Annotated in this window: 101 protein-coding genes and 1 pseudogene (2 of these 102 cut by a window edge); 65 read left to right on the top strand and 37 right to left on the bottom strand. The window is 62.2% G+C overall.

Annotated elements, in window-relative coordinates; translation table 11 throughout:
• Positions 1–336, top strand: partial view of a sensor domain-containing phosphodiesterase gene (locus JMY24_RS17170; protein WP_128598633.1) — the 3' portion only. It extends 2,625 nt beyond the left edge of the window; 336 of the gene's 2,961 nt are visible here — the last part of the coding sequence; its start codon lies beyond the left edge, outside the window; it ends in the stop codon at positions 334–336.
• A 96-nt stretch (positions 337–432) separates the two neighbouring features.
• Here the strand turns inward: JMY24_RS17170 and JMY24_RS17165 are convergent, their stop codons facing one another.
• Both JMY24_RS17165 and JMY24_RS17160 read right to left on the bottom strand, forming a co-directional pair.
• Positions 433–1,764, bottom strand: a complete 1,332-nt coding sequence (locus JMY24_RS17165) for an MFS transporter (RefSeq protein ID WP_201702493.1) — start codon at positions 1,762–1,764, stop codon at positions 433–435.
• 168 nt (positions 1,765–1,932) lie between these two features.
• On the bottom strand, positions 1,933–2,850 hold the full coding sequence (locus JMY24_RS17160) for a LysR family transcriptional regulator (protein ID WP_128598762.1): 918 nt from the start codon (positions 2,848–2,850) through the stop codon (positions 1,933–1,935).
• A 154-nt stretch (positions 2,851–3,004) separates the two neighbouring features.
• Here JMY24_RS17160 and JMY24_RS17155 point away from each other — a divergent pair, with 154 nt between their 5' ends.
• Both JMY24_RS17155 and JMY24_RS17150 read left to right on the top strand, forming a co-directional pair.
• Positions 3,005–3,769, top strand: a complete 765-nt coding sequence (locus tag JMY24_RS17155) for an SDR family NAD(P)-dependent oxidoreductase (protein ID WP_201702492.1) — start codon at positions 3,005–3,007, stop codon at positions 3,767–3,769.
• Positions 3,770–3,862: 93 nt separating this feature from the next.
• Positions 3,863–4,570 carry a pirin family protein gene (locus JMY24_RS17150; protein ID WP_128595072.1) on the top strand — a complete coding sequence of 236 codons (708 nt, stop codon included), beginning with the start codon at positions 3,863–3,865 and terminating at the stop codon, positions 4,568–4,570.
• Between the two features lie 113 nt (positions 4,571–4,683).
• Here the strand turns inward: JMY24_RS17150 and JMY24_RS17145 are convergent, their stop codons facing one another.
• Both JMY24_RS17145 and pdxR read right to left on the bottom strand, forming a co-directional pair.
• Complete coding sequence (locus JMY24_RS17145; protein WP_128595073.1) at positions 4,684–5,100, bottom strand: cupin domain-containing protein; 417 nt, start codon at positions 5,098–5,100, stop codon at positions 4,684–4,686.
• A gap of 118 nt (positions 5,101–5,218) precedes the next feature.
• Entirely contained in the window at positions 5,219–6,631 is a 1,413-nt protein-coding gene (gene pdxR, locus JMY24_RS17140) for a MocR-like pyridoxine biosynthesis transcription factor PdxR (RefSeq protein WP_128595074.1), read from the bottom strand.
• Positions 6,632–6,824: 193 nt separating this feature from the next.
• Here pdxR and JMY24_RS17135 point away from each other — a divergent pair, with 193 nt between their 5' ends.
• From JMY24_RS17135 to JMY24_RS17100, 8 genes are all read left to right on the top strand, one after another.
• The gene (locus JMY24_RS17135) at positions 6,825–7,481 is read left to right on the top strand and encodes an HD domain-containing protein (RefSeq protein ID WP_201702491.1); all 657 of its coding nucleotides are present in this window, start codon (positions 6,825–6,827) and stop codon (positions 7,479–7,481) included.
• Between the two features lie 174 nt (positions 7,482–7,655).
• On the top strand, positions 7,656–8,426 hold the full coding sequence (locus JMY24_RS17130; RefSeq protein ID WP_201702490.1) for an HD domain-containing protein: 771 nt from the start codon (positions 7,656–7,658) through the stop codon (positions 8,424–8,426).
• 94 nt (positions 8,427–8,520) lie between these two features.
• Complete coding sequence (locus JMY24_RS17125) at positions 8,521–8,808, top strand: DUF1330 domain-containing protein (RefSeq protein ID WP_128588802.1); 288 nt, start codon at positions 8,521–8,523, stop codon at positions 8,806–8,808.
• 302 nt (positions 8,809–9,110) lie between these two features.
• Positions 9,111–9,548, top strand: a complete 438-nt coding sequence (locus tag JMY24_RS17120; RefSeq protein ID WP_128588800.1) for a MarR family winged helix-turn-helix transcriptional regulator — start codon at positions 9,111–9,113, stop codon at positions 9,546–9,548.
• A 50-nt stretch (positions 9,549–9,598) separates the two neighbouring features.
• Positions 9,599–11,113 (top strand): efflux transporter outer membrane subunit, encoded by a 1,515-nt coding sequence (locus JMY24_RS17115; protein WP_128595075.1) that lies wholly within the window; start codon positions 9,599–9,601, stop codon positions 11,111–11,113.
• A 36-nt stretch (positions 11,114–11,149) separates the two neighbouring features.
• Positions 11,150–12,391, top strand: a complete 1,242-nt coding sequence (locus JMY24_RS17110; protein WP_128595076.1) for an HlyD family secretion protein — start codon at positions 11,150–11,152, stop codon at positions 12,389–12,391.
• 69 nt (positions 12,392–12,460) lie between these two features.
• Complete coding sequence (locus JMY24_RS17105) at positions 12,461–14,020, top strand: DHA2 family efflux MFS transporter permease subunit (RefSeq protein ID WP_128591121.1); 1,560 nt, start codon at positions 12,461–12,463, stop codon at positions 14,018–14,020.
• A 93-nt stretch (positions 14,021–14,113) separates the two neighbouring features.
• The gene (locus JMY24_RS17100) at positions 14,114–14,443 is read left to right on the top strand and encodes a hypothetical protein (RefSeq protein WP_201702488.1); all 330 of its coding nucleotides are present in this window, start codon (positions 14,114–14,116) and stop codon (positions 14,441–14,443) included.
• A gap of 117 nt (positions 14,444–14,560) precedes the next feature.
• On the opposite strand, the gene JMY24_RS17095 is transcribed toward JMY24_RS17100, so the two are convergent.
• Positions 14,561–15,532: a LysR family transcriptional regulator gene (locus JMY24_RS17095; RefSeq protein WP_128597766.1), complete on the bottom strand. Its 972-nt coding sequence runs from the start codon at positions 15,530–15,532 to the stop codon at positions 14,561–14,563.
• Between the two features lie 100 nt (positions 15,533–15,632).
• On the opposite strand from JMY24_RS17095, the gene JMY24_RS17090 reads away from it, so the two are divergent.
• The 6 genes from JMY24_RS17090 (at position 15,633) to JMY24_RS17065 (ending at position 21,997) form a co-directional block, all read left to right on the top strand.
• A complete protein-coding gene (locus JMY24_RS17090; protein ID WP_128597767.1) occupies positions 15,633–16,709 on the top strand; it encodes an ABC transporter ATP-binding protein in 1,077 nt (358 codons plus the stop codon).
• Positions 16,710–16,777: 68 nt separating this feature from the next.
• Positions 16,778–17,488, top strand: coding sequence for an HAD-IA family hydrolase (locus JMY24_RS17085; RefSeq protein ID WP_110403778.1), 711 nt, complete (start codon positions 16,778–16,780; stop codon positions 17,486–17,488).
• 3 nt (positions 17,489–17,491) lie between these two features.
• Positions 17,492–18,841, top strand: coding sequence for an NAD(P)/FAD-dependent oxidoreductase (locus tag JMY24_RS17080; RefSeq protein ID WP_128597607.1), 1,350 nt, complete (start codon positions 17,492–17,494; stop codon positions 18,839–18,841).
• Positions 18,838–19,749: an ABC transporter permease gene (locus JMY24_RS17075; RefSeq protein ID WP_128584301.1), complete on the top strand. Its 912-nt coding sequence runs from the start codon at positions 18,838–18,840 to the stop codon at positions 19,747–19,749. The genes JMY24_RS17080 and JMY24_RS17075 overlap by 4 nt, the downstream gene beginning before the upstream one ends.
• Entirely contained in the window at positions 19,746–20,540 is a 795-nt protein-coding gene (locus JMY24_RS17070) for an ABC transporter permease (RefSeq protein WP_128584302.1), read from the top strand. Before JMY24_RS17075 ends, JMY24_RS17070 begins: the two co-directional genes overlap by 4 nt.
• Before the next feature lie 29 nt (positions 20,541–20,569).
• A complete protein-coding gene (locus tag JMY24_RS17065; RefSeq protein ID WP_128597605.1) occupies positions 20,570–21,997 on the top strand; it encodes an aldehyde dehydrogenase family protein in 1,428 nt (475 codons plus the stop codon).
• Here the strand turns inward: JMY24_RS17065 and JMY24_RS17060 are convergent.
• From JMY24_RS17060 to JMY24_RS17030, 7 genes are all read right to left on the bottom strand, one after another.
• Positions 21,994–23,700 (bottom strand): GMC family oxidoreductase, encoded by a 1,707-nt coding sequence (locus JMY24_RS17060; RefSeq protein WP_128597604.1) that lies wholly within the window; start codon positions 23,698–23,700, stop codon positions 21,994–21,996. The two genes, JMY24_RS17065 and JMY24_RS17060, sit on opposite strands and share 4 nt — an antisense overlap.
• A gap of 132 nt (positions 23,701–23,832) precedes the next feature.
• On the bottom strand, positions 23,833–24,843 hold the full coding sequence (locus JMY24_RS17055) for an ABC transporter substrate-binding protein (RefSeq protein WP_128597606.1): 1,011 nt from the start codon (positions 24,841–24,843) through the stop codon (positions 23,833–23,835).
• A 289-nt stretch (positions 24,844–25,132) separates the two neighbouring features.
• Positions 25,133–25,843 carry an RNA polymerase sigma factor gene (locus JMY24_RS17050; RefSeq protein WP_128597603.1) on the bottom strand — a complete coding sequence of 237 codons (711 nt, stop codon included), beginning with the start codon at positions 25,841–25,843 and terminating at the stop codon, positions 25,133–25,135.
• A 13-nt stretch (positions 25,844–25,856) separates the two neighbouring features.
• Entirely contained in the window at positions 25,857–26,207 is a 351-nt protein-coding gene (locus tag JMY24_RS17045; RefSeq protein ID WP_413231252.1) for a cupredoxin domain-containing protein, read from the bottom strand.
• Complete coding sequence (locus JMY24_RS17040; protein ID WP_128597601.1) at positions 26,200–26,733, bottom strand: DUF4142 domain-containing protein; 534 nt, start codon at positions 26,731–26,733, stop codon at positions 26,200–26,202. The genes JMY24_RS17045 and JMY24_RS17040 overlap by 8 nt, the downstream gene beginning before the upstream one ends.
• Positions 26,734–26,820: 87 nt before the next feature.
• A complete protein-coding gene (locus JMY24_RS17035) occupies positions 26,821–28,131 on the bottom strand; it encodes an MFS transporter (RefSeq protein WP_128597600.1) in 1,311 nt (436 codons plus the stop codon).
• A 155-nt stretch (positions 28,132–28,286) separates the two neighbouring features.
• Positions 28,287–29,408 carry a tartrate dehydrogenase gene (locus JMY24_RS17030; RefSeq protein ID WP_128597599.1) on the bottom strand — a complete coding sequence of 374 codons (1,122 nt, stop codon included), beginning with the start codon at positions 29,406–29,408 and terminating at the stop codon, positions 28,287–28,289.
• 109 nt (positions 29,409–29,517) lie between these two features.
• Here JMY24_RS17030 and JMY24_RS17025 point away from each other — a divergent pair, with 109 nt between their 5' ends.
• Positions 29,518–30,438 (top strand): LysR substrate-binding domain-containing protein, encoded by a 921-nt coding sequence (locus tag JMY24_RS17025; RefSeq protein WP_128597598.1) that lies wholly within the window; start codon positions 29,518–29,520, stop codon positions 30,436–30,438.
• 52 nt (positions 30,439–30,490) lie between these two features.
• The gene (locus JMY24_RS17020; RefSeq protein ID WP_128597597.1) at positions 30,491–30,874 is read left to right on the top strand and encodes a VOC family protein; all 384 of its coding nucleotides are present in this window, start codon (positions 30,491–30,493) and stop codon (positions 30,872–30,874) included.
• Between the two features lie 37 nt (positions 30,875–30,911).
• Here JMY24_RS17020 and JMY24_RS17015 read toward each other — a convergent pair whose 3' ends face one another.
• Positions 30,912–31,229, bottom strand: coding sequence for a DUF4148 domain-containing protein (locus JMY24_RS17015; RefSeq protein WP_128597596.1), 318 nt, complete (start codon positions 31,227–31,229; stop codon positions 30,912–30,914).
• 199 nt (positions 31,230–31,428) lie between these two features.
• Between JMY24_RS17015 and JMY24_RS17010 the strand changes: the two genes are divergently transcribed.
• Entirely contained in the window at positions 31,429–32,217 is a 789-nt protein-coding gene (locus tag JMY24_RS17010) for a COG4705 family protein (protein ID WP_128597595.1), read from the top strand.
• 64 nt (positions 32,218–32,281) lie between these two features.
• Here the strand turns inward: JMY24_RS17010 and arsH are convergent, their stop codons facing one another.
• The 4 genes from arsH to JMY24_RS16990 all read right to left on the bottom strand — a co-directional run bounded on the left by arsH (position 32,282) and on the right by JMY24_RS16990 (position 35,748).
• Positions 32,282–33,046: an arsenical resistance protein ArsH gene (arsH, locus tag JMY24_RS17005; RefSeq protein ID WP_128597594.1), complete on the bottom strand. Its 765-nt coding sequence runs from the start codon at positions 33,044–33,046 to the stop codon at positions 32,282–32,284.
• Between the two features lie 12 nt (positions 33,047–33,058).
• Positions 33,059–33,886, bottom strand: a complete 828-nt coding sequence (gene arsC, locus JMY24_RS17000) for an arsenate reductase (glutaredoxin) (protein ID WP_128597593.1) — start codon at positions 33,884–33,886, stop codon at positions 33,059–33,061.
• Between the two features lie 91 nt (positions 33,887–33,977).
• Entirely contained in the window at positions 33,978–34,292 is a 315-nt protein-coding gene (locus tag JMY24_RS16995) for an ArsR/SmtB family transcription factor (protein ID WP_128597592.1), read from the bottom strand.
• A gap of 292 nt (positions 34,293–34,584) precedes the next feature.
• Positions 34,585–35,748, bottom strand: coding sequence for a porin (locus JMY24_RS16990; protein ID WP_128597591.1), 1,164 nt, complete (start codon positions 35,746–35,748; stop codon positions 34,585–34,587).
• Between the two features lie 348 nt (positions 35,749–36,096).
• Here JMY24_RS16990 and JMY24_RS16985 point away from each other — a divergent pair, with 348 nt between their 5' ends.
• The gene (locus JMY24_RS16985; protein ID WP_128584315.1) at positions 36,097–36,912 is read left to right on the top strand and encodes a MetQ/NlpA family ABC transporter substrate-binding protein; all 816 of its coding nucleotides are present in this window, start codon (positions 36,097–36,099) and stop codon (positions 36,910–36,912) included.
• 119 nt (positions 36,913–37,031) lie between these two features.
• Here JMY24_RS16985 and JMY24_RS16980 read toward each other — a convergent pair whose 3' ends face one another.
• On the bottom strand, positions 37,032–38,147 hold the full coding sequence (locus JMY24_RS16980) for a succinylglutamate desuccinylase/aspartoacylase family protein (RefSeq protein ID WP_128597590.1): 1,116 nt from the start codon (positions 38,145–38,147) through the stop codon (positions 37,032–37,034).
• A gap of 252 nt (positions 38,148–38,399) precedes the next feature.
• Positions 38,400–39,182: an ABC transporter substrate-binding protein gene (locus tag JMY24_RS16975; RefSeq protein ID WP_020066551.1), complete on the bottom strand. Its 783-nt coding sequence runs from the start codon at positions 39,180–39,182 to the stop codon at positions 38,400–38,402.
• A gap of 606 nt (positions 39,183–39,788) precedes the next feature.
• On the opposite strand from JMY24_RS16975, the gene JMY24_RS16970 reads away from it, so the two are divergent.
• Positions 39,789–40,937 (top strand): extracellular solute-binding protein, encoded by a 1,149-nt coding sequence (locus JMY24_RS16970; protein ID WP_236597424.1) that lies wholly within the window; start codon positions 39,789–39,791, stop codon positions 40,935–40,937.
• Entirely contained in the window at positions 40,937–42,760 is a 1,824-nt protein-coding gene (locus tag JMY24_RS16965; RefSeq protein ID WP_128597588.1) for a diguanylate cyclase domain-containing protein, read from the top strand. The genes JMY24_RS16970 and JMY24_RS16965 overlap by 1 nt, the downstream gene beginning before the upstream one ends.
• Positions 42,761–42,782: 22 nt before the next feature.
• On the opposite strand, the gene JMY24_RS16960 is transcribed toward JMY24_RS16965, so the two are convergent.
• Complete coding sequence (locus JMY24_RS16960) at positions 42,783–44,279, bottom strand: mannitol dehydrogenase family protein (protein ID WP_128597587.1); 1,497 nt, start codon at positions 44,277–44,279, stop codon at positions 42,783–42,785.
• Positions 44,280–44,516: 237 nt separating this feature from the next.
• Here JMY24_RS16960 and manD point away from each other — a divergent pair, with 237 nt between their 5' ends.
• The 6 genes from manD to JMY24_RS16930 all read left to right on the top strand — a co-directional run bounded on the left by manD (position 44,517) and on the right by JMY24_RS16930 (position 51,167).
• Entirely contained in the window at positions 44,517–45,725 is a 1,209-nt protein-coding gene (gene manD, locus JMY24_RS16955; protein WP_128597586.1) for a D-mannonate dehydratase ManD, read from the top strand.
• Positions 45,726–45,820: 95 nt separating this feature from the next.
• A complete protein-coding gene (locus tag JMY24_RS16950; protein ID WP_128597585.1) occupies positions 45,821–46,867 on the top strand; it encodes an L-idonate 5-dehydrogenase in 1,047 nt (348 codons plus the stop codon).
• Positions 46,868–46,971: 104 nt separating this feature from the next.
• A complete protein-coding gene (locus JMY24_RS16945; protein ID WP_128597584.1) occupies positions 46,972–48,264 on the top strand; it encodes an MFS transporter in 1,293 nt (430 codons plus the stop codon).
• Between the two features lie 141 nt (positions 48,265–48,405).
• Positions 48,406–49,248, top strand: a complete 843-nt coding sequence (locus JMY24_RS16940; RefSeq protein ID WP_201702486.1) for a GntR family transcriptional regulator — start codon at positions 48,406–48,408, stop codon at positions 49,246–49,248.
• A gap of 80 nt (positions 49,249–49,328) precedes the next feature.
• Entirely contained in the window at positions 49,329–49,880 is a 552-nt protein-coding gene (gene phnN / locus JMY24_RS16935; protein ID WP_128597542.1) for a phosphonate metabolism protein/1,5-bisphosphokinase (PRPP-forming) PhnN, read from the top strand.
• Positions 49,881–49,976: 96 nt separating this feature from the next.
• Positions 49,977–51,167 (top strand): M20 aminoacylase family protein, encoded by a 1,191-nt coding sequence (locus JMY24_RS16930; protein ID WP_128597541.1) that lies wholly within the window; start codon positions 49,977–49,979, stop codon positions 51,165–51,167.
• 59 nt (positions 51,168–51,226) lie between these two features.
• On the opposite strand, the gene JMY24_RS16925 is transcribed toward JMY24_RS16930, so the two are convergent.
• Positions 51,227–52,051 carry an IclR family transcriptional regulator gene (locus JMY24_RS16925; protein WP_128584323.1) on the bottom strand — a complete coding sequence of 275 codons (825 nt, stop codon included), beginning with the start codon at positions 52,049–52,051 and terminating at the stop codon, positions 51,227–51,229.
• A gap of 216 nt (positions 52,052–52,267) precedes the next feature.
• Here JMY24_RS16925 and JMY24_RS16920 point away from each other — a divergent pair, with 216 nt between their 5' ends.
• From JMY24_RS16920 to JMY24_RS16880, 9 genes are all read left to right on the top strand, one after another.
• Positions 52,268–52,972: a FadR/GntR family transcriptional regulator gene (locus tag JMY24_RS16920; RefSeq protein ID WP_020066540.1), complete on the top strand. Its 705-nt coding sequence runs from the start codon at positions 52,268–52,270 to the stop codon at positions 52,970–52,972.
• 95 nt (positions 52,973–53,067) lie between these two features.
• Entirely contained in the window at positions 53,068–53,958 is an 891-nt protein-coding gene (gene ltnD, locus JMY24_RS16915) for an L-threonate dehydrogenase (RefSeq protein WP_128584324.1), read from the top strand.
• Positions 53,959–53,971: 13 nt separating this feature from the next.
• Positions 53,972–55,282, top strand: a complete 1,311-nt coding sequence (otnK, locus tag JMY24_RS16910) for a 3-oxo-tetronate kinase (RefSeq protein WP_128597540.1) — start codon at positions 53,972–53,974, stop codon at positions 55,280–55,282.
• Positions 55,279–55,941, top strand: coding sequence for a 3-oxo-tetronate 4-phosphate decarboxylase (gene otnC, locus JMY24_RS16905; RefSeq protein WP_128597539.1), 663 nt, complete (start codon positions 55,279–55,281; stop codon positions 55,939–55,941). Before otnK ends, otnC begins: the two co-directional genes overlap by 4 nt.
• 65 nt (positions 55,942–56,006) lie before the next feature.
• Positions 56,007–57,341 carry an MFS transporter gene (locus JMY24_RS16900; RefSeq protein WP_128584326.1) on the top strand — a complete coding sequence of 445 codons (1,335 nt, stop codon included), beginning with the start codon at positions 56,007–56,009 and terminating at the stop codon, positions 57,339–57,341.
• Positions 57,342–57,418: 77 nt separating this feature from the next.
• Positions 57,419–58,204: a 2-oxo-tetronate isomerase gene (gene otnI, locus JMY24_RS16895; protein ID WP_128584327.1), complete on the top strand. Its 786-nt coding sequence runs from the start codon at positions 57,419–57,421 to the stop codon at positions 58,202–58,204.
• 27 nt (positions 58,205–58,231) lie between these two features.
• Positions 58,232–59,212 (top strand): D-erythronate dehydrogenase, encoded by a 981-nt coding sequence (gene denD / locus JMY24_RS16890; protein ID WP_201702485.1) that lies wholly within the window; start codon positions 58,232–58,234, stop codon positions 59,210–59,212.
• 364 nt (positions 59,213–59,576) lie between these two features.
• Complete coding sequence (gene pcaF, locus JMY24_RS16885) at positions 59,577–60,779, top strand: 3-oxoadipyl-CoA thiolase (RefSeq protein ID WP_128597538.1); 1,203 nt, start codon at positions 59,577–59,579, stop codon at positions 60,777–60,779.
• A gap of 246 nt (positions 60,780–61,025) precedes the next feature.
• Entirely contained in the window at positions 61,026–61,622 is a 597-nt protein-coding gene (locus tag JMY24_RS16880) for a hypothetical protein (RefSeq protein ID WP_128597537.1), read from the top strand.
• Positions 61,623–61,758: 136 nt separating this feature from the next.
• Here JMY24_RS16880 and JMY24_RS16875 read toward each other — a convergent pair whose 3' ends face one another.
• Positions 61,759–62,136 (bottom strand): DUF2917 domain-containing protein, encoded by a 378-nt coding sequence (locus JMY24_RS16875; protein ID WP_128597536.1) that lies wholly within the window; start codon positions 62,134–62,136, stop codon positions 61,759–61,761.
• A gap of 505 nt (positions 62,137–62,641) precedes the next feature.
• On the opposite strand from JMY24_RS16875, the gene JMY24_RS16870 reads away from it, so the two are divergent.
• Positions 62,642–63,712: a hypothetical protein gene (locus JMY24_RS16870; protein WP_201702484.1), complete on the top strand. Its 1,071-nt coding sequence runs from the start codon at positions 62,642–62,644 to the stop codon at positions 63,710–63,712.
• A 101-nt stretch (positions 63,713–63,813) separates the two neighbouring features.
• Positions 63,814–64,152 (top strand): hypothetical protein, encoded by a 339-nt coding sequence (locus JMY24_RS16865; RefSeq protein ID WP_236597423.1) that lies wholly within the window; start codon positions 63,814–63,816, stop codon positions 64,150–64,152.
• A 24-nt stretch (positions 64,153–64,176) separates the two neighbouring features.
• On the opposite strand, the gene JMY24_RS16860 is transcribed toward JMY24_RS16865, so the two are convergent.
• A complete protein-coding gene (locus JMY24_RS16860) occupies positions 64,177–65,397 on the bottom strand; it encodes a sensor histidine kinase (RefSeq protein ID WP_201702483.1) in 1,221 nt (406 codons plus the stop codon).
• Positions 65,398–65,499: 102 nt separating this feature from the next.
• Positions 65,500–66,396, bottom strand: a complete 897-nt coding sequence (locus JMY24_RS16855) for a LysR family transcriptional regulator (protein ID WP_201702482.1) — start codon at positions 66,394–66,396, stop codon at positions 65,500–65,502.
• Between the two features lie 104 nt (positions 66,397–66,500).
• Between JMY24_RS16855 and JMY24_RS16850 the strand changes: the two genes are divergently transcribed.
• Positions 66,501–67,376: an aldo/keto reductase family oxidoreductase gene (locus JMY24_RS16850; protein WP_128597523.1), complete on the top strand. Its 876-nt coding sequence runs from the start codon at positions 66,501–66,503 to the stop codon at positions 67,374–67,376.
• Positions 67,377–67,389: 13 nt separating this feature from the next.
• Here the strand turns inward: JMY24_RS16850 and JMY24_RS16845 are convergent, their stop codons facing one another.
• The gene (locus JMY24_RS16845; RefSeq protein WP_201702481.1) at positions 67,390–68,298 is read right to left on the bottom strand and encodes a LysR family transcriptional regulator; all 909 of its coding nucleotides are present in this window, start codon (positions 68,296–68,298) and stop codon (positions 67,390–67,392) included.
• Between the two features lie 75 nt (positions 68,299–68,373).
• On the opposite strand from JMY24_RS16845, the gene JMY24_RS16840 reads away from it, so the two are divergent.
• Both JMY24_RS16840 and JMY24_RS16835 read left to right on the top strand, forming a co-directional pair.
• Positions 68,374–69,150 carry an NAD(P)H-dependent oxidoreductase gene (locus JMY24_RS16840; RefSeq protein WP_128597521.1) on the top strand — a complete coding sequence of 259 codons (777 nt, stop codon included), beginning with the start codon at positions 68,374–68,376 and terminating at the stop codon, positions 69,148–69,150.
• A gap of 185 nt (positions 69,151–69,335) precedes the next feature.
• Positions 69,336–70,178 (top strand): alpha/beta hydrolase, encoded by an 843-nt coding sequence (locus JMY24_RS16835; protein WP_128597520.1) that lies wholly within the window; start codon positions 69,336–69,338, stop codon positions 70,176–70,178.
• Positions 70,179–70,261: 83 nt separating this feature from the next.
• Here the strand turns inward: JMY24_RS16835 and JMY24_RS16830 are convergent, their stop codons facing one another.
• Complete coding sequence (locus JMY24_RS16830) at positions 70,262–71,554, bottom strand: aspartate carbamoyltransferase (RefSeq protein WP_128591674.1); 1,293 nt, start codon at positions 71,552–71,554, stop codon at positions 70,262–70,264.
• A gap of 420 nt (positions 71,555–71,974) precedes the next feature.
• Between JMY24_RS16830 and dapA the strand changes: the two genes are divergently transcribed.
• From dapA to JMY24_RS16810, 4 genes are all read left to right on the top strand, one after another.
• Positions 71,975–72,874 (top strand): 4-hydroxy-tetrahydrodipicolinate synthase, encoded by a 900-nt coding sequence (gene dapA, locus JMY24_RS16825; RefSeq protein ID WP_201702480.1) that lies wholly within the window; start codon positions 71,975–71,977, stop codon positions 72,872–72,874.
• A 212-nt stretch (positions 72,875–73,086) separates the two neighbouring features.
• Complete coding sequence (locus tag JMY24_RS16820) at positions 73,087–74,064, top strand: M23 family metallopeptidase (protein WP_201702479.1); 978 nt, start codon at positions 73,087–73,089, stop codon at positions 74,062–74,064.
• The gene (locus tag JMY24_RS16815) at positions 74,057–74,479 is read left to right on the top strand and encodes a hypothetical protein (RefSeq protein WP_128597518.1); all 423 of its coding nucleotides are present in this window, start codon (positions 74,057–74,059) and stop codon (positions 74,477–74,479) included. Before JMY24_RS16820 ends, JMY24_RS16815 begins: the two co-directional genes overlap by 8 nt.
• A 57-nt stretch (positions 74,480–74,536) precedes the next feature.
• Positions 74,537–74,947, top strand: coding sequence for a bactofilin family protein (locus tag JMY24_RS16810; RefSeq protein ID WP_201702477.1), 411 nt, complete (start codon positions 74,537–74,539; stop codon positions 74,945–74,947).
• A 47-nt stretch (positions 74,948–74,994) separates the two neighbouring features.
• Here the strand turns inward: JMY24_RS16810 and JMY24_RS16805 are convergent.
• The 3 genes and pseudogenes from JMY24_RS16805 to JMY24_RS16795 form a co-directional block, all read right to left on the bottom strand.
• Positions 74,995–77,076 (bottom strand): annotated as a pseudogene (locus tag JMY24_RS16805) (putative bifunctional diguanylate cyclase/phosphodiesterase); the annotation flags it as partial.
• A 144-nt stretch (positions 77,077–77,220) separates the two neighbouring features.
• Positions 77,221–79,443, bottom strand: coding sequence for a xanthine dehydrogenase family protein molybdopterin-binding subunit (locus tag JMY24_RS16800; RefSeq protein ID WP_201702475.1), 2,223 nt, complete (start codon positions 79,441–79,443; stop codon positions 77,221–77,223).
• 2 nt (positions 79,444–79,445) lie between these two features.
• Positions 79,446–79,907, bottom strand: coding sequence for a (2Fe-2S)-binding protein (locus tag JMY24_RS16795; RefSeq protein ID WP_027776065.1), 462 nt, complete (start codon positions 79,905–79,907; stop codon positions 79,446–79,448).
• Between the two features lie 186 nt (positions 79,908–80,093).
• Here JMY24_RS16795 and JMY24_RS16790 point away from each other — a divergent pair, with 186 nt between their 5' ends.
• Positions 80,094–81,038, top strand: a complete 945-nt coding sequence (locus tag JMY24_RS16790; RefSeq protein ID WP_128597512.1) for an AraC family transcriptional regulator — start codon at positions 80,094–80,096, stop codon at positions 81,036–81,038.
• Between the two features lie 24 nt (positions 81,039–81,062).
• Here JMY24_RS16790 and JMY24_RS16785 read toward each other — a convergent pair whose 3' ends face one another.
• From JMY24_RS16785 to JMY24_RS16770, 4 genes are all read right to left on the bottom strand, one after another.
• Positions 81,063–81,518 carry a RidA family protein gene (locus tag JMY24_RS16785; protein ID WP_128597511.1) on the bottom strand — a complete coding sequence of 152 codons (456 nt, stop codon included), beginning with the start codon at positions 81,516–81,518 and terminating at the stop codon, positions 81,063–81,065.
• A 240-nt stretch (positions 81,519–81,758) separates the two neighbouring features.
• The gene (gene oxlT, locus JMY24_RS16780) at positions 81,759–83,096 is read right to left on the bottom strand and encodes an oxalate/formate MFS antiporter (protein ID WP_128584696.1); all 1,338 of its coding nucleotides are present in this window, start codon (positions 83,094–83,096) and stop codon (positions 81,759–81,761) included.
• 572 nt (positions 83,097–83,668) lie between these two features.
• Positions 83,669–84,532: a KPN_02809 family neutral zinc metallopeptidase gene (ypfJ, locus tag JMY24_RS16775; RefSeq protein ID WP_128584698.1), complete on the bottom strand. Its 864-nt coding sequence runs from the start codon at positions 84,530–84,532 to the stop codon at positions 83,669–83,671.
• Positions 84,533–85,140: 608 nt separating this feature from the next.
• Positions 85,141–86,502 carry an LLM class flavin-dependent oxidoreductase gene (locus JMY24_RS16770; protein ID WP_128597510.1) on the bottom strand — a complete coding sequence of 454 codons (1,362 nt, stop codon included), beginning with the start codon at positions 86,500–86,502 and terminating at the stop codon, positions 85,141–85,143.
• A 252-nt stretch (positions 86,503–86,754) separates the two neighbouring features.
• On the opposite strand from JMY24_RS16770, the gene JMY24_RS16765 reads away from it, so the two are divergent.
• The 7 genes from JMY24_RS16765 (at position 86,755) to JMY24_RS16735 (ending at position 95,154) form a co-directional block, all read left to right on the top strand.
• Positions 86,755–87,768: an aliphatic sulfonate ABC transporter substrate-binding protein gene (locus tag JMY24_RS16765; protein WP_413231251.1), complete on the top strand. Its 1,014-nt coding sequence runs from the start codon at positions 86,755–86,757 to the stop codon at positions 87,766–87,768.
• 399 nt (positions 87,769–88,167) lie between these two features.
• A complete protein-coding gene (locus JMY24_RS16760) occupies positions 88,168–89,562 on the top strand; it encodes a GH1 family beta-glucosidase (RefSeq protein ID WP_128597509.1) in 1,395 nt (464 codons plus the stop codon).
• 99 nt (positions 89,563–89,661) lie between these two features.
• Complete coding sequence (locus tag JMY24_RS16755; protein WP_201702473.1) at positions 89,662–90,900, top strand: ABC transporter substrate-binding protein; 1,239 nt, start codon at positions 89,662–89,664, stop codon at positions 90,898–90,900.
• A gap of 7 nt (positions 90,901–90,907) precedes the next feature.
• Positions 90,908–91,855 carry a carbohydrate ABC transporter permease gene (locus tag JMY24_RS16750; protein WP_128597507.1) on the top strand — a complete coding sequence of 316 codons (948 nt, stop codon included), beginning with the start codon at positions 90,908–90,910 and terminating at the stop codon, positions 91,853–91,855.
• Positions 91,855–92,772 carry a carbohydrate ABC transporter permease gene (locus JMY24_RS16745; protein WP_128584704.1) on the top strand — a complete coding sequence of 306 codons (918 nt, stop codon included), beginning with the start codon at positions 91,855–91,857 and terminating at the stop codon, positions 92,770–92,772. The genes JMY24_RS16750 and JMY24_RS16745 overlap by 1 nt, the downstream gene beginning before the upstream one ends.
• A 4-nt stretch (positions 92,773–92,776) precedes the next feature.
• Positions 92,777–94,051 carry an ABC transporter ATP-binding protein gene (locus JMY24_RS16740; RefSeq protein ID WP_128597506.1) on the top strand — a complete coding sequence of 425 codons (1,275 nt, stop codon included), beginning with the start codon at positions 92,777–92,779 and terminating at the stop codon, positions 94,049–94,051.
• Between the two features lie 50 nt (positions 94,052–94,101).
• Positions 94,102–95,154: a LacI family DNA-binding transcriptional regulator gene (locus JMY24_RS16735; protein ID WP_128597505.1), complete on the top strand. Its 1,053-nt coding sequence runs from the start codon at positions 94,102–94,104 to the stop codon at positions 95,152–95,154.
• Positions 95,155–95,194: 40 nt separating this feature from the next.
• On the opposite strand, the gene JMY24_RS16730 is transcribed toward JMY24_RS16735, so the two are convergent.
• Positions 95,195–96,052, bottom strand: a complete 858-nt coding sequence (locus tag JMY24_RS16730) for a PA4780 family RIO1-like protein kinase (protein WP_128584706.1) — start codon at positions 96,050–96,052, stop codon at positions 95,195–95,197.
• Between the two features lie 685 nt (positions 96,053–96,737).
• Here JMY24_RS16730 and JMY24_RS16725 point away from each other — a divergent pair.
• Entirely contained in the window at positions 96,738–98,435 is a 1,698-nt protein-coding gene (locus JMY24_RS16725; protein WP_201702472.1) for a SulP family inorganic anion transporter, read from the top strand.
• Between the two features lie 5 nt (positions 98,436–98,440).
• Here JMY24_RS16725 and JMY24_RS16720 read toward each other — a convergent pair whose 3' ends face one another.
• Positions 98,441–99,079: a LysE family translocator gene (locus JMY24_RS16720; RefSeq protein WP_128597504.1), complete on the bottom strand. Its 639-nt coding sequence runs from the start codon at positions 99,077–99,079 to the stop codon at positions 98,441–98,443.
• A 125-nt stretch (positions 99,080–99,204) separates the two neighbouring features.
• The gene (locus JMY24_RS16715) at positions 99,205–100,080 is read right to left on the bottom strand and encodes a LysR family transcriptional regulator (protein ID WP_128597503.1); all 876 of its coding nucleotides are present in this window, start codon (positions 100,078–100,080) and stop codon (positions 99,205–99,207) included.
• Between the two features lie 147 nt (positions 100,081–100,227).
• Here JMY24_RS16715 and JMY24_RS16710 point away from each other — a divergent pair, with 147 nt between their 5' ends.
• The 6 genes from JMY24_RS16710 to JMY24_RS16685 all read left to right on the top strand — a co-directional run bounded on the left by JMY24_RS16710 (position 100,228) and on the right by JMY24_RS16685 (position 109,190).
• A complete protein-coding gene (locus JMY24_RS16710) occupies positions 100,228–100,662 on the top strand; it encodes a VOC family protein (protein ID WP_027776038.1) in 435 nt (144 codons plus the stop codon).
• Positions 100,663–100,875: 213 nt separating this feature from the next.
• Positions 100,876–104,064, top strand: coding sequence for an efflux RND transporter permease subunit (locus JMY24_RS16705; RefSeq protein WP_128597502.1), 3,189 nt, complete (start codon positions 100,876–100,878; stop codon positions 104,062–104,064).
• 91 nt (positions 104,065–104,155) lie between these two features.
• Positions 104,156–105,379 carry an efflux RND transporter periplasmic adaptor subunit gene (locus JMY24_RS16700; protein WP_128597501.1) on the top strand — a complete coding sequence of 408 codons (1,224 nt, stop codon included), beginning with the start codon at positions 104,156–104,158 and terminating at the stop codon, positions 105,377–105,379.
• Between the two features lie 80 nt (positions 105,380–105,459).
• Positions 105,460–106,935, top strand: coding sequence for an efflux transporter outer membrane subunit (locus tag JMY24_RS16695; protein WP_128597514.1), 1,476 nt, complete (start codon positions 105,460–105,462; stop codon positions 106,933–106,935).
• Positions 106,936–107,001: 66 nt separating this feature from the next.
• Positions 107,002–107,688, top strand: coding sequence for a heavy metal response regulator transcription factor (locus tag JMY24_RS16690; protein ID WP_020066467.1), 687 nt, complete (start codon positions 107,002–107,004; stop codon positions 107,686–107,688).
• Positions 107,685–109,190: a heavy metal sensor histidine kinase gene (locus JMY24_RS16685; RefSeq protein WP_201702471.1), complete on the top strand. Its 1,506-nt coding sequence runs from the start codon at positions 107,685–107,687 to the stop codon at positions 109,188–109,190. Before JMY24_RS16690 ends, JMY24_RS16685 begins: the two co-directional genes overlap by 4 nt.
• Before the next feature lie 57 nt (positions 109,191–109,247).
• Here JMY24_RS16685 and dinB read toward each other — a convergent pair whose 3' ends face one another.
• Positions 109,248–110,393, bottom strand: a complete 1,146-nt coding sequence (dinB, locus tag JMY24_RS16680) for a DNA polymerase IV (RefSeq protein WP_128597500.1) — start codon at positions 110,391–110,393, stop codon at positions 109,248–109,250.
• A 299-nt stretch (positions 110,394–110,692) separates the two neighbouring features.
• Between dinB and JMY24_RS16675 the strand changes: the two genes are divergently transcribed.
• From JMY24_RS16675 to JMY24_RS16665, 3 genes are all read left to right on the top strand, one after another.
• Entirely contained in the window at positions 110,693–113,110 is a 2,418-nt protein-coding gene (locus JMY24_RS16675) for an FdhF/YdeP family oxidoreductase (protein ID WP_128597499.1), read from the top strand.
• Positions 113,111–113,280: 170 nt separating this feature from the next.
• Positions 113,281–113,496, top strand: coding sequence for a hypervirulence associated TUDOR domain-containing protein (locus JMY24_RS16670; RefSeq protein ID WP_128597498.1), 216 nt, complete (start codon positions 113,281–113,283; stop codon positions 113,494–113,496).
• A 498-nt stretch (positions 113,497–113,994) separates the two neighbouring features.
• Positions 113,995–114,713: the start of a response regulator gene (locus tag JMY24_RS16665; RefSeq protein ID WP_128597497.1), read on the top strand. It continues 3,874 nt past the right edge of the window; 719 of the gene's 4,593 nt are visible here — the first part of the coding sequence; the start codon lies at positions 113,995–113,997; its stop codon lies beyond the right edge, outside the window.

The raw sequence follows: 114,713 nt of genomic DNA, 5'->3' as shown, positions 1-114,713 counted from the left end.
AGCTACGTGCATCAGTATCATTTCAGTGCGCTGAAAGTCGACAAATCTTTTATCGTCGGCTTGACGTCGAGTCCGCGCACGTGCGCCATCGTCCGGGCGATCGTGCGGATGGCGGAGTCGCTCGGTCTGGGCGTGGTGGCTGAAGGTGTCGAAGATGCGGTGGCGCTGGCTGCATTGCGGGATATTGGCGCAACCCAGGCGCAAGGCTATTACATCGGCAGACCAATGCCGCTCGCCGAGCTGGCTGAGGCATTGAGTTCGGGCAAGGCAATGCAATGGCTCGTGCCCGATGAGCAGGAGGGTGCTCGACCTCCCCGGATACAGGGAGCCTCTTAAAGCCCTGACGCCTCCGTTGCCGAGACGCGTGATGTCACGGCGCTCGTCGGACACGAACGGGCCGTTGCACGCGGCAGCAGCGAATCTATTGGGTCTTCAACGCGCTGACTCGAGATGCGCGTTCACATGTTCCCGTCGCCCCGCCGCATAGCCGAACCACGCAGACACGACGCAGATGCCCGCGCATAAAGCAGCGAGACTGGAGAGCGAGCCGGTTGCGTGGAGCAGCGATCCGGCGATGAACGGCCCACATGACGCGATCAGATAGCCGATACCCTGAGCCATGCTGGAAAGTTGCGCGGCCACGTGCGAGTCGTACGAGCGCAAGCCGATGACGGTGAGCGCAAGCGTGAACGACGCGCCTTGCGCGGCGCCGAGAAGCAGCGCCCAGATCCACATGGTCGACGGAGGCCCGAAGAAACAGCCCATCAGACCCACGCCGGTCGACAGCAACGCGCTCACATTCACCGCGCGCTGATCCCGCAGCCGCGCCAGAAGAAATGGCAGCAGCAGCGACGACGCCGCCTGCGTGACCACGCTGAGCGACAGCATGAACCCGGCATCGACGGCGCTCATGCCGCGCGTGCGAAGAACCGTCGGCAGCCAGCCGAACACAATGTAGGCCAGCGACGATTGCGAACCCATAAATAGCGTGACTTTCCACGCGAGCGGATCTCGCCACAAACCGCGAACAATTTCCACGCGTCTTCCTGAGTGCGTCGACTTCGCAGGCAGTCGCGCGCCCCAGACCAGCGTCGCCAATGCGACGGGCAACGCCCACAGCGCCAATGCCCACGCCCACGCGTTGCCGCTCGCGCCGCCCAGCAGGTGTTCGACCGCATGGGCAGCCGGCACGGTGGCGGCCGCCGCGGCGGCGGCGCCCGCACACATTGCGGCGCTGTAGATTCCTGTCATCAGCGGGACGTGGTGCGGAAAGTCGCGCTTCACTACGCCTGGCAACAGCACGTTCATCAAGCCGATGGCAAAGCAGGCCACTATCTGGCCGAGATACAACACCTGCCACATAGGAACGACGCGCAACGCAGTGCCCAGCGTGAGCAGCACCAGTAGCGCAAGCAATGCGCGTTCACTGCCGAGGCGACGCGCGAGTGGTGGCGCGAGCGGCCCAAAGAGACCGAAGCATAGCGACGGCAATGTCGTCAGCACGCTAGCGCCGGTGCGCGAAAGGTTGGTGGCCCGCACCGCTTCGACCAGGATCGGACCCACGCTCGTGATCGGCGTGCGCAGCGAAAAGGCGATCAAGGCGAGGCTCGCCGCGAGAGCAATGCTGCGAGCGCGCGAATCGTGTGGATCGTGAGGCGCGATGGCGTCCGCGACCGGGCGTTCGGTCTTGCCGCGGTCGGCCGGCGCAGCCGATGTACCGGCCGCCGCGGGCTCAGCATTCGAAGACGTTTTGGGGGCTTTCATCGATGACTGTGCGTTATACGGGTCGGCCAAAGCGACCCTTCTTCGTCTGGCATTGTATTCGGCGAAAGCTATGTCGAGCCGGGATCCCTTGATCGTTTCAAACTTATCGTTGCACCAATGCAATGATGAACGTTCGTCGGGTTAGCCGATGTGAACTGCGCCGGCGCATCACTTCGGCCATCGCCACGACGGATCGGAAAGGTGTTCGGCGAAGTAGTCGGACAGCGCGCTCACTTTCGCAGGACGGGCGCGCGCCGACGGCGTGACGAAGTAAAGGCCGCCCTTCGTCAAAGACCAGTCGGTGAGGATCGCTTCCAGACGGCCATCGGCCAGATATTCGCCGGCGATAAATTCGGGCAGTTCGGCAATCGCCAGACCATCGAGCAGCGTGGGCAACAGCGCATCGGAGTTCGTCACGCGCAGTGGACCTGTAGGCAAGACCGGTTCCTCCTCGCCCGCGTCGTTCGTGAAGCGCCACACATCGCTGCGCGCGCGATACGCATATGAGAGGCACGGCCGGTCCACCAGTTCGCGCGGATGCGTAGGCCGTCCCTCACGCTTCAGATAGTCCGGTGACGCGACGACGTATTGCGTTACCGCGCACAGCCGTCGCGCTACCAGCGACGAATCGGGCAGTGCGGCAATACGCAGCGCGGCGTCGAAGCCGTCAGCGACCAGGTCGACCGGCGCATCGGACAGATGCAGGTCGATCGACACCACCGGAAAAGCGCGAAAGAAAGCCGGCAGCAGTGGCGCGACCCAGCGCAGCCCGAACGACATCGGCACAGCGAGGCGCACGAGCCCGCGCGGCTGCACTGACATCTCGCGTGCGGCACTTTCCGCTTCCTCGGCCTGCCGGTAAATCTCGCCGGCTTTCTCGCAGATCGTCCGGCCGAACTCGGTGAGCGCTAGCTGGCGCGATGTGCGATTGAAAAGCCGCGCGCCCAGCCGGTCTTCCAGGCGGGCGACGCCGCGCGAGACAGTCGCCACCGACACGCCCACTGCGCGCGCCGCAGCCGCGAACGATCCTTCCTCGGCGACCTTCGCGAACATCGCCAGTCCTTCGAAATCAGGCAGCTTCGCCATTTCGCCTCATCGTTTCATTTATGCAACGTTGGATTGCAATCAATTCTATTTCGAAAAAGCGGACGCGTCGATATTCTCCTTACATCGCAGCACGCAACACCGAACGCAGTTTCCCAACGCAGTCATCCACTTATCGATTTGAAGGAGAAACACCATGGCACGCAAACTCGACAACAAGATCGCACTGGTCACGGGCGCAACCAGCGGCATCGGCCTCGCCACTGCTCACCGCTTTGCAGCAGAAGGCGCGCACGTGTACATCACCGGTCGCCGTCAGACCGAACTCGACGCCGCAGTGAAGGGGATTCGCGAAGCCGGCGGCAACGCGACCGGCGTACGCGTCGATTCTGCGAAGCTCGATGAGCTCGACGCGCTGTACGCGCAGATCAAGGAAGAACAGGGGCGCCTCGACGTGCTGTTCGCCAATGCTGGCGGCGGTTCGATGCTGCCGTTGGGCGGCATCACCGAAGAACACTTCGACGACACCTTCAACCGCAACGTCAAGGGCGTGCTGTTCACGGTGCAAAAAGCGCTGCCGCTGCTCGCAGAAGGCGCCTCGGTGATCCTCGCCGGTTCGACGGCTGGCAGCGCGGGCACGGCCGCATTCAGCGTGTATTCGGCGTCGAAGGCCGCGGTGCGCGCCTTTGCGCGTAGCTGGATCCTCGATCTCAAGGACCGCCGCATCCGCGTCAACACGATCAGCCCGGGCGCAACCCGCACGCCGGGCCTGCTCGACCTCGCCGGTCCGGACGCAGCCCAGCAACAAGGCCTGGCCGATTACCTGGCTGCCCAGATCCCGATGGGACGCCTCGGCGAGCCCGGCGAGATCGCGAGCGCGGCGCTGTTCCTCGCCTCGGACGACGCGAGCTTCGTGAACGGCGCCGAGCTGTTCGTCGACGGCGGCCAGCAGCAGGTCTAAGCGCAACCTGGGCACGCGAGGGCGCGTCTGGTGCGGTCTTCGACGACTGCACCGGCGCCCGCGCGCGTCCGCGCGTTTCAACTCGGGCACATCATGATCGAACATCGTCCTTTTCTATCGCTCGATGTAATCAGGCGCGACTGGCTGGATGCGCGGCTGCATTTCCGCTTTGGCGAGTTCGGACGCGCCGACCATGTGCCGCTCGGCGCGCTCTACGTTTGGAACGACGATGAGTTCGCGCCACACTCGGGCTTCGGTCTGCATGCTCACCGCGAAGTCGAGATCGTGACGTGGGTGCGTTCAGGTGCAATCACGCACGAAGACGACGCTGGCAATCGAGCGCGCCTGGTTGCCGACTCCGTGCAGGCTATGAGCGCGGGCTGCGCGGTACATCACGCCGAACGCAACGAGGAAAGTTTGCCGGCGCGGCTGTTTCAGATCTCGTTGCACCCGCGCACACCGGGCGGCACGCCGCGTTGGGCGACGCGTGTCTGTTCGCGCGAATGTCGCGAAGGCCGCTTCGTCACGCTGGCGAGCGGCGATCCAGACGACGTGCGTGCAGGCGCGTTGCCTATCAATGCGGATGCCCGCGTGCGCATCGCGACGATACGCGAAGGCGCGACGCTGCATCACGTGTTGCGACCGCCAGGCCACGCGTATGTGGTTGCCGATCACGGTCGGCTCGACGTGGGACAGGTCCGGCTCGCGCCACGCGATGGAGTCGTGGTTACCAATGAATCGCAGCTTACGATGACAGCGCGAGACGACACCGACATCGTGATGGTCGAACTGGTTGGCTAACGACGCCTTCGCGATGTGCCCGGTTGATGTGAAGCGTGATTTGCCTATAGGCGGAACGGTAGTTCCGGTGCTCCCGCCATGCCGGTTGAAGTTATAGGGCCTTGATGTACTGATTACTCGATCGGGGTGGTCAGGGCCTTATCGTTGCTGTCCACCACGAACACGGCCAGCAACTTTGCGGGCCTGGTCTTGCTTGCATTGCGGCTGACACGGTGAACTGCGCCCGGCTCCTCGAAGAAACTTTCGCCGGCATGGTAGACCCGCTTCGGGCCGTCGTCGACTTGCGACTCGATGGCTCCCGACACGACGTATGCATAGATGAAAGCCGACTTCGCATGCTCGTGTGCGCGCGACGCTGCTGCGGGTGCATAGTCGACAACCACCGCGGTCAACGACTTGCCAGGGATGTTGGGAATCGCGTGCTGGAAGTTCGGCGTGACGGTTTCAGCCGTGCCATGCGCGGTGGCAGGTATGGCAGTGGAAAGAGCAATGCCTGCGGCGACAGCACCAACGACAAATCGGATGTTCATGACGTGGTATCTCCTTGGTGTCCTCACATTGTGGGTCCGGGCTGGACCATAAGAAAGAACCAAGAATGAACATTCGTTATGTACCATCAAGCGGTCAGCAAGCCGCATTGCCGGCGGCCTAGCTACCTTTGCGAACCACTTCCATCAGTCGGCGACAGTCTTCGACCACCCTGCGTTCATCCAGGTTGGTCACGCTCAGCAGTAAGCCCTGTGGGCGAGGCGAGTGCAGATACCACGGCGACAGAGGCGCAGGCGCCAAGCGGGATTGCAACGCTCGCATGGCGATATCTACGTCAGATGCAGAGTGGGGAAGCGTCGTCACGATGGCCGTACCGGCAGCCGCACGAACTTTTATCGAGTCCGATGCCAACTCGTTCAGACAACGAAGCAGGCTATCGCGTCGCGTGGCATAAAGACGCTTCATACGCCGAAGGTGCCGAAGATAGTGCCCGTCGCGCAGAAATTCTGCCACGGCGTGCTGCACGAACGACGCCGGTGCGGGCATCAGGCACGCTGCGATCTCGCCAAAGCGGTGGGCCATTTCAAGCGGGACCACCAGAAAGCCGAGTCGGAGCGCGGGGCTGATAGTCTTGCTGAAGCTGCCAATATGCAGCACGCGTCCGTCTGGATCGAGTGATGCAAGGGCCGGCGCTGCGCGGCCCTTCAACTGGAGCTCACTCAGGTAATCGTCTTCAATGATCCAGGTGTCGTTTTGTCGAGCCCATGCGAGCAGCGCGAGCCGCCGGGGGAGCGACATCGCCATCCCGAGGGGTGCCTGCTGGCCCGGTGTCACGACTGCCAGGGCGGCGTCAGCCGAACTCCGAATGCCCGAGTCCACGTCGAGCCCGTCCGCATCGACTGGAATGGCTCTCACAGTCATTCCAGCTAAATCGAGCGCGGTACGCGTGAGCGGAAAACCGGGATCTTCCATCCATGCTTCTTTGCCTTCGACACCGAGCCCCCGGATTGCGAGGCCGAGTGCAGCCGAGAATCCCGCAGTGACAAGAACCTGAGATGGACTGCATCGCAAGCCCCGTGCAACGCCAAGATAGGCTGCGATCTCCTTTCGGAAGTCAGGATCGCCACGCGGATCAGGGTAGCCGACATGAGCAACCGCAGCCCGCCGCGCCGCGCGCGTGAGTACGCGCGACCATAGCTTGAAAGGAAAGGCGTCCTCAGAAGGCACACCCATTTGAAACGCCAAAGGAGCCGCTCCGAATTCATGGAACAGATCGGGAAACGGCGGCGCTTCCGGTGACCGAGCGGGCGTTGCGGGCGGGGGTGGACGCTCAGCTACCCGGGTTCCGGCCGCCCCACAAGCGACCGCGAACTGCTCATCGATCAGACGCTCATAGGCCACACGCACCGTGCCGCGCGAGACGCCGATCTGCGCGGCCAGATCTACCCACGATGGCAGCCTTGCGCCGGCGGCAAGCTGCCCTGTCTCTATCGCGTGTCGAATCGCACCGTAGATTTGTGCGGACAGCGATGTGCTCGCGGAGCGATCGAGGCCAATTGGGAGCGTCGTCATAGCCGTCAATGGTACATCCAGAATCGTCAATCTTGGGTCTGTATTGTGGCCTGATAGGAGCGTAACTTCCTCCATATAAAGCGGCTGATCAATTGCAATCTAATTGGAGTACGCAGTGGAGTGCGGGCGAGCGATAGGCACCAGCCGTCGCCGACTGTCCGTAAATGCAGGATCAGATGAATGGAGAAGAGTGATGCAGACGAACGAAATATCTAGCGTGAAGATACCCGACAGCAAATTGGCGCGTGAGGTCACCGAGCTTATTCGGGACACGGAAAATGAATTGCTGTTCACGCACTCCTCCCGCGTGTACTTCTGGGGTGCTTTGCTCGGGGAACGAAAAGGCGTGTTCTTCGATCCGGAGTTGCTTTACGTCGCCGCTATGTTCCACGACATTGGCCTCACGTCGATCTATCAGGAGAGCCAGCTTCGCTTCGAAGTGGACGGCGCGAACGCCGCGCGGGATTTTCTGCGAAGCCGCCACATCGCCGAGGCGGACATTGACAAGGTCTGGAATGCAGTTGCTTTGCACACGACTCCTGGCATCCCGGAACACATGCACGGAGAAATTGCCTTGTTGCAGGCAGGAGCAGGAATGGACGTGGCGGGGCGCGGCTTTGAGGAATTTACCGACGAACAACGCGACGCGGTGATTGCTGCGTATCCCCGCGATCCCGGCTTTGCAAACAAGATCATCGATGCTTTCTATCACGGTATGAAGCATCGCCCCGGCAGCACGTTCGGTACCTTCAACGATGATTTCCTCGCCTACAAGGATCCGGATTTCGTGCGAACGAACGTTTGCAGCATCATCCTCAGTTCGAAGTGGGAACAGCGAACTGCCCGCTGAACGCTGCATTTCCGAATGCCCGGTTGTCGTCCACTCATCCCAATCCGGACCCTGCATGCCGTATGAAATGCGCAGGGTCCGAGAAGGATTCCTGTAGTGCCTCGCGTATAGGCACGGCCAGCAGTCGTGTGCTGGTTCCGGTTCAGTTAAGTTCTTTGGAAGAAGGAGAAGATCATGAAGGCCGGCAGTATCGTTGCTGCAGTTTGCGCCGCCCTCGCTCTCGCGTTTGGGGGAATTATCCTGGCCCCCGACGCGCACGCGCAAACGCAGCCCACGTTCAATCAACCCACGGCGAACGCCGGCGATGAGGTTCCTGGCGTAAAAGTCCCCGACAGCAAATTGGCGCGCGACGCAGCGCAAATCATTCGCGATTCGGAGGGCGATTTTCTGTTTCAGCACTCCACGCGCGTCTATTATTGGGCTGCCCTGGCAGGAAAGCGCAAGGGCCTCGCTTTCGACCCGGAACTTCTTTACGTTGCGGCTATGTTCCACGATTTCGGCCTGACGGCAGGTTATGGGCAAAGCCACTTGCGTTATGAAGTGGATGGCGCGAACGCGGCACGCGATTTTTTGCGGAGTCACGGCATTTCCGAGGCTGATAGCCAGATGGTCTGGCTTGCAATTGCATTGCACACGACCAATGGAATTTCCGCGCATCTGTTCCCGATGGCCGCACTCGTTGCCGAAGGCGCCAACATGGATCTTGTGGGCGCAGGCTATGACGACTTCACAGCCGCGCAGCGGAACGCCGTCGAGGCGGCTCATCCGCATCCGCCGCAATTCGCGGAAGACTTTATGCAGGCTCTCTACGAGAGCCTCAAGCATCGTCCGGAGACCACGCAGGGAACGGGTCTGGCTGATGTCATGGCCTACAAGGACCCGGAGTTCGTCCGCAGAGACTTCAGCAAGCTGATGCGCAACTCGCATTGGGCTACCGGGAAGTGACCGGTCCACATAGCAGCGGTGCTGTGCGCCGAAGCACGACGCGATTTCATGGCATCATCGTATGCACCTTCCCACCACCGCAGGAGCGCATGCCATGGCCACATATATCGTCTTCACAAAAGAAAGCACGCAGGATCAGCAGGAACTCGACATCTACCAAAGCAAGGTCGGCGAGACCTTCAAAGGCCATCCCGTCAAGATCCTCGCTGCCTACGGGCCTCAACAGGTTCTTGAAGGCGAAGCGCCAGAGGGTGTCGTGATCGTGGAGTTTCCGTCGACTGCAGAAGCGCGTGCCTGGTACGACGGGCCGGCCTATCAGGAAGTCGCGCAGCACCGGTTCAAAGGCGCGCGCTATCGCGCCGTTCTCGTTGAAGGCGTGTGACGGAAGGCGGCGATGCAAGGCCCGTGGAATTGAGCGGGCCCCCGCCGGCGACCGACGCGGGCGGTAAGCGTCTCGGTGCTGTTGGTAAGCTCGCATCGCGCGTCGCCTGTGGAAGTTGGCTGAAAGCGCATTGGTGGGCGGGCTGATCGGAGCAATGAGATCGACGTGCCGCGAGCCGCAGTTCCTCTTCGCCGCAGGACGGAATCGCCGGTAGCGCAATAATTGAAACATTGATGTGCAGCATTGAGCTTGGAGATATCTGACAATGCAGATATATTGCGTTCCAAGCGAGGGAACAACAGATGAACCATTACACGAGCGAGAATTTCAGCGTAACCGAGAGCGTGGGCTTTGCCATCAACAAGGCGCGCAACCTTCTGGTGACAGAGATAGACGCAGAACTCAAGGATCTGGACATCACGGCCCAGCAAATGGGCATTCTTCTGTCCATGCACCAGGCGATCGCGAACACTCCGTTCGAACTGTCCACGTTGCTCGGTATAGACACCGGCCTGATGACGCGCATGCTCGACAAGCTCGAAACGAAGGGTTTGCTACAGCGCTCCCGCAGTCTGGAAGATCGCCGTGTCGTAAATCTGAAGCTCACGAAAAAAGGCGAAGCCGTGGCGAGCCGTCTGCCCGACATGGTGCCGGTCGTGCTCAACAGACGGCTGAAGAAATTCACCAAGGCCGAATTCCATGAGCTGCGCCGTCTGCTGTTCAAGTTTCTCGAAGATTGAGCGAATCGTTCGCGCAAATTTTTTTGTCCGTATATCTGACAGGTCAGAAGATGAATAGACAGTTAAATCGACGAGTGATCGGATCGCGAATTGCGAAGTCCGGCATGACGGTGATTTTCGCGGCGGTGCTATCGGCCTGCGCGAACTATGCAGGCATCTCGAGCGACAAGCAGATTGCTGCGCCGCAGACCTATGCGACGCAGCAAAGCATTCCGGCGGACAACGGGCAGTGGCCCGCGGTCGACTGGGCCGATCAGTTCGGCGACTCCCAACTGAAGGCGCTGCTCGATGAAGCATTGAAAGGCAATCCGTCGATCGAACAGGCGCGCGCACGCGTCGCCGCCGCCGCTGCTTACAGCGAGACGGCGAAGGCGAGCACGATGCCGCAAGTCGGGGCGACCTATTCGTTCACACGGCAGCAGTATTCGAGCACGGCGCTCGTGCCGCCTCCGTACGGCGGGTCATGGCAATCAGAGAACAAGGGCTTGCTGTCCGCATCGTATGACCTCGATTTGTGGGGCAAGAATCGCGAAGCACTGAAAGCCTCGGTGTCGCAGTTGCAAGCAAGCAAGGCCGATGCGGAAGTCGTCAGACTCTCGCTGACATCTGCCACGGCGCGTGCGTATAACCAGCTGGCGCGTCTATATGCGCTGCGCGACATCGCGCAGCAGGAAGTGACGCAGCGCGAGCAGATAGACCGCATCACCGCCGGCCGGATTGCAACCGGACTCGATACGCAGGTGGAGCGCAAGACCGCGCAGGCGAACCTTGCTAGCAGCCGGGCCGCGTTGGCGTCGCTGGACGGCAGCATTCTCAGCACGCGATATCAACTCGCCGCATTGCTCGGTGCAGGACCTGACCGAGGTCTTGCGATTGCCCGTCCCGCGCTGGGTATCGGCGACGAAGTGCGTCTGCCGGCCAACCTTCCCGCCGACCTCGTGAGCCGGCGTCCGGATCTGGTCGCCGCGAAATGGCGAGTCGACGCGCTCATGCACGATGTGAAGGAAGCCAAGGCCGAGTTCTATCCCGACATCAACCTGAGTGCTGCTATCGGCCTTGACGCGTTCGGCTTTGGCCGCTTCCTCAACGCGGCGAGCCGCACGGCATCGGTGGGGCCGGCGATCCATCTGCCGATTTTCGACGGCGGCCAGTTGCGGGCGCAACTTAAAGGCCGCTATGCCGATTTCGACTACGCCGTCGCGGCTTATAACCAGACGCTCGTCACGGCACTGTCCGAAGTTGCCACTCAACTCGCGCAAATCCGTTCCACCGACCAACAGCTCAGCGATGCGTTAGCTGCGCAGGAAGCCGCCCGCAGTGCCGATCAACTGGCGCTCGTCCAATACAAGGCGGGACTCGCGAATCAGCTCACGGTGCTGAACGCCGACACCACGGCGTTGGGCGCCGACCAGCAGGTCGCGAATCTGAAGATGAACCGGCGCGATCAGCAGATCGCCTTGGCAGCGGCGCTTGGCGGCGGCTATTCCGACCATGCCGATGCCGCTGCGCAGAGTGCCGGTGCGGCACCTGCAGTCAAACTCAATCCAGTCGTCGCCGTGCGTTGAGCGCGACGTATTTCAGATCCTGTCAGGAGCCACAAAATGAGCGATACGATTAACGCCGACCGAGCGAAGGCGGACGCAGACCAACCTCAACAAACGCAAACGCCCACCCGGCGCAAGCTGCTGCTCGCGCTGCTGGGCGCCGCGATAGTGGTAGCCGGCACAGCTTATGGCGTGTATTACGTGACGACCGGTCAATATCATGAGGCGACCGACGATGCGTACGTCAGCGGCAATCTCGTGCAACTGACGCCGCAGGTCAGCGGCACCGTCGTTGCAGTGAACGCGGACGATACGCAGATCGTCAAGCAAGGTGTTCCGCTCGTGACGCTCGACAACGCGGACGCCAAAGACGCGCTTGCCAATGCTGAAGCTACGCTTGGGCAGACCGTGCGGCAAGTCAGCGGTCTGTACGTGAACAACGACTATTACGCAGCAACAGTCGCGCAGCGCGAGTCCGATCTCGCGCGCGCCGTCAATGATCTGAAACGACGTCAGGCGGTCGCGGAAACCGGCGCGGTGTCGGGCGAGGACGTGGCCCACGCGCGTGATGCGGTCAGCGCCGCGCAAGCCGCGCTCGACGCCGCGCGCCAGCAGGCCGAAGCAAACCATGCACTGACCGACCGCACGTCGATCGAACAGCATCCGAACGTTCTGGCGGCGTCTTCGAAAGTACGCGACGCCTATCTGAACTACGCGCGCAACACGTTGCCTGCTCCGGTCACCGGCTATGTGGCACGCCGTTCTGTACAGGTCGGTCAACGAGTCGCGCCAGGCACGCCATTGATGGCTATCGTGCCGCTCAACGAAGTGTGGGTCGATGCGAACTTCAAGGAGAGCCAACTCAAGCGCATGCGTATCGGCCAGCCGGTCACGCTTTCCGCCGACTTGTACGGCTCGGGTGTCAAATACCACGGCCGCGTGGTCGGCTTCTCTGCAGGAACGGGGGCCGCGTTCGCCGTGCTGCCCGCCCAGAATGCGACCGGCAACTGGATCAAGGTCGTGCAGCGTCTGCCCGCGCGTGTCCAGCTCGACCAGAAGGAACTGGACGCGCATCCGCTGCGAATTGGATTGTCGATGCAGGTCGAAGTCGAAACTCGCGACCAGTCGGGAACTCAACTCGGCGCCGCGGTGAATACTGCTTATCGCACCGATGTATTTGCCCAGTACGGCGCAGATGCAGATGCGGAGATCGCCCGGATCATCGCGCAAAACATGCCGATGGCGCGCACGGCCGCAACGGCTGGGGTGCAAAAGAACCCGACGCGCAAAGCGGGCTGAACACGCGACCATTTTTTTTGTGCAGTTAGCTGACTGGTCAGATAATAGTGACCTTCAACAGGTGATGAAATGAATCAATCGACGCGACCTGCAACGCTTGCGCCTTTGACGGGCGGCAAGCTTGTGCTCGCAACGCTCGCTGTGGCGCTGGCCACTTTCATGAATGTGCTCGACTCCTCGATTGCGAACGTGGCCATCCCGACGATCGCAGGCAACCTTGGCGTATCGGTCGATGAAGGCACATGGGTCATTACGCTCTTCGCCGCAGCCAATGCAATTTCAATCCCGTTGACGGGTTGGCTCACGCAGCGTGTCGGGCAGATCAAGCTGTTCGTATGGGCGATATTGTTGTTTGTCGTGTCCTCATGGTTATGTGGAATAGCACCGAACCTGCCGGTTCTGCTTGCCGCGCGCATTTTGCAAGGCGCGGTTGCGGGCCCGTTGATTCCGCTTTCGCAAGCCATTCTGCTGGGCTCGTATCCGAAGGAGAAGAGTTCGCATGCGTTGGCGCTGTGGGCAATGACGGCGACTGTCGGCCCCATTGCGGGGCCTGCGCTCGGTGGCTGGATTACGGACAGCTATTCGTGGTCGTGGATCTTCTACATCAACATTCCGGTGGGGCTTTTTGCTGCAGGTGTGACATGGGCGATCTACCGAACGCGCGAGACCCCAACGAAGCGTTTGCCGATCGACAAGATAGGGCTGATCTCGCTGATCGCGTGGGTCGGCTCGTTGCAGATCATGCTCGACAAGGGTAAGGACCTCGACTGGTTCAATTCGCCGGTAATCGTCGCATTGACTGTGTTTGCAGGAATCAGCTTTGCTTTCTTCGTGATCTGGGAGCTGACCGAGAAGAATCCGATCATCGATTTGAGGCTGTTCGGCGGCCGCAATTTTCTGGGCGGCACGATTGCGATTTCAGTTGCGTATGCGGTGTTTTTCTCCAACCTCGTCTTGCTCCCGCAGTGGATGCAGGGTTACCTGAACTACCGGTCAGTCGATGCAGGTCTCGTCACGGCGCCGCTCGGCATATTCGCCGTGATCCTTGCCCCTGTGATGGCGAAGATCATGCCGCGTTCGGATGCACGCGTGCTCGCAACGTTGGCCTTTATCGGCTTTGCAGCCGTGTTCTTCATGCGCTCGCACTACACGACCGGCGTGGATACGTGGACGCTCGTATTGCCCACCTTGTTGCAGGGCATACCGACTGCATTGTTCTTCGTGCCGCTGACAGCAATCATCCTTTCCGGCCTCGCGCCCGAGAGAATTCCTGCCGCTGCCGGCTTGTCCAATTTCGTGCGGGTGTTTGCAGGCGCAGTGGGAACGTCTCTCGCCGCGACCGGCTGGAACGATCGCACCATCTTGCATCACGCGAGACTGGCTGAGCAGACCGGCATCACCAACCCTGTATTCACCGCGGCACTGGATTCGGCGCAAGCTGCGTTGGGAGGAAGCCAGTCTCAAGCCATGGCTTTCTTCGAACACTCGATGAACACCCAGGCCGCCATGCTCGGGCTCAACGATATTTTCTGGCTGTCGGCGGTGATCTTCGTAGTGATCATTCCGTTGATCTGGGTGACGAAGCCGGGCAAGACGAATGCCGCAGCGGCTGGCGCAGCGGGGCACTAAGAACGGGCACGCCGGCGCTGCCATTCGGCGTGCCTAAGTCGAAGAACTTCTCGCCAGGCACTTCTGTCCAAATGACGTGGGCTGGAGTCCGTCATGAAGCCGTTCTGCGTTGCTGCTACTGCCGTTGTTGCCGCCGCCGTCACTATGCCGCTGGGCGGCTGTTCGTCGGCGTGGCCGCCGCCCGCCCAGCCGGTCGCCCAACACGTTTCGCCCGCCAACGAAACCCGCGCCTCGCCCGCTTATCAGGGCGCAAAGCCAGCCGCGCCAACCGCGCCGGCGACGAGGCCGCCGGCGCTGAGTGTCGGTGTCACCGATCCCAACACACAGTTGATTCTTCCCTGGTTTCTCGCTGACATCGTCAATGCGGTCAATACGCGTCAGTCGTTCGGCGACTTAATGCACACGATGAAGAACGGGCTTTGATAAGCCGTTGGTCGATTGCAGATTTGGCCAGCGCAAAATGCGGGCGCTGCGACCGGAATTGCCGCGCGCCGCCTGTTCTTTTGGAGTGAATCGGCCGCAGCAGTTCATCTCCTGCCGTCACACAATGGCGACTCCGCATTCCTTGAACGCCTCGCGCAATCCCAACTGCGGGTACGCACGCTCCAACGTGCGTAAATCGGCGCGCATTTCCTCGACGATCCAGTCGCGCACATTCGCGACGATGGGTCGCAAAGGCCGGTTCGCGGGCGACACCAGACAGCAGCGCCGGTTCGTTACGAGGACTTCTTCTTCGGCGGGGACGAGTGCGCGCTGCGACAGCCAGTGCGACACCACGTTCAGCCAGCCAAGCGCGATGCCCTGACCGAGCAGCGCCGCCTGCACGACGATCGCGTAGTCGTTGAAGCTGAGCATGCTCGCCACGCGCCGGCCGTGCTGTTCGAACGCTCCAAAGCGGTGGTGCCAGCCGCGCTCCTCGTCGTCCATCACGATGACGATGTCGCCGTGCTCACGGCCAGCGTCCGTTTGCGCCGTTTCCTGATAGCGCGGATTGCACACGGGCAACAGCGTTTCGGGCATAACAAGCACGCTGTTTTCGTCGATGTCACCGGCGTGCATGAAGCGCATGCCCAGATCGACATCGACGAGCGGGCCGCCAATGCGCCCGGAGATGAGCTGAAACCGCAAATCGATTGAGGGAAACGCTTCGTTCAGGCGGCTCATTCGCGGCATCAGCCAGTGCGTCGTAAAGCCCGTGGATACGGACAGCGTGACGGATTCCACGCCCGTGGCACGCGCCTCGATTTCTCGTATCGCGCTTTCAATGCCGTTGAATCCTTCGGAGATCTTGGTGTACAGAATCCGCCCGCTCTCAGTCAGCTCGATGCCGCCGCGCACCCGCTCGAACAGGCGCACTCCGATGTGGTCTTCCATGCGCGCGAGCATGCGGCTCACGGCGGGCTGGCTCACATAGAGTTCCTGCGCGGCACGCGTGAAGTTGCCGCACCGCGCGGCAGCTTCGAAGACGAACAGCGCATTCGCGCTCGGCAATTTTTTGCGTAGATTCGGCATGACTTGATGTTATGCCCGATCCAACAATTTGGGAATTGCCGCCAAAAAGTTTGACACCTATATTTTCCCTAATGCAGGCCCTTCAGCGAGAGCAAACGCAATGGACGCACGAGCGAAAACAGGAGTCTCCATCCGGTCAGCAGCGAAGCGCTATGGTCCCGTGATCGCGCTGGACGACGTCTCGCTCGACATCGAGCCAGGCGAGTTCGTGTCGCTGCTCGGGCCGTCCGGGTCGGGCAAGACAACGCTACTCGGCATCCTCGGCGGCTTCGTTCAACCGAGTTCGGGCTCCGTCTGGGTCGGCGAGCGGGACATTACATTTGCGCCGCCGCACAAACGCAACATCGGCATCGTGTTCCAGAACTACGCGCTCTTTCCGCACATGACGGTGGGCGAGAACGTCGCATTTCCGCTGCGCGCGCGCCGCGATCCGAAAGCGGGCTGGGCGGCGAAAGTGGCCGACGCACTCGCGATGGTCGAACTGAGCGGCTATGAATCGCGCGACATCAGCCAGCTTTCCGGCGGTCAACGTCAGCGCGTTGCGCTCGCAAGGGCGATGGTCTTCGAGCCGCAACTGATCCTGATGGACGAGCCGCTTTCCGCGCTCGACAAGCAACTTCGCGAAACCATGCAAATCGAGTTGCGGCGGCTGCATCGCAAGCTCGGCGCGACGATTGTCTATGTGACGCACGACCAGCGCGAGGCGCTGACCATGAGCGATCGCGTGGCTGTACTGAAGAACGGCAAGCTCGTGCAGATTGATACGCCCGAGCGTCTCTATGACCGGCCTTGCGACGCGTTCGTCGCGAGCTTCATCGGTGAGGCGACGCTGCTCGACGTGAGCCGCGCCGGCGACGACGCCGTGCGCCTGGGCGACGCGGTGTTGCGAACCGCGCATCCGTTGCCGCGCGGCGAGCGTTTGCTGCTTGCCGTGCAGACCGAAAAGCTCGTGATCGACGCCGGCGCGACAGAGCCGGCCGCCAACCGGCTCTCGTGCCGCGTAACCGAAGTGCTGTACCAGGGGGAAAGCCTGCGCGTGTTCGCGACACTGGCTGACGGCACCTTGATCAGTCTGCGCCAGCCCGGCAATCACAACGCGCGCAGCCGCATTCCCTCACCTGGCGAACACATGACCGTGGTGCTCGATCCGCAGGACACGATTGTCGTGCCCGCCTGACTTCTCCCGCCGCGCGCTTGGCGGCATACGTCTTACGAAATTCACGCAACCCGCAAAAGGATGATGCAATGAAGCTCACCGATTTCAAGGTCCTGACGTTCGATGTCGTCGGCACGCTGATCAATTTCGAACAGGGCGTGCTCGCGTCCGTGCGGCGCCTTGGCGGCGCGGCGGCGAAAGATCTAACCGACGATCAGATCTTCGAACCGTATATGCGCGGACGCGCGAAGTATCCGGGTCGTTCGAGCCATGAGATGGCGAACGTGTATCTGTATCTTGCCGGCGAGCTCGGCCTGCCCGACGACGCGCAATCCGCCGCGGCCTTTCAGCGCGACGTGCTGGAGTGGCCTGCATTCGAAGACTCGGTCGCGGCCCTGAAGCGCCTGCGCAAACACTATCGCCTCGTGGCGATGACCAACGCGGACCGTGTCGCGTTGTCGGCCTACGCACATACCCTGGGTGACCCTTTCGACGACACCGTCTGCTGCGACGAAACGGGCGTCGCGAAACCGGACCCGCAGTTCTTTGCCTATAACCGTGGGCGTCAGGCCGCATTCGGCTTCAAGTTCAACGAGATCCTGCACACCGCGCAGAGCCAGTATCACGACATCGGTATCGCGACGAAGCTTGGTTACTCGACCTGCTGGATCGAGCGCCGGCAGGGCATGAAGGGTTTCGGCGCGACGCCGGTGCCCGAAGCCGTCACCGCGCCCACGTTCAAGTTTGCAACGCTCGGCGCGCTCGCCGACGCGGTCGAAGCCGAAGCGCGCGCCGCTTAAGCCATGCTCGCGCCCACCCTCCACGACACCTCGCAGCGGCCGCAGCCCAATTCACTATGGCGGGCGATGGCCGCCCGCTCACCGCAACGGCAGGCGCCCGTGAGCATGGGCGCGCCGCTCGGGCGCGATCTGACGCTCGACGTGGCCGTGATCGGCGCGGGTTATTCGGGCTTGTCGGCCGCGTATGCGCTGCAAAAGCGCGGCGTCGATTGCGCCGTGTTCGATGCAAACCCGGTCGGTTGGGGCGCGAGTGGGCGCAACGGCGGGGTGGTGTCGTCGAAGTTCCGCTTGTCGTTTCCGCAGATCGACAAGCTGCATGGACTCGATACCGCGAAGCGCATGCATCGGCTCGCGCACGATGGCGTGCGAGTGGTCGAATCGTTCATCGACGAGTTCAAGCTCGAACGTGCGCAGTTCGAGCATACGGGCAGCCTGCGTTGCGCGCACACCGAGCGCGCGTTCGCCGCGATTTGCGCGGAGGCCGACTGGGTGCGCACGCAACTGGGCGACACGTCGATGACAGTGCAGTCGAGCGAAGAAGTGACGAGCGAGACGGGATCGAGGGAATTTGTCGGCGGCGTATTGAGCGCCGATGCAGGCACGATCCTGCCGCTCGAATATGTGTACGGTCTCGCTCGAGGTCTCACCGCGCGGGGCGTGCCGATTTACGAAGCTACGCCGGTTGTCGAAATGACGCGTTCGCAAAGCGGGCCCGCCGGTGTCGTGCTGCGAACGCCGGGCGGCACGGTGCGCGCGAGGCAAGTGATCGTCGCGACTAACGCGTATTCCGATCTCACGTCCGCGACCGCTGCCTATCAGCGTGAACTCGTGCCGTTTCGCAGCGCGATGATCGCGACCGAACGCCTGCCCGCGGAACTCGATAGTCGACTCATGACGCAGCGCCGCAGCTATACGGAAACGCGCCGCATGATGAAGTGGTTTCGCAAGGTCGACGGCCGTATGCTGTTCGGCGGACGCGACGCGTTCGGCAAGGAAGGCCAGGCGACGGGCTTTGACGCGTTGCAACGCGCGATGGTCGCGCTGTTTCCGGATCTCGCGGGTCTGCGTATCGAATATCAGTGGTCCGGCTATGTCGGCATGACGTTCAATGCGTTGCCGCATGTTGGCCGCAGCGACGTCGCCACGACCTTTTGTCTGGGATATAACGGAGCGGGCGTCGCAATGGCGAGCCTGCTTGGCCAGCATGCCGCAGCGCTCGCACTCGGCGAGACGCCTGAGCTTGCGTTGCTCGGCCAGCAAGGCTTGCGGCCCGTGCCGTTCCATTCGCTGCGCGCGCCGGGCGTTCGCGTCGTTGCCGCGTGGTATCAGTTTCTCGACGCCGTAGGTGCATGATGACGACAGCCAAACGGATTCTCCAGGAACCCGCCTTGATGCAAACAACCGCGATGGACCCGTCGGTGCGCCACCAGCAACGCGAAGACCGCGCGATGCTGCTGTTGCTCGCGCCCGCGTTGTTCGTCGTGGTCGTGCTGCTGGTGGTGCCGCTCGCGTGGCTGTCGTGGCAGTCGATCTGGCATGACGGCGGCTTCACGCTCGTCAATTACCAGCGCATTTTCACGGGCACCTATCTCGACACGTTCCTTATGACGTTCAAGCTCAGCGTGATCGTGACGGGCGTGACGTTGCTGCTGGGCTATCCGGTTGCATATTTTGCGGCGTCGGTATCGCCGCGATGGAGTGCGCTGATACTCGGCATGGTGATCCTGCCGTTCTGGACCAGTGTGCTCGTGCGTACCTATGCGTGGCTCGTGCTGCTGCAGCGCACCGGCCTCATCAACAAGGCGCTGCTTGCGACGGGTCTTGTCGATCGTCCGGTGCAACTTGCTTATAACCAGTTCGGCACCATTCTCGCGATGGTGCACATTCTGTTGCCCTTCATGGTGCTGCCGCTCTATTCGGCGATGCAGAAAATCCCGGCTAATCTCTCGCAGGCCGGCGCCAGTCTCGGCGGCTCGCCGCTGCACGTGTTCTGGCGCGTGTTCCTGCCGCTGTCGATGAGCGGCGTCGTGGCAGGCGTCACGCTCGTATTCGTACTGTGCCTCGGTTTCTACATCACGCCCGAACTGATGGGCGGGGGCAAGTCCATCATGGTGTCGATGGTGGTGAGCCGCAACGTCGAGATTTATAACAGCTGGGGCGCCGCGAGCGCGGTCAGTGTCGTGCTGCTGCTCTGCGTGTTCGCGATCTTCTATGCCGCGAGCCGCGTGATTCCACTCGAAAAGACCCTGGGCGCGAAATGAACAAGATCCCGTTCGGCAGAGTCGTGCTCGGCGCGGTCGTCGTGCTGATTCTCGTGTTTCTGATGCTGCCCGTGCTGATCGTCGTGCCGCTGTCGTTCTCCGACACGCGCTTCATGACGTTCCCGCCGCCCGCCTATTCGTTGCGCTGGTATCACGCGTTCTTCGACAACCCCGCGTGGATCGACGCGGCTCGCACGACGCTCGTGGCGTCCGTCTGCGCAGCGGTGCTCGCGACGCCGCTCGGCATCGCCGCGGCCTACGCGATCCAGCACGGCACGCACTGGTCGATGCGCTATCTGCGCACGCTGCTGATGTTGCCGCTGATGGTGCCGATCATCATCGTCGCGGTGGGCGTGTTCTTCGTATTCACGCAAGCGGGTTATGTGAACACGCTGGGCGGCCTGATCGTCGCCGATACGATGCTCGGCCTGCCCTATGTGCTGATTTCCGTGGGCGCCGATTTACGCACTTTCGACCGCACGCAGGAGATGGTCGCGCGCAGCCTCGGCATGAATCGCCTACGCAGCTTTCTCGCGGTGACGCTTCCGCAGATCAAGGCGAGCGTGATTTCGGGGGCGGTGTTCGTCTTCATTCAGGCGCTCGACGAAACGGTGGTCGCACTGTTCATCTCAGGCGGCACGAACCAGACGCTCACGCGCCGCATGTTCGTCACGCTACGCGACGAGATCGATCCCACCATCGCCGCGATCAGTACGATGCTGACCGCGTTGACCTTGTGTCTCGTGATGATCGTCGTCGTGAGCCGCCGTTCTTCGGCGGCGCGAGCCTGATCTCTTTGAATGCTCTCTATGGGAAGCGGATGTCGAACGCACTGAAGTTTTATATCGACGGCGCCTGGGTCGCGCCGTTGGGCACAGCACGTCTGCCCGTGGTCGATCCCTGCACCGAAGAAGCGTTCGCCGAGGTCGCGCTAGGCAATGCGGACGATGTGGAGCGCGCCGTGGCCGCCGCGAAACGCGCGTTCGAGTCTTTCTCGCTGACCGGGCCCGCCGAGCGCATCGCGCTGATCCGCCGGATACTCGACGCGTATATGGCGCGCTACGACGAAATGGCCGACATCATCTCGCGCGAGATCGGCGCGCCAAAAGCGCTTTCGCATGCATGGCAGGCCGCGCTCGGCAAGCGTCACCTCGAAGAACTGCTCGGAACCTGCGAGACCTTCGCATGGCAGCGCAAGAAAGGCACGACGCTCGTCAATCATGAGCCGGTCGGCGTGGTCGCGTTGATCACGCCATGGAACTGGCCAATCAATCAGATCGTCTGCAAGGTCGCGCCCGCGATTGCGGCAGGCTGCACGATGGTGCTCAAGCCGAGCGAGGTGTCGCCGCTCAACGCCGTGCTGTTTGCCGAGATTCTCGACGCGGCCGGCGTGCCGCCCGGTGTGTTCAATCTCGTGAATGGCGACGGCCCGACTGTGGGTGCCGCGCTGTGCAGCCATCCGGACGTCGACATGGTGTCGTTTACAGGATCGACGCGCGCGGGCGTCGAGATCGCGAAACTCGCAGCGCCGACCGTCAAGCGGGTGCATCAGGAACTGGGCGGCAAGTCGGCGAACATTCTTCTCGACGATGTCGACTTGGAAGCGGCTGTGACGTCGGGCGTGAACTCGTGCTTCAGCAACAGCGGCCAGTCGTGCAACGCGCCGACGCGCATGCTCGTTCCGGCGGCGCGGCACGAAGAGGCCGTGCGCATTGCACAGCGCGCGGCGGCCGCGCATCGCGTGGGTCCTGCGGGCGATGAAACAACGACGATGGGCCCTGTCGTCAGCGACCTGCAATATGCACGCGTGCAACGGCTGATCGAAAAGAGCATTGAGGAAGGCGCGCAACTCGCGGCGGGCGGCCCTGGACGGCCCGACGGTTTGACGCGCGGCTATTACGTGCGGCCCACGGTGTTCGCGAACGTCGATCCGTCGATGACGATTGCGCGCGAGGAGATCTTCGGCCCCGTGCTCGCGATCATTCCGTATCGCGACGACGAAGATGCCGTCGCGATTGCCAACGATACGCCGTTCGGCCTCGCCGCCTACGTGCAGTCCGCGGACCTGGCGCGCGCCCGGCGTGTTGCGTTCCGTCTGCGCGCGGGCAGCGTCTATGTGAATTATCCGTCGTGGGACGCAGGTTCGCCGTTCGGCGGCTACAAGCAGTCAGGCAACGGCCGCGAATACGGCGAGTGGGGCCTCGAGGCGTTTCTCGAAGTGAAGGGTATCGTCGGCTACGGCGATTAGGGGGCACTTGAACGGCCGCGCAGCAGGTCGGCAATGCGTTCGGCGATCATGATGGTCGGCACGTTCGTGTTGGCGCAGGGAATAGACGGCATCAACGACGCATCGCACACGTGCAGCCCTTCGACGCCGTAGACCGCGCCATGCGCATCGGTGACTGCGAGCGGATCGTCGGCGGGGCCCATGCGGCAGGTCCCCGAAGGATGCCACGTGCCGCCCACAGAGCGCGTGATGAACTGCGTGAGCGCGGTATCGTCGGCGAGCAGTTCGTTCAGCGTCACCCCTTGCGTCACGACGCGCCGCACGAGCGACGCCCGCAACGGGCCGGCGATATCGAGCAGCAAGCTTAGCGCGCCGCGCTGCAACGCGTTCCATGCGCCGGGCACTGCAACGGCTGCGACGCGCGGCGAATAGCTCGACGGAAACACCGTGCCTCGATGCGCGGCCATCGACGGCGCGGCGAGAGTCTGTGCGCCTAAACGCAGCGCGAGCTTTAGCCGTTCGAGATCGCGCGAATCGGACAGCATTGCGAAGTCGACCTCGGGTTCATCGAACGCGCTCGACGATTTCAGTTTCAGACGTCCGCGCGAATACGATTTGTTGACCCAGAAAAACATCGTGCCGAGACGGTAGCCGACAGAATGCCAGCCCGAGCGGGACAGTATTGCGCCGTGCATGTCCCCCGGCACGGTGCCGGACAAGCCCGACGAAAAGCGCACGATTGCCTGTTCATGATGCTCGTCGCGAAAGGGCGTGCGCGCCGCGCGGGGCAGATAGGCGGAGACCGCGATAGACGGATGCTCCATCAGATTGCGGCCCACGCCTTCGCGATGTGCGAGTACGTCGATGCCGAGTGCGGCAAGTTCGTCGGCGGGACCGATGCCGCTTCTGAGTAACAGCGCCGGCGAGTGAATAGCACCTGCGCAGACGATCACGCACCGTGCCCGCATGTCGCGATGGGTACCGTCGGGCCGGATCATGCGTGCGCCGACTGCGCGCCGTCCGTCGAACACGATGCGCTCCGCTATTTCATTGGTGCAAATCGTGAGGTTGGGCCGCGCGCGCACGGCTTCGTGCAGATAGCAAAGGGATGTGGGTATGCGTTCGCCACTCGCGCTCACTGCAATCGACCCGATGAAGGTGCCGTCTTCCCACGGGCCGTTCTGATCGGCGCGTAGCGGATAGTCATGCTTCAACGTATCGAGCACGCCTTTCACGAACGGCGAGATGCGCGCCCAGCCAGTGCGCCGGATGCGCAGCGGGCCGTTCGCGCCGTGCAGGGCGCTGATACTGACGTCGCTGGAATTGCCGAAATCGGAATCTGTTTCGAGCTTGCGAAAGTACGGTAGGCACGCTTGCCAGTTCCAGCCCTGCGCGCCGAGTGCTTGCCATTCGTCGTAATCGGCGGGCGCGCCGCGGTTGGCCATCAATGCGTTGATCGCGGAGCCGCCGCCGAGCAGACGCGCCTGTTCATAGCGGCGCAATGCGGCAGGCGCGCTCATGCGCGCTTTCAACTGCTGCCAGATGTTCGTGCTGTCGAGATATGCGCGACCGGGATAGCGGCTGCGAATGTCGGCCGGCATTGTCGCCTGCGAGATGTCGCGACCCGCTTCGACGAGGCACACGGTCTTGCCGGTGTCTTCGGAAAGACGCGCGGCGAGCACGCAGCCCGCCGATCCGCCGCCAAGAATCAGATAGTCGATCACGTTGGTTAGATAAGGACTGTGTGGCTCGTGGCTGTGAATGCGATGAATGCAGTGAGCGCCGCAAAAAACAAAACGCCCGCGATGAACCGTGTTCCCGCGGGCGCTTCAATCGCATACCGAGCGGTGCGGCCGTTATTGCATGAACTTCAGCCAGCGCGCTTTCGCCTGGATGCCTGCATCGGAAGCCCACCAATCTTCAGACATCAATGCCTGCTTTGCGGCGTTCTCAGGCGAGCTTGGCAGTTCGCTTGCGCGCTTGGCCGTGATCTTGCCTGTCTTGAATGCCGCGGGATTGCCTGGTCCGTAGTCGATGTAAAGCGGCAGGTTGGCCTGTAACTCGGGCGACATTGCGGCGTTGAGGAAGCGCATTGCGTCGGTCAGATTCGGCGCATTCTTCAGCACGCACAACTGCGTGTTTTGCAGAATGCCGTCGTTGAACGTGAAATCGACATCGGGGTTGTCCTTGCGCACCGCGCTCGCGCGGCCGTTCCAGATCATCGTCATGTCCACCTCGCCGTCATGCAGCAATTGCGCGGACTGGCCACCGGACGTCCACCACACGGTGATGTCGGGCTTGATCTGCTGCAGCTTCTTGAACGCGCGGTCGACGTCGAGCGGATACAGCTTGTCGCGCGGCACGCCGTCGGCGAGCAGTGCGGCTTCCAGTACCGTTTGCGGATCGTTGCGCAGGGCTCGCGTGCCGGGGAACGCTTTCACGTTCCAGAAGTCGGCCCAGCTTTGCGGCGCCTTTTTCAGCGTTTTCTTGTTGTAGCCGATCACAGTCGAATAGAACTCATACGCGACCGAGTACGGCGTGCGGTACTTTTCCGGCATTGCGGCAGCGTTGGGAATCTTCGAGAAGTCGAGCTTCTCGAGCAGCCCCTCGCGGCCTCCGCGCAGACAGTTGGAGGTGGGCGTGTCCACCACGTCCCAGATCGGCTTGCCGGTAGCGGCCTGGGCCTTGATCTGCGGCCACGCGTCGGGAATGCTGTCCTGATTGATGGTGATGCCCAGTTCCTTCGCAGCGGGGTCGAGGATCGCCTTTGTCTGGGCCTCCTGATAAGTGCCGCCTTGCGACACAAAGGTGATTTTTCCTGCGGCGAGAGCAGGCGCCATGCTCACGGCGCTCAACACAAGAGTCATGGCAAACGGGCGCAACCTTGGCATGCTGATCACGACTTCTCCTCGATACGGTTGAAGCGAAAGACATCATCCAGGTCGGCGCGAATGCGCCTGCGGCTTGCGGCCGAAGGGGCAAATGGCGCGGGCTTGAATGGAAATATAGTGAGTCAATTTGACCGGAGCAACGCCGCAATTGTTGGAGCGGCCATGACATGGTGTTATGTCTGACAGCGTACGCCACGACGTGTGGCCGTCGCCGGGGTGCGGCGTCGCCTGCGTCGCTCGGGTCGCCTGAGTCACTTGGGTCGCTTCAGTCGGCCTGGCTGCTTTCGCCGCGCTTGTCTAGTCGCGACATCACATTTGCGACGATCCTGTCGCAGCGAGCGCCGGCGAACCCGAAGAGTTCGCTCCCTGCGAGGTCGATGTCTCGCGCCAGTGATTCGCGCAGCAGGCTTTTCGCGCGGAAATGCCGGCTACGCACGGTGGCTTCGGCAATGTCGAGGCATTGCGCGGTTTCCTCGACGCTCAGCTCTTCCACCGAACGCAGGACGAACACCGTGCGGAAGGATTCCGGCAGTTCGTCGAGCTTGCGCTCGATCAGCGCACGCATTTCCGCGCGCGCCGCTGCGCTGTCGGGGGATTCGGAGTCGGACGGATGCATGGCTTCGATATCGATGTCGGCAGTGGTCGAACTGACTATCGGGAAGACATTTTCGCGGCGCGCATGACGGCGCAGCCGGCCGTAGCATTCGTTGAGCACGAGACGCGAAAGCCAGGTCGACAACGCCGAGTCACCGCGAAATTGCCCCAGCGAACGATATGCGCGGAGGTACGCGTCCTGCAGGGCGTCTTCGGCTTCAGCGTCGTCGCGCAGCGTGGCGCGCGCGAGCCGGTAAAGCCGTCGATTATGGCGGCGCATCAGCAACTCGAATGCCGGCCGATCTCCTGCGACGATGCGCCGTACGATCGCGAGATCGTCGTCGGCGCCGGACATCGACGGCACATTTGCTGTGTCGGTCATGGCGAGCGGGCTCTCATCGAACGGTCAGTGCACCATGCATTGTCGGGTGAAACGTGCACCCGTAGGGAAAACTGCCGGCCTTGCCCGGCTCGTACGACCACGAGGCGTTCGCGGCAATGCTGCGCGAATCGAATGCACGCGTGTCGGCGGTCGCGGTATGAGGAAAGATGTCCTTGTTGACCCATACAACGCGGTCTCCTCGCTTCACGCTCAAATTTGGCGGATTGAATTGCATGTTCTCAATCGCGACCACGTATGTCTTCGGCGCCGCAATCGCGTTTGCCGGAAGCGATGCCAGCATCGCACAAGCGAGCGCCGTACTTCTAAGCGCCGCGTTGCCGGGCGCACGCCGCCGCTTAACCACTGCTTTTCTCCAGCGACGCCTGCAGATGCTTCGCGTGTTCCAGATGCGCGACGAAGGCGGGCCGGACCTTTACGAGCAGCGCTTTCAGCTCTTCGTTCTTCGCACTCGGAATCAGCGTTTTATCGAGCGCATCGAGCACGTTTTCATGGTAGGTCACTTCGTGATCGATGTACGCGCGGTCGAAGGCTGAGCCTTGCAGTTTCCTCAGGGCCGCGAGGTTTGCATCGCCGCCTTGCTTCAGGCTTTGGCTCGTGCCGTTCTCCTCGGGCGTCACATTCAGTTTGTGCACGAGATCGCTGGCTGATTTGTTCACCGCGCTGTGATCGGTGACCATCTGTTGCGCGAACGCCTTGACGTCGCTCGACTTCGAGCGCGACTCGGCGAGCTTGCCGGCATCGATATCGACCTGATTGGCCGTGACGACGATCGCCGCGATCTGCGGATCGGTCGGACCGGCGCTTTGAGCCCAGCTAGCGAGACTGACGAGCGCCAGTGCGCCTAGCCAGTGCGGGTGGATCAGTTTCATGCGGATTCTCCCGTTCAACCAACATTTCGTTGCATACGACGTTGGATGTCACGACGGAGAATCCTGTTCCCAGATGAGCGTATGCCTTCAGTGGCCGTGGCGCTCGCCGGCTGCGACGGGCGTCTGCTTCGATTGCCGGCTCAGCATCAGCGTGACGACAGCGGACAGAGCCAGCGTCGCGCCGACCACATACAGCCCCGCCGAGTAGCCGCCCGTCACGTTCTTGAGCCAACCGATCGCGAACGGACCGACGAAACCGCCGAGATTGCCGATCGAGTTGATCATTGCTATTCCCGCGGCCGCGCCGGCGCCCGACAGGAACATGCTCGGCATTGCCCACAGCGGCGCCTTCGCCGCACTGATGCCGACGTTCACGATGACGAGGGCGAGCACGATCATCAGTGCTGTCGTGGCGTTACCGGCAAACACAAAACCAAGGCAGGCCAGCACGCACGGAATGACGACGTGCCAGGTGCGCTCTTCGGTACGGTCCGAATGCTTCGCCCACAGGATCATTGCGACCACGGCGACAATGCTGGGGATGCCTGCGAGCAGGCCCGTTTCGAACGAGCCGAAGCCATACTGCTTGATGATCAGCGGCGCCCACAAGCCGAGCGTGTACAAACCCGCCGAGGTGCCGAAGTAGATCAGAGCCAAAGCGAGAACGCGTGGATCGCGCAGCGCGCTCAACGCACCGGCCGTGTGGCCCGCATGCGACTGGCGCGCGTCGGCTTCCGTCTTCAGTTTTGCGATCAGCCAGTCGCGTTCTTCGGGCTCGAGCCAGTGCGCCTTCGACGGCGTGTCGGTCAGGTACTTCAGCACGAAGAAGCCGAGGACGACGGCGGGCAGCGCTTCGATGATGTAGAGCATCTGCCAGTCCGCGAAACCGGCTATCGATGGAAGCTTCATGATCGCGCCGGAAATCGGCGAGCCGATGGCGGTGGAAATCGGCGCCGCGGCCATGAACCATGCGGCAGCGACGGCGCGCTGACGTGTCGGAAACCACAAGCTCAGATACAGGATGATGCCGGGAAAGAAGCCCGCTTCCGCCACGCCCAGCAGAAAGCGCAGCGCATAGAAGCTGTTGGGCCCGACGACGAATGCGGACGCCAGCGAGACGATGCCCCAGGACACCATGACGCGCGCGATCCAGCGGCGCGCGCCGACCTTGTGAAGAATCAGGTTCGACGGAACCTCGAACAGGAAGTAACCGATGAAGAAGAGGCCGCCGCCGAGTCCGAATGCAGTCGGTGAAAGACCGATGGCCTTGTTCATGGTCAACGCTGCAAAACCCACGTTGACGCGGTCCAGAAAACTCACGAAGTACAGCAGCATTACAAACGGGATGATCCGCAGCATCAGCTTGCGGGACACCCGGCTTTCGAGGTCGGTCATCATTGTCTCCTCCTTTGGAGGCGTGAACTGTGCTCGCTTGCGAACGCGGCGCAGTGCGGCGCGCGCCGCAGCCGTCGGATGCGGCTGTTGGGCGGCTATTGTGAGGCTCGTGTTGCGGCGCGCGTTACGAGGCGCGACTGTTGTCGCGTGATCCAGGCTTACGCGGCGTCCCCCAAAGGGACTTCCTTCGGGGCGTTGGCAGCGGGCGCTGCTGTCTGCTCGATGAACGCGCAGACGGCAGCGGTTACCTGCGCGGTAGTCGCCGTGCCGCCGAGATCGCCGGTGTGCAGCGACTTGTCGGCGGTCACGGCTTCCACTGCCTGCATCACGCGGTTTGCGGCATCGAATTCGCCGAGGTGTTCCAGCAGCATCACGACCGACCAGAAGGTGCCGACCGGATTGGCGAGACCCTTGCCCATGATGTCGAACGCGGAGCCGTGGATTGGCTCGAACATCGACGGAAAGCGGCGTTCCGGGTCGATGTTGCCGGTCGGCGCAATGCCGAGGCTGCCGGCGAGCGCGGCGGCGAGATCGCTGAGAATGTCCGCATGCAGATTAGTGGCGACGATCGTGTCGAGGCTCGCCGGTCGGTTGATCATGCGGGCGGTCGACGCATCCACCAGTTCCTTGTCCCATGTGATGTCGGGGAATTCCTTCGAGACCTGTAGCGCGATCTCGTCCCACATCACCATTGCGTGACGTTGCGCGTTGCTTTTCGTAATCACCGTCAGCAGTTTTCGCGGACGCGACTGCGCGAGGCGGAACGCGAAACGCATGATGCGCTCGACGCCGGCACGCGTCATGATCGACACATCGGTGGCGGCTTCAATCGGGTGGCCCTGGTGAACGCGGCCGCCCACGCCGGAATATTCGCCTTCCGAGTTCTCGCGCACGATCACCCAGTTCAGGTCTTCGGGCTTGCAACGTTTCAACGGTGCGTCGATGCCGGGCAGGATTCGCGTCGGGCGCACGTTTGCGTACTGGTCGAAGCCCTGGCAGATCTTCAGACGAAGTCCCCACAGCGTGATGTGATCGGGAATGTCGGGGTCGCCCGCCGAGCCGAACAGGATCGCGTCCTTGCCGCGAATCGCGTCGAGTCCGTCCGCCGGCATCATCACGCCATGCTTGCGGTAATAGTCGCCGCCCCAGTCGAAGTTCTCGAATTCGAACGCGAACGACTTCGTGGTTCTGGCTAGCGCTTCGAGCACTTGCGCGCCCGCCGGCACGACTTCCTTGCCGATGCCGTCGCCGGGAATGGTTGCGATGCGATAGGTTTGCATGTCTCCGGTCCTTCATATGTTGTCGATGTGAGTGACTCTATCGATATCTGGACGCAAAAACCGGTGCTAGACTCAAAGCATCTTTAACTTTAATTCACAAGTGAAGCTGATGCGCGACACCGTCCAGCCAGCCGATTTGAGCTTTTTCTCTACGCTCGCCGCGTCCGGCAGCCTGAGCGCGGCGGCGCGTGAGCTCGGGCTGACCGCGGCGGCCGTGAGCAAGCGGCTCACGCAGATGGAGAGCCGCGCCGGCGTGGCTCTCGTCAATCGCACCACTCGCCGGATGATGCTCACGCCCGAAGGCGAGCTGTATTTGCAGCATGCGCGCAGGATTCTCGACGAGATCGACGAACTCGCTGAGTTGCTCGGTTCCGCGAAGAAGAGTCCGAAAGGGCTGCTGCGCGTGAATGCGACGCTCGGGTTCGGGCGCAGCCATGTGGCGCCCGCTATTTCGCGTTTTGTCGCGGCGTATCCGCAGGTGTCGGTTCAGCTTCAGTTGTCGGTCACGCCGCCGCCGCTCACGGACGATACGTTCGACGTATGTATCCGTTTTGGCGAGCCGCCCGATACGCGGGTGGTCGCACGGCGCCTTGCAGCCAACCGGCGTTTGCTGTGCGCGGCGCCTTCGTATATCGCATTGCACGGCATGCCCATGACGCCGCACGATCTGACGCGGCACAACTGCATCGGCATTCGTCAGGGCGATGAAGCGTATGGCGTGTGGCGCCTGACTTCGGGCAAGGGTGCGTCGCGCAAGACGGAGGCGGTGCGGATCAAGGGCACGCTGACCACCAACGATGGCGAGATCGCGGTGAAGTGGGCGCTCGAAGGGCACGGCATTCTGCTGCGCGCGGAGTGGGACATCAAACAGTATCTGGCCGATGGCTCGCTCGTTGTGGTGCTGCCCGATCACGAGACGCCGAACGCGGATATCTTTGCCGTGTACTCGCAACGGCATCAGATGTCGAACCGCATTCGCGCGTTCGTCGACTTCATTGCCCACGACTTGCAGGACGGAGCGGTTGGCTGATGAGGCTTCGACTATATTGATTCCATGAGTACCTACCGGATGGAGGTGCAGCATGAGTGTGCAGCTAAACCATACTATCGTCTGGTGCCGGGACAAGCAGGCGTCAACGCAGTTTCTGCGAGACATTCTGGGCCTTCCGGCTCCGATTCCGTTCGGGGAGATGCTGGTCGTGCAAATGGCCAATGACGTGTCGCTTGATTTCTATGAGAGCGATGATCCGATCGCCATGCAGCACTACGCGTTTCTGATCAGCGAAGAAGAATTCGAGCGGGCGTTCGCGCGTATTCGCGAGCGAGGGATCGAATATTGGGCCGACCCCGGCAAACGACGCGCCGGAGAAACGTACTCGCACAACGGTGGCCGCGGGCTTTATTTCGACGACCTCGATGGTCACTTTCTCGAGTTGATGACGCGGCCTTACAAGGTTGCTGGATAGATTGTCGTAGCGTGGGTTGGATCGGCGACTGTTCTCTTCACTGCATTGGCATTGACTGCATTGCAGGTTGGTTGTCGACGAGCGCGTTCTGTTGGGCCGCATGCATCGCGGCGACTTTTCGTTCCGCTTCCTGAATGTCAGCCGGATAGTTGGGGTCGTCGCCTGTAGACGGGTTGTATCCGACGGCTTCGAGCTCTTCGAGTTCATGCATGACTTCAGCGCGCGTGAGCTGATGCGCGCCCGGGGAGGGCGATGCTTGTGCGTGCGCCCATGTCGATGTGATCAAAAGCGCAGTGCTCGCCACCATCGTGACGAATGAGCGCGATGCTGCGCGGTCTGCATAAGTGAGTTTCATGGCAGTGCTCCTCGATGTAAGAGCGTATCGTCCGAACCCGGTTTGAGTTCGTTTTGACTCGCTCTGCATCGGTTAACCGGTGTAGTGGGATACTTATTCCCGGCGGGGAATGCGCACTAACTCAACCATGCTTAAGCAAGCGTTAACCTCTTGCGTTTAAATTGGCGTGTCTATACAGCTACCACGAAAGGAGTGACTGATGAAAGACAGCGCCATGAACTTCGCTGAAGAGGCCGTCAGCAAAGTGCCGCAAGTGACGTTGGGTTTCTGGGTAATCAAGGTCGCGGCCACCACACTGGGTGAAACGGGCGGAGACTGGGTGTCGATGTCGCTGAACCTCGGTTACCTGATTGGTTCGGCGATCTTCCTCGTATTATTCGTCGTGCTCGTGTCCGCGCAGATCAAGGCGCGGGACTTCCATCCGTTCCTTTATTGGGCGACCATCATCGCAACCACGACGCTTGGCACAACAATGGCCGACTTCGCGGATAGATCGCTCGGCATCGGTTATCCCGGCGGCGTCGCGCTAGTCGTCGCATTGCTTGCGGCGAGCCTTGCGGCCTGGTATCGCTCGGAAGGCACGGTTTCAGTCGAAAGTATCGTCACGGCTAAAGCGGAATGGTTCTACTGGGTCACCATTCTGTTCTCGCAAACGCTCGGCACCGCGCTCGGAGACTGGGTCGCAGGCGAGGATCGCGGCGGTCTCGGTGCCGGCTACGAGTATGGAGCAATGATTTTCGGCGCAGGCTTGCTCGTGGTAGCCGCCCTGTATTTCTGGTCGCGCGTGTCGCACACGGCGCTTTTCTGGGCAGCGTTCATTCTGACGCGTCCCCTCGGCGCGACGCTTGGAGATCTGCTCGACAAGCCTGTTGCGGAGGGCGGGTTGCACGTCAGCCGCTTGTACGCATCGGGGATTCTGCTTGTGTTTATCGTCGCCTGTATCGTGCTTTTGCCGCAACGCGCGGCGAGACGCGCGCCGGCTGTATAGCTATGCGTCGGATGCGAGGCGAACTGAAATGCCCTATGGCCAGTGACTCTGATGGCAAGGAGCGCTACTCGACCTCGCTTTCGTCTGTGTCGGAAATTTGCGCATTCTGCTCATGACTCATAGCAGCACTCGCGAGTTCCGTTACGTTTGCCGGTGCCCGCTCCTTGCGCTCACTGTACCGGTCGGTCAAGTAATCCGAACGGTCGCGTACGAGTAGCGTGAACTTGAAAAGCTCTTCCATCACGTCGACCACCCGATCGTAGTACGAGGACGGCTTCATCCGTCCGTTCTCGTCGAACTCCTGAAATGCCTTGGCGACCGAGCTCTGGTTTGGAATCGTCACCATGCGCATCCAACGGCCTAGTACGCGCAGCGCGTTGACTGCATTGAACGACTGCGAGCCGCCGGACACTTGCATGACTGCCAGCGTGCGCCCTTGCGTGGGGCGGATGCTGCCGGAATCGAGCGGCAACCAATCGACCTGATTCTTGAAAACCCCTGTGAGCGCGCCGTGACGTTCAGGGCTGCACCACACCTGGCCCTCGGACCACACCGATAGTGCGCGCAGTTCCGCTACCTTCGGGTGGTCCGGCGGGACGCTATCGGCAAGGGGAAGGCCGTGCGGATCGAACACCTTCGTCTCGGCGCCGAACTGCTGAAGAATCCGCTCTGCTTCCAGCGTAAGCAACCTGCTGTACGACGTTGGCCTGAGTGAGCCGTACAGAAGAAGAATGCGCGGCGGGTGTTGCGATAGCGCGCGTGGTTCGAGCTTCGTGAGATCGGGTGTGTCGAGATGAACGGCGCTGATGTTCGGTAGATCGGTCTGCATTGGCTATGGCGATTAAAGGGTGACGGCACGCGAAAGCAGCGCGGCGCACGACGGACACAACCCGGCAGCCTGACGTGTGGCCAGGATCGTTGCCGGGGCCGCGTCGCGGCTGACCGGCCTGAAGCCGGACTTCTCGAAGAACGCAGATTCATTCGCTGTGAGCAGCCACCCGGTACGGGCGCCCACATCGAAGGCTTCGCGCAGCAGAACGGCGAGCACGTTACGGCCAATGCCTTTGCCCCGATGCTCCGGCGCAACGACAAGTGACCGGATCAGTACATCGCGTCCGGATTGCTCGAAACCGCCATAGCCAAGATGGCGACCTGCCAGCGTGGAGAAGGTGAAGAACGAGCGACCAGATTCGCTCAGGTCGCTGGTGGGAAGTTTTGCATCGCGCAGTGCCTGCACGAATTCAGCGTTGTCACCTGCGATGCGGCGAGCCACGATAAAAGGCACACCTTCTTCCTTGAGGACCTCGCGCTCGGGCATGCTTGCAAGGACTCCGGTCACTGCATCGGAAGGGCGGCACAGACGTGTACCGCGCGGCGTTACGACTATCGGCCGGTTGATCAGTATCGGATGGGCGAGTATTGCCTCGATCAGTTGAGCGTCGCTCAGTGCCGGATCGTCGAGTCCGAGTTCCTTGTACGGCGTGCCCTTCGTGCGCAGCACGTCCCGGACTGCCATTCCGCTGTCGGCTATCAGGTGTTCGAGCGTTGCGCGATCGGGAGGATTTTGCAGATACTCGATCACGAGGGGGTGCTCGCCGGCTTCGCGCAGCAGCGCGAGCACGTTGCGTGACGTGCCGCAGTCAGGGTTGTGATAGATGGTCACGCGCATCGTGTGTCCTCGATGTATTCGGGTTTTAGCTGCGACCGGTTCACGACGCCGACGACCAGCAGCATGACGGGCACTTCGACGAGTACACCCACTACGGTGGCGAGCGCCGCGCTCCGCAGCCTGCACCCGCACAACAGTTCTCGGTGAGAAAACCGACGAGTTCACTCATCGCGTCAAAGTTGGCGGAGTAATAGATGAAGCGCCCTTCCTGCTGACCTGTAACGAGGCCGGCGTGCGAAAGGTCCTTCAGATGGAATGACAAGCTCGATGGTGACAGTCCGACCTGCTGCGCGATCTCGCCCGCGGCCATGCCCTCGGGACCGGCGACAACCAGCGCACGGAAGATGGCGAGTCGCGATTCATGAGCCAGCGCGCCGAGCGCGCGTACAACGAGGTTCGAGTCCATGACGGCATCATAAAGCCGTCGAATCGATAGTTCAAGTATTCTTGAAATGATGGACGTACGGACGCCGGTGAACGAATCGATATCAGGTCGTTCTGTGCTGCGAAGAGGGGAGGCGAAAGCAGTAAGACGCCAGCGGCGCCGGCGTCTTACTAAACAGGAATAGCTGCGTAATGTCCAGCTGCAGCACCGAGCAGTCGACTCCGCTCCAACTTGCGGAGACGGTTCAAAAGCAGCGGCGTTTCGACATTCGGAGCCGGCGAGGCGCTAACGCCTGCGCCGGCGCAAATCCGCTTTAGAACTTGTGACGCACGCCCACGCGGAATGCCAACTGGTTGTCCGCGCCCGTGCCCGACGTGTTGAAGTAGCTCGTGCTCGAACCGATCTGCGCTTGCAGATCCTGCGTGCCGTTGCGGCCCGCTGCGATCTGATAGATGCCGAGCGCGTACACGTCGGTACGCTTGCTCAGCGCATAGTCGACGCTCAGATCGACCTGGTTCCAGTGACCGCGATTCGCGTTGCTCAGGTGCATGTACGTGTAGCCCGCGCCTGCCGTCAATGCCGGCGTGAACGCGTACTTCGCGCCCGCTTCATACGCGGCGAAAGTCGTTGCACCGCCCGTGATCGGCTCAAGGCGCGTGTTCGTGTACAACGCCCACAGCGTCGCTGCGGCGATCATGTAACGGCCGCCCACGCCGAACGTGCGCAGATCGCGGATGTTGCCCGTCGTCACGTTTGCAATGGTCGTCGAGAATGCCGGCGTTGCCTGGCTCGGGTAGCGGATGTCCGTGTATGCCGCGCCGATGCCGAACGGACCGTTCGCATAGTTCAGGCCGAAGCTGTAAGCACGCGACGAACCCGCGACCGGTGCTGCGGTCGTGCCCGATGCCGGCGCGCCTGCGAATGCGCCTGCCTGGTTCGAGAAGCCATACATCGCGCCGAAGGTCAGGCCCGAGAAGTTCGCGCTGCTGAACTTGACGGAGTTGTTGATACGGCTCGACGTCAACTGGTCGACGTCGTTGATGTGGTAAGCGTAGTTGCCCGCGACCGTTTGACCGCCGGTCGAGTAGTTGCCGCCGAGATAGTCGGTCGAGAACGAGTACTGGCGGCCGAACGTCAACGAGCCGACATTGTTCTGCGACAAACCGACATACGCCTGACGGCCGAACATCGCACCGCCCTGGCCGAGCGTGCCGTTACCGCTGTTGAAGCCGTTTTCCAGCACGAACAGCGCCTTCAGGCCGCCACCCAGATCTTCGGTGCCGCGCAGGCCCCAACGGCTGCCTTGCGCCACGCCGTCGTCGTACTTGAAGAGATTGTCGTGACCGGTGGCGGTCTTCGAGTTGTTCACATAGCTGATACCGGCATCGATCACGCCATACAGCGTGACGCTGCTTTGTGCGTGGGCGGCGCTGGCGAAGACTGCGAGGGTAGCGGCGGTCAATAGTTTTTTGTTCAAAACGTTCTCCGATTAAAAATTAAGCGATCGCAATGCGGTGCTCTTTGGCAAGGTCATGCGACGGCCTGAAATTTAAGGGAACGCTGAGTAAGGTATGTGACAGGCGCATTGATTTTGAAATCTGTCGCGCGCAAGCGACAGTCAATGGCAATTTCGCACGAAGGCACGAGGCACAAGCCGCTGCATTACCGATTCATTAGCGCCGCAATACCGCGTACCGAGTGAATTGCGTGCATAAGCTTTTTCGGGACCGCTCATATAAGCGTGTGAAAAACGATTGGTTTCAGGCCGCCGCCGCTGCATGCGACGATGCGCGCCTATCAATCAAACCGCTTATGGGGGAAACGCATGCAACGCCGCAATATCATCAGAAACCTGCTCGCGCTGGCCGGTGTCGCCGCTCTTTCGCTCACGGCAACGTTTGCGCATGCGGACGACAAGCAGCTTAAGGTCGGCACGATGAGCGGCCCCGATGCACAAATCTGGTCGGTCGTGACGAAAGTCGCGGCGCGCGAGGGGCTCAACGTCAAAGTGATCGAATTCAACGACTACGTGCAGCCGAATGCGGCACTGGACGCCGGAGATCTCGACGCTAACGGTTTTCAACACCAGCCGTTTCTCGATAGCCAGATCAAGCAGCGCGGCTACAAGATCGCGAATGTCGGCCTGACTTATGTGTCGCCAATGGGCTTTTATTCGAAGAAGCTCAAGTCGCTGAAGGACTTGCCCGAAGGGGCGAAGGTGGGCATTCAGAATGATCCGTCCAATGGCAACCGGGCGTTGCTCCTGCTTCAGAAGTACGGCGTCATCAAGTTGAAGCCAGGCGTCGGCACGAACGGCGTCAATGCGACGCCGCTCGACGTCGCTGAGAATCCCAGGAAAATCAGGCTGGTGGAACTCGACGCCGCGCAATTGCCGCGCGCCCTGGACGACCTCGACGCGGCGTCGATCAATACCGACTATGCAGTGAAGGCGGGCTTGCAGCCCACCAAAGACGCGATTGCAATCGAAGACCTGAAGGGGCCTTATGCCAACCTCATCGCCGTGCGCGAGAAAGACCGCAATCAGCCTTGGGTGAAGAAACTGGTCGCGGCTTACGAGTCCGATGAAGTGCGCAAGTACATCGACACGCAGTTCAAAGGAGCGATTATTCCCGCGTTTTAAAGGGCTTTTTCGTATCGCGTGGCTGGCTGGCGATCGCTAGAGCAGGACCAGGAGCAAGAGCAATAACAAGTGAGGGCGCCTTCGCGGGCGCCCTCACTTTAGCGTCCAAAGCCCGCAGATCAGTTGCTCAACAGCGAGCCGCTTCGAAACGCGGTCGCGCCGGCAATGCGCGCGAATTCGAGGCCGGCCGTGGCGAAGCGCGTCAGATGACGCGCATACAGCACGCCGGCAACGTTGCTTTTGAGCGTGACGACTCGGTCCGTCAACGGATCGACGATGTCCGCGATTTCATGGCCCACGTCGACCCACGTGCCCACCTCGCAGCGATACACCAGCACGCCGCTGATCGGCGCGACGATCGGCTCCGCGCCGGCGAGCGGCGTGGCTGCGAATTCGAGCGGCGGCAGCGGCGCGGCCGTGCCTTCAACCACGCCACGCGAGGTCAGATATTCGACGATCGCCTGCGCGTCGTGCTCCGCATACTCGTACGACACTTCTCGCTGGCCGCGCAATTCGATCGTGACCGAAATCGAGCCGTTGGGAATCGGAAAACGTTCGCCGAAACGGCCACGCAAATCCGACCAGCAGAAGCTGTGAATTTCGTCGAACGGATTGCCCACCGAATTGAGCGCAAGCAGCGATGCCTTTGCGTCGAGATAACGCGCAAGCGGCTCGACTTCGGGCCACAGGTCCGGGTTCGTGTACAGGTGCATGGCGGCTTCCCAGTCGCAATGCAGATCGAGCACTACGTCGGCGTCGTATGAAAGCTTTTGCAGCGCGAGACGTTGCGATTCGAGCTCGGTGGCCGGCCTTTGCGCCTCGAGCGCCTCGCGCATCGCGGTGCGGATCGCCGTACGGTTGGCGTCGATGTTATCCGTGAGGCGCTCTTCGATCACCGGCGCGACCAGTGCCGACAGATCGTGGAAATTGCGGTTGAAGTTCTGCGCGGTGTTGGTTTCGAAGCGTCCGGTCAGGTGACCGAGAAAGTGCTGGTTCAGGCCGATGGGATTGGCCACCGGCACGATGACGACTTCGCCGCGCAGCTTGCCGGCCGCTTCGAGCGCCGCAAGCTTGCGGCGAAGTTCCCACGAGACGAGCATGCCCGGCAATTCGTCGGCATGCAGCGACGACTGGATATAGATCTTCTGCCCGCCGCCGGGACCGTAATGGAAACTCGTCAGGTTGCGGGCGGTACCGAGCGTCGGGGCAATCAGCGGATGGGATTGGGTTTGCATGGTTGTCGAATTCGCGGGAAAGTGCGGCGCGCCGCTATCTCGTTGATTTGAGGGGAAAAGCCTGGATGACGCCAGTCGTTCACAACAGCCCGGCGCCATATCGATCGCACGATCTTAGCCGATACGGCGCGGTGCGTGGTTGTGCCGGCTACAAAACGAAACGGGCCCCGCGCATGGCGGGGCCCGTTCCGGCGAGTCGTTCAGCGCGCCGCTAGACGCGCGTGGCGGCCCTGGCTGACATAAGCCGGCGTATTAGCTGCCGTACACGTCGAAGTCGAAGTACTTCTTCTCGAGCTTCTTGTACGTGCCGTCCTTGATGATGTCGGCGATCGCCTTGTCGACCTTCGCCTTCAGATCCGTATCTTCCTTGCGCATGCCGATGCCCGCGCCGTTGCCGAGAATCTTCGGATCGTCGAGGTTCTTGCCGACGAAGTCGAAGCCGGCGCCGCGCGGCGTCTTCAGGAAGCCGATTTCAGCTTGCACCGCATCTTGCAGCGCTGCGTCCAGACGGCCCGACAGCAAGTCGGCATACACCTGGTCCTGGTTCTGATACGGCACGACCTTCGCACCCTTCGGTTCCCAGTAGGTCTTCGCGTAGGTTTCCTGGATCGTGCCCTGTTCGACGCCGACCGTCTTGCCCTTCAGCGATTCAGCCGTCGGCAGGATGCCCGAACCCTTCTTTGCGACGAGGCGCGTCGGCGTATTGAACAGCTTCGACGAGAAGGCGACCTGTTCGGCGCGTTGCGGCGTCATGGACATCGACGACAGCACGCCGTCGAACTTCTTCGCCTTCAGGGCCGGAATCATGCCGTCGAAGTCGTTTTCGACCCACACGCATTTGGCCTTCAGGCGCGCGCAGATTTCATTGCCGAGGTCGATGTCGAAGCCAACGAGCTTGCCGTCGGAGCCTTTGGACTCGAACGGGGGATAGCTGGCATCAACGCCAAAACGGATGGTGGACCAATCTTTAGCGTGTGCGCCAATCGAGACGGTGGCAAGCAGAGCAACCGTCAAAGCCGCTAGCAGTTTTTTCACTGTTTTACTCCTCGGTGTAGTTCAAATACTCCCGCACGCGGTTGTGCCGCTGCGGGAAACCCGGCGCGACTCACGACCGGGCCTGGGTTGAAGCTGTCGGCCGGGGCGGCCAGCAGCGCGCGCCAAGCTTATCAGTTCAAAAATATTGGGTAGTTAGTGAAATACCGGATGGCGCATGAGCGACGCCTTGAAAGCAGAGGCGCTCGGAGGAGCGCATGGTCGCGCGCCAATGCGAGCCGCATCGAATGTCCGGCTGTCGGCGGAAGTCGTAATGACGAAGTAACCCGATCGTAATGCGAATCGTTAAATGATATTTAGCAATCACGTGTCCATTTAATTCGTCGAATTAATTAAAGAACGTTAAGCGCCTGCCGTTATCAGGAGATGAATGCCCGTCGTGTCCCGCCGAGGGTCAGTTATTTCTGCGCATTGACGCGGTAATGAAACCAAAAAAATATTGCTTGGCGCTATGATCGTTGCTCCTCGCGCTTTCCCTGCAGCGCAAAGAGCAGTTCTGATCAGAGGAAACGTCTCCAGTATTGATTCGCGAGTCATTCACGCGGGCATCTGCTCGCCGGAACTGCCTTCTGCAAAACGGTGTTGCATATGCACATGATTTCGACGGCAGATGAAATGCGCTGTTTTACGCAGCACGGTCAGCGGCGAATTGCGGTTGGGACCTCGCACGCGTCATTGGCCGCGCGCAGCGGTTGCGGCGTTCTCTTGCGACTTGTGGTGAGCGCGTTTCTCAGCTTCGGGCTGCTATCGGGCGCATCGGCCGAAGTCGCGAAAAAAGTCTTGCACGTGCTTGCGTGGCCCGGTTACGCCGATACCGACGTCGTGAAGAACTTCGAGTCGCGTTACGACGTAAAGGTGGAAGTGACGCTCGTGGATTCCGATGAAGCGTTATGGGCCCAACTGCACGCCAAAAACGCGCCGCGTTTCGACGTGCTCGCGGCGAACACCGCGGAAATCCAGCGCTATACGCGCGCCAATCTGCTGGCGCCGCTGGATCTGCAAAGCCTGCCCAATACCGGAAGACAACTGCCGCGCTTTCAGGCGCGCTCGGCGATTGAAGGGATCGTGTCGGACGGCAAGGTCTATGCGATTCCGTTTACCTATTCGTCGATGGGCCTCATCTACGACCGCAAGCAGGTCGCGGTCGCGCCGCGCTCTATGCGCGAACTGTGGAACCCGCGGTACCGCGGCAAGGTGCTCGACTTCAATAGCGCGCAGCACAATTTCTCGTTCACGGCGCTTGCATTGGGTTATCGCGATCCGTTCAATCTGAACGCCACGCAGATGCGCGCGATCGCTCACAAGCTCGTCGATCTGCGCCGCAATCTGCTGACCTATTACACGCTGCCCGAAGAGGCGACAGCGTTTTTCATCCAGCATAACGTCGCGTTGATGTTCGGCAACTACGGCACGCAGCAACTGGAATTGCTGCGGCGCGCCGGCGCCGACGTGGGCTACGTGATTCCCGACGAAGGCGTGCTGGCCTGGCTCGATTGCTGGTCGATGACGCGTGCAGCCGCCGATCCGGCGCTCGCGCTCGCATGGATCAACTACATGCTAGAACCGGAGGTGAGCCGGTTACTGACACAGCGGCAAGGACTCGCGAACACGTTGACCGATCCGGCCGCGCATAGCGACAACGCTCGCATCGTGTGGATCGGTCCGGTGGAGAACATTCAACGGCGCGAAGACCTGTGGGCCAGAATCGTCTCCGGTGACCGCTCGGAGCGCTTCTAATGATCCGTCCGGGCCTCACCTTCAAGCTGTCTATTCTGCTCGCCTGCATTGGCGTGCTGGCATCGGGCGCGACCGGTTATTACGCGTATCACGCGAACCGCGCGATGCTGGTAAAGGAAGCCGGCCACAGCTTGCTGACGTCGACGGAATTGCTAGGCCAGCGTTTTTCCGCGTCGATCGACGACGTCGGCGCCGACGCGCTCGTGCTCGCGAGCTTGCCCTCGTCGGCCGAGGTCGTGGCGACCGACGACGGAACCGCCGCGAGTGCGTCGCGCGAACGGCTCGCGCAGGTGTACTCGAGCTTCATGATCCATCACGCCGAATACCTGCAGATCCGGCTTATCAGCCGCGCGCATCACGGCCTCGAAATCATTCGCTTTGACCGCGACGCCGACGGACTGATGCGCGTGGACGGCGGCGACCTGCAGGAAAAAGCGCAGTTCCCGTATGTGTTCGAGCCGCTCGCATTTTCGCCCGGACGCATCTACACGTCGCCGATTTCCGTCAATCACGAATACGGCGCGCATGCGGCGCAGGGCAAAGCGACGCTGCGGGTCGGCACGCCCGTCGCTAACCTGCAAGGCTCGGTGGTCGGCGTCGTCGTGATCGACATCAATATCGCCGATTTGCTCAAGCGCCTGCAAAGCGATTTGCCGAGCGATTATCAGGTCTATCTCGCCAACGAATGGGGCGACTTCCTTGTTCACCCCGATGCGTCGAAAACGTTCGGCTTCGATACGGGCCGCCGGGTGCTGATGCAGGATAGTTTCGCCGTTACCAAGCCGCTTTTCGAACAGAAGGAAAGCGAAGTACTCGTGAACGGCCTCGCGCGTCCCCGTCAAGCCGAGGGGCAAGTGCTCGCCTTCGTGCGCAGGCCGTTCGGCGCGTCCGAGGGCAATCGCTTCATCGTGATCGGGCTTGGCAAGCCGCTCGAAGATGTGTTGTCGGGCGCGCAACTGCTGGGCGGCAGCATCATCCGCATGGTGTTGATCTCCAGCGCGCTGGCACTGCTTCTCGCGATTCTTTTTGCACGCGCGCTCACCAAGCCGTTGCATATCCTCGCCTATGCGGCCACGCATCTCTTCGCCGAACACGCAATGGAGACATTGCCCGTCAAACGCACGGACGAGATCGGCGTACTCGCGCGCTGTTTCGATCGCCTGCGCCGCGAGATCAGATCGCAGATGGACGCGCTGCATGTGAAGCAGCGCGAACTCGTGCATCTCGCCACGCACGACGTGCTCACCGGGCTGCCGAACCGCATGCTGTTCATGGAAAAGCTCGAACGTGCGATCGACGATGCGACGCGCCGCCGCGAAGGACTCGCGGTATTGTTCGTGGACCTCGACCGCTTCAAGCAGATCAACGACCAGTTTGGCCATTCGGTCGGCGACAAGGTGCTCGTTGCGGTGGCGCTGCGGCTCAAGCAAGTGCTGCATTCCGCGGATGTCGTCGCGCGTCTTGGCGGCGACGAATTCATCGTGCTGATCGAGGGGCCGCGCTCGGCAGAAGCGGCGCCCGGCATCGCCTCGCGCATCATGACCACGCTCAACGAAGAGATCGTGATGGACGGCCAGGGCATGACGGTGGGCGCGAGCATCGGCATCAGCCAGTTCCCCGACGACAGCGGCACGGCGGAGGAACTGCTGCTGAACGCTGACGCCGCGATGTACGCGGCGAAATCGGGGGGACGCTGCGCGTATTTGCGTTATCGCGACGTGCTCGAGGCGCGCCGGCGCCAGCAGGCGGAGCAGGCCGAAATCGTGCACGTGCAAGCCGGCGAAAGCGCAACCGAGGGGCATGAGGCTGAGCCCACGGCTTGACTGACATGCAAAATGCGGCGTGCTATTGCGACGCCGCTATCGCTCCGCGTGCGCCATCCTTTTGCAGCAACTGCAACGCGTGATGGAGCGCGGCTCTGAACGCGGGCTGCGCAGCCAGCTCTGCGGTGAATATTTCGCGCACGGAGAGCAGCGCATCCATCAGCGCCTGCGGATCGCCATTGGCCGATGCCGCGAGCGCCTTCAAGTTATCGGCGAGCGGGTCGCTGATGTCGTAGCGCGAACCGTTGTCTGCATAACCGCGCAAAAACGTCATCCATGCCGCGACCGCTAGTGCGAGACGCTTGAACGGCTGCCCAGCGCCGATCTTTGCCGCGATTGTGCCAAGCAGACGCGGCGGAATCTTCTGGCTGCCGTCCATCGCGATCTGCGCGCAGCGGTGCTTGAGCGCCGGGTTCGCATAGCGGGCGAGCAGTGCATCGCGATAGCCGGCGACATCGAACGACGCTGGCATATTCAGCGTCGGCGCGATTTCTTGCGTCATCATTGCGTGGATGAGATTGCGCATGGCGGGGTCGGCGATCGCCTCGTCGATCGTGGCGAAACCGCCAAGCATCGACAGATAGGCGAGGGTGGAATGCGTGCCGTTGAGCATGCGCAGCTTCGCCAGTTCGAACGGCGTGACGTCGTCGACGAGTTGTGCGCCCACCGCATGCCATGCGGGACGTCCCGCGGGAAAGCGATCTTCGATCACCCATTGCCGGAACGGCTCACAAGGCACGGGCGCAGCGTCCCGATAGCCGAGCGCCGCGGCCACGGTGACGTGCTCGGAGTCGGTCGTGGCCGGCACGATGCGGTCGACCATCGTCGACGGGAATGCAACTTTGGCTGAGATCCAGTCAGCGAGTGCCGGATCGGACTCCCGTGCAAAAGAACATACCACCTGACGCAGAGCGGCGCCGTTGTGCGCGAGGTTGTCGCATGACAGCACGGTGAAGGGCTCTTTCGCTGCATCGCGGCGCTGGCGCAACGCGGCAACCAGAATGCCGGGCACGCTGCGCGGCGCGTGCGGATGCGAAAGGTCGTGTGTTATCGCGGGATTGTCGAGCGCGACGTCGCCGGTCTTTGCATTGCGGCAGTAGCCTTTTTCGGTGACCGTCAACGAGACGATTCGCACCGAGGGTTCGGCAAGCCGCGCGAACAATGCGTCGTGATCGTGCGGCATCGCGAGCACTTCGCGCAATGCGCGCACAACGGTCACCTTCGCGCCCTCGGGTCCACGTTCGACAACGCTGTACACACCTTGCTGCTCCATCAGCGCATCGCGCTTCGCCACGTCGCCTTGCAGCGTAACGCCGCAGATGCCCCAGTCGCCGCCTTCGACGAGCATGGCCTCTTCCGTGTAAAGCGCCTGATGCGCGCGATGAAAATTGCCGATGCCGAAATGAACGATGCCGATAGGCGGCTCGCGCCACGCAGCATGCTCGGGTGACAGCACATGCTGACGCAGTGCGGACAACGCTTGACGGGTAAGGCGAGGCAATGAAGCTGGCGTGCTCATGTTGTGAAGTCCAGATGACGTGACAGGCCTGAAACGCCGCGAATCAGCGGGAAAACCCTGATTTGACGCTTCGCTATACTTGTATGGTAGCATCGTTCAAACGATTCGAGGCAAGCAGGTGAGGCTGAATGCGCAGCCGCATGGCCTCGTTGAAAGCGTCATGACACCGCGGCCGTGAGTCCAGCGTCTACCTCCCGTTCAGCGCCACGCAAGACCTGTTTTAGCAAGGAAGAGAACATGAAAATCGTTCGCGCCGATGTGATCGTCACGTGCCCCGGCCGCAACTTCGTCACGCTCAAAATCGTCACCGATGAAGGCGTGCACGGTATCGGCGACGCCACGCTCAACGGTCGCGAACTGGCGGTTGCCTCGTATCTGAAAGATCACGTATGTCCGTTGCTGATCGGCCGCGATCCGGGCCGTATCGAAGACACCTGGCAGTATCTGTATAAGGGCGCGTACTGGCGCCGCGGTCCAGTCACGATGACGGCCATCGCCGCGGTCGACATGGCGTTGTGGGACATCCTCGGCAAGGTTACGGGCATGCCACTGTACAAGCTGCTCGGCGGGGCGTCGCGCGAAGGCGTGATGGTCTACGGACACGCCACGGGCCGCGACATTCCCGAAGCCCTCGACCGTTACGCCGAGCACATCGAGGCCGGTTATCAGGCCATTCGCATTCAATGCGGCGTGCCGAACATGCGCTCGGTATATGGCGTATCGAAAGGCAGCGGCATGTACGAGCCGGCGACGAAGGGCGCTGTCGAAGAGCAAAGCTGGTCGTCGGAAAAGTATCTCGACTTTGTGCCGAAGCTCTTCGAAGCGGTGCGCGACAAGTTCGGCTTCGACACGCATCTGCTGCACGACGTGCACCATCGCCTGACGCCGATCGAGGCGGCGCGCCTAGGTAAATCCATTGAGCCGTATCGTCTGTTCTGGATGGAAGACCCCACGCCCGCCGAGAACCAGGCCGGCTTCCGGCTGATACGCGAGCACACGGTCACGCCGATTGCGGTCGGCGAGGTGTTCAACAGTATCTGGGACTGCAAGCAGTTGATCGAGGAGCAACTGATCGACTATATCCGCGCGACGCTGACGCATGCGGGCGGCATCACGCATCTTCGGCGGATTGCTGATTTCGCTTCGCTCTACCAGGTGCGCACGGGTTGTCATGGGCCGTCGGATCTGTCGCCGGTCTGCATGGGCGCGGCGTTGCATTTCGATCTGTGGGTGCCGAACTTCGGCGTGCAGGAATATATGGGCTTTCCCGAAGAGGCGCTCGAAGTGTTTCCTCATGCGTGGCGCTTCGACAAAGGCATGATGCATCCGGGCGATGCACCGGGCCACGGAGTGGACATCGACGAAGCCGCCGCTGCGCGTTTCCCTTACGACCCTGCATATCTGCCGGTTGCGCGTCTCGAAGACGGCACGCTATGGAACTGGTGATAAACGAGTGATGCAGCGCCGTCGCTGAAGTTCTTTTTACCCCGCATTTTGCCGCGCGTGATCGAGTTCGCGCATCTGTCATACCGGAGTCCACCATGCTTGCAGCCGTGCTTCACGAACCCAAACTGATCCGCATCGACGAGGTCGCTCCGCCGGAGCCCGGCCCCGGCCAGGTGCGAGTGCGCGTGCGCGCCGGCGGCATTTGCGGTTCCGATCTGTCGTATTACTTCAAGGGCAAGAGCGGCGATTTCGCGGTGCGCGAGCCGTTCGTGCTCGGACACGAAGTGGCGGGCGAAATCGATTCGCTCGGTCAAGGCGTGGGCGCCGATGCGCGCCTCGTGCCTGGCCAGCGCGTCGCAGTGAATCCGGGACTTGCGTGTGGAACGTGCAAGTACTGTACGGTAGGGATGCCTAATCATTGTCTGAACATGCGCTTCATGGGTAGTGCGTCGACGTTTCCTCACATGCAGGGCATGTTCCGCCAGTACATCGTCGTGGCGGCACGCCAGTGCATTCCAGTGGCCGACAGCGTCGACTTTGCGCAGGCGTCGATGGCCGAGCCGCTCGCCGTTGCGCTACACGCGGTGAAACAGGCAGGCTCGCTCGTCGGCGCAAGCGTGCTGCTGATCGGCTGCGGACCGATCGGCTGCATCCTGCTGAGCGTCGCGCGGCGCGCCGGCGCACATCGGGTCGTCGCCGTGGATTTGTCGAGCCGGGCCTTGCAGGTTGCCGCTCAACTCGGCGCGGACCAGACGGTCAATGCCGCCGATACCGCGACGATCGAACAATGGTCCGCACAACGCGGCACGTTCGATGTGGTGATCGAAGCGTCCGGCAGTCCCGCAGGACTCGATACGGCGTTGCGTTCAGCGCGTGCAGGCGGCACGGTAATCCAGGTCGGCAATTTGCCTGCGGGCCAATCGCCTGTTGCAGCAAATCTTGTGATGTCGAAGGAGCTTCGCTATCAAGGTTCGTTTCGCTTCACGGACGAATATGCGATTGCCGCCGATGAAATTGCATCCGGCAAGGTCGACTTGCGCCCGCTGATGACGCACGCATTTGCGATGAGCGACGCAAACGAGGCATTCGAAGTCGCTTTGGACCGCTCGCAGTCGATGAAGGTGCATCTGAATTTCGACTGAAACCGCACGCCCGCAGGCGAGTTGCAAACACGCTCCTCGATGCGCGCATCACATTCACAAGCCGTTCTAACGCCCGTCAAGAGGCGCAATGAAGGAGACATCGCATGATAAAGAGTCAACGCTGGTTTGTTGTCGCACTGCTCTTTCTGGCGGGCGTCATCAATTATCTCGACCGCTCGGCACTATCTATCGCTGCGCCGCTAATCCAGAAAGACCTGAACTTCTCGCACGCGCAAATGGGCGTCGTGTTCAGCAGTTTCTTTGTGGGCTATGCGTTGTTCAATTTCGTCGGCGGCGTGCTGTCGGACAAGGTCGGCGCAAAGCGCGTGTTCGGCACTGCGATGGGCGTGTGGTCTTTGTTTTGCGGCGCCACGGCGCTCGCAACCGGCATCGGTTCGCTGATCGTGTTGCGTGTGCTGTTCGGCATGGGCGAGGGGCCGTTCAGCTCGTCGAACAGCAAGATGGTCAACAACTGGTTTCCGCGCAAGGAAGTGGCGAGCGCGATTGGCGTGATCAGTTCCGGTACGCCGCTCGGCGGTGCGTTGGCGGGCCCGGTGGTGGGTTTCATGGCGGTTCAGTTCGGCTGGCGTTGGGCGTTCGTCGCGATCATGTTGCTGGGGCTGCTATGGCTCGTCTTTTGGGCCGCGACCACGACCGAACATCCGCAACAGAATTCGCGCGTCACAAGCGATGAGATGCAACTGATTCTCGCGGGCCAGGCTGACGAGCACGCCCTCGCGCATTCCGCCGACGGCTCCAAGCTCGGTCTCGGCCACTTTCTGCGCAAGCCGATCATTCTCGCAACTGCCTTTGCCTTTTTCTCGTACAACTACGTGCTGTTTTTCTTTCTCTCGTGGTTTCCGACCTATCTGACCGAGGCACATCACCTGAGTCTGCATGACATGAGCATCGCCACTGTGATTCCATGGGTACTCGGCAGCATCGGACTCGCGGCCGGCGGCTTCATCTCCGACCTGATTCTGCGTTTGACGGGCAAGCCGCTGCTGTCGCGCAAGATCGTGCTCGGTACATGCCTCGGCGCGGCGGCGGTGTGCGTCGCACTGGCGGGCCGCGTGGCCAGCACGGAAAGCGCGGTCGCGCTGATGTCGGTTTCGATCTTCTTCCTGTATGTGACGGGCGCCGTTTATTGGGCCGTTATTCAGGACACGGTGCCGCGCGAACATGTGGGCGGCGTCGGCGGCTTCGTGCATCTGCTTGCGAATCTTGCGGGCGTGATCGGGCCGGCTGTGACTGGCTTCATCGTTCAGGCGACACACGGCGCGTATGGCAGCGCATTCGTGCTGGCGGGAGGGATCGCGGTACTCGGCGCGGTGTGCTCGCTCGTGTGGATTCGCGAGCCGCGCGCAAACACGCTGGCGGTGGAACGTGCATGGTAGTATGGTGCGCAGCTTCGCAGCGTGCCCCGCAGTGTGCGTCGAAGTTTGCCTCGCGGTGTGCCTCGCAGTTTGCCTTTATGCCGGCAAGACACCGATGCGCCGATGCAGCTATCCACTCGATGCTCTTTCGTAGTTTGCAAAATGTCGACCAGGAATCTCTCCGCCAGCAAGCCGCCCCTGACCGCGAGCGCCGCGAGCGCCACGCTCGCTGAACCCCGTGCGCGACGTCGCGCGGGCGCGCAGGCTGGCGTGCATGTCCCATTGCCCGATCTGACCGAGAACGTATCGTTCGATTCGCACGAGCCCATCGGCAAGCAGATTTTCCGCGCGTTGCGACAGGCCATTTTCGTCGGCCAGATGGTGCCCGGCACGCCGCTCTCGGAAAAGGAAGTGTCGGACATGTTCCAGGTATCGCGACAACCGGTGCGGGAGGCGTTCATCAAACTGGTCGAAGCGGGCGTGCTGCAAGTCTTGCCGCAACGCGGCACCTTCGTGAAGCGCATTTCGCCGCGCCAGGTGCGCGAAGGGCGCTTCATTCGCGAAGCGATCGAAACGGCGGTGGTGCGTAAAGCAGCAGTGTCGATTACCGATGAGCAATTGCAGGCGCTCGCCGACAATCTGCGCCAGCAGAAGCTCGCGGCGAAGTCGAATGACACGGCCGCCTTCCTGGCGCTCGACGAGGCGTTCCACTACGCGATCGCGCAGGCGATAGATTGCACTGCCGCCTGGGAAACCATTCAGGACATCAAGGCGCAAATGGATCGCGTGCGCTACTTGAGCTTGCCCGACGTGTCGCCGCTCGATCTGCTGATAAGGCAACACGCCAGGATCCTGGCCGGCTTGCGCGCGCACGATCCCACTGCCGCTGAAGACGCCATGCGCAGCCACTTGCGTGAAATCCTCGTGTCGCTCGGTCCCATAGCCGCGCGTAACCCCGCCTGGTTCGAACCGGACGAATTGGAGCGTGTGCCGCTGTCCACGTGAAAACGTCGCGCTAAGCGGGTCCCGCAAAGCTTCGCGTTATGGCAAAGTGTGCCGTTTCAATGCCACGAGGTGAGGGGCCAATGAGAGGTCGCCTGGTCTATGTGATGGGGCCGTCCGGCGCGGGTAAGGACGCGTTGCTGGGTTTCGCTCGCAAGCGCCTTGCGGGAGAGCCGATTCTCTTCGCGCATCGTTACATTACGCGGCCAAGCGGCAACGGCGAAGAACATATCGCGCTCAGCGTCGAGGAATTCGCCGCGCGGTCGTTGCTGGGTCTCTTCGCGCTCGAATGGTCGAGTCATTCGCTGCGCTATGGCGTGGGTATCGAACTCGATGCATGGCTCGCGCGCGGTTGCACGGTTGTCGTGAATGGCTCGCGCCAGTATCTGCATCATGCGCTTGCGCGCTATCCTCGTACCGAAGTCGTGCATGTGGACGCTGCGCCGCATATTCTTGAAGCGCGTCTCGGCGCGCGGGCGCGTGAATCGGCGGAGCAGGTAGCCGCGCGGCTCGCACGGCACGCGCCTTTCTCTTTGCCCGATGGCGTTCGCTGCAAGTCAATCGACAATTCAGGCGAACTCGGAGACGCGGGCCATGCGCTGATCGCATTCCTCGAGGCCAAAGCCGGGCTATAGTTCTCGCCTTCGCTGCATCAGCGGTGACCTGGCAACGTCTTACTGCAGCCTTGGCATCGGCTTTCATGCAGCTTCACATCACGGAGTCTCTTGCAAATGAGCGAAACCGCGCGTTTCACCGAAGTAGCCGATCTGATCCCCGCCGCCGAAAGCCTGCGCGAAATTCGCCATCACATTCATCACCATCCCGAACTGGCCTACGAAGAGTTGCAAACCGGCGCGCTCGTCGCAGAGAAGCTCGAGCAATGGGGCTGGCAGGTGACGCGCGGTGTCGGTCAAACCGGCGTGGTCGGCACGCTCAAAGTAGGCGACGGCAAGCGCAGCATCGGCATTCGCGCGGACATGGACGCGCTGCCGATCATCGAGCAAACCGGCCTGCCTTATGCGAGCGGCACGCACGGCAAGATGCACGCATGCGGCCACGACGGCCACACGACGATCCTGCTCGGCGCCGCGCAACGCCTCGCGGCCACGCGTAATTTCTCGGGCACGGTACACCTTTACTTTCAGCCGGCCGAAGAAAGCGGCATCGACAGCGGCGCGAAGAAAATGATCGAAGACGGCCTGTTCGAGCGTTTTCCGTGCGACGCCGTGTTCGGCCTGCACAATCATCCAGGCGCGGAGCCGGGCGTGCTGCTGTTTCGCAAGGGGCCGTTCATGTCGGCGGGCGACAAGGCGATCATCACGATAGAAGGCGTGGGCGGCCACGCGGCGCGCCCGCATCTGACAGTCGATCCGGTGGTGGTGGCGGCAAGCATCGTCATGGCGTTGCAGACGATCGTCGCGCGTAATGTCGATCCGTCGCAGCCTGCGGTCGTGACGGTCGGCTCGATGCATGCCGGCACAGCAAACAACGTGATCGCGAGTACGGCGAGACTCGAACTGAGCGTGCGTTCGTTCAGCCCTGAAGTCCGTGCGCTGCTGAAAAAGCGCATTACCGAACTCGCGCAGACGCAGGCCGCGAGTTATGGCGCTAAGGCCGTCGTCGAATATATCGAGGGCTATCCGGTCGTCGTTAATTCGGATGACGAAACAGATTTCGCGGTAGAAGTGGCGCGCGAACTGGTAGGCGACGACAAGGTCGTTGCGCAGACCGACATACTGATGGGCAGCGAAGACTTCGCGTTCATGCTCCAGAAGCGGCCGGGCACGTTTCTACGTATCGGCAACGGAGTAGGTGAGGACGGCTGCATGGTGCACAACCCGCATTACGACTTCAACGACCGGAATCTGCCGGTTGGTGCGGCATTCTGGACGCGGCTGGTGGAGCGGTATCTCAGCCGCTGAGCGCGATTGGGGGCGGGGGCCGCGGGCACTCGAACAGCCGCGAAAATTGCCGCTGAAATTCAACCGCGCCTTGCCACCATCTCCGATACGGTTTGCGCAGCCTGCTGCAGCGGCTCGAGAAACGCCTTGACCATTTGCCTCGCCGAATTGCGTTGCGCGTTGCCGCTGATGTTCATTGCCGCGATCACGCGCCCCTGGCGATTGCGGATCGGCGCCGACAGCGAAATCAAACCGCCTTCCAGTTCCTGATCGACAATCGCCCATCCCTGGCGGCGCACCTGCGCGATCAGTTTCTTCAGTTCTTCCTTGTCCGTTACCGTGCGCGGCGTGTGTGCATAAAGCGGCGAGGAATTCAGCGTGGCTTCGAGCGTCTCGTCGTCGAGTGCGGAGAGCAGCACGCGGCCCATCGACGTGCAATACGCCGGCAAGCGGCTGCCGATCGACAGGTTGATCGTCATGATCTTGTGAGTCGGCACGCGCAACACATAGACGATCTCCGTGCGGTCGAGCACGGCCGCCGAGCAGCTTTCGTGCACCTGTGCGGACAGTTCCTCCATGACTGGCTCAGCCAGATTCCAGAACGGCATCGACGTCAGGTACGCGAACCCGAGGTCCAGAATTTTCGGCGTCAGGCGAAACAGGCGGCCCTCTGCTTCGACGTAGCCGAGCGTCTGCAACGTCAACAGGATGCGCCGCGCGCCCGCACGCGTGAGGCCCGTCGCAGCGGCAACGTCGGTAAGGGTCTGTTCGGGACGCTTCGCGTCGAATGCGCGAATCACCGCGAGGCCGCGCGCAAACGACTGCACGTATGAGTCGCCCGGTTTGTCCGGGGCCGGTTCGGCGCTGGCGGAAACGTCGGAGGACGGCGGCGGGGCTTTGCTCATGGACCTGGAATGTCTGCGGAATGTACGTTCGGAAGGCTCGGGTACCGTTCACGGCAACTGGATCGTCGCGACGGTGCGCAAAGGCGTGACGATAGCTTAAGCCTTCTGTTTCGCCAACATCACGGGCGCGCCGACAAAAAACCCAGGGTTTGCGTGGATGCAGCCCGCATCGAAAATTTGTATGATGACCCGATGACATGACAATCGAGAGATTCGATGTTCGACAAGATTCCAGCCCGCGCATTGAGCGACACCGTCGCGCAGCAGCTTCTCAAGCAGATCGACAAGGGCACCTTCGCACGCGGCGGCAAGCTGCCGACCGAGGCAGTGCTCGCGCAGCAGTTCGGCGTGAGCCGCACGGTGATCCGCGAGGCGATTTCGCGGCTGAAGAACGAAGGCGTGGTGGAGCCGCGCCAGGGCAGCGGCGTGTTCATCGCGGCGCACGGCGCGATCCGGCCGCTGCGTATCGACTACGCGGAAGCGGTCGAGCCGGGCTCGGTCGTGCAGATTCTCGCGTTGCGGCGGGCGATTGAAGCGGAAGTCGCATCCGAGGCCGCGATGCGTCGCACCGACGCCGACATGATGTCCATCGACGCCGCCCTGGCGAAGATCGACGAAGCCGTCGCCGAAGGCGAGGACGGCGTGACCGAAGACGTCGCGTTTCATCGCGCGATTGCGGGAGCAACCGGCAATCCGTATTTCCTCAAGACGTTGACGTTTCTGAACCAGTATCTCGAAGCCGGCACGGTTGTTACGCGTCGCAACGAGGCACTGCGCGAGGACTTCTCGCGTCAGGTGCGCGAAGAGCACGCGGCCATTGCAGCCGCGATTCGTGCCGGCGATCCCATGGCCGCGCGCAACGCGGCGCAAACCCACATGTACAACGCGGCAAGGCGGCTCGCGGAAGCGGGCATTCGCTGATGCCGAGCCATGCTGGCGAGTGTCGCGAGTACGGCGTACGCGGCGCACCCGGCGCAATCCGCACAAGCGCATAACAGATTCCATAGAGGTGCAGCATGTCCAGAAATGTCGGTGTCATCGGTCTTGGCGCAATGGGTTTGGGCGTCGCGCGTTCGCTGCTGCGTGCGGGCTTGCGGGTCCACGCGTGCGATCTGCGCAGCGAAGTCCTGCAGGCGTTCGTGAACGAAGGCGGCGTGGGTTGCGCGTCGCCCGCCGAACTCGGTGCCCAATGTGACGTGGTGATCACGCTGGTCGTGAATGCCGCGCAAACTGAGGCGGTACTGTTCGGCGAACAAGGCGCAGTCGCGGCGATGAAGCCGGGCGGCGTCGTGATTGCGAGCGCGACTGTCGCGCCCGACTTCGCAATCGAACTTGGCAAGCGCATCGAGGCAGCAGGTTTGCAGATGCTCGATGCGCCAGTCTCGGGCGGGGCGGCGCGCGCCGCATCGGGCGAGATGACGATGATGACGTCCGGCCCCGCCGCCGCATACGCGGCCTGCGAAGACGTGCTCGCCGCGATGGCGGGCAAGGTTTATCGCTTGGGCTCCGCACATGGCGCGGGATCGAAAGTCAAGATCATCAACCAGTTGCTGGCCGGCGTGCATATCGCCGTGGCGGCGGAGGCGATGGCGCTAGGCTTGCGCGAAGGCGTCGATCCGGACGCGCTATACGACGTAATCACGCACAGCGCCGGCAATTCGTGGATGTTCGAGAACCGCGTACCGCACATACTCAACGGCGATTACACGCCGCTGTCGGCCGTCGATATTTTCGTCAAGGATCTCGGCCTCGTGCTCGATACCGCGCGCCGTTCGAAATTTCCACTGCCGTTATCGGCGGCGGCTCATCAAATGTTCATGATGGCGTCCACGGCCGGTCACGGCGGCGAGGACGACTCCGCGGTCATCAAGATTTTCCCCGGCATCGACGTGCCGGCGGCAAAGTAATCAGGAGCGCGTCATGACGGCTACGACACAACGCGCGCTGCTCGGCTGTATCGCCGACGATTTCACCGGCGCAACCGACCTCGCCAACATGCTGGTGCGCGGCGGCATGCGCACGGTACAAACCATCGGCGTGCCGGAGAAGGAAGAAACGATCGAAGCCGACGCGCTCGTGGTCGCGCTGAAGTCGCGCACGATCCCCGTCGCCGACGCGGTCGCGCAATCGCTTGCCGCCCTCGACTGGTTGCGCGCCCAAGGGTGCCGCCAGTTCGTTTTCAAATACTGCTCGACCTTCGATTCGACCGACGCAGGCAACATCGGGCCGGTGACGGATGCGTTGCTGAACGCGCTATCCGCGCAAGATTCTGCCAGTGCTTTCACGATTGCCTGCCCCGCGTTCCCCGAGAACGGACGCACGATTTTTCGCGGGCATCTCTTTGTCGGCGACACGTTGCTCAACGAGTCGGGCATGGAGAACCATCCTCTCACGCCGATGCGCGACGCCAACCTCGTGCGCGTGTTGCAACGCCAGACGCAATCGAACGTCGGGCTCGTGCGTTACGACGCGGTGGCCCAAGGCGTATCGGCAGTGCGCGAAGCGTTCGACGCATTGCGCAACCAGGGCGTGCGCATGGCGATCGCCGACGCGGTCTCCGACGCCGACCTCTACGTGCTCGGTGAAGCCTGCGCCGATCTCACGCTGATCACGGGCGGCTCGGGCATTGCGTTGGGCTTGCCGGGCAACTTCCGCCGCGCGGGCCTGCTCGATTCACAGGCGGACGCCGCGCAACTGCCGCGCGTCGAAGGATTGTCGGCGGTGCTCGCCGGCAGCGCGTCGAAAGCGACCAATGCGCAAGTCGCCGCGTGGCGCGAAATACGCCCTGCGTTTCGCATTGATCCGCTTGCGGCTGCGCGAGGCGAAGCGGTTGTCGAACAGGCGCTGGCATTCGCGCAGACATATCTCGACAAAGCCGAGCCCATGCTCATCTACGCGACCGCCACGCCCGACGAAGTGAAAGCGGTGCAACGCGAACTCGGCGTGGATCGAGCAGGACATCTGGTCGAATCGACGTTGGCGTCGATTGCCCGCGGCTTGCATGAGCGCGGCGTGCGCAAGTTCGTCGTGGCGGGCGGCGAGACCTCGGGCGCGGTCGTGCAGGCGCTGAGTGTCCGCACGCTGCGCATCGGCGCCCAGATCGATCCCGGCGTGCCGGCGACTGCAACCATGGGCGCGCAACCGCTCGCACTGGCACTGAAATCCGGCAACTTCGGCACCACCGATTTCTTCGAGAAAGCGCTGCGTCATCTGAACGGAGCCGCGCAATGAGCAACGCGCCCGCAGTCCACACCACGAACGAAGCGCACGTACGCGAGGAAATCTGCGTGACTGGAGCGAGTCTTTATCAGCGAGGCTATACGGTAGGCAGCGCCGGCAACATCAGCGCGCGGCTCGATGACGGCTGGCTGATCACGCCGACCGATGCGTGCCTCGGCCGGGTCGATCCGGCCGACATCGCCAAGGTCGACTTCGACGGCAATGCGGTGTCGGGCGGCAAGCCGTCAAAAACACTCGCGCTGCATCGGGGCATTTATGCGCGCAATGGCGAAGCGCGCGGCATCGTCCATACGCATTCGACGCATCTTGTCGCGCTGACATTAGCCGGCGTGTGGAGCGAGACCGACGTACTGCCGCCGATCACGCCGTACTACGTGATGAAAGTGGGCCACGTACCGCTGATTCGTTACCGCCGGCCCGGCGATCCGCAAGTAGCCGCCCAGATCGCCGCGCTCGCCGATAGCGTTCGCGCGGTGCTGCTCGACCGCCTCGGTCCGGTGGTCTGGGAGCGCTCCGTCGCGCATGCGTCGTATGCACTCGAAGAACTCGAAGAGACCGCGCGTTTGTGGCTCATGACAAATCCGCGTCCTGCGCCGCTCGACGAAGCGTCGCTCGAAGAACTGCGTAGCGTGTTCGGCGCGCGCTGGTAGCAACCGCTCACACGAATCAGATCGCCCAAGGCGACGCGTCACATTCCCCTCTCAGGAGACATTGCATGAGTTCGTATCAGGCCGTATCCAGCCAGCCGATCGCGGCGGCCGTGGGTCACCCCGGTGCCGCGGAAGTCGAGCGCACATACAAGAAAGTGTTCTGGCGCATCGTGCCGTTTCTGATGCTCTGCTACGTGGTCGCGTATCTGGATCGCGTGAACGTGGGCTTCGCAAAGCTGCAAATGTCGCAAGACCTCGCGTTCAGCGAAACGGTATTCGGCCTCGGCGCAGGCGTGTTTTTTATCGGCTACTTCCTGTTTGAACTGCCGAGCAACATTCTGATGCACAAGCTCGGCGCGCGCATCTGGATCGCGCGGATCATGATTACCTGGGGCGTGATGTCAGCGTTATTCGTATTCGTGAAGACGCCGACCCAGTTCTATATCTTGCGCTTTCTGCTTGGGCTTGCCGAAGCGGGTTTTTATCCGGGCGTGATTCTGTATCTGACTTACTGGTTTCCGTCGCATCGGCGCGCAAAGATCATTGCGGTGTTCATGTCTGCCATTCCGGTGTCGGGCATCTTTGGCAATCCGCTGTCCGGCTGGATCATGCAGGCGTTTCATCACAGCTCGGGTCTCCAGGGCTGGCAATGGATGTTCCTGATCGAAGCAATCCCGGCGGTGGCGATCGGTATTGCCACGATCCTTTATCTCGACAACGGAATTGCGAGCGCAAAGTGGCTGAGCGAAAGCGAAAAGCGCCTGCTCAACGATGAAATCGCCGCATCGCAGCCGAAGGAAAAAGCAAACGCTCATTCGCTGCGCGCGGTGTTCCGCGATCCGCGCACGTGGTGGATGTCGCTAATCTACTTCGCGTTCGTCACCGGGCAATACGGCCTGACGTTCTGGATGCCGACGCTCGTCAAATCCACGGGCGTGAGCGGCGCATTCAACATCGGTCTCCTGAGCGCGATTCCGTTTGTCTGCGCGATCGTCGTGATGAATGTGATGGGGCATAGCGCGGACAAGCGCCGTGAGCGCCGCTGGCATCTGATCGTGCCGGCGTTGTTCGGCGCCGTGGGCTTCACGGTCGCGGCTTCGTTCGCGAGCAACACGGTGGTGTCCATCGCGTTTCTGTCGCTCGCCGCTGCCGGCGTGCTGACTTGCGCGCCGCTCTTCTGGTCGCTGCCTACGGCGTTCATGTCTGGCGCGACCGCCGCGGCCGGCATCGCGATCATCAACTCGATCGGTAATCTCGCGGGCTTCGCGAGTCCCTACATGATCGGTTATCTGAAGGATCTCACGCATAGCACGCAGACCGGCATGTATGTGCTGGCCGGCATGCTGGTGATCGGCGCGATTGCTACGTGGTTCACGCCGGCCAAACTGGTCAATCGCTAACAGCCCGCGCGGCGCATACGTTGCTGCTCCAGCTTCGTTTGCCGCGCGCTGAACACAGCTTCAAAGGAGTTGCTGCCATGCCTCGCTTTGCCGCCAATCTGTCGATGATGTACAACGAGCACGCTTTTCTGGATCGTTTCGCCGCCGCGGCAAAAGACGGCTTTAAAGCGGTCGAGTTTCTGTTTCCCTACGATTTTCGCGCTGCGGAAATCAAGGCGCGGCTCGACGCCAACGGTCTGACACAAGCGCTCTTCAACGCGCCTCCGGGCGACTGGGCGAGCGGCGAGCGGGGCATCGCAACGCTGCCCGGACGTGAGGACGAGTTCCGCCGCAGCGTCGACACGGCTCTCGAGTACGCGCGCGTCATCGGCAATCGCAAGCTGCATGTGATGGCAGGCCTGATCGGCGCAGATCAGCCGCGCGAGCGGCATCGCGAGGTGTATCTGCAAAACCTCGCGTATGCCGCGAAGGCTGCGCAAGCCGAGGGCATCATGATTGTGATCGAGCCGATCAATACACGCGACATGCCAGGCTTTTTCCTGAACCGGCAGGACGAGGCGCAAGCTATTTGCGCGGAAGTCGGCGAGCCGAATCTGAAGGTGCAGTTCGACTGTTACCACTGTCAGATCGTGGAAGGCGATCTCGCAGTAAAGCTCAAGCGCGATCAGGCGGGCATCGGTCACATTCAGGTTGCAGGAGTACCCGAGCGACACGAGCCGGATACGGGTGAGATCAACTATCCGTATCTGTTCGACGTAATCGACTCACTCGGCTACGACGGCTACATCGGCTGCGAATACCGGCCGCGGGCCGCGACTTCGGCGGGGCTCGGCTGGCTCAAACCGTATCTGAACGCCGCCTGATCAATATAACGAGGACAGAAGCCAATCATGAAAGTACTAATAACCGGCGGCGCGGGATTTCTCGGCCAACGCCTTGCACGTGAACTGCTCTCGCGCGGTTCGTTGAAAGACGCGCAGGGCGCGCCGCAAGCCATCACCGAACTCATCTTGCTCGACGTCGTGCAAGCGAACGATTTCGGCGACAGCCGCGTGCGCACCGAAGTGGGCGATATCGCGGAGCGCAGTGTGCTCGAGCGTGCGATCGACAGCAACACCGCGGCGATCTTTCACCTTGCCGCGGTGGTGAGCGGTCAGGCGGAAGCAGACTTCGATCTCGGCATGCGCATCAATCTCGACGCGTCGCGCTTGTTGCTCGACGTTTGCCGTCAACGCGGACACCGGCCGCGCGTGGTGTTCACGAGTTCGGTCGCGGTGTACGGCGGCGACTTGCCCGACATCGTGCAGAACGATACCGCGCTTAATCCGCAGTCGTCGTACGGCGCGCAAAAGGCGATCGCCGAATTGCTGCTCAACGACTATTCGCGGCGCGGTTTCGTCGACGGACGCGTGCTGCGGCTGCCCACGATCAGCGTTCGGCCCGGCAAGCCGAATGCGGCGGCGTCGTCGTTTGCGAGCGGCATTATCCGCGAGCCGCTGAACGGCGAAGAGGCTGTGTGCCCCGTCAACGGCTCCACGCGGCTGTGGCTGCTGTCGCCGCGTAAAGCGATCGAGTGCCTGATCGCCGGGCTCGAACTCGACGCCGCCGCGCTTGGCAACCAACGCGTGCTGAATCTGCCGGGCATCTCCGTGAGCGTCGACGAAATGGTGGCGGCGCTGCGCGAAGTGGCTGGCGACGAGGTCGCGAAGCGGATCGTCTGGCAGCCGGACGTGCGCATCGAAAAAATCGTCGGTAGCTGGCCGGGACGTTGGGACACGTCGCGCGCCGAACAACTGGGCCTGCGCGGCGAGCACACGTTCGCCGACGTGATCCGCGCCTATATCGCGGACGAGGGCGTGCAGCTCCGCTAAAAAAAACGTCCGCCAAGCCCCGCGTCGCGGCCTGCAGCGTGGCGGCGGCGCGGGCGCATCAATTGTCAGACACGAGCCTGGCGCGGCGGCCGCCTCTCACGTATTCCCTGATGACGGGCGGTGCGCGCTTGACAGCGTTTCCGCCACGCGCCTATTATCGAGCCTTGTTGTTCGATATATGACCGTATGTTCGCATAAAGAACAAAGCGGCCGGCGGCTCGAACGCATCGTTCACCATCCTGCGCTAAGCTGAATTCACGCGACGGCTGCCCGGCAGCCGCCCGGCCGATGCTCGACGCATCCGCCCGCGCCGCGCATCCATGCTGACGGCGCGGCGCGCGCAGCACATCACTGGAGACATCACATGACCGAAGCATTCCTGTGCGACGCGATTCGCACCCCCATCGGCCGCTATGCGGGCTCGCTGTCGTCGGTTCGCGCGGACGATCTGGGCGCGGTGCCGCTGAAGGCGCTGATGGAGCGCAACAAGAACGTCGACTGGAGTGTCATCGACGACGTGATCTACGGCTGCGCGAACCAGGCTGGCGAAGACAATCGCAACGTGGCGCGCATGTCGCTGCTGCTGGCGGGGCTGCCTAAAGACGTGCCGGGCTCGACCGTGAACCGTCTGTGCGGCTCGGGCATGGACGCGATCGGCATCGCCGCGCGCGCAATCAAGTCCGGCGAGGCCGCGTTGATGGTGGCCGGCGGCGTCGAAAGCATGAGCCGCGCACCGTTCGTCATGGGCAAGGCGACGAGCGCGTTTTCGCGCCAGGCGGATATCTACGACACGACCATCGGCTGGCGTTTCGTCAATCCGTTGATGAAGCAGATGTACGGCGTCGACTCGATGCCCGAGACCGGCGAAAACGTGGCGACCGACTACAACATCAGCCGCGCCGATCAGGATGCCTTCGCACTTCGCAGCCAGCAGAAGGCCGCGCGCGCTCAGAAGGACGGCACGCTCGCGCAGGAAATCGTCGGCGTGACGATCGCGCAGAAGAAGGGCGATCCGGTCACCGTATCGCAAGACGAGCATCCGCGTGAAACGAGCCTGGAGGCGCTCGCGAAACTGAAGGGCGTCGTGCGTCCGGACGGCACCGTGACCGCAGGCAACGCATCGGGCGTCAACGACGGCGCAGCGGCGCTGCTGCTGGCGAACGAAGAGACGGCAAAGCGCTTCGGCCTCACGCCGCGAGCCCGCGTGCTCGGCATCGCGACAGCGGGTGTCGCGCCGCGCGTAATGGGCATGGGCCCAGCGCCCGCCGCGCAAAAGTTGATGGCGCGCCTGAACATGACCATCGATCAGTTCGACCTGATCGAGCTGAACGAGGCGTTTGCTTCGCAAGGTATTGCGGTGCTGCGCACGCTTGGCGTGGCCGACGACGACGCTCGCGTGAACCCGAACGGCGGCGCGATCGCGCTCGGTCATCCGCTCGGCATGAGCGGCGCGCGCCTCGTGACGACCGCGATGTACCAACTGCACCGCACGCAGGGACGCTTTGCACTGTGCACGATGTGTATCGGCGTGGGACAGGGCATCGCAATCGCGATTGAACGCGTGTGATGGATTAGCGCGCATGCGTGTGCATGCAGCGCTTGGTGTTACCGAACAGCCTTTTCGCTACCGCGAAGAGGCTGTTTCTTTTTGCGTCGCGCGTTGGCAAGCGTTGTACCGGATCGCGATTGAAGCTTTTTGTAAGGCATGTACAATCGTTGCGCTACACCTTTAGTCAAGCGTCCTGAATATTTTCCATTCGACATTATGCGAAATGGGCAACATGGCAGGGGCGATTCATCAAGGAGAGCGTAAATGAATGCAGCAACGATAGGAGCAGCATTGACGGCAGCGGTGCTCGCCGCGGCTCAGCCGGCGTGGGCGCAAGACCCGCTGGCGAGTACTGCGCAAGGTGTTGTCAGTGCGGTGGAGCCTGTGCATATGAAGGCCACCATCGTGGGTATCGACCCTGGCAGCCGCTCGCTCACGCTGAAGGGGGCGAACGGCAACGTAGTGATCGTGCTCGTGGGCCAGCAAGTCGCCGGTTTCGAAAAACTGAAGGTGGGCGACCATGTGGATGCGCTCTATAAAAACGCGCTGCTGGTCAAGGCCGAGCGCGTGACGGGCAAAGGCAAGGGCATTCGCGAACGTGTCGATACGCAGGTCTACACACCGGCCTCGGGCGGGTTCGAATCGGCGCGTCAGGTCGAAGTGCTCGCTACCGTGCAAAAGATCGACCGCAAGCGGCGCCTCGTCACGTTGCGCGGCGCGTATCAGACACAAACGCTCGAAGTCGGTCCGCAAGTCGACCTTGCAGACGTGAAGGTGGGCGACACGATTCACGCGGTATTCGTTTCGGCTGCGGCTGTGCAGATTACGCCGCAAGACGCGGCGCAAAACACGGCTCAATGAAGCGTATGTCGTTGCGCGGCGCGATGGCCTTGCGAGCCGTCGCGCCGTTGTTCTTTCAGGCTCGCGCTGCGCATGCAACGAGTTCACGCGACATGCGCGGAGCCTGACAATGCATGTCAACGCATGTCAACGCATGTCAGCGCGGGCTCGGCGGCCCCAGGCTTAAACCGGCGAGCCGTCCGAGCCAGCGCGCGAAGAGGCCGTTCGCGTGCAGCGCGGAGGTCAGCGAAACATGCGCTGTGCGTTCGCCGTCAGTGCTGAGCCATATGCGTTCGCCGCGCTGCAGGCTGAATGTTTGGCCCGGCGCGATCCAGTGATCGTACGGTGAACTGATGCGCGTCAGCCAGAGGCGCGCACCCTTCACGGTAAGCGTGCTGTCCGCCTCGACACGCCATGTCAGCGTCGCGCCTGGCGCAACCGGGAAATGCACCACCACCTTCGGTAGACGCTCGTCCTGATAGTAAGCATAACGATGTGCGTCGTCGTCCATGCACTGCGGGCTTGCCTGATCCATCTTGCTCTCCGTTATCGAGCCGGCCGACGGAGACGCCCACAAAACAAAAGGCCCCTTCCGTTACCAGCGGGGCCTTGGGGTTTTGTTTTGCAGATTCAGACTGCTAACGCAAACATGCTCCCATAGGCCAGCCGATGATGGCTCGCTTCGGGTGGTTAATCGCTACTGCGATGGAGGTGTGCGTCAACATGAACCGAGTGTGCCGTTTTGCCGCACGCGTTGTCAACGGAAATCGGCCGCTATTTTCCGTAGCCACACTGCAGCGTGTCGTCGCTCGGGCAGCCGTGCGGCACGATGCTTTCTCACCGAAGCGAATTGTGTCGGCATATGTCACGGCGTCTGCAAGATGCTCGCGAAGCCTTGCCCAGAAGGCTTCTTTCACGATGAAACAGCGTGACATATCTTGGCTGATGACTGTCGCGGAGCGTCCTCCTATAGTCCGTTCATCGCCACACAGCGCAGCAGCAGTCGCAGCAAGTGGCCTGAATCCCCGAAGGACATACCCGTGAAAACTCATTCGTTCGCAGTCCCGGCCAGCGGCGCTTCATCTGCGGCCGCCACTTCTTCTTCTCCTTCCGCTCGCCGCACACTGCGCAAACTCGCGCTGACTGCGACAACGGCGATGCTCGCACTGGGCAGCGCGTCGGCGTTCGCGTGGTCGCAGCACGGAACCGCTTACACCTCGCGCGGCGTCTATAACGAAGGCCACTACGGCTCGTGCGGCGGCGGCAGCTGCTCGCATGCAGGCGGTGTCATCGGGCCTTATGGCGGCGCCGCGACGAACACCGGCACGGTCACTCGCAATTCGCCCGGACAGTTCTCGAATTCGGGCACCGCGACGGGCCGCTACGGAAACTCGGTGCAGCACGCCGGCGACACCAGCTGTGCGGGCGGCACGTGTTCGCATACGGGCGCGCTCACCGGACCTGATGGCAAGACGGCCACCACCTCCGGCGAAGTGACGAAGACGGGCGCGGGGCAGTACTCGTCGTCGGGATCGGTGACGCGCTCCAACGGCGATACGGTCGATCACTCGGCGTCAACCAGTTGCGCCGGTGCTTCATGCTCGCGTTCGGGAACGGTAACGGGATCGGATGGGGGCACGGTCGAGCATTCCGGCACGGCGACGCGTGTGGCGCCGGGAGTCGTGACGACGTCCACTAGCGTAACCGGCACGCACGGCAATACGGTGACATCGAGCGGAACCGTGGTGAGCACGGGCGTTGTCGCGACGGGCGGCACGACGGTCGTGGTCGCGCCGAAGCCTGTGGTGTACGCGCCGCCGCCCGCGCCGGCTGTCGTAGTAGCGCCGCCGCCCGTGGTTTATGCGCCGCCGCCTGCGCCGGCTGTCGTCGTGACACCGAAGCCCGTGGTTTATGCACCGCCGCCGCCCCCGCCGGCTGTCGTGATTACGCCGAAGCCTGTCGCTTATGTCGCGCCGCCCGTGGTCTATGCGCCGCCGCCGGTTATCTACGTAGCGCCGCGCCGCGTCTATGTTGCGCCGGCGCCGCGCCCGGCGGTTTGGGTGCCGGGTCATTGGGTCGGCAATCTGTATGTGCCGGCGCACTGGGCATGATGAGCGACGCCATGTCATTCAGAATGCGCTTGACTCGAACCAGCCGAGCCAGTCGGCCGAGCCGCTTCAATGCCACCCGAGCAATGCAGCCGCGCGGCGCGATGGGGGACGAACAACGTGTTGCCGTGTCGCGCCGGCGGCGCTTGCGAGCTTCGGATCCAACCACCGTTCGCAAGGCGCGCGTATGGGCGATGATCATCGTGGCGGCCGCACTGGTGATCGCCGTGCAGAGGTTCATGGCAAATCCGGAGTTGCCGCGTGAACTTCCTGAACTCGTTCCGTCGACGGATTGCCCCGCGCGCTACGCCGCCTTGCTCGATCTCGCAGAACTGGCGCGCCGCGACGGCACATCGTCCGAGGTTGTGACGCGCGGTTTGAACAACGGCAGCGGCGCAATGAGCGTATGCCCGCGCATGACCAGCAGCGGAGCGACACGATAACCGGTCGGTTTGCCCCGTCTGCTGTTACGGCTGTTCCGCGAGCGTCAACGGAAAGCGGATCGTGAAGGTGGTGCCCATGCCTTCGCGCGACGCGAAGTCGATGTGCCCGTCGAGCACGCGGCACAGTTCCTTCACGATGGCGAGACCCAAGCCGGTGCCGGGGATTTCCTCGCCTGCGGCGCGTTCGAATTCGGCGAACACCCGCTCGGCATCGGCGGCCGCGATGCCCACGCCGGTGTCCGACACGCGGATCGACCAGTGTTGCGGACCGGCCGTCAGGAAGTACAGCTCGACCTGGCCCGATTTGGTGTACTTGGTCGCATTGGAAAGCAGGTTGACGGCGATCTGCTTGAGCTTCAGACGGTTCGACGTTACGGCAGGCAGCGCCGGATCGAACGCGGCGCGCAGCGTCAGTCCCTTCTCCTCGATGGACGGCCGCGACGACGCCACGAGTTCCTCGTAGAGTTCATGCAGGTCGACCTGTTCGAGCGTAAGCGGCGTGCCGTCGCCGAGGATCACCGAGTACTCGACCATCTGCTCGACAAGCGCCTTCATGTCCGCCGCCTGCCGGTTCGCTAGCTGCAACGCGGTGTCGGCCTTGGCGGGCACACGAGCGATCAGTTGCAGCGCCATCGAAAACGAATTCAGAAAGTTACGCAGATCATGGACGACGCTGCGCGTGATGTACATGCGCGACTCGTACAAGTCGCTGACGAGCCGCTGTTTCAGCGTCAATTCGTGGTTTGCGCGCTCCAGCCGGCCGGTGTATTCGTCGATTTTGCGGTCGCGTTCGCTGACCACTTCCTTGATCGACGTGAGCGTGACCATGCTCAGCGCTTCCGCGACCAGGCGGCGCGCGCGCTTTTCGTGGCGGCGGGTGAGCGTGTTGTCGCGCGTGGCGTACTCGTCGAGCGCATCGGCGAGAACCTGGTGGAACAGATCCAGTTCGCGCACCAGTTCTTCGATGCGGTAGCCCTGGCGCCAGCGCACCATGCCGTGCTTGCGCGCATCGCGTTCGATCTCCGGTTCGAGGCGTTCCAGATCTTCGACCTCGAGCGCCGCGCACAGGCCGTCGAGAATTTCCGGAAGATGATCGGCGAGTTGCTGATACGTAAGCTTGTCGGCTTCCACCAGATCGGCGTCGCCAAAAACCGCATTCATCCATTGCTCGGTCAATCGAACCCGCTCCGCGCGAACGAATTCGGCGAAGTTGCGCAGCGGGCTAACGCGTGTGTCGTTCTTCATGGTGCGGTGGATCAGGTGTTGAGAATGCGCGTGCGCTCCGATGCGGCAGCCCATTATCACAGCAAATCGACCGCGCGATGTCGAATTTGCGGCCCTGTTCACTCAACCATTGCGATCCTTCAAAAAATCGACGAACGCGCGTAAGGGCGCCGGCAAGTGACGGTGGCCGGGATAGTAGAGAAAGGGCCCTGAGAAGCTTTGCCACCACGGTTCGAGAATCGGCTCCAAAGCGCCGCTGTCCAGGTGCGGTCTCAGCATGTCTTCGAACAGGTGAATCACGCCCACACCCGCGACCGCCGCGCTGATCACGAGGTCGAGCGCCGCGCCGGGCCGCACGAGCAACGGTCCCGACGGATTCAGCTGGACCACTTCGCCTTCGTGCTCGAACAGCCACGTCGGCGTCGCGCCGCCGGCAAACTGGACGCGCAGGCAAGCATGCGTAAGGAGGTCGCGCGGATGCTGCGGGCGTCCGCGGAGCTGCAGATACTCCGGCGCGGCGGCGGTCGCGAAGCGTTCCACGCGTGGGCCGATCGGCACGGCGATCATGTCCTGCTCGAGCCGCTCGTCGTAACGGATGCCCGCGTCGCAGCCGATGGAAAGCACGTCGACAAAGCCGTCCTCGACAACCACTTCCACCCGTATGTCCGGATAGGCTTTCAGAAACGGCGCTATCACACCAGGCAGCCCCATGCGCGCGGCGCTCGCCGGCACGTTGAGTTTGAGCGTGCCGCTCGGCCGGTCGCGAAACACGTTGAGCACGTCGAGCGCCGCTTCCATTTCGCTGAAGAGCGGCGTCAGCTTTTCCAGCAGACGCAGGCCCGCTTCGGTCGGCGCGACGCTGCGGGTCGTACGGTTCAGCAGGCGCAGACCGAGCTTCGTTTCAAGGCGGCGCACGGCAATGCTCAGACTCGACGCGGAAACGCCGCTCGTGCGCGCCGCCTCGCGAAAGCCGCCCGCGCGCGCCACTGAGATGAAAGCGGTCAGGTCGTTTAATTCCATGTCACTGTTCACTATATTGAACAACCCGTGCACGTTAGCCCGCTTTATTAAACGATGCAATCCCCGCCATACTGCGCCTCAACCTACTGAGAAAGGAGAGCACCATGCCAAACCTCGATATCACGAATACGTTTTCGCTCGGCGCGCGCCAAGTGCGGCGCATGGGCTACGGCGCCATGCAACTCGCGGGGCCCGGCGTGTTCGGGCCGCCGAAAGACCGCGACGCCGCGATCGCCGTGCTGCGTGAAGCGGTGGCTTGCGGCGTCAATCACATCGACACCAGCGATTTTTACGGCCCGCATATCACCAACAAGCTAATTCGCGAGGCGCTGCATCCGTATGCCGACGATCTCGTGATCGTCACCAAGCTCGGCGCGGTGCGCAGCAGCGATGGCGGTTGGCTGCCGGCGCAGGAGCCGGAGGATCTCGAGCGCGGCGTACACGACAATCTGCGCAACCTCGGGCTCGACACGCTCGAAGTGGTAAACATGCGAATGATGGGCGACGTGCACGCGCCGAGCGAAGGATCGGTAGAAAAGCAGATCACCGCGCTTGCCGAACTTCAACAGCGCGGACTGATCCGCCATATCGGCCTGAGCAACGCGACGCCGACGCAGATTGCCGAAGCACAGCGCATTGCAAAGATCGTCTGCGTGCAGAATCACTACAACCTGGTGCACCGGGCCGACGACGCGCTGATCGACGAACTGGCAGCCAAGGGCATTGCTTATGTGCCGTTCTTTCCGCTGGGCGGCTTTACGCCGATCCAGTCGTCTGCGCTGACCGATATCGCGGGAACGATTGGCGCAACGCCGATGCAAGTGGCGCTCGCATGGCTGCTGCAGCGCGCGCCCAACATCCTGTTGATTCCGGGCACGTCGTCCGTCGGGCATTTGCGCGAGAACCTGCAGGCCGCGCAGATCAAGCTAAGCGACGAAATCCTCGCGAAACTGGATGCAATTGGCCGCGCCAACGGCTAACCGCCACGGCGCTTCAAACAGAATCGGCAATATGCGCACGCAGCCACTGATGCGCTGGATCCCGATGCGAACGTTCATGCCAGAGCATCGCCATTTCATAGCCCGGCACCTCGACGGGCGGCTCGACCACGCGTAGTGCGGCATTGTCGCGGACCAGCCGCGCGGGCACCATCGCCACGAGGTCGGTATTGGCGAGCGCGGAGATCATGAACAGAAAGTGCGGAACGGAGAGCACGACGCGGCGCGAGAGGCCGGCTTGGGCAAGCGCTTCGTCGGTCGCGCCGGCAAAGCCGCCGCCGTCGGGCGACACGATCACGTGCTCGAACTTGGAGAATTGCGCGAGTGTCGGCCGCCGTTTCAGACGCGGATGACCGGCGCGCCCGGCAAGCACATAGCGCTCGGCAAACAGCACTCGTCTGCGCAAGCCGGCAGGCGCTCCTTCGCTCGTATGAAAGCCGAGGTCGATTTCGCCCTGTTCGGCCTGTCTCGCGATGCGGGGCGGCGCCGCCTCGACAATGGCGAGCCGTGTGCCGGGCGCCGCCGCGCGCAGGCCCGGCAACGCCGGCAGGATGATGGTCGACTCCGCGTAGTCCGTCGCGGCAATGCGCCAGGTGTGCGCGGCCTGCGCCGGGTCGAAAGGACGCGCGGGCGCCACTGCTTGCTCTAATGCCTCAAGCGCTTGCCGCAACGGCTCGCGCAGCGCCTCGGCGCGGGCCGTCGCGCGCATGCCGCGCGGGCCGGGCAGCAGCAGCGGGTCGCCCAGCAGGTCGCGAAGCTTGGCCAGATGCACGCTCACGGAAGGCTGCGAGAAATTGAGCCGCTCAGCCGCGCGCGTCACGTTCAGCTCAGCCAGCAAAACGTCGAGCGTGACGAGGAGGTTCAGATCCAGCTTGCGGAGATTATTCACGGTAATACCTGCCATGTCAGTAATTCATTTCCAATATACCGTGGCGGCGCCTATCGTGTGTTCTTCCAGACATGAAAGAGGCAACCGCAAATGAACGTTCTGATTGTTTATGCTCATCCAGAACCACGGTCGTTGAATGGATCGCTGAAGGAATTCTCCGTCAAGCGCCTGCGCGACGCGGGGCACGCGGTCCAGGTTTCCGATCTGTATGCGATGAACTGGAAGGCGGCGCTCGATGCAGGCGATAGCCTCGCTCCTGCAACCGGCGATCGCTTCGATCCTTCACGCGCGTCGAAATATGCGTTCGAAAACGGACTGCAAAGTGCGGACATCGCAGCGGAGCAGGCAAAGCTCAAATGGGCGGACGCGGTCATTCTGCAATTCCCGCTGTGGTGGTTCTCGATGCCCGCGATCATGAAGGGATGGGTAGAGCGCGTCTACGCATACGGCTTTGCATACGGCGTGGGCGAACACTCGGACGCACGCTGGGGCGACCGCTACGGCGAGGGCACATTCGCCGGAAAACGCGCCATGCTGGTGGTCACGACGGGCGGATGGGAATCGCACTATAGTCCGCGCGGCATCAACGGTCCGATCGACGACGTGTTGTTCCCGATCCAGCACGGCATACTCTATTACCCCGGTTTCGATGTACTGCCGCCGTTCGTGGTGTATCGCACGAGCCGCATCGACGAAGAGAAATATGCCGATGTGCGCAACGCGCTCGGCGAGCGTCTCGACAATCTCTGGAACACGGCGCCCATACCTTTCCGCGCGCAGAACGGCGGCGATTATCGGATTCCCGAACTTACGTTAAAGGACGACATCGCACCCGGCCGCGCGGGCCTGGGTGTCCACGTCAAATAGTTGCATGGCGCACGCATGTCCGGAAGCATGCGCCGCGCATCGCGTGAGACGAATCGTAGGGTTTGCTGAAATTTGGCTGTAAGTCGCCGTTGCTAGAGTCGTCGCTGGATATTGCCGCCCCGTATGGCCTACGCCGTTGGTATGCCCGCTGGGTTCCCGGACACGTAGAAAGGGAGAGCGACAACATGAGTAAGGCACGTCTTTGCTGGCTGATCGCGATGATGCTTGTCGCCGCTCCCGCATGGGCCTTCCAGTCCCGTGTCGTGACCATTCCGAGCGCGGCCATGCACAAGTCTCTGGAAGCGACAGTCGTGCTGCCCGACCGCTATGCGCGCGGCAACGCGGCTGATCGTTTTCCGGTCGTCTATCTGCTGCACGGCTCGGGCGGCGACTATACCGACTGGACCGCGAATTCGCCCATCGGCAAACTCGCCGACCGCTACCACGTGATACTCGTGATGCCCGATGGCGGCCACGAAAGCTGGTACATCGACAGTCCGGTCGACTCGCGCAGCCGTTACACGACTTATGTAGGCACCGAGGTCGTTGCGTACATCGACATGCATTTCCGCACCATTGCAACGAAAGAAGGGCGCGCGATCACCGGCTTGAGCATGGGCGGGTTCGGCGCGCTTCATATCGCGCTGGATCGGCCTGATGAATTCGGGGCGGCGGGAAGCATGAGCGGCGCGGTCGATCCACGCGGTTGCGAGGATGAACCGGGCATCGATCAGGTGTTCGGCGATCCCGAGGGGCATGCGGACTTCTGGAACGCCGAGCCTATCGTCGAGCATGCGCGCAGCTTTGCGAGCGCGCATATTGCGCTCATGATCGACTGCGGAATGAACGATTCACTCGTGCAGTCGAACCGGATGCTGCATGCGCGGCTCATCGAACTGGGCGTGCCGCATCATTATGCGGAGCGGCCGGGCGGCCACACGTGGAAGTACTGGGCCAACGCGGTGCAATACCAGGTGCAGTTCTTTGCAGCTAGCTTCAGGCGCAACGGTGGCAGCGCGATAGCCTGACGCGCTGCTTCATGCCCGCATTTGCTTTGCTTCAGTTGTGCTTCGGTTTTGCTTCGTTACCCGAATTAACTTGCTGGCTTGCTTCAGTCGATGCCGTGAAACACCGCGTCGTCGGGGCCGAGGTATGCGGGCGGACGCCAGGCAGCGTCGCGCATGGAATGCTGAACCAGCTTTTCGACGCCGAGCAGCACCGCGAAGATCGCCATCCGCACTGGAATGCCGTTATCGGTTTGCCGGAAAATGGCGAGCCGCGAGTCGTGATTGAGGTCGACGCTCAGATCGTTCGCGCCCGGCCGGCTGTCGCGCGGCAGCGGGTGCATGATGAGCGTATCGCTGCCACACACGCTGTCTACTAACGCCTGATTGATCTGGAAGTCAGGTGTGTAGCCTTCGAACGATTCGTCGGTGAAGCGCTCTTTCTGGATGCGCGTGGCGTACACCACGTCGGCGCCGCGCAGTCCGGTCGGCAGGTCGTGAGTCTGTTCGATCACATGCCCGTTGCGCGAAATCTGCTCGATGATATAGCCCGGCATTTCGAGCATGGGCGGCGAAATCAGCGTGAACTTGATGCCGCGATATAGTGCCAGCAGTTTGACCAGCGAATGCACGGTTCGACCGTATTTCAGATCGCCGACGAGCGCGATATGCGCCCCATCGACAATCTTGCCGAGCCGCGAGAACTCGCGCTGAATGGTGTACAGATCGAGCAGCGCCTGGCTCGGATGTTCGCCGGGGCCGTCGCCGCCGTTGATCACAGGCACATTGGTCGCGCGCGCGAATTCGGCCACCGAGCCTTGCTCGGGATGACGGATCACGAGTGCGTCGACGTAGCCGCTCATCACGCGGCTCGTGTCGTAGATCGACTCGCCCTTCGCCATCGAAGAAAACGTGAAGCCGGTGGTATCGCACACGGAACCGCCAAGCCGGCAGAACGCCGCGCCGAAGCTCACGCGAGTCCGCGTACTTGCTTCGAAGAAGAGATTGCCGAGCACCGCGCCTTCGAGAACGCGCGAGATTTTGCGGCGCCGTGCGATGGGCTGCATGATGTCCGCGACGCGAAACAAAGCCTCCACCGAGTCGCGCGAGAACTGGTCGACCGACAGCAACTGTGGCTTGCCTTCCCACAGCATCTGGCTCGCGAGCGACTGCGAATCTACGCTTTGCGTATATTTCTCGCCGGGCTCGCCGTGCACCACGATTTCCGACACGAAGCGCTCGACAATCTCCGGCATGGCCCGCGATTCCTGCGAGTCGTCGGGCAACAGCCACGTATCCAGCGCCCGGCGCGACACGCCGATGCGGCCCGCGAAGGTCTCGCGGGTCATGTTCAGGCGGCGCATGGCGTCGCGAAGGAAGGCTTGTTGCGGGACGCTCATGAAGGCACCTGTTGGAAAATGTCTGCGCCGGATATACGCGGTGCGTATATTAGTTCGCCTATCGTAGAAGTCAAGCCATTTTGGGATGCGCTTTGCCAATCCGCGGCGGGCGCGGTTACACTGCGCTTCATGCGCCTTCGCCAAACACTCCGACTCTGCTCGTCGACCGCGACCCGGTCTGCTTTCGCAAGCGTTGCGAATGCACGCACGCGCCGTTCGCTCGTTGCTGCGCGCAACGGCGAGCAATTGAGCCGTGAGTTCAGCGCCAAAGCCAAAAAACAGCCGCTCATCTGACCGGAGCACGCTGTTCCGTCAGATGCGACGGAACGGCGGATCAAGCGCTTCGGCGGTCCTTCCTGTCTTTCTCCTTCGCACGCTGCCGGAATCGATACGGTCGCTCATCGACGTAAGAGGAAAGACATGTCCATTTTTTCGGGTATCTGGGTTCCGCTCATCACGCCTTTCGCCGACGGCGCGGTCGATCACGCCGCGCTGCGCGCGCTCGTGCGCCGCTATGCCGACGCCGGCATAGCCGGGATTGTCGCGTTAGGCACGACCGGAGAGCCGGCCGCGCTCGACGCCGCCGAGCAGGACGCCGTGCTCGCAACGATCCTCGACGCGGCGCAAGCGGGCCGCGCGGGTGCCGACGCAAGCACCGATGCCAGGCCAGCATTGCCCGTGGTCGTCGGCGTATCCGGCAATAACACGCAGAGCATGCGCGAGCGCATCGCGCAACTGAATTCGCTGCCTGTCGCTGGCTTGCTGATGGCCGCGCCTTATTACATCAGGCCGTCGCAGGCCGGCATCGTCAGCCACTTCACGGCGCTTGCCGATGCGAGCGAAAAGCCAATCGTGCTCTACGACATTCCGTATCGAACCGGTGTGCGGCTCGAACTGGACACGCTAATGACGCTTGCCGCGCATCCGCGAATCCAGGCGGTGAAAGATTGCGCAGGCTCGCTCGACACCACTCACGCGCTGATTCGCGACGGTCGCTTGCAAGTGCTTGCAGGCGAAGACGTGCAGATGTTCAACACGCTGTGCCTGGGCGGCAGTGGAGCGATTGCCGCGTCCGCGCATGTGCGGCCTGAACGGTTCGTCGCGCTGTATCGAGCGCTCGCGGCCGGCGCGCTGGAGGAGGCGCGGCGCATTTTCCACACGCTCGCGCCGCTGATCCACGCGCTGTTCGCGGAACCGAATCCCGCGCCGGTCAAAGCGTTGCTCGCTTCGCAAGGCCTGATACGCGACGAACTTCGCCTGCCGATGACGCGCGCGAGCGAAAAGTTGGTGGAGCGCCTCGCCGCATTGGAACGGGCCTGAGGAAAGCGGGCCGCCGCGGACAGCGTATTTGAGATGCTTCTTGCGGCGGCGAGGCGATAATCGGCGCCCTCTATCGATTACCGCCGCCGGCATCTGCCCGGTCGATGCCGAATGCAGTCAGTTGAGTTCGTCCGTTTCATGTCCGCTTTACATACGACGCTAGCGCGCGCTGTGCGGCGCCATGCGCGCATTTTGCGGCTGGGGACGCGCTGATGTTGTCCGTGTTTCGCGCACGCACTCGGCTCGCTAGCGGTTCGGTCGGCCTGGTCACCCGCCGTTTTGCGTTGACGCGCGCGCTCGGCGCCGCCGGTGCGGCCGCGGCTCTTGCATTGCTGGCGGGCATCGCGATCGGCATGCACTGGTCCGCGCGCGATACGTCCGGAATGCAAACCGCGAACCGCATCGAGCGCGATTATGCAATCGACCAGCTTGGCAAGCTCAACGCGTCGGTGGCGCAAATCGAACCGCGCATCGCGCGCCTCAGCGCGCAAGTCGGTGCGTTGCGCGATTTCGAAGCGCGTCTGAATACACCGCGCTCAGCGCCGGTTGCGCAGGGCGCGCCGGTTACCGCATCGCCGTCTTCGAGCGGCGATGCCGACGCAACCGACAGCGAAGGCGAGGGCGGCCCCTCTCTGCCGCCGCGCCGGTGCAGCGGCGTCATCCGGCATCTCGGTGCGCGCGTCGACGCAAAACGCACTGGCGAACAGATCGATTGCATCGCCGCTACGCTGGGCGCGCTCGAACGGCAGACCGCCGCGCACGCCATGGCTTATGCCGCGTTTCCCGGCCGCATGCCCGCCGGCGGCGCGCATTTCGGTTCGCCGTTCGGCAACCGCGTCGATCCCTTCACGCATCGGCTGAGTTTTCATCCGGGCCTCGACCTGGTCGCCAGAACCGGAACACCGATACTGGCCGCGGCAGGCGGCCGCGTGGTGCTCGCGGGCGAAAAGTCCGGCTATGGCAACGCGGTCGAAATAGATCACGGCAACGGACTCATGACGCGCTACGGCCACGCGTCGCGCGTCGTCGTGAAGGTCGGCGATCTGGTGCTGCCGCGCCAATATATCGCCGACGTCGGATCGACCGGGCGCTCGACCGGTCCGCATCTGCACTTCGAAGTGCTGGTCAATGGCGCACCCGTCGATCCCGCGGCCTATCTCGCGCTTTTCGCCCCTGCTTCTCATGGCTGATCCCATTCTTTCCCGCGACGCCGACGCTCTGACGCGTCGCGCTTACACGCTTGCGCCGGTGCGCTCTGTGCGTTTTCGCATCGCCGCCTGGGCGCTCGTTTGCGCGCTCAGTGCGCTCGCCGGCGGCGCCGCCGTAGTTATCGGCGAGGCGCGCCGCGCGGGTGGGCCGCTCACGCAATGCCTTCCGGCTGCCGTCGATAGAAGCGCCGAGCAGATAGAGCTGGCCCGAGCGCGCCTTGCTTTAGCGCAGGAGTTGGCGGCGCGCGCGGCAGTACAGAAAGCGGCCGATAGCGCCGCTGCCGACGTCGCGCGGCTCAACGACGAATTGCAGTTCCTGCGCGGCCAGAAGAGAACGGCGCCGATCATGCGGACGCACCCGCAGACGCACGCCCAGACGGCCACGACTCGCCGCTAGGCGCAGACGCCGCATTGCCTGATCCACGCGGCACACCCTTATATTTCCGGAGTACTTATGTTCAGCAAGAAAAAAGCCGCGGGCATCCAGCAAACGAAGCTCGCCACACTGATTGCGCACGACGTGCGCATCGTGGGCGATCTTCAGTTTACCGACGGACTGCGCCTCGACGGCCATGTGAAGGGCAATGTCAGCGGCGAGCCCGGCAGCCAGACGCTCTTCGTGCTGAGCGACCGGGGATCGATCGAAGGCAACGTGCACGGTTACGACGTGATGGTCAACGGCAACATAGTCGGTGACGTGATTGCCGACCACTTCGTGGAGTTACAGGCCAATGCGCATGTGACCGGCAACATCTACTATCAGCAATTGCGCATGGATTGCGGCGCGTCGGTGGACGGCAAGCTCACGCGGCGCGACTTAGGTCAGGCGCCGCTTACGTCGATGGTCGATGTCGCGCGTGACTGAATCCGATCTGACCTACCGCAGCAACCTGCGTTGCGCCGGTTGGCCGTTCAGCAGACGTCCTCCGTCACCGCGGTTCCGCGCAGGAAATCGCCGAAGTCGTCCGCGGTCAGCGGCTTGCCGAGCAGGAAGCCTTGCATTTCGTCGCACCGCATTGCCTTGAGCATGTGCAGTTGCGACTCGGTTTCGACGCCTTCGGCCACCACATCCATTTCCAGCGAATGCGCGAGTGCGATGATCGCCGAAACGATCGCGCTGCCTTCGGCGCCGTGCGCGTCGAGACCGTTGGTGAAGAAGCGGTCGATCTTCAGTTGCTTCACGCGAAACCGTTGCAGATACGCGAGGCTGGAATAGCCGGTGCCGAAATCGTCGATTGCGATCTCGAAACCGCTTGCCTGGAATTCCCGAAGCATCTCGATGGTTCGGGGCGCGTCATGCATTGCCACCGTTTCGGTGATCTCGAACATGATCTGTTCGCATCTGACGCCCTCTGCCTTCACGATATCGAGCATGGTCGGCACGAGATCCGCCTGCAATAGCTGGCGCGGTGACAGATTGATCGCCACCTTGACGGGCGGCAGGCCTTGCGCCGCCCATCGGCGAATCTGCCGGCACGCCTCGCGCAATACCCAGTAGCCGATCTGCACGATCTGCCCGGAGCGTTCTGCGATCGGAATGAATTCGAGCGGCGCAAGCGTACCGAGTTGCGGATGATGCAAACGGATCAGCGCTTCGGCGCCCGCAAGCGACTCGCTCTTGCCGTCGAATTTGGGCTGGAAGTGCAGCGTGAAATGACGCTCGGCCAACGCCTCGCGCAACGCGTTCTGAATTTGCAGCGTGCGCGTCGCGGCTTCGTTCATGCTCCGTTCGAAGAAGCGATAGGTGCTGCGTCCGGCGCGCTTCGCTTCGTACATCGCGGCGTCCGCGTGCTTGAGCAGCGTGTCGACGGTGTCGCCGTCCTCGGGAAACAGTGCAATGCCGATGCTTGGCATCACCTGAAGCGGTTGTGAGTCGGCCCATGTATCGCGCCGCATACGCTCGAGCACGCCTTCTGCAAGCGCCGCGGCGTCGTTGCGCGAGGCCAGGTTCTCGGACAGCACCACGAATTCGTCGCCGCCGAGGCGCGCGACGGTGTCGCCGGCGCGCACGCAAACCAGCAAGCGTTGCGCGAACGCGGACAGTACCTGGTCGCCGGCCGAGTGGCCGAGCGAGTCGTTGATCGTCTTGAAGCCGTCCAGATCCATGAAGAGGATCGCGAAGAGCGACCGTTGCCGGCGCGAGGCATGAATCGCTCTCTCGATGCGCTCGGTCAGCGTGGCGCGATTCGGCAGTCCTGTCAGCGTGTCGAGCGTGGCGAGGCGCAGGATCTGCCCGTTGAGCTTCGACACCGCGCCGACGAGGAAGCTCGTGCGCGCATCGAAACGCGACAGCAGCAACGTGACGATCAGTATCGCGAACGTGAACAGGATCACCGAAGTGGCGAGCCATGCGGCATTGACGCCGGCCGCCGCGCCGCAGATCGCGCCTGGCGCGAATTCGGCGGCGGCCATGCCGGCGTAATGCATGCCGCTGATTGCAACGCCCATTGCAAGCGCTGCGCCAAAGCGCTTGCGCAGCACGTGTCGTGCGTCGTCGTTACTGAGCGCGCGCGCCATCCACAGTGCGGCCATGGAAGCGCCAACGGCGATCGCGAGCGAGGCAGCGAACCAGGCCGGTTGATAGCTGATGCCGGGCGACATGCGCAAAGCGGCCATACCGCTGTAGTGCATGCCGGCGATGCCCGCGCCCATGAAGGCGCCGCCTCCCAGCAGGCGCGCGGCCGTGAGCCGTGCCTGAGTGGTCAGGCAGAGCGCGAGATACGACGCGCCCACAGCCAGTGCGAGCGAATAGGCCGTGTCCGCGAAATCGTAGCCGAGCGGAATGGGCAGCGAAAGTGCCAGCATGGCCACGAAGTGCATCGACCAGATGCCGACGCCGAGCGCCGCCGCGCCGCCCATGCGCCAGACGTGGCGCAACCGCGGCGAAGCCAGCATGAAGATGCGGCCGGTGAGGTCGAGTGCCGTGTACGACGCGAGCGTCGCCACGACAAACGACATTGCCACTAGCCAAGGGTTGTATGAGCTCTGCATGTGAAGTCCAACCGCAACGGAAAAGCGGCTGAACCTGTTATCGACACATCGGGGCGTTTATTTAATTATTTTCAATATGTTAGTGACGGTGGCGTGCTCCGGCAGCGAGGCTTCCGGCCGAAAAGCCGGTAGCCCCGCGTGTGCCTGTCAGACGGTTTTCCCCGCAGCGCTCGGGAACGGCAAGTCGTAAAGCCGTTTGCCCGTGGCTGCGAAAATCGCGTTGGCAACCGCCGGCCCGACTGGCGCGACACCCGGCTCGCCGACGCCCGTCGGCGCTTCGCCCGACTGCACGATATGCACTTCGACCTTCGGCATTTCGGCGATTCGCAGCACCTGATAAGCGTCGAAATTATTCTGCTCGACCTTGCCGTCTTTCAGCGTGATCGCGCTGTGCAACGCCGCGCCGAGGCCAAAACCGATCCCGCCTTCCATCTGCGCAGCAATCACGTCCGGATTGATCGGCGTGCCGCAATCCACCGCACAGACAACGCGCTCCACTTTCACGTTACCGTCCTGATCGACGGAGACCTCGGCCACTTGCGCGACGAACGTCTTGAACGCTTCGGCGACGGCGATGCCGCGCCCGCGGCCTTTGGGCAACGGTTTGGCCGGGTCCCAGCCGGCTTTCTGCGCGGCGAGTTCGAGCACGGCACGCATACGCGGTTCGTGCGCGAGCAGATCGCGGCGGAAAGCGAACGGGTCCTTGCCTGCGGCGTGCGCGGCCTCGTCGATGAACGCCTCGACCGCGAATGCCGTGTGCGAGCTGCCGACCACGCGCCACCACAGCACCGGCACACCGGTCTGCGTGGTCGTCAGTTCGACCGAGATGTTCGGAATCGCGTAGGCCAGGTTGGCGGCGCCCTCGACCGAGGTCGCGTCGATCCCATTCTTGACCATGACGCTCGCGAACGGTGTGTCGCCGAGGATCGACTGGCCGACAATCCGGTGCCGCCAGCCGACGAGCTTGCCGTCCGCTGTCAGCCCCGCGTCCAGCTTGTGGAAGTACATGGGCCGATAGAGGCCGCCGTGGATGTCGTCCTCGCGGGTCCATTGCAGTTTGACCGGCGTGCCGTTCGCGCCCAGCGCGCGGGCGATCGACACGGCCTCGACGATATAGTCCGAGCGCGTATTCGCGCGCCGCCCGAAGCTGCCGCCCGCATACAGCGTGTGAATCTTCACCTGCTGCGGGTCGAGCCCGGCCGTGCGCGCGGCATTTGCCTGGTCAACGGTCTGGAACTGATCGCCGGCCCAGATCTCACAGCTGTCGGCGGTGAGTTTGACGACCGCGTCGAGCGGCTCCATCGGCGCGTGAGCGAGATACGGGAACGAGTACGATGCGGAAATTTTCTTCGCCGCGCCTGAGAGCGCCTGCTCCGCATTGCCGTCCTTGCGGGCGGTTGCGCCCGGCTGCTCGGCGAGCCGCCGGTATTCGGCCATGATCGCGTCCGAGCTGCGCTTTTCAGCCTTTGAATCGTCCCATTCGATTTTCAGCGCATCGCGGCCCTGTTTCGCCGCCCAGAAGCCCTTTGCGACCACCGCGACGCCGCCTGGCACCTGCACGACCGACACGACGCCGGGCACTGCTTTCGCCGCCGACGCATCGAACGACTTGACCGTCGCACCGAAGAGCGGCGGACGCTGCAGCAACGCGACCAGCATGCCGGGAAACGTGACGTCGAGCGTGAACTGCGCGGTGCCGTCGGTTTTCGGCGGCACGTCCACGCGCGGCAGCTGATGACCGATCAAGCGGAAATCCTTCGGGGATTTGAGCGTAACCTTCTGCGGCACCGGCAGCCGTGCCGCGGCCGACGCGAGCGAGCCGTAGGTTGCGCTGCGGTTCGTGGCCGCGTGGTGCACGCTGCCGTCGCGCGTCACGAGTTCCGTTGCGGGCACCTTCCACTGCGCGGCGGCGGCCGAGACCAGCATTGCACGCGCTTTCGCACCGGCTTCGCGCAGTTGCATCCACGAGTTCGCCATTGCCGAGCTGCCGCCCGTGCCCTGCATCGTGCCGAAGGCCAGATTCGCGTAGCGCTTTGCGTCGGCGGGCGCGCTCTCGACACGTACGTCCTGCCAGTTCGCGTCCAGTTCTTCGGCGACGATGGTCGCGATACCGGTGTACGCGCCCTGGCCCATCTCGACGTGCTTCGCGATGACGGTCACGCTGTTGTCCGGCGCGACGCGCAGAAAGGCGTTGGGAGCAAACGTCGCGTCAGGCATCGTGGCGGCGAGTGCGCGGCGGCCCATGCCCGCCCACTCGAAGCCGATGGTGAGGCCGATGTTCGCGCCGACTGCAGCGACGGCGCCGGCTGCTTTGAGAAAGGTCCGGCGCGACGGGCGGACTGCGTCCTTGAGATCAGATCCGGTCGTCATGGTCAGGCCTTCAGGGTGGCGGCTGCTTCGTGGATGGCCGCGCGTATGCGGGTGTAGGTTGCGCAGCGGCACAGATTGCCGTTCATTGCGGCGTCGATATCGGCGTCGGTAGGCGTGGCGTTGTGTTCGAGCAAGGCTGTGGCCGACATGATCTGTCCGGACTGGCAGTATCCGCACTGCGGCACCTGCAACTTGACCCATGCGGCCTGGATCGCTTTCGCGGGCCGGCTTTCAATGCCTTCGATGGTCGTGATGCGCTTGCCCGCGACGGCGGCGAGCGGCAGCACGCACGAACGGGTGGCCTCGCCCTCGAGATGAACCGTGCAGGCGCCGCATTGCGCCATGCCGCAGCCGAACTTGGTGCCGTGCAGGCCGGCGTTCTCGCGAATTGCCCAGAGGAGCGGCGTGGTGGGATCGGCGTCGAGCGTGACGTTCTTGCCGTTCAGGACAAACGATGTGGACATGAAACCTCTCCGGTGGGGAAAGCCCGAACTTGGCGCCGGGTGTACGCGGCAGTGTGACCGACGGCTTGCTGTTCCGCTTACACAATCCTGCAAAAATATTGAACAATTCTGCAAATCGAACGAGCCGGACGTGGCAGTCTGGCAGCGGTTGAGTATGCTCGCTTCCGTCAACGGAGTTCAATGCACATGAATCTGGCTTCTTCCGGGATGGATCCCTCGGCGTCGCGCGAAGCGGCACGCCGCGAACTGGCCGCGCTCGTCAGCCGGTTCGCGCCAGTCGACGGCGCGCACCAGACGGCGATTCCCTCTCTGGCTTTCTACCGGTACTCGGCGCCCGCCGATCTTGGCTGCGGCGTGACGAACTCCGCGTTCGTGTTCGCGGCGCAAGGCGCCAAGCGGGTCGTGGTCGCGGGGCAGGCTTACGACTACGATCATCTGCATTGCCTCGTGACGTCCGTCGATCTGCCGATGACATCGCAGGTCACGCGAGCGTCGTCCGAAGCGCCTTATTTATGCGTGAAGCTCACGCTCGATCCGCAGGCCATCGCGGAACTGGCGACGCAGTTGTGTCTGCCGGAACCGGGGGCCGTGTCGGCGGGCGAGGGCATCGCGGTGGGCTCGCTGTCGGCACCGGTTTTCGACGCGGCGCTGCGGCTCGTGCGATTGCTCGATACTCCGGATGACATTCCGGTTCTCGCGCCGCTCATCGAAAAGGAACTGCTCTACCGGTTGATGACGAGCGAGCAGGGCAAGCGGCTCAGGCACATCGCCGTAAATGGGAGTCAGACCTACCGGATCGCGCGCGCGATCGAGTGGATCCAGAATCACTACACGGAGATCCTGCGGGTCGAGATGCTGGCACAAGAGGTGAACATGAGCGTGTCGTCGTTCCATCATCACTTCAAGAACGTCACGACGCTGAGTCCGTTGCAGTATCAGAAGCAACTGCGGCTTCACGAAGCTCGAAAGCTGCTGCTGGGACAGAAGGGAGATGTCGGGTCGGTGGCTGTCAGGGTCGGGTATGACAGCCCTTCGCAGTTCAGCCGCGAATATAGCCGGCTGTTCGGGGCGCCTCCACTTCGCGATGTGGTGGAGTTAAGGCGCCGCAATGGGGTGGGATATGGCGAGTAGTTTCTTACGCGTGCCGGCTCATGTTCACCGTTTCAAGTCGAAGATGCTGTCGATCTCGACGGGGATGCCCATCGGCAACGTGTGCACGCCAAGGGCGCTTCGCGCTGGAAGCTTGCTCTGACCAAACAATGTCAGCAGAAGGTCGCTCGCGCCATTGGCCACTTGCGGATGTTGCGTGAACGATTGTTCAGCGCGCACGTAGACAGTGAGTCGGCTGCATCTGTCGACGTTGTCGAGCCCGCATGCCTGATCGACGCAGGCCAGGATCATCAGCATCGTCAGGCGTGCCGCGTGCTGGGCCCTTTCGAGAGACAGATCGCCGCCGACTATTCCGACCATCGGCTTGCCATCCTCGAACGGACCGAGACCGGAGACATAAAGCTGACTGCCTGAAACGGACACCGTTCGATAGGAGCCGAGCGGGTTGATCGGCTGCGGCAATTGGAGCCCCAACTGCGCGAGGCGTTCGGATACGTTCATGTGTGGCTCACGGTAATGTGGAGTGACGATAGAGGCGACTGTGAGATGCGCTTCACCTGTCCGTCGAACGTCAGGCTACAACGCGCATCTTCCGGTGAACACCGGCAGTCACTCATTTATTCCCGTGCGTGTTCAGTCATATCGGTCGAGCGGATCGGGAGATCGTACTCCCGCATTCCCGGACACGCAGTCGCCGCTGTGCGGCGATGCGGTCCGTTCGATTAACACTGATAACAATGATCAACCACCGTCGGCCGAGACGCGCGCCGATTCGCTTATCAATGCGCCGCTATAAGCGCTCTCGCTCGCCGGACTCGCGTGACGCGCCGCGTGCGCGCGCCGCATTGGCTTCAGCACGAAGAGTGCGAGCAGCGCGGCTGCTGCCGCCATGCCGGACGCAAGCATGAAGACGGCATGCCAGTTGCCGGTTGCCGCCGTAATGACGCTGGTGAACGGCACGAGCAGCGCAGCCGTGCCTTTCGCGGTATAGAGCAGGCCCGCATTCGTAGCCGCGAATTTCGGTCCATACGTATCGCCGCACGTGGCGGGGAACAGGCTGTAGATTTCGCCCCACGCGAAGAACACGATGCCGGTCAGCACGACGAACGCCACCGGACTCTGGCCGTATTTCGACAGCGCCAGAATGCCGACCGCTTCGATCGCGAATGCGATGAACATCGTATTCTCCCGGCCGATGCGATCCGAGATCCAGCCGAAGAACGGCCGCGTCAAACCGTTCAGCACGCGATCGATCGTCAATGCGAAAGTCAGCGCCGGCAACGTCAATCCGAGCAAGGAAACCGGAGAGTCGTGCAGGCCGAAGTCCTTCGCTATCGGTCCGAGTTGCGCGGTAGCCATCAGGCCGCCCGCGGCCATCATCACGAACATCAGGTACATCACCCAGAACACTGGCGAGCTCACCACTTCGCGCGGCGTGGCGTTGTAGACCACGCGCTTGATCGTGCTTTTTGCGGTGGCGAGCAGACTGGCCGGCGGCGCGAGCAAGGCGAGCCCGAGCAGGACGACGATGATGCCCTGGCCGAGGCCGAACGACAGGAAGGTCGCTTCGTAGCCGCTGCTCTTGATCATGTTGGAGATCGGAATGACGGTGGCCGCGGACCCCGCACCGAAACCGGCTGCGGTGATTCCCGCTGCAAGGCCGCGACGAGTGGGGAACCACTTGAGCGCATTACCCACGCAGGTGCCGTAGACCGCGCCCGCGCCGACGCCGCCTATCGCCGCCGCAATGTAGAGCAATGGCAGCGACGACGCCACCGAGTTCAGCACCCACGCAATCGCGCATAGCAAGCCGCCACCGACTACAACCGGACGCGGCCCATACTTGTCGACCAGATAACCTTCAACGGGCACCAGCCAGGTTTCAGTCACGACGAAGATCGTGAACGCGACCTGAATCGCCGCGCGGCCCCATTGATATTTTTCGTTGATCGGATTGACGAACAAGGTCCAGCCGTACTGCATGTTGGCGATCATCGCCATGCAGATCACACCGAATACGAGTTGCACCCACGGTGACGCTACCCACGACGACGCTCCTTCCTGATGATCCGATTTCATCACTGTCTCCTTTTGGCATGCCTTGTCTTGTGATTGCGGGCAAGCAGCTCCGCGGCCGACCTTTTAGACGTCGTGAAAGCGTTGGTCGAACCAATACAGTATGTGATATATCAAGTAAGTCAAGCGAAAGAAATGCGGGCATCATCAGGCGTTATTCCTGATATGAAAGGAATTTGAAGGAATGGCGGAGACTCATTCACAGGAGGCAAAAAAAAGCCCGCCGGCAAGGCCGGCGGGCAGAGGGCATGCGGCGAGACAAGGCTGTTCGCCGCACGTCCTGATTTTATAGTTGAAAGTGTTATGTAATGTTAGTTTTTTGTTTGTAGGGATTTCGAGAGTGTGCGGTACTCGTCAGACGCGATACAAATCTAGCTGCAGGCGGCCGTTCGGACGGCACGCTGATGACCGGAGATGGACGGGGCGCGCCATCCCGGGCCATCTGGCGGGCGATGTGCCCGCGTTGTTCATCGCCGCCGCGGCGCTCGCGTTGTTCACGCCGCGCAGCGACAAAGCGCACTGGCTGGCATGACACTGTAGCCTCTCAACGCGCTACGCTCGACGCCACGTCGAGATCACAACGACTGCGCCGAGAACGTATCGCACTGGCGGATATCGCCCGTCGTGAGGCCGCGCCGCAGCCAGCGCTGCCGCTGCTCGCTCGTGCCATGTGTGAATGCCTCGGGCACGACGCGTCCCTGCGATTGCCGCTGCAACCGGTCGTCGCCGATCGCGCCCGCTGCGGTCAGCCCCTGCTCGAAGTCGCCCGGTTCCATCAGCTTCGCGTTCAACTGCTGCGCGACCGCTGCCCACACGCCCGCAAAACAATCCGCCTGCAATTCGAGCCGCACGGACAGCGCATTGCCGCGCGCCTGCGACATGCGCGCACGGGCCGCTTCGTACTTGTCGGAGATACCCACCACGTTCTGTATGTGATGCCCGACCTCATGCGCAATGACATACGCCTGCGCGAAGTCGCCGCCCGCGCCGAAGCGGTCGCGCAGTTCGCGGTAAAACGACAAGTCGATATAAACCGTGCGGTCCGGCGGACAGTAGAACGGCCCCATCGCGGACTGGCCGGTGCCGCATGCGGTACGCGTGGCGTCGCTGAAGAGCACGAGCTTCGGCGCCGGATAGTCCTGATTCAACTGCGTGCGAAAGATATGCTGCCAGGTGCGTTCGGTGTTGCCGAGCACGCGGCGTACGAAGTGACTGCCGGCATCTTCGGCGGGCGGCGCGTTTGTCGTCGCACTGCGCTGCGGCGCGTTGCCTTGCAGCACTTGCGCACCGTTGATAATCGTCATCGGATTGATGCCGAAGAAGTACGACGCGGCGAGTGCGATCACAATCGTCCCAATGCCGATGCCGCCGCCCAACCGCATTCCTCCGCCTCGCCGGTCTTCGACGTTCTGGCTTTCTACTTCATCATCGAGGCGCATGTGGTTTCTCCATTGTGTCGCGCCGCAAGCTGTGACGTGTTGCGGTCTGTGCTCGCGAGTAAGCAGTAAGCATACCCGCTGGGCGCATCTCTGAGCGGTGGCGCACGCAGATAACCCGAGCGTGTTTGTTCGTGCGCAGTCGTTGTGAAATTTCAGACGCGCTGAGCGGAACGGCGAGCGCATTTTTCACCTGCCGCCGCCCGGCGTCTGTCCAAATCTGCGTGCTTGCTTTGTACCTGACAAAAACTTGGTTCCGTTGCAATGGCTCGCACATATGCTGCTCGCTCGTCACGAGAAAGTGTCGGCCAGGTGATGTAATCGGGAAACGGTGCCGTCGTCGCGGTTTGCCTACGAAGCGCCCTAGCGTGATCTGCGCGGTGGCATCTTCAGCCCGACGACGTCGACCCAGGTGCCGGTTGATAGCAGAGTCGTCTTCTTGATTTCACGTGGCGAAGACGGCGGCCCCGAGTCGAGAACTGGCATTGATCTAACGTTGCCCGGCTACCGGTCCCACCGCTTGGCGTCTGGTGGAAACTGCGGGGAGTGATGCACGAAGCCGAAGTCGTCGATAGCGGGACTGTTACGGCTATCGCTACGACGTCCGCCGCTCACGCAATCGCAGCTTCCTGTCGTGCTTCAAAGTGACGGCGGCGACTAACCGGCTGCGGCAGCCCGAAGTGTTCCCGCAACGTCCGTCCTTCGTATTCGGTGCGAAAAATGCCGCGCTGTTGCAGAAGCGGCACGACGCCGTCCGTGAAATCCCGCAAGCCGCCGGGCAGCACATCCGGCATCAGATTGAAACCATCGGCGGCCCCGCCTTTGAACCAGTGTTCGATATCGTCGGCGATCTGTTCCGGTGTGCCGACGATCACGCGATGTCCACCGCCGCCCGCCAGCGCACGGATCAACTGACGCACCGTATAGCCATTGCTGCGTGCTTGCGCGAGCGTCGCGTGGAAGAACGTGTGATTGCCGTTGCCGCCGCCGCGCAACGTGAGATCGTCGGGCAGACGCTCGTCGAGTTTCAGCCGCTCCACGCTCACGCCGAGAATGCCCGCGAGCCGCGTGAGGCTGTAACTCCATGGAATCAGATCCACCAGTTCGTCACGACGGCGCAGCGCGTCCGCTTCCGTCGCACCGATGATGGTGGTGAGACCCGGCAGCACGCGAATCGCTTCGTCACCGCGTCCAAACGCCGCCGCGCGCGATTTGAGTTCCCGCGCATAGGCCGCCGCTTCGTCGAACGATTGCGACGCCGAGAACACCGCTTCAGCGTAGCGCGATGCGAGATCGCGACCGTCCGCCGAGCCGCCCGCCTGGATCAGCACCGGATGCCCTTGCGCACTGCGCGGCAGATTGAACGGACCGTCGACGCTGAAGTATTTGCCGCGATGTTCGATGCGGTGCACTTTCGCCGTGTCGATGAAACGCCCGCTCGCCTTGTCGCCGATGAACGCGTCGTCTTCCCAGCTATCCCATAGCGCTTGCACGACGTCGGTGAATTCGGCGGCGCGTTCGTAGCGCTCTGCATGATCCGGCACCGCGTCGCGGCCGAAATTGCGCGCCGAGCCCAGATCGGCGGTCGTCACGATGTTCCAGCCCGAGCGTCCGCCGCTCAGATGATCGAGCGTCGCGAAGCGCCGCGCAATGTTGTACGGCTCGTTGTAACTGGTCGACGCGGTGCCGATCACGCCGATATGCGTCGTGGCCGATGCGATGCCGGCCAGCAGCACGGTGGGCTCCAGCGCGGTGATAGGGCGGAAGTCGATCTGATCGGCAATCGATGCGTTGTCCGCGAGAAACACCGCATCGAATTTCGCGGCCTCTGCGATCCGCGCGACGCGCACGTAATGATCTATGTCGATGAACGCGCGCGGATCCGCTTCTTCGACGCGCCACGCAGAAGGAACGAACCCCGAGTGGAGAATGTTGACGTTCAGATGGAGCTGGCGAGGCCGGGTTGTGGTCATGGACGGTTTCGGATGCGGAAGTGAGCGGCGCGAAAGCGCGAGAGAGAACGCGCGACTGCGTCTGTCGATCCTTTTGATTTTCAATCGGCCGTTGATCCGCGACCACCAATCAATTCTGGCATTGATATGCCGGAAGAGACTAAGCGTTATGCGTTCATCTGCTAAGCATAGTTAAAACGCTCGCTTATCCGTGCGATCCGCCGTTGCTACGATCGCAGTTTCATTGCATTGACCTCACCGGAATTTCGAGCCGTGACACTTTCTATCTTTCGATTGCTCGCCCGAGTGGCGCTGAGTTCGTTGCTCGCTGTCAGCTCTGCGCAGGCGCAAACCACTGGCAGTGTCCCGCCTCCTGTGAAGCTGCGGATCGGCTATCAGAAGTCTTCGACACTCATTACCATCCTGAAAGCGCGCGGCTCGCTCGAGCAGGCGCTGGCGCCGTTGGGCGTGAGCATTAGCTGGAACGAGTTTGCGAGCGGCCTGCCGTTGACCGAGGCGCTCAACGCCGACGCGGTCGACTTCAGCGCCGACGTTGCCGACACGGTTCCGGTGTTCGCGCAGGCGGCTCATGCGCGCTTCGTCTACGTCGCACAGGAAGCACCGTCGCCCGGCGCTCAGGCCATCATCGTGAAGCGCAACGGGCCCGTGCATACGCTCGCCGACCTGAGGGGCCAGCGTATCGCGGTGACCAAGGCCGCCGGCAGCCATTACCTGCTTCTCGCCGCGCTTGCCAAGGCAGGTCTCGCACCCGCCGACGTGCGCATCAGCTATCTCACGCCCGCCGACGGACGCGCCGCATTCGAGCGCGGCAGCGTGGACGCATGGGTCACATGGGACCCGTATGTCGCGGCTGTCGATCAGGCGCCGGACGTACGCATCCTCGCCAACGGCGCAGAGCTTGCCTCGTATCAGCGGTACTACCTCGCGTCGAGTAGCTTTGCCGCGGCCCATCCGGAGGTGATCAGCACTGTGTTCGCGCAGTTGTCGTCGGCGGGAGCCTGGGTTCGCAGCCATCCCGACGATGCAGCGAAACTGCTCGCGCCGATCTGGGGGTTGGACGCCACGACCATCGAGCGCGCGAACGGACGCCGCAGTTACACGGTGCGGGCAGTGGATACGCAGAACTTCGGTGAACAGCAAAAGATCGCCGACACGTTCTACCGAGCGGGGCTTCTGCCGGCGCCTGTGGAGACGGCCACAGCGCTGCGTTGGAATTTTGTCGCGAAGCGCGCGGAAACGGCGGGCGCGGCGCTCACTGTCCGTTAAATAGAGCGGCGCCATGAATAACGGGCGTCACGCGCAAGAGCCTGCAAGACAATGATTGCCTCACACGGTAAAAGGCTATCCTCTGTTGTTACTGCAAGCACCGCAATGGAGAGGCAGGTCTCCGCGGATTGGAAAAGCCCATGCGAGGCCTGCGATCGCGCCGCATTTCCGGTGCAGCGCGGCGCTGATCAATGCGTCGGGCATGCGTTGAGAGGGCGTGCCAGCACCGCTCCAGACAAACCCTGATTGCTGCGTCGAAGAGGCCACTGATATTGTTCGCGAGCGTTGAGTGGAAGCGCTTCCACTTTTGCCTTTGCAGATGTCAATGCAGTCGATTCCCGTATTTCGCCGTACCCGGTTCACTCAACTCAGCCGAGCATTCGCTTGCATGGAGAATCCGTGGCACACGACGCACTTTCCTCTCATTTGTCTGCCGATCCGTTCACGCCTGCCGCCGACTCGACGCTGTGGCGCAAGGACTTTCTGTTGGGTGCAGCCACTGCCTCGTATCAGATCGAAGGCGCGGTCGACGAAGACGGCCGCCTGCCATCCATCTGGGACACCTTCTGCGCGACGCCCGGCAAAGTGCTCGCCGGCGACAGCGGCGCAGTGGCGTGCGATCACTATCATCGCTGGGAATCCGACGTTGAAATGCTCGTTGGCCTCGGGCTCGAAGGCTACCGCTTGTCAATTGCGTGGCCGCGCGTGATGGACGCCAACGGCGCGCCCAATCGCAAGGGACTCGACTTCTACAAGCGCTTGCTGACGCGGCTGAAAGAGAAGGGCATTACCACCTTCGTGACGCTTTATCACTGGGATTTGCCGCAGCATCTGGAAGATCGCGGCGGCTGGCTCAATCGCGAAACCGCATACCGTTTCGCGGATTACGCGGATCTGATGAGCCGCGAGCTGGCCGGCACCGTCGATGCATGGGCGACGCTCAACGAGCCGTGGTGCTCCGCATATCTCGGCTATGGCAACGGCCATCACGCGCCCGGTCTTGCCAACGGACGCTTCGCCACGCAGGCAATGCATCACCTGCTGCTCGCGCACGGACTCGCACTGCCTGTACTGCGCGCGAACGATCCGGCCTCGCAGAAGGGCATCGTCGCGAATATCGGGCGCGGCACGCCCAACAGCGACAGTGCCGAGGATCAGCGCGCCGCGCAACTGTTCGAGATCCAGCACAATGCGTGGATTCTCGATCCGTTGCTGAAAGGTACTTATCCTGAGGCGCTTTTCGAACTGTGGCCGGGCACCGAGCCGTTGATACTCGACGGCGACATGCAGACCATTTCGGCACCGCTCGATTTTCTCGGCATCAACTATTACTTTCGCACCAATGTCGCGAGCGACGGCGCGCATGGCTTCAAGGACGTGCCGCTGGAAGGCGTCGAGCGCACGCAGATGGGATGGGAAGTGTATCCGGACGGTTTGCGCGATCTGCTGATCGGCTTCAGCCGCGAGTATGCGAACTTGCCGCCGGTGTATATCACCGAAAACGGCATGGCCTCCGACGACGCGGTGATCGACGGACGCGTGAACGACACGCAGCGCATTTCGTTTCTGAAGCGCCATCTTGCGGCGGTGGACGAAGCGATCAAGGCCGGCGTCGATATACGCGGCTATTTCCTGTGGTCGCTGATGGACAACTTCGAGTGGGCATTCGGCTATGAGCGCCGTTTCGGTATCGTGCATGTCGACTACGTCACGCAGAAGCGCACGCTAAAGCGCAGCGCCGAACTGGTGTCGCAATTCCTCAAGGAGCGAAAAGAGAGAAGCCAGCGCATCTAAGAGGCAACGAAAGAGGCAACGAAAGAGCAACGAAAAAGAACCAGAAGCTGGTTTGCATGTCGACTTGAAACACGGGCGCGAGCCTTCGGAGGAGACGGAATGAACAGCAGAAAAACGGTCTTGCGAGTGATGGTTGCGGCATTGGCGATGAATGGCGTGCTTGCGCATGCGGAGCCTCTGAAGGCCAACGTGATTCACTGGTGGACGTCGGGCGGCGAGTCCGCCGCGATCCGCCAGTTTGCCGATGCCTATAACAAGGCCGGCGGTCAGTGGGTCGATAACGCAGTTGCAGGCGCGGATCAGGCGCGCTCCACCGCGATCAACCGTATTGTCGGCGGCGATCCGCCCACGGCAGCGCAGTTCAATACGTCGAAACAGTTTCATGACCTGATCGATCAGGGGCTGCTCAACAATGTGGACGACGTCGCCGCGAAAGAGAACTGGAGCGGCGTGTTCCCGCAGTCGATACTCGACAGCATCAAGGTGAAAGGGCACTACTACGCCGCGCCGGTCGACATTCATATGCCGGCCTGGTTTTTCTACTCGAAACCCGCGTTCCAGAAGGCCGGCATTACCGCCGAGCCGCAAAGCTACGACGAGTTCATCGCCGATCTCGGCAAGCTGAAAGCCGCTGGCGTGATTCCGCTCGCATTCGGCGGCCAGCCGTGGCAGGAAAAAATCACTTTCGATGCCGTGCTCGCCGACGTAGGCGGCCCCGACCTGTACCTCAAGGTGTATCGCGACCATGACGCGAATGCGGTGAAATCCGACGCGTTCAAAAAGGTGTTGATTGCATTCAAGCGCTTGCACGATTTCGTCGATGCAGGCTCGCCCGGCCGCAACTGGAACGATGCGACTGCGCTCGTCATTTCCGGCAAGGCCGGTGTGCAGATCATGGGCGACTGGGCGAAGGGCGAATTCTCGGCGGCTAAGCAGAGCGCGGGCAAGGAATTTGGCTGCTTCCCGGGCTTCGGCCCGCATTCGCCGTACCTCGTGGCAGGCGACGTATTCGTGTTTCCGAAGAGCGATAACGCCACCAGCGTGAAAGCACAGAACCTTCTTGCCACGGTGATGACCTCGCCGCCCGCGCAAGTCGCATTCAGCGCAAAGAAAGGCTCGATTCCGATTCGCCCCGATGTGGATGCCGGTGCTCTCGACATCTGCGCGAAGGAGGGCATTGCGATCATGAAGGACAAGTCGCGTCAGTTGCCGAATCCGGAGATGCTGCTTTCACCCGATACGCAAGGCGCACTGATCGACGTCGTCACCAACTTCTGGAACAAGAACCAGTCGGTCGACGACGCGCAAAAAGCGTTTGCCGGCGCGTTGAAGAGCTAGGCGCAATATGCACGCGCTCAAGCTGCATGCGTCGCGGTCCAGGTCCGGGTCCCGCAAAAAGCCCCTGAAAAAGCCGCTAAAAAAGCGTTTTTCGATTGCGGCATGGCTCGCATTGCTGCCGATGGTCCTGACCGTCGTGTTCGCCTATCTCGGCACGATGGTCTGGACCGCGCGTGTTTCGCTTAGCAATTCGCGCACGTTTCCATCGGGCGACTTCGCGGGATTGGCGCAATACGTGAGGCTCTTCAACAACGACCGCTGGTTGCTGTCGCTGCAAAACATCGTGATTTACGGCGCATGTTTCATTGTCGCGTGCATGGCGATCGGTTTGCTGCTCGCCATCTTTATCGATCAACGTGTCGTCGCTGAAGGCGCATTGCGCACCGTGTTTCTGTATCCGTACGCGATGTCGTTCGTTGCCACGGGCCTTGTCTGGCAGTGGATTCTGAATCCGCAGCTCGGCGCGCAGGCTGTGCTGCATAAGCTCGGTTTCGTTCATGCGCGCTTCGACTGGATCGTCGACCAGGACTGGGCGATCTACACGATCGTCATTGCCACCGTATGGCAGGCGTCGGGTCTCGTGATGGCTTTGCTGCTGGCGGGCTTGCGCGGCATCGACGACGAGTTGTGGAAAGCCGCGCGTATCGACGGCATTCCGCGCTGGCGGGTCTATGCGAGCATCGTTGTGCCCATGCTCGGACCGTCGATCTCCACCGCGTTCGTGCTGCTTTTCGTGATGGTCGTCAAGCTCTACGACGCCGTGGTCGCAATGACTCAAGGCGGCCCCGGAACCGCGAGCGAGGTGCCGGCGAAGTTCATCATGGACTATCTGTTTGGCCGAGCGAACATCGGCCTCGCGTCGGCGGCCTCGATCGTTCTGCTCGTAACCGTGCTCGCGATTCTCACGCCGTTCTTCTATGCCCGCAGCCGCGCGGCGTTGCGCAAGGAGGTGTGATGAACACGCTCAGTTCGCCGCTGAAAAGCGCCGCGCCGCATACCGCGCCAAAGCGGCGCCGCCGTGCGGCATTCACACCGGCGCGCGTTGGTGTTTATCTGTTTCTGCTCAGCGCGGCGCTATTTTTTCTGCTGCCGCTCTACGTGATGCTAGTCACGTCCGTCAAGCCGATGAGCGAGATCCGTCTCGGCAATCTGCTCGCTCTTCCGGCGCATTTCACGCTGCACGCATGGAGCGCGGCGTGGGAGTCCGCATGCACGGGGCTCGATTGCAATGGCATTCAGGTGGGCTTCTGGAACTCCGTGCGTATCGTCGTGCCGAGCACCGTGTTCTCGATTGCTATCGGCGCGGTGAACGGCTACGCGCTGTCGTTCTGGCGTCCGCGCGGTGCGGGCATGCTGTTCGGCGTGTTGCTGATGGGCGCGTTCATTCCCGTGCAGGTGATGGTCTATCCGCTCGTGCGGGTACTCGCGAGCGTGCATCTGTTCAGTTCGCTGCCGGGCATCGTCGTGATTCATACGATCTTCGGCATGCCTGTGATGACGCTGCTGTTTCGCAACTACTACGCGTCGATTCCGCAAGAGCTTTTCAAGGCGGCGCGCATCGACGGCGGCGGTTTCTGGCGTATCTTTGTCCAGCTGATGCTGCCTATGTCCACACCGATCATCGTGGTGGCGGTCATCATGCAGGTGACGGGCATCTGGAACGACTTCATTCTCGGCCTCGTGTTCGCCGGCACGAAGAATCTGCCGATGACGGTGCAACTGAACAACATCATCAATACGACGACCGGCGAGCGGCTTTATAACGTCAACATGGCGGCGACGATTCTGACCTCGCTGGTGCCGCTTGCTGTGTACTTCATTTCGGGCCGCTGGTTTGTCCGCGGCATTGCGTCGGGTGCGGTCAAAGGGTAAAGCGATGACCTACGTGGTTAAACAGGCGAACACGCTCGCAAGTCCACTGACAGGCGCGGCTGACATGACACAAGCTGCGGACGCGGCACAGATCGACAACCTGCCTGGCGTCGCCGGCGCCGCGGACACTGCGCATGCGGCGAACGTTGCGGTGCGCAATCTGACCATCCGGCTCGGCGGTAACACGGTGATCGAAAACCTCGATCTCGACGTGCAAGCCGGCGAATTCGTCGTGCTTCTCGGCCCCTCGGGCTGTGGCAAGTCGACGTTGCTGCACAGCATTGCCGGGTTGATCGACGTGACCGACGGCAACATTGAAATTGCCGGTGAAGACATGACGTGGGCCGAACCGAAAGATCGCCGCATTGCACTCGTATTCCAGTCATACGCGTTGTATCCGACCATGAGCGTGGAGCGCAATCTGTCGTTTGCGTTGCGCATCAACGGTACGCCGAAGGCGGAAATCGCGCGGCGTGTGGCGCGCGCCGCCGAGATGCTGCAACTCGGGCCGCTGCTCAAACGCAAGCCGGCGCAACTGTCGGGCGGGCAACGGCAACGCGTGGCGATAGGCCGCGCGATCGTGCGCGAAGCCGACGTGTTTCTATTCGACGAGCCGCTGTCGAATCTCGACGCCAAACTGCGTACCGAACTGCGCCGTGAGTTGAAGCAATTGCACCAGCGTCTCGGCGCAACGATGATCTACGTGACGCACGACCAGGTCGAAGCGATGACGCTCGCCACGCGCATGGCCGTCATGCGAGGCGGCGCGATCCAGCAGTTCGGCACACCTGCGGAAGTCTATGCGCGGCCCGCCAATCTCTTTGTCGCGACGTTTCTGGGCACGCCCGCGATGAACCTGGTTAACGGCACGCTGGAGCAGCGCGACGGCTCGCTGCACTTTTGCGCGGGGCAGTGGCGGCTCGACGTGTCGAACTACGCGTTCGTCGATCAGTCCGGCGAATCACAGTCGCAATCGCAATCGCAATCGCAATCGCAATCGCAATCGCAATCGCCGCCCCGGCCATGCGTGCTAGGAGTTCGCGCCGAAGATGTACGCATTTGCCCGACGCAGACCGGCGAAGGCGCTGGCGAGCGCGCAAAAGTTTCGCTCGTGGAGCCGATGGGCAACCACCGCGTCGTCTGGCTCGACTATCATGGAGAGCAGATCGCGTCGATCGACCAAAGCAAGACCCCGGTAATGCCGGGCGATACGCTGGCGTTCTCGCTCGACAGCACACATGTCTCGCTCTTCGACGCGGCGAGCGGTGCGCGTTTGTAGCGCGCCGGTGTGCGTGTCGTGGAAAACGGCATGGTGTGACGGAGAACCGTGTGGCAACACTGAAAGATGTCGCGGCGCTGGCTGGTGTCGGCATGTCGACCGCGTCGCGGGTTATTTCCGGCAAGGGCCCGGTCTCGGCCGACGCCGCAGCGCGCGTGCGGGCTGCAATCGAGCAGTTGAACTTCCGTCCGTCTTCCATCGGCCGCGCGATGGCCACGCAGTCGCTCGGCATGATCGGTATTTTCGTGCCGACGTTTTTCGGCTCCTATTACGGCACCATCCTCAAACAGACCGACACTGAGCTACGCGCGGTGCGCCGGCATGTGGTGGTCGCGACCGGCTGCGGAGAAGTGTCGCCGCGCGAGCAGGCCATCGAGGCGGTGCGTTTTCTGATTGGCCGCGATTGCGACGGCGTCGTGGTGATCAGCCATGATCTGCACGATGAAGACCTCATCATGCTGCATCGAATGCATCCGAAAATGGTGTTCCTCAATCGGGCGTTCGACCAGTTCCCGCAAGCCTCGTTTTGCGCGGATCATCGGCACGGCGGCGAACTGGCCGCGCGCACGCTGCTTGAACACGGCCACCGCGAAATCGCCGTGATTTCCGGGCCGTTTACGGCTTCGGACAACCTGACGCGGCTCGAAGGCTTCTTCGCCGAACTCGAGCGCGCTGGCATTTCCCGCAGCGACGTGACCTTGATCGAATCTGACTTCTCGCCGGAAGGCGGCTATGCTGCCGCGCAGAAACTGCTCGATTTGAAGCGGCGTTATACGGGTCTTTTCTGCGCAAACGACACAATGGCTGTCAGCGCGCTCGCGCGTTTTCACCAGGCTGGCATTTCGGTGCCGGACGAATTGTCGGTGATCGGTTACGACGACGATTACTCCGCCGCTTATGCCGCGCCCGGCCTCACGTCGGTGCATATTCCAACGGCCGAACTGACGCAAAACGCGGTGCGCTGGCTCCTCAACGAGTGCTATCGAACCACGTGGGAGATATTCCGCGAGTTCCCGGTGAGCGTGACGATGCGCGAGTCCGTGGGACCGGCGCCGGGCGCCAAGCCGGCTTCGATTAGCGCGTCGCGCTGCGGCGGTGCCTGATCGTTTCTTCCGAAGGCCGCGTGCGGCCTCTTACTGAGCGTCAGGCGCCGCTGCGCAGCGCTTCTTCATGGCGCTGACGCGCCTCTTCTTCGAGCCGCGTGTCCTCGAGTTCCTGCAGCACGGCTTCGAGATCGACCGGCGTCGTATCGGCTTCGACGTGACCCGTCAACTGCGCATCCACGTGCAATGCGCCGGCTTCGTAAAGCGACCAGATTTCCTTGCCGTAATTCGTTTTCAGCAACGCGGGCGCAAAGCGGCCGAAATACGTGGCGAGGTTGTTCACGTCGCGCTCGAGCATCGCGGGCGCTTCCAGGTTACCGGCGGCGTCCACGGCTTGCGGCAGGTCGATGATCACGGGACCGTCGGCGGCAAGCAGAATGTTGTATTCGGACAGATCGCCGTGAATCATGCCGGCGCACAGCATACGCACGACCTGATTGACGAGCAGTGCATGCAGTTCGAGCGCGCGCGCCTCGCTCAGATCGACGTCGTTCAGACGCGGCGCCACGTTGCCTTCCGCGTCGGTCACGAGTTCCATCAGCAACACGCCGTCGCTGCAAATGAAGGGTTGCGGCACGCGCACACCGGCGTTGGCCAACTGGAAAAGCGCACTGACTTCGGCGTTCTGCCAGGCCTGCTCCTGCACCTCGCGACCGTAGCGGCTGCCTTTTTCCATCGCGCGTTGCTGACGGCTGTTCTTGACCTTGCGACCTTCGCGATACGACGCAGCCTGACGAAAGCTGCGCTGTTTGACGTCCTTATAGACCTTTGCGCAACGCGTGGAGTCGCCGCTGCGCACCACGTACACGGTGGCTTCCTTACCGCTCATCAATTGGGAAATGACTTCGTCGATCAGGCCTTCCTCGACTAGCGGGAGCAAACGTTTCGGTGTTTTCATGCGACCGCCGGGATGTTGCGGGAAACGCGGCAGTCGTGCGCGGCGGGCGGCGGGGAGAAGTGGTGCGGGATTCGAGTCATGCCGGATTATAAACGCTGCGGTCGCGCGGCTCTTTATAGACGCTGCAAGCTGCTGCCACGCGATCCAGCACGAATGACGGCTACCAGTGTCAAAAGCATTTCCCTCGCGCACTGAACTGGACTGTTAGCGCTTCTCGCGCCGCGATAACCGCGACAACGTTTGCGCGACCGAACTTGTACCTTTGACATCTGCTCCGACGAAGCGCTTTGCATTTTTACCCGCCGTTTCATGGGCTAAAATGCGCCGCGATCCGGCAATGGTGTAATAGTCCGCAACAGTGCTGTGCGGTTTTCGCACATTTTCTCCGCTACCTTATCGCGTAGACTCGTGGGCAACGAAAACTGGTTACGGGGTATGAGATGTTGGCGGTTTTCTTCATTGCCTGTCCGATCTGCATTGCGGCGCTGTTCGGTTTCGCGCTGCATGTCGATCCGCGCACAGGCCACTTCAAACGTTGATTCTCAACGTCGCGATTTTCACCGGCACGGGCAAGTAAATGCCGTTGACGGCCTTGAGCCGTCGCCGGTTTTGCCTGCGGGCCTTGCCTTCAAGTGCCGAATCGCGGCACGATGCGCGATAACCTGAGTTTGGGGCGGCATCGCGTATGCAAGAATTTCTGGGGAATCTGGCGACACGCGCAAGCGTGCTCAAGGGCGTGCTTCCATTGAGCCGCGCGGCGGCGTTGCGCGATGTGCTGGCGGGCGTGCAACTCGCGTCGATGGACATCCCGCAGGTACTCGGCTACGCGCGCATTGCGGGCATGCCGGCTGTTACCGGCCTTTACACCGTCTTTCTGCCGCTTATCGCGTTTGCCTTCTTCGGCGCATCGCGGCATCTCGTCGTCGCGGCGGATTCGGCCACCGCCACCATCTTCGCGAGCCGCCTGTCGACCATGGCGCCCGTTTCGAGCGCGGAATACGCGTCGCTCGCCGCGATGGTCGCATTGCTTACCGCTGCGCTGTTGTTCGTCGCGCGCATTTTCAAACTGGGCTTTCTGGCCGACTTCCTGTCGCGCACGGTGCTGGTGGGCTTTCTTGCCGGAGTTGGTGTTCAAGTGGGCATTGCGATGCTGGGCGACATGCTCGGCTTGGCGGGACATGCGGCGCGCAGTGTGGATCAGCTTGTTCTCGTCGCGCGCGACTGGACGCAACTCGATGTTCCGACGCTCGCGATTTCCGTGCTCGTCGTCGTGGCAGTTCTATTCTTCAAGCGTATGTGGCCGCGTTTGCCCGTGCCGTTGATTGCGGTGGTGGCGGGAATCGCCGCGAGCGATATGTACGGTTTCGCCGCACGTGGCATCGCGGTACTCGGTCCGGTGGCCGGAGGCTTGCCGCCGCTGCGTATGCCGTCGGTGACATGGCAGCAGGCGCTCGATCTCGTGCCGGTCGCCGCCTCGTGTTTCGTGATGATCGTCGCGCAAAGCGCCGCGGCGAGCCGCGTGTTCGCCGAGCGCCATCACGAGGCGACCGACACGAATGCGGACCTGCTTGGCATCGCCGTGGCCAATGCAGCCGCAGCGTTTTCCGGAGCGTTCGTGGTGAACGGCAGTCCGACGCAGACGGCGATGGCCGATCGAGCCGGCACGCGCAGTCAGTTTGCGCAGATCGTGTTCGCGGCCGTCGTGGTAATCGTTCTGCTGTTTCTCAGCCGGTTTTTGCAGTATCTGCCGCGCTGCATTCTGGCAAGCATCGTATTCACAATCGCGGTTGGACTGATCGACCTGAAAACCTTGCTCGCGATTCGCCGCGAGAGTCCGGGCGAGTTCGCGCTCGCAGTGTTCACAGCCGCGGCCGTGGTGCTGATCGGCGTCGAACACGGCATTCTGGTGGCGGTCGCGTTGTCGTTGCTGCGCCATGTGCGCCACAGCTACCGTCCGCATACGATGATTCTCGCGCCCGGCGACGACGGCGTCTGGGTGCCGGTGCCCGCGGTTCCCGGCGCGCAGACTGCGCCTGGGTTGATCGTTTATCGCTTTGGCGCCGACCTGTTCTATGCGAACGACCACTTTTTCGTCGACGACGCCCGGCGCCTGATCGATCACGCGCCGAGCGCAGTGCGCTGGTTCGTGATCGACTCGAGCGCGATTACCGACCTCGATTATTCGGCGTCGCGCTCCGTCGGCGAGTTGTGCGGGCTGCTGAAACAAAGCGGCATCAACGTGATTTTCGCTCGCGTGAACCCCTATTTACGCTCGGATATGGACCGGCACGGCATCACGCCGATTATCGACAGCAGCTGCATTTTCGGCACGTTGCACGAAGCACTGCGCGCGGCGGGCGTGGACCAGCCCGAGGCGCAATAAAGGCGTTAGCTTCTCGACGTCAGCATCTTCAGACCGGCAACGCCGAACATGATCGCGAGAGAGCCGTCCAGCCAGCGCCGGATCGCGACGTAGACGCGCCGCGCGGATGCCGTTGAAAACAGCAGTGCATAACTGCTGAACACGGACACGCCAATGCACATGCAGCCGAGCACGATTGGCGCTATATGGGACGTACCGCCCGCTGGCGACATTGCGAGCGACACGATCGACATCCACACGAGAACGGCCTTCGGGTTGGTTAGATGCAGCAGCAGGCCACGCAGATAGAGCCGTTTGAGCGGCTCGTTGCGGCGCGCCTCGCTCGCGGGCAGTGCACGCGGAGCGAAGGCCGAGCGCGCCGATTTGAAGCCGAGCCACAGCAGATAGAGCCCACCGGCGATCTTGATCGCGACGAGGCATTCCGAGCAGGTGGCGAGTACCGCCGACAAACCGAGCGAAGCCAGCAGCGCCCAGAAGAACGATCCCGACACCACGCCCAACGCGAATGTGAGCGCGGAACGGCGGCCCGCGCTCATTGCGAGAGACATGATGGCGAGATTGCTCGGGCCCGGGCTTGCCGTGCCGACGAAGTAGGCGCTATAGGCGATCAGGACATCGGCGGTGAGAAAGGCAGTAGGCGTCATGGGCTGCGACTCGGGGGCGGGCAGTGGGAACGACGATTCTGCGCGCCGAAGCATGTAGCGCACAGGTACAGTTGAACACGCGTCGGTCGGCACACTCGTGCGCCATTCTGCATTTGCGCCGCGTTTTATTGGTTCGCCGCCGTTCCGATGCATTCGGCGAGCGCGCCGGCAACCGCCTGACGGCTATGTCGCGGACGCTGGACGAGGCCGATCTCGCGATGAAACGTCGCGTCTTCGAGCGACAGGGCGGCCACGCCGGCAGGCCACTTGCCGAGGCCCGCGGTGTCAGGAATCAATGCGACGCCGATGCCGCGCGCGACCAGTTGCACGATCGCCTGCAATTCATCGAGTTCCAGCACGTCATGTACGTTTATCCGCGAGCGCCGCAAGAAGCGGTCGACCAGCCGCCCGCCGAACGAAGTACGGTCGTAGCGGATAAACGGCTCGCTCTTCAACAGTTCGCGCCACGATTGCTTGCCGCGCGCGAACGCTTTGGGCACGAGCAGCACGAACGGTTCAGTGACGAGCGTGCGCCATTCCAGTTCCGACGGCAGTGCAAATGGCGGCTTGATGATGACGGCCAGGTCCAGTTCGCCCGAGTCGACCTGTCCGAGCAGGTTGAGCGATACGCCGGGCACGACGCGAATCCGCCAGCCTGGACGGTCTACCCGAAAGCGCGACAATGCGTTCGCGAGAAACGACACTTGTGCCGATGCAATGGCGCCTATGCGCAGCATGCCGCTCTCCGCCGCGACCGCGCCGCGTTCGGACAGGCGCGCGTAGAGCGCCATCATTTCCTCGGCGAGCGCGAGCGTTTCGCGCCCCGCGTCGTTAAGCGTGGCGGAGCGGCCCGTGCGATCGAACAGCGCGAAACCCAGCTCTTCTTCGAGCCGCTGCATCTGCGCGCTGACGGCCGATTGCGTGAGCCCGATGCGAGCGCCCGCGCCGGAAAAAGTCCCATACTGGCTCACAGCAATGAAAGTCTTGAGTTCGGAAAGCATGATTCGATTGATCGATTCTGGTGTTGGTCAGGTCAAATATATATCGTTTCTCACCATTTTTACTTGTGGTTAAGCTAATGGCGAATCAGGCAGCTTGCCACCGGGATCATCAACCGCATCACCTACATAACCAGCGAGCCTCACATCATGAGCGTTGCCGACACCGTCTTGCCGCCGTTTCATCTGGCGTTTCCTGTTCATAGTCTCGCCGCTGCGCGCGAGTTTTATGGCGAATTGCTCGGCTGCCCCGAAGGGCGCAGTTCGGAGCAGTGGGTCGATTTCAACTTCTACGGGCACCAGATCGTCGCGCATCTCGCGCCGGAAGAAGTGGGCCACCGCCAGACCAGCAAGGTCGACGGCGACGCCGTGCCGGTGCGCCACTTCGGCGCCGTGCTTTCAATGGAGCAATGGCAGGCCGCCGCGGACAAGCTGCAGAAAGCGGGCATCGACTTCATCATCGAGCCGCATGTGCGTTTCAAGGGCGAAGTCGGCGAACAGGCGACCATGTTCTTTCTCGACCCGTCGGGCAACGCGCTCGAATTCAAGGCTTTTGCCGATATGTCGTCGCTGTTCGCGAAGTGAAAGTATGAAAAAAGCGTAGGATGATTGAAATATGACGGCGGCCCGCCAGCGCCGAGGGCCGCCTGTCAACGGCCTTTCCTTACGATAAGCTTCCTGACATTCCCGCCATTTTCGCGTCATGCAGGTGTTGGTGCCAGCGATCTAGCATAAGCGCCAGTTCCCCATCCCTCACCTGCTTCCTGCAGTCACCTGCACTTTACTCAGGCGCGTTTCATGTGGATTGTCAACGTTGCGCTTAAGCGGCCCTACACGTTCATCGTGATGGCCATTCTGATCGTGCTGGCGACGCCTTTCGTGCTGTTCACCACGCCGGTCGATGTGCTGCCGGAAATCAACATTCCGGTGGTCAGCATCATCTGGACGTACAACGGCTTGTCCGCGGAGGACATGGCCCACCGCATCGCCTCAGTCAACGAACGCAGTCTGACCACCACCGTCAACGACATCGAGCATATCGAGTCGCAATCGCTCGCGGGTATCACGATCCTGAAGGTGTTTCTGCAGCCGAACGCGAACATACAGACCGCGATTGCGCAGACGGTGGCCGTTGAACAGGCGCAACTCAAGCAGATGCCGCCGGGCGCGACGCCGCCGCTGGTGATCAGTTATTCGGCCTCCAGCATTCCCGTGATTCAACTGGGCTTGTCGAGCACCAGGCTTTCAGAGCAGCAACTCAACGATACCGCGCTGAACTTCCTGCGGCCGCAACTGGTGACGATCCCCGGCGCGGCCGTGCCCTATCCATATGGCGGCAAATCGCGGCTGATCTCCGTCGACCTCAACACGCGCGCGTTGCTCTCCAAGGGCCTTACGCCGCTCGACGTGGTCAGCGCGTTCAACGCGCAAAACCTGATTCTGCCCACAGGCACGGCGAAGATCGGACCGAAGGAATACACGATCAACATGAACGGCTCGCCGTCGACGCTGGAAGGGCTCAACGATATTCCAGTGCGAACGGTCAACGGCGCGACGACCTATCTGCGCGAAGTCGCTCACGTGCGCGACGGTTTCTCGCCGCAAACCAATATCGTTCGCGAGAACGGCCATCGCGGCGTGCTGATGTCGGTGCTGAAGAACGGCAGTGCGTCGACGCTCTCGATCGTCAACACGCTGCACGGCTTGCTGCCCGCCGCGCGCGCGGCACTTCCGCCGGATCTGAAGATAACCGCGCTATTCGACCAATCCGTGTTCGTGAAGGCGGCAGTGCAGGGCGTGGTGCGCGAGGCAGTGGTGGCCGCAGCGCTGACCGCCGCGATGATTCTGCTGTTTCTCGGCAACTGGCGCAGCACCTGCATCATCGCGATTTCGATTCCGTTGTCGATCCTGTCCTCGCTGATCGCTTTGCATGCGCTCGGGCAGACCATCAACATCATGACGCTCGGCGGCCTTGCGCTCGCGGTGGGTATTCTCGTCGACGACGCGACCGTGACGATTGAGAACATCGAACGGCATCTGCACATGGGGACCAATCTGCACGATGCGATTCTCGAAGGCGCAGGCGAAATCGCCATTCCCGCGCTCGTTTCGACGCTGTGTATCTGCATCGTCTTCGTGCCGATGTTCTTTCTGACCGGCGTAGCGCGCTACCTGTTCGTGCCGCTCGCCGAAGCGGTGGTCTTCGCGATGCTCGCGTCGTACGTTCTGTCGCGCACACTCGTGCCCACGCTGGCCATGCTGCTGATGGGCCACGCGCACAAGCCGAAGGCCGACGCGAAGCCAGGTCTCTTCACACGTCTTTATCGCCGCTTCGATAACGGCTTCGAGCGCATGCGGGCCGCCTATATTGTGATTCTCAGCAGCCTGCTCGTGCGCCGGGCGCGCTTCGGCAGCATTTTTCTCGGCTTTTGCGTGGTGTCGATGGGGCTTGCGTTCGTGCTCGGCGAAGACTTCTTCCCGAGTGTCGACGCGGGCAATATCCGCTTGCATATGCGCGCGCCGACCGGCACCCGGATCGAGGAGACCGCGCGTCTTGCCGACGAAGTCGAAAAGGTGATCCGCGAAGTCGTGCCTGGGAAAGAGCTCGGCACTATCCTCGACAACCTCGGTTTGCCGTACAGCGGTATCAATCTTTCGTACAGCAATGCGGGGACGATCGGCACGCTCGACGGCGAAATACAGATCGCGCTGAAAGAAGGTCACGAGCCGACAGAAGTCTATGTGGACAAGCTCCGCGCTATGCTGCCGCAACGTTTTCCGGGCGTGGAGTTTTTCTTTCAACCGGCGGACATCGTCACGCAGATTCTCAACTTCGGGCTTCCCGCAGCCGTCGACGTGCAGATCGCCGGCGCGGATCAGCAGGGCAATTTCGAGGTCGCGCGCAAGCTGCTCAAACAGGTGCGCATGATTCCAGGCACTGTCGACACGCACATCCAGCAGAAACTCGACGAGCCCGCCATCAACCTCCAAATGGACCGCACCCGTTTGCAGCAACTCAATCTCACGGCGAGCAATGTCGCTCAAAACGTGCTGATTTCGCTATCGGGAAGCTCGCAGACGTCCCCGGGCTTCTGGTACAACGACCGCAACGGGGTCGAGTACAACGTTGCAGTGCAAACGCCCCAGTACAGCATTTCGTCGATCGACGACCTGTTGCGCACGCCAGTGTCCGCCTCCGCAACGGGGCCGACGCAACTGCTCGGCAACCTCGTGCGCGTACAGTCGCAAAACCAGTTTGCGGTCGTCACGCACTACAACATCAGGCCGGTGATCGACCTGTACGTGAGCGTCGATAAGCGCGACCTGGGTAGCGTCGCGGATCAGGTCGACAAGCTCGTCGAACAAGCGCGCGCGTCGCTGCCTCGCGGCAGTCAGATCACCGTGCGCGGCCAGGTACAGACGATGCGCAGTTCCTATTTCGGGCTCGGCCTCGGCGTGGCGATGGCGATCGTGCTCGTGTATCTGCTGATCGTCGTGAATTTTCAGTCGTGGGTCGATCCGCTGATTATCGTGAGCGCTTTGCCTGCGGCTCTCGCCGGCATTGTGTGGATGCTGTTCCTGACCGGCACGCATCTGAGCGTGCCGGCGCTCACGGGCGCGATCATGACGATGGGCGTCGCCACGGCCAACAGTATTCTGATGGTCGCGTTCGCGCGTCAGCGGCTTTCCGCCGGCGCGCCACCGCTCACCGCAGCGCTCGAAGCGGGAGCGAGCCGCATCCGCCCGGTGCTGATGACCGCGTTCGCGATGATCATCGGCATGATTCCGATGGCGCTCGGTCTCGGCGAAGGCGCCGAGCAGAACGCGCCGCTCGGCCGCGCGGTGATCGGCGGATTGCTGTTTGCGACGGTATCCACGCTGTTTTTCGTGCCGCTGGTGTTCGCGGGCATTCATACGCGCCTCGCGCGTCGCCATCGCAACGAACATGAAGATACTGGAAGCGGCAGCGCCGGCGAACCGGCCTGAAGTCGACCAGGCAAAAACGGCAAATCGAAGAAACGTGAAGAAAACGGCTACCCAGGCTAACGGAGCTAGCTAACCAAGATGGCTAACTGAGATGACCGAAAAAACTCATGCATCGCTGGCGATTCCGTCGCGAGAGACCGAAAGCGGCCACGCACTGCCGCCGCGCAATCGCGAATGGAAGCGCGCGAAGATCGCCATCTGGATTGTGCTGGCATTGCTCGCATTGGGGGCCTTGCGCACCGTGATTGCGAACCTCATGCAAAACCGCACGGTCGAGCAAACGACGAAGCAGAACGCCACGCAATATGTGAACGTGACGAGCCCAACGCCGGCGGAAGGCGGTGGCAGCACCACGTTGCCGGGCACGTTGCGCGGCAGTGTCGAATCGCCGATCTTTGCGCGCTCTACCGGTTACCTGCTGCGCTGGTATGCCGACATCGGCACGCGCGTCAAGCAGGGCCAGTTGCTCGCTGAACTCGATACGCCGGAAATCGATCAGGAGCTCGCGCAGGCACTCGCGCAGCGCCAGCAAACCAGTTCGAGTCTCGCGCTTGCGAAGAGCTCGCTCGAACGCTGGCAGCAGTTGCGTCAGCGTGATGCGGTCTCGCAACAGGAGCTCGACGAACGGCAGAGCACGTATGCGCAGGACGTGGCGAACCTGGCCGCCGCCGACGCCAACGTGCAGCGCCTGCGCCAGCTCGAATCGTTCAAGCGGATCGTCGCACCGTTCGCGGGCGTGGTCACGCAACGCAATGTCGACGTAGGCGATCTGATCGATGCGGGTAGCGGCACGAGCCGCGCGCTGTTCGCGCTTGCACAGTCGGACCCGCTGCGGGTTTATGTGCAATTGCCGCAGGCGTATGCGCAGAACGTGTCGGTCGGACAGAACGTGGTGGTCACGCAGGCCGAACTGCCCGGCCAGCAATTCCATGGCACCGTCACGCATATCTCGGGCGCGATCGACGTGCCGACTCGCTCGCTGCAAGTCGAAGTGACGCTGCCGAATCCCGATAGCAAGCTGCGTCCGGGCGCTTATGTGCAAGTGGCGCTGCCGTCGGCTGCCCGCGCACAGTGGATGGTGCCCGGCAACGCGTTGCTGTTTCGCGCCGAGGGTCCGCGGGTTGCAGTCGTCGACGCGAAGGGCAATGTGCAGTTGCGCAAGATCGTGATCGCGCAGGATTTCGGACAGACGCTCGAGATAGAAAGCGGGATTGATGGAAACGACAGAGTCATCATCAACCCGAGTGATTCGATTGCGGACGGCGATCATGTCGAGATCGCGCAACCGCAGAAGAACACGAAGGGGGCGTCGTGAAGCCCACGCGTGGCAGCGGCGGCGTATTCAGGGTTGCCGCGGCGGTCGGTGCGGCTGCCACTGCTGCTGCCAGCGCGGCCATGCTCGCCGCGTGTACGGTCGGCCCCGACTACAGGCGGCCGCAGGCAGAGGTGCCGCCCGCATGGAATACCGATTCGTACTGGCGCGTCGCGGCTCCGTCGCATGCGCCGATGGACCCCGACTGGTGGAACGTCTATCGCGACTCCACGCTCGCCGCGTTGGAGACGCAGGCACTCGCACAGAATCAGACGCTGGTGGCCGCGAGCGCGCACTATGCTCAGGCGAAGGCGACGCTTGCGAACACGCGCGCGCAGCAGGTTCCCGAAGTGGACCTCGCCGCATCGGCATCGCGCTTCCGGATTTCCCACGACAGGCCGCGCACGAACTACGGCGTGCCGACCACGTCGACGGTGCAGAACAATCTGCAGATCGGTCCCACGATCACCTACGACACCGATCTCTTTGGCCGCATACGCCGCCAGGTGGAAGGCGCGGCGGCGTCCGCCGAGCAATCTGCGGACGATCTCGCCAATGCGCGGCTCGTGCTCACCACCGAGGTGGCGAGCGACTACTACTCATTGCGCGAGCTCGACACAGAAATCGACGTGCTGAACCAATCGGTCACGCTGCAGCAGAAAGCACTCGACTATGTGAACTCCCAACACGAGCTCGGCGCCGTGTCGGGGCTCGACGTGTTGCAGCAAAAATCGCTGCTCGACACCACACGTGTGCAGGCGCAGTTGCTGCTGAACCAGCGCGCGCAATTCGAGCACGCGCTTGCGGCGCTCGTCGGCGTGCCTGCACCGCAATTCGCAATCGAGCCGAAGGTACTGAACTTCCAGGTGCCGGCGATTGCGCTCGGCGTGCCGAGCGACGTGCTGCAACGGCGGCCCGACATCGCCTCCGCGGAGCGCGCGATGGCAGCGGCCAATGCGCAGATCGGCGTTGCGAAGGCGGCGTTTTTTCCGAGCCTCACGCTGACGCCCGGCATCGGCTGGGAAAGCACGCAGTTCGCGAGCTTGCTTAGCGCGCCCACGCTGATGTGGACGCTCGGTGCGGCAGCGAGCCAGGTCCTGTTCGACGGCGGACGCCGCGCGGCTAACGTGCAGTTCGCAAGCGAGGGTTATAAAGCGACCGAGGCCGATTATCGGCAAACGGTGCTCAACGCATTCCAGCAGGTGCAGGACGGCATTACGGGTCTCGCCGTGCTCGACGGCGCGGCGAAACAATCGGAGCAAGCGGTCGCGGATTCGCAACGTCTGCTTGCGCTTGCCAATGACCGTTATTCGGGCGGCCTGGTTGCCTATCTCGATGTGATCACCGCGCAGCAGTCGTTGCTCAACAGCAAGCGTCAGGACGCTCAGATTCGCGGCCAGCAGATGACGCTTTCCGTCTCACTGGTCAAGGCACTGGGCGGCGGCTGGGATGCGAGCACGGGAATGGCGAGCGGCAACCCCAGCGTTGCGCAACAGGACATGCAGGACATGCAGCCGGAGGGCGCCGATCCCGTTCAGACTCGTGCCGCTGCCCCATGAAGGTAGGCAGAGTGCACGCGAAGCAACGGGAGGCGTTTCGTATAATGCAGACACTAGGGGACGCGCATGAAATTGCTGATTGTTGAAGACGAGCACAAGGTGGTGGACTACCTGCGCTCCGGTTTGACAGAGCAGGGCTGGGTCGTGGACGTCGCGCTCGATGGCGAAGAGGGCATGCATCTGGCCACCGAGTTCGATTACGACGTGATCGTGCTCGACGTCATGCTGCCTAAACGCGACGGCTTTAGCGTGCTGAAGGCGCTGCGCATGCGCAAGTCGACGCCTGTCATCATGCTGACGGCGCGCGACCATGTGAACGACCGCGTGCGCGGTCTGCGCGAAGGCGCCGACGACTATCTGACCAAGCCGTTCTCATTCCTCGAACTCGTCGAGCGCCTGCACGCGTTGGCGCGCCGCACGCGCTCGCAGGAATCCACGCTGATATCCGTCGGCGATCTGTTTGTCGATCTGATCGGGCGGCGCGCGACGCGAGAGGGCGTGCGTCTCGATCTGACCGCGAAGGAATTCCAGCTGCTAAGCGTTTTGGCCCGCAGGCAGGGCGATATTCTGTCGAAGACCGCGATCACCGAACTCGTCTGGGATGTCAACTTCGATAGTCATACTAACGTCGTGGAAACGGCGATCAAGCGATTGCGTGCGAAGCTCGACGGCCCGTTTTCTTCCAAGCTGCTGCATACGGTGCGCGGCATGGGTTATGTACTCGAAGTGCGTGAAGAGGCGGAGCAGCCATGAACCGTTCAATAGCACGGCGCCTCGCATTGATGTTCGCGCTCGTCGCGCTGTTCGTGTTTACGCTTGTCGGCGCGGGGCTTTTTGCGGTGTTGCGCTCGCAGCTCGAGAACCACTTGCGCGAGTCGCTCGACGACCGTGCGCAGATTGCGCGGCTCATCTGCAATCACGGGCTGACACCTGAAAAATGGCGCATGTCGCGTGAGAAGCTGACCGACATGACGCCGCATGACCGCAGCACCGTATATGCGGTGACGAGCATCGAGCCGTCGTACAACTATGGCAAGCCTATCGAAGGCTCGACCGTGAAGACCTGGCCCGGCGGCTACGCCCGCGTGAGGCCGGTGGGCGGCGGTGAAGATATGCTCACCACTACTGTGTCCATTCCCGGCTATTCGACACGTCCCCCAATGCAGTTGCAGGTTGCATCGAGCTATTTGCCGAACATTCGCACGATGCGCGTGTTCGGCTTTGCGCTCGCGGCGCTATCGGCGCTTGGCAGCCTCGCGGTGCTGCTGCTCAGTTATTCGGTGACGCGCATCGGGCTCGCACCGTTGACGCGTCTCACCCGCGACGCGTCCGCCGTCAGTCCGAACAATCGCTCGCAGCGGCTGAATACCACGTCGTTGCCGCATGAATTGAATGACCTCGCTAATTCGTTCAACGGCGCGCTTGAACGCCTCGACGGCGCGTACTGCCGCCTCGAATCGTTCAATGCGGACGTCGCGCACGAATTGCGCACGCCGGTCACGATTCTGATCGGGCAGACCGAAGTGGCGTTGACACGCAACCGCTCCGTGGACGATTTACGTCATACGCTACAGTCGAATCTCGAGGAATACGAACGTATGCGCGCGATCATCAACGACATGCTGTTCCTCGCGCGAGCCGATCAGGGCGAGCGCGCGACCGGCCTCGTTGAAGTATCGCTCGCGGCGGAAGTTGCGCACACGCTGGAGTTTCTGGAAATTCCGCTCGAAGAAGCTCGTGTGCATGCGCGCTTGCATGGCGACGCCGCAGCGCATGTGAACCGCTCGCTGTTCGGCCGCGCCTGCACGAATCTGTTGATGAACGCGATCCAGCATTGCCAGCCTGGTGCGCAGATCAACGTGCGTATTGTGCGAGACGGCCAACAGGTGCGCATTGAAGTTGCGAATCCCGGCGAGCCGATCGAGCCCGCCGTGCTCGAACATCTGTTCGACCGTTTTTATCGTGCTGAAGTGTCGCGCACCAATAGCCGCGAGAATCACGGCCTGGGTCTTGCAATCGTTAAGGCGATCGCGGAGATGCATCGCGGCAGCGTGTCAGTGCAGAGCGCGAACGGCGTCAATACGTTTGCATTTTCAATTGCTGCTTCGCTTGCGGACAGCGTTACGCCGCCACTACGTTCGAATGCGGGGAACCTGCCGGGGAATGGTGCGGGAAATGCTGGGGCGAACGCAAACAATCCACCCGCAGCGGCAGCGGCTTCTTATTCTTCGCTGGTAAAAGGAAAGTCTGCCTGAACTGGCAGGCACCGCTTCGGCGCTCCGTGTCGCGCTGCATGGAACAGAACGCGCGAATTAGAAATCAAGCGTGAACTGAACCGACTCGTCGCGAGGAGCTTGTCCGGCGGGTTGCAGGTTACCGGCCTTGACTCCGAGCAGTCTGATGGATTTAACGAGCTCCACTCTTTTCAGGCAGTCAGTTGCCGCGCGACGCAAAGCTTCCGCGTTGGCAATGGGTTCAGGAAGCGTTATGTCGCGCGTGACTGTTTTGAAGTCGTTAAAGCGCAGCTTGATGCCGATCTTCCTCGCCAGATAGCCTTTTCTCTGTAGATCGGCTGCCACCTGTTCGCACAGCCGGGTGAATGCGGCGCCCAGTTCCTGCCGGTGCCGCACCGCATGCAGATCCCGTTCGAACGTGGTCTCGCGGCTCATCGAGACCGGTTCGCTGTATGTCACCACGGGTCTGTCATCGAGACCGTGGGACACCCTGCGAAGCCACGCGCCATAGCTCCGGCCAAAGTGCTCTATGAGCCAGGGCTCGTCGCACGCAGCGATTCCACCGATGGTCGTTATTCCCAATGACGCAAGCTTCGCGCTGGCCTTGGGGCCGATACCGTTGATCTTGTTTGCGGCCATTGGCCAGATCCTGGACTGCATGTCCTCGAACTTCAGGATCGTGATGCCGTCGGGTTTTTGTATATCGGAGCACAGCTTTGCAAGCAGCTTGTTGGGTGCGATTCCCACAGAGCAGGTGAGATTCGTTGCTTCCAACACCGCGGACTTCAACTTGCGCGCTACTTCCTCCGAACTGCCACTCGTGAGCGAGACGTCTGCGTAGACTTCGTCGATTCCGACGTCTTGTATGCTCGGGGTGACCGACCGGATTGCATCTTTGAACAGGCGCGAATACGTTCGATAGAGGTCGAAGTTCACCGGAAGGAGAATCGCATTCGGCGCTAACCGGGCGGCCTTCATGGTGGGCATGCCGGAATGAACTCCAAGTGCGCGGGCTTCGTAGGTGGCGGTGGTTAAGACGCCTCTGCCCACATAGTCGCGTAAGCGCGAAAATTCCCGCGTGCCGTCCGGGTTTGTTCGCGGCGCATCCGTGCGACGACCGGCAACCACCATGGCCTCGCCTCGTAGTTCTGGATACTGCGACAGTTCACAAGACGCAAAGAATGCGTCCATGTCGATGTGGGCTATGCGCCGGTCATCTGGCATGCCTTGTTACTCAAAAGTAGCGTTCGGTGGTGCCGCCCGGGCAACGCGACGCTCATCAGCAGCGTTCTGAATAAGCAGCGGGGCAGGGGCACGTGAGGTTGGCAGGTATTTTACCGGCACTGTACATCTATACAGTGCTTTTGTCAGGGGCCTTGGGAACCGATCTGCAGTTTCGTGGCGCTGGCTGCCCTTGAGCGGCGTCTGCTCCTCATCCACGTTCCGCACGAAGTCTGCAACCAGCGCGACCCCGTGGGCACATCGCTTGCGCGTTTCCCCGGATGCTTACCGGAGGACGAGAAATGAGCAAGCGTGATGTACCAGGAGTTGGGCCCTATGGCGGCCCGGCTGGCGGCTGGGGGGCGTTGCAGGCAGTTGCTCGCGCCGTGCGCCAGCAGATGGGTGTGGCGCGCGAGGCGACGATGCTGTTGAAGGTGAATCAACCGGCCGGCTTCGATTGCCCTGGGTGCGCGTGGCCGGACCCGCGCAGCACCTCGTCGTTCGAGTTTTGTGAAAACGGCGCGAAGGCTGTGTCGTGGGAAGCGACGAGCAAACGTACGACACCCGAATTTTTCGCACTGCATTCGCTCAGCGAACTGTGGCACTGGAGCGACTTCGCGCTAGAAGACGAAGGGCGATTGACTCATCCAATGCGCTACGACGCCGCCACCGACCGCTACGTGCCGATCGAGTGGGACGAGGCGTTCGCGCGGATCGGCGCCGCGCTACGCGCCTTACCCGATCCGAACATGGCGGAGTTCTACACATCGGGGCGGGCGTCGAACGAGGCGGCGTTTTTGTTCCAACTGCTCGCACGCCGATTCGGCACGAACAACTTCCCCGACTGTTCGAACATGTGCCACGAGCCCACGAGCGTGGGCCTTCCCGAATCAATCGGCGTCGGCAAGGGCACGGTCACGCTCGCTGACTTCGACCATTGCGACGCGATATTCTGCATCGGACACAATCCCGGCACCAACCATCCGCGCATGCTCGCGACGCTGCGCGCCGCCGCGCGGCGCGGGGCGAAAATCGTGGCCCTCAATCCGTTGCGCGAACGCGGACTGGAGCGTTTCACTTCGCCACAAGACGCTGTGGAAATGGCCACTGGACGCTCTACGCCTATTGCCACCGACTATGTGCAACTCAAGATCGGTGGCGACGTCGCAGCCCTGAAAGGGATGATGAAAACGCTGCTCGACATGGACCGGGAGAGCCGCGAGAACGGAGGCGAGGGCGTAGTGGATCGCGCGTTCATCGACGAACACACGACCGGGTTCGACGAGCTGGTGCGCGATCTGGAAGCCACGCCGTGGGGCCAGATCGTGTCGACCTCGGGCGTTGCGCGCGACGAGATCGAAAAGCTTGCGCGCATTTATGCAGAGTCTCGCGCCGTGATCGCCTGCTATGGAATGGGTATCACACAGCATCGCAGCGGGACCGCGAACGTCCAGCAGATTGCGAACCTGTTACTCATGCGAGGAAACATTGGACGCGATGGCGCAGGCATCTGTCCGCTGCGTGGCCACTCCAACGTGCAAGGCGATCGCACGGTGGGCATCACCGAAGTGCCGCCGCCTGCATTCCTCGATTCGCTCAAGCGCGTGTTCGGCTTCGAGCCTCCGCGCGAGCACGGGCACGGCGCAATTGCCGCGATGCAGTCCATGCGCGACGAGCGCGCGAAGGCGCTGATCTGTCTGGGCGGCAATCTGCCGGTCGCGATGTCGGACCCCGGCGTCTGCTTCGACGCGATCCGCAAGCTCGACCTGGCTGTGCATATCGCCACGAAGCTGAACCGCTCGCATCTGCTGGCTGCGAAAGAGACGCTGTTGCTCCCGTGTCTCGGACGCACCGAACTGGATATCCAGGCAAGCGGGCCGCAGTCTGTCACCGTCGAAGACTCCATGTCGATGGTGCATGCGTCGCAAGGATCACTGCCGCCGGCGTCCGAGCATCTGCGCTCCGAACCGGCGATCGTCGCGGGCATTGCTAAAGCATCGCTCGACGATCCGGCGCTCGACTGGGATGGCTGGGTCGCCGACTACAGCCGCATTCGCGACCTGATCGAAGCGGTGTTTCCGCAATTCGAGCACTACAACGAGCGGATACGAGAACCGGGCGGCTTCCGGCTTTACAACGCCGCGTCTGCGCGCCGCTGGGACACGCCCGACGGCCGCGCGCGTTTCATCGCCCATAGCGGCGTCATGGAAGATCCGCGCGTGAATCGCAGTGACGCGCTACTGCTCGCCACGATACGCAGCCACGATCAGTACAACACGACCATTTACGGCTACAACGACCGCTATCGCGGCATATCGGGCCGTCGCGATGTGGTTTTCGTCAACGAGCAGGATCTCGACTCGCGCGGACTGCAGCATGGCGATCTCGTCGATGTCGAGGCGATCGAAGATACCGTGAGCCTCGGCGGATCGCGTCGCCTGTGCGGCATGACGGCGGTCGCTTACGACATTCCCCGCGGATCGATGGCGGCCTACTACCCCGAGGCGAACGGGCTCATTGCATTGCATGACTGCGACGCGCGTAGCGGGACACCGTCGTATAAGTCTGTGCCCGTGCTGCTCTCGATCAGCAAGGGAGATTGCTTGCCGGAGGACGAGGCGTCGACGTGGCAGCAAGGCGACGTGCGCAACGACCGTACAGGCGCGGCCATCGCAGGCGAGGAGCGCCATCGTCCTAACGATGGCGCGATGCCGACCTGACTGCTGACGGAGTTGATGCGGTGAGGCGCTGTTTGCTGGCGGAAGTCGGGCCTCACAACTGCGCCTCGGGGCGCCGGGTGTCCGCACGACGCTGCGAGATCGACGCGCCGTGTGCGCGGCATGTCGATTGCGCATCCGACTCCCATCAACTTGACGAACGGAGGGTCGCAATGAGCGACGATCTCAAACCGAAGGATCGCGTTAGCTGGAACACATCGCAGGGCGAAACGCACGGGCGCGTCAAACGCGTCATTACTGAGCGCGCAAAAGTGGATGGACATGTTGTTGCGGCATCGCCGTCCAGTCCGTCGTATGAAGTGGAGAGCGAGAAGAGCGGCAAGCGCGCGGTTCATAAGGCCGGGGCACTGCGCAAGTCGCGGGGCTAGCGCAGGGCTCGGTATACGACTCGCTGAGTGCCAACTGCCAGAGGGCAGTTGGCGATCGTATGCGCCTCGCCCTCTCGGTGTAGTTTGCGCTAGGCAATGGCGTCTTCTTACGCAACTAACGGTCTGTTCCGCTTGCCTCGGCCGAGGCGAGGCGGCTGCCCACACGTGCTGGACCGTGGAACAACTTGCTTGCAATGAAGGTCCTGACCGGCACGGCCAAGCTCAACGGCATCTATCCCGGAGCGTATGCGCATTCCGTGCGTGCGCGCAGTGCAGACTATCCAAACAGCGGTATCAATGACCGCTGCCTCGAAACGTCGCCGGTACGTATTTCGCAAAGTCCGCCCGCCTTTTGCGCGCTTATCTGCCCTCCTGATGCAATGGCCGCGAAAGGGTAAATGGCCAGCAGGAGGCAACGAAGAAACCTCCCACATGGGCACACTACGAACCGCCGCATTTGAAGGATAATGGCTGCCTTTTTGTCCAGTTGAGGTAGCCGTGAGCGACCAGACATCATCCGACACATACCGTACAGCACCGTCTGTGGCTCATGATTTCCTGTATGGCGGCGGCGAAATGGGCGCGCTGATGCGCGCGCACAACTGGAGCGCCACGCCCTTGGGTGAACCTGAAGCCTGGCCGCAAAGCTTGCGGTCCGCCTTGAGCATTTGTCTGGAAGCGAATTTTCCGATCGCCATCTACTGGGGACCGGAACTGGCGCTGCTCTACAACGACGCCTGGAGTTCGATTCCGGGCAAGAAGCACCCCTGGGCGCTGGGCCGGCCAGGCCGGGAAGTGTGGCCCGAGATCTGGGACACTATCGGCCCGCTGTTCCATCAAGTGCAGGAGACCGGAGCCGGGGTATGGCAGCATGACCAATTGCTCCCCATGCACCGCCACGGGTACACGGAAGAGTGCTATTTCAACTTCACGTTCAGCCCGATCCGGGGCGAGGGTGGCCAGGTAGAGGGCATCTTCAATGCCGTCCTGGAAACGACTTCCGCTGTCCTTGCAGAGCGGCGTGAACGTGCGCTGCGCGAGCTTGCCGAGGCACTGACTGCGAGGCGAGACGAGCAAGAGGTATTTGCAGTCGCGGCGACGCTGCTCGCCACGAAAAGCGTCGATGTGCCATTCAGTCTCCTTTACCGGATCGATGACAAAGGACAGCAGGCGCACCTGATGGGACTCACCGGGATCGACCGGGACGGTCCGGCTGC

The sequence above is a fragment of the Paraburkholderia kirstenboschensis genome (assembly GCF_904848585.1).
In the GTDB taxonomy this organism is placed as follows: Bacteria; Pseudomonadota; Gammaproteobacteria; order Burkholderiales; family Burkholderiaceae; genus Paraburkholderia; species Paraburkholderia kirstenboschensis.
The sequence above is the reverse complement of the archived record's forward strand: the minus strand, read 5'-3'. Positions and strand labels throughout refer to the sequence as shown.

Excerpts from the sequence above, each read along its gene's own strand:
- ypfJ (WP_128584698.1), bottom strand. The coding sequence starts at position 84,532 with ATGCGCCTCGATGATGAAGTAGAAAGCCAGAACGTCGAAGACCGGCGA.
- JMY24_RS17020 (WP_128597597.1), top strand. The coding sequence starts at position 30,491 with ATGAGTGTGCAGCTAAACCATACTATCGTCTGGTGCCGGGACAAGCAG.
- otnI (WP_128584327.1), top strand. The coding sequence starts at position 57,419 with ATGCCTCGCTTTGCCGCCAATCTGTCGATGATGTACAACGAGCACGCT.
- JMY24_RS17010 (WP_128597595.1), top strand. The coding sequence starts at position 31,429 with ATGAAAGACAGCGCCATGAACTTCGCTGAAGAGGCCGTCAGCAAAGTG.
- JMY24_RS16940 (WP_201702486.1), top strand. The coding sequence starts at position 48,406 with ATGTCGACCAGGAATCTCTCCGCCAGCAAGCCGCCCCTGACCGCGAGC.
- JMY24_RS16740 (WP_128597506.1), top strand. The coding sequence starts at position 92,777 with ATGACCTACGTGGTTAAACAGGCGAACACGCTCGCAAGTCCACTGACA.
- JMY24_RS16695 (WP_128597514.1), top strand. The coding sequence starts at position 105,460 with ATGCTCGCCGCGTGTACGGTCGGCCCCGACTACAGGCGGCCGCAGGCA.
- JMY24_RS17095 (WP_128597766.1), bottom strand. The coding sequence starts at position 15,532 with ATGCCGAATCTACGCAAAAAATTGCCGAGCGCGAATGCGCTGTTCGTC.
- JMY24_RS16920 (WP_020066540.1), top strand. The coding sequence starts at position 52,268 with ATGTTCGACAAGATTCCAGCCCGCGCATTGAGCGACACCGTCGCGCAG.
- JMY24_RS16930 (WP_128597541.1), top strand. The coding sequence starts at position 49,977 with ATGAGCGAAACCGCGCGTTTCACCGAAGTAGCCGATCTGATCCCCGCC.
- JMY24_RS17120 (WP_128588800.1), top strand. The coding sequence starts at position 9,111 with ATGAACCATTACACGAGCGAGAATTTCAGCGTAACCGAGAGCGTGGGC.
- JMY24_RS17155 (WP_201702492.1), top strand. The coding sequence starts at position 3,005 with ATGGCACGCAAACTCGACAACAAGATCGCACTGGTCACGGGCGCAACC.
- JMY24_RS16785 (WP_128597511.1), bottom strand. The coding sequence starts at position 81,518 with ATGAACGTATCCGAACGCCTCGCGCAGTTGGGGCTCCAATTGCCGCAG.
- JMY24_RS16980 (WP_128597590.1), bottom strand. The coding sequence starts at position 38,147 with ATGCAAACCCAATCCCATCCGCTGATTGCCCCGACGCTCGGTACCGCC.
- JMY24_RS16820 (WP_201702479.1), top strand. The coding sequence starts at position 73,087 with ATGTTGTCCGTGTTTCGCGCACGCACTCGGCTCGCTAGCGGTTCGGTC.
- dinB (WP_128597500.1), bottom strand. The coding sequence starts at position 110,393 with ATGCCAGATGACCGGCGCATAGCCCACATCGACATGGACGCATTCTTT.
- JMY24_RS16985 (WP_128584315.1), top strand. The coding sequence starts at position 36,097 with ATGCAACGCCGCAATATCATCAGAAACCTGCTCGCGCTGGCCGGTGTC.
- pdxR (WP_128595074.1), bottom strand. The coding sequence starts at position 6,631 with ATGACGACGCTCCCAATTGGCCTCGATCGCTCCGCGAGCACATCGCTG.
- JMY24_RS16995 (WP_128597592.1), bottom strand. The coding sequence starts at position 34,292 with ATGGACTCGAACCTCGTTGTACGCGCGCTCGGCGCGCTGGCTCATGAA.
- ltnD (WP_128584324.1), top strand. The coding sequence starts at position 53,068 with ATGTCCAGAAATGTCGGTGTCATCGGTCTTGGCGCAATGGGTTTGGGC.
- JMY24_RS16745 (WP_128584704.1), top strand. The coding sequence starts at position 91,855 with ATGAACACGCTCAGTTCGCCGCTGAAAAGCGCCGCGCCGCATACCGCG.
- JMY24_RS17080 (WP_128597607.1), top strand. The coding sequence starts at position 17,492 with ATGCTCGCGCCCACCCTCCACGACACCTCGCAGCGGCCGCAGCCCAAT.
- JMY24_RS16670 (WP_128597498.1), top strand. The coding sequence starts at position 113,281 with ATGAGCGACGATCTCAAACCGAAGGATCGCGTTAGCTGGAACACATCG.
- JMY24_RS16750 (WP_128597507.1), top strand. The coding sequence starts at position 90,908 with ATGCACGCGCTCAAGCTGCATGCGTCGCGGTCCAGGTCCGGGTCCCGC.
- JMY24_RS16810 (WP_201702477.1), top strand. The coding sequence starts at position 74,537 with ATGTTCAGCAAGAAAAAAGCCGCGGGCATCCAGCAAACGAAGCTCGCC.
- arsC (WP_128597593.1), bottom strand. The coding sequence starts at position 33,886 with ATGCGCGTGACCATCTATCACAACCCTGACTGCGGCACGTCACGCAAC.
- JMY24_RS16725 (WP_201702472.1), top strand. The coding sequence starts at position 96,738 with ATGCAAGAATTTCTGGGGAATCTGGCGACACGCGCAAGCGTGCTCAAG.
- JMY24_RS16945 (WP_128597584.1), top strand. The coding sequence starts at position 46,972 with ATGATAAAGAGTCAACGCTGGTTTGTTGTCGCACTGCTCTTTCTGGCG.
- otnK (WP_128597540.1), top strand. The coding sequence starts at position 53,972 with ATGACGGCTACGACACAACGCGCGCTGCTCGGCTGTATCGCCGACGAT.
- JMY24_RS16755 (WP_201702473.1), top strand. The coding sequence starts at position 89,662 with ATGAACAGCAGAAAAACGGTCTTGCGAGTGATGGTTGCGGCATTGGCG.
- JMY24_RS16685 (WP_201702471.1), top strand. The coding sequence starts at position 107,685 with ATGAACCGTTCAATAGCACGGCGCCTCGCATTGATGTTCGCGCTCGTC.
- JMY24_RS16690 (WP_020066467.1), top strand. The coding sequence starts at position 107,002 with ATGAAATTGCTGATTGTTGAAGACGAGCACAAGGTGGTGGACTACCTG.
- JMY24_RS16705 (WP_128597502.1), top strand. The coding sequence starts at position 100,876 with ATGTGGATTGTCAACGTTGCGCTTAAGCGGCCCTACACGTTCATCGTG.
- JMY24_RS16845 (WP_201702481.1), bottom strand. The coding sequence starts at position 68,298 with ATGGCAGGTATTACCGTGAATAATCTCCGCAAGCTGGATCTGAACCTC.
- JMY24_RS16970 (WP_236597424.1), top strand. The coding sequence starts at position 39,789 with ATGCACATGATTTCGACGGCAGATGAAATGCGCTGTTTTACGCAGCAC.
- JMY24_RS17055 (WP_128597606.1), bottom strand. The coding sequence starts at position 24,843 with ATGACTCTTGTGTTGAGCGCCGTGAGCATGGCGCCTGCTCTCGCCGCA.
- JMY24_RS16855 (WP_201702482.1), bottom strand. The coding sequence starts at position 66,396 with ATGGAATTAAACGACCTGACCGCTTTCATCTCAGTGGCGCGCGCGGGC.
- pcaF (WP_128597538.1), top strand. The coding sequence starts at position 59,577 with ATGACCGAAGCATTCCTGTGCGACGCGATTCGCACCCCCATCGGCCGC.
- JMY24_RS16860 (WP_201702483.1), bottom strand. The coding sequence starts at position 65,397 with ATGAAGAACGACACACGCGTTAGCCCGCTGCGCAACTTCGCCGAATTC.
- JMY24_RS17165 (WP_201702493.1), bottom strand. The coding sequence starts at position 1,764 with ATGAAAGCCCCCAAAACGTCTTCGAATGCTGAGCCCGCGGCGGCCGGT.
- JMY24_RS16850 (WP_128597523.1), top strand. The coding sequence starts at position 66,501 with ATGCCAAACCTCGATATCACGAATACGTTTTCGCTCGGCGCGCGCCAA.
- JMY24_RS17090 (WP_128597767.1), top strand. The coding sequence starts at position 15,633 with ATGGACGCACGAGCGAAAACAGGAGTCTCCATCCGGTCAGCAGCGAAG.
- JMY24_RS17110 (WP_128595076.1), top strand. The coding sequence starts at position 11,150 with ATGAGCGATACGATTAACGCCGACCGAGCGAAGGCGGACGCAGACCAA.
- JMY24_RS16700 (WP_128597501.1), top strand. The coding sequence starts at position 104,156 with ATGACCGAAAAAACTCATGCATCGCTGGCGATTCCGTCGCGAGAGACC.
- denD (WP_201702485.1), top strand. The coding sequence starts at position 58,232 with ATGAAAGTACTAATAACCGGCGGCGCGGGATTTCTCGGCCAACGCCTT.
- JMY24_RS16880 (WP_128597537.1), top strand. The coding sequence starts at position 61,026 with ATGAATGCAGCAACGATAGGAGCAGCATTGACGGCAGCGGTGCTCGCC.
- JMY24_RS16830 (WP_128591674.1), bottom strand. The coding sequence starts at position 71,554 with ATGAGCGTCCCGCAACAAGCCTTCCTTCGCGACGCCATGCGCCGCCTG.
- JMY24_RS16900 (WP_128584326.1), top strand. The coding sequence starts at position 56,007 with ATGAGTTCGTATCAGGCCGTATCCAGCCAGCCGATCGCGGCGGCCGTG.
- manD (WP_128597586.1), top strand. The coding sequence starts at position 44,517 with ATGAAAATCGTTCGCGCCGATGTGATCGTCACGTGCCCCGGCCGCAAC.
- dapA (WP_201702480.1), top strand. The coding sequence starts at position 71,975 with ATGTCCATTTTTTCGGGTATCTGGGTTCCGCTCATCACGCCTTTCGCC.
- JMY24_RS17115 (WP_128595075.1), top strand. The coding sequence starts at position 9,599 with ATGAATAGACAGTTAAATCGACGAGTGATCGGATCGCGAATTGCGAAG.
- JMY24_RS16865 (WP_236597423.1), top strand. The coding sequence starts at position 63,814 with ATGGGGGACGAACAACGTGTTGCCGTGTCGCGCCGGCGGCGCTTGCGA.
- JMY24_RS17025 (WP_128597598.1), top strand. The coding sequence starts at position 29,518 with ATGCGCGACACCGTCCAGCCAGCCGATTTGAGCTTTTTCTCTACGCTC.
- JMY24_RS16800 (WP_201702475.1), bottom strand. The coding sequence starts at position 79,443 with ATGACGACCGGATCTGATCTCAAGGACGCAGTCCGCCCGTCGCGCCGG.
- JMY24_RS17065 (WP_128597605.1), top strand. The coding sequence starts at position 20,570 with ATGTCGAACGCACTGAAGTTTTATATCGACGGCGCCTGGGTCGCGCCG.
- JMY24_RS17105 (WP_128591121.1), top strand. The coding sequence starts at position 12,461 with ATGAATCAATCGACGCGACCTGCAACGCTTGCGCCTTTGACGGGCGGC.
- JMY24_RS16790 (WP_128597512.1), top strand. The coding sequence starts at position 80,094 with ATGAATCTGGCTTCTTCCGGGATGGATCCCTCGGCGTCGCGCGAAGCG.
- oxlT (WP_128584696.1), bottom strand. The coding sequence starts at position 83,096 with ATGAAATCGGATCATCAGGAAGGAGCGTCGTCGTGGGTAGCGTCACCG.
- JMY24_RS16960 (WP_128597587.1), bottom strand. The coding sequence starts at position 44,279 with ATGAGCACGCCAGCTTCATTGCCTCGCCTTACCCGTCAAGCGTTGTCC.
- JMY24_RS16950 (WP_128597585.1), top strand. The coding sequence starts at position 45,821 with ATGCTTGCAGCCGTGCTTCACGAACCCAAACTGATCCGCATCGACGAG.
- JMY24_RS16715 (WP_128597503.1), bottom strand. The coding sequence starts at position 100,080 with ATGCTTTCCGAACTCAAGACTTTCATTGCTGTGAGCCAGTATGGGACT.
- JMY24_RS16835 (WP_128597520.1), top strand. The coding sequence starts at position 69,336 with ATGAGTAAGGCACGTCTTTGCTGGCTGATCGCGATGATGCTTGTCGCC.
- JMY24_RS17015 (WP_128597596.1), bottom strand. The coding sequence starts at position 31,229 with ATGAAACTCACTTATGCAGACCGCGCAGCATCGCGCTCATTCGTCACG.
- JMY24_RS17150 (WP_128595072.1), top strand. The coding sequence starts at position 3,863 with ATGATCGAACATCGTCCTTTTCTATCGCTCGATGTAATCAGGCGCGAC.
- arsH (WP_128597594.1), bottom strand. The coding sequence starts at position 33,046 with ATGCAGACCGATCTACCGAACATCAGCGCCGTTCATCTCGACACACCC.
- JMY24_RS17125 (WP_128588802.1), top strand. The coding sequence starts at position 8,521 with ATGGCCACATATATCGTCTTCACAAAAGAAAGCACGCAGGATCAGCAG.
- JMY24_RS17145 (WP_128595073.1), bottom strand. The coding sequence starts at position 5,100 with ATGAACATCCGATTTGTCGTTGGTGCTGTCGCCGCAGGCATTGCTCTT.
- JMY24_RS16710 (WP_027776038.1), top strand. The coding sequence starts at position 100,228 with ATGAGCGTTGCCGACACCGTCTTGCCGCCGTTTCATCTGGCGTTTCCT.
- JMY24_RS17100 (WP_201702488.1), top strand. The coding sequence starts at position 14,114 with ATGAAGCCGTTCTGCGTTGCTGCTACTGCCGTTGTTGCCGCCGCCGTC.
- JMY24_RS17050 (WP_128597603.1), bottom strand. The coding sequence starts at position 25,843 with ATGACCGACACAGCAAATGTGCCGTCGATGTCCGGCGCCGACGACGAT.
- JMY24_RS16815 (WP_128597518.1), top strand. The coding sequence starts at position 74,057 with ATGGCTGATCCCATTCTTTCCCGCGACGCCGACGCTCTGACGCGTCGC.
- JMY24_RS17035 (WP_128597600.1), bottom strand. The coding sequence starts at position 28,131 with ATGATGACCGACCTCGAAAGCCGGGTGTCCCGCAAGCTGATGCTGCGG.
- JMY24_RS17070 (WP_128584302.1), top strand. The coding sequence starts at position 19,746 with ATGAACAAGATCCCGTTCGGCAGAGTCGTGCTCGGCGCGGTCGTCGTG.
- JMY24_RS16770 (WP_128597510.1), bottom strand. The coding sequence starts at position 86,502 with ATGACCACAACCCGGCCTCGCCAGCTCCATCTGAACGTCAACATTCTC.
- otnC (WP_128597539.1), top strand. The coding sequence starts at position 55,279 with ATGAGCAACGCGCCCGCAGTCCACACCACGAACGAAGCGCACGTACGC.
- JMY24_RS16730 (WP_128584706.1), bottom strand. The coding sequence starts at position 96,052 with ATGAAAACACCGAAACGTTTGCTCCCGCTAGTCGAGGAAGGCCTGATC.
- JMY24_RS17075 (WP_128584301.1), top strand. The coding sequence starts at position 18,838 with ATGATGACGACAGCCAAACGGATTCTCCAGGAACCCGCCTTGATGCAA.
- JMY24_RS17040 (WP_128597601.1), bottom strand. The coding sequence starts at position 26,733 with ATGAAACTGATCCACCCGCACTGGCTAGGCGCACTGGCGCTCGTCAGT.
- phnN (WP_128597542.1), top strand. The coding sequence starts at position 49,329 with ATGAGAGGTCGCCTGGTCTATGTGATGGGGCCGTCCGGCGCGGGTAAG.
- JMY24_RS16840 (WP_128597521.1), top strand. The coding sequence starts at position 68,374 with ATGAACGTTCTGATTGTTTATGCTCATCCAGAACCACGGTCGTTGAAT.
- JMY24_RS17130 (WP_201702490.1), top strand. The coding sequence starts at position 7,656 with ATGAAGGCCGGCAGTATCGTTGCTGCAGTTTGCGCCGCCCTCGCTCTC.
- JMY24_RS17085 (WP_110403778.1), top strand. The coding sequence starts at position 16,778 with ATGAAGCTCACCGATTTCAAGGTCCTGACGTTCGATGTCGTCGGCACG.
- JMY24_RS16720 (WP_128597504.1), bottom strand. The coding sequence starts at position 99,079 with ATGACGCCTACTGCCTTTCTCACCGCCGATGTCCTGATCGCCTATAGC.
- JMY24_RS16925 (WP_128584323.1), bottom strand. The coding sequence starts at position 52,051 with ATGAGCAAAGCCCCGCCGCCGTCCTCCGACGTTTCCGCCAGCGCCGAA.
- JMY24_RS17160 (WP_128598762.1), bottom strand. The coding sequence starts at position 2,850 with ATGGCGAAGCTGCCTGATTTCGAAGGACTGGCGATGTTCGCGAAGGTC.
- JMY24_RS16965 (WP_128597588.1), top strand. The coding sequence starts at position 40,937 with ATGATCCGTCCGGGCCTCACCTTCAAGCTGTCTATTCTGCTCGCCTGC.
- JMY24_RS16675 (WP_128597499.1), top strand. The coding sequence starts at position 110,693 with ATGAGCAAGCGTGATGTACCAGGAGTTGGGCCCTATGGCGGCCCGGCT.
- JMY24_RS16875 (WP_128597536.1), bottom strand. The coding sequence starts at position 62,136 with ATGGATCAGGCAAGCCCGCAGTGCATGGACGACGACGCACATCGTTAT.
- JMY24_RS17135 (WP_201702491.1), top strand. The coding sequence starts at position 6,825 with ATGCAGACGAACGAAATATCTAGCGTGAAGATACCCGACAGCAAATTG.
- JMY24_RS17030 (WP_128597599.1), bottom strand. The coding sequence starts at position 29,408 with ATGCAAACCTATCGCATCGCAACCATTCCCGGCGACGGCATCGGCAAG.
- JMY24_RS16795 (WP_027776065.1), bottom strand. The coding sequence starts at position 79,907 with ATGTCCACATCGTTTGTCCTGAACGGCAAGAACGTCACGCTCGACGCC.